Raw genomic sequence first — 110,233 nt, 5'->3', positions numbered from 1 at the left:
AAGGCGTAGTACTGCGTGCCCGTGGCGTTCCACGCCAGGTACCACCTGTCCATGTAGCGGCTGGCGAAGAACTTCGAGTACACGTACGGCGGCGTCACCGGGGTCGGCGGCTTGTGCGCGGTGATGTCGACCGTGTCCACGACGTTCGCCTTGGTAGGCCAGACGACCGAGTTGTAACACACCTGCGCCGCAGCGGCGGGCGCCGCAGAAGCAGTGGTAGTGGTGCCGGCAGCCACCAGTCCGAACGCAGCCAGAGCAAGTGCACAGCGCCGAAGCTTCATCGAGCAGTCCTCCCCAGAACACCTGACCGGAGGCCTGACCCTACACATCAACCCGCGAGTAACCGGCGAACCCACCCCACCACCGAGCGAGCGAAGCGAAGCGCAGGGATCCGGAGCTAACAGGCAAACCCGCCCCAACCGCCGAGCGAAGCGAAGGCACGGGACCGGAGCTAACAGGCAAACCCGACCCCCACCGCCGAGCGAAGCGAAGGCGCAGGGGGTGCGGGTGGCGGAGCCCCCGCCTGCGGCAAGCGAAGCGCAGCCGCACAACACGACGAAGGCGAGGCGGTCAGCGCAGGAACTGCGCGACACACCTCGCCCATCGCCTTCGTGGCGGGTGCAGGGTTCGAACCTGCGTAGGCATACGCCGACAGATTTACAGTCTGCTCCCTTTGGCCGCTCGGGCAACCCGCCAGGGTGCTGCCGGTTCGTGAACCGGCGTGGGAGACGATACAACAGGTAGTGGCCCTGACAGCAAATCGGAAAGGAAGTGCCCATGGCTTCGGAGTCCTCCTTCGACATCGTGAACAAGGTGGACCGTCAGGAGGTGGACAACGCCGTGAACCAGGCGGCGAAGGAGATCAGCCAGCGGTTCGACTTCAAGAACGTCGACGCCGGGATCAAGTGGTCCGGTGAGGCGATCGACATGCAGGCGAACACCGAGGAGCGGGTGAGTGCCGTCCTGGACGTGTTCAAGGACAAGCTGGTGAAGCGGCAGATCTCGCTCAAGGGGCTGGAGGCCGACGAGCCGAAGCTGTCCGGGAAGATCTACAAGATCAACGCGACGATCGACGCCGGGATCACGCAGGAGAACGCGAAGAAGATCTCGAAGCTGATCCGCGACGAGGGCCCGAAGGGCGTCAAGGCGCAGATCCAGGGCGACGAGCTGCGGGTGTCGAGCAAGAGCCGCGACGACCTCCAGGCCGTCCAGTCGCTGATCAAGTCGCAGGACTACGACTTCGCCGTCCAGTTCGTGAACTACCGCTGACCCATCTGCCCGGTAATCGGCTCGCTACCGAGCTGTTTGCCGGGCATGCTGGCGTCGTGGGCGAGACGCTGATGCGGAAGTGGTTGCTGGCGGACTTCGGGCTCGACGTGGTGGAGCTCACACCGGTGGCGGAGGGGGCGGATATCGCCGCGCAGGTGTGGCGGGTGAGTACGGCGACCAACGTGTACGCCGTGAAGTGGAGCGGCGCGGGGACGAACACGGGGCATCAGGTCGCGGCGTTTCTGGCCGATTCCGGGCTGCCCGGCGTACCGGAGATGATCCGGACCGTCGAGGGCGGCCTGTGGAGCGTGCATGCGAAGAAGCGGTTGACGATCACGCCGTGGATCGACGGGCCGCGGGCGGCGCGGACGGGGCTGACGGACGAGCAGTGGTCCGAGTACGGCGCGTTGCTGCGGCGCGTGCACGACGCCGAGCCGCCCCACCGGCTGCGGGACGCGCTGCCGAAGCACAGCCATATCGACGCGCGGACGCCGGCTCTCGCGGCGGAGGTGCGGACGCGGCTGGAGACGCCCGAGGGTGAGGTCGAGGAGGAGCTGGCCGCGGTGTGGAAGCAGTACGACCACATCATCGAGGACCTGCTCACCAACCGGCCTCCCGCGCCGACCGGCCCGCGGGTCGTCTGCCACGGCGACCCGCATCTGGGCAACGTCCTGATCCGGGACGGGCTGCACCTGATCGACTGGGACGACGTCATCTTCGCGCCCCGCGAACAGGACCTGATGTTCATGCTCGGCGGCATGGCCGACGTCGGTCCCACCACGACTGACCAGATGGACGCCTTCCTGGCCGGCTATGGGCCCCACACCGTCGACCAGGAAGCCGTCCACTACTACCGGCACGTCAGAGCCTTCGAAGACGTCGTCGGCTGGTCCCACCAGGCCATCACCGGCCCGGAGGAGCCCTACGCGCTCCAGGTGACCAAAGGCATCCTCACGACTGGCCTAGCCGCCCTGGCCGTCCAGTAGCGACCCACGCCGCCACCTGGCTGCCCAGTGCTTCGCCGTCGAGCATGGAGTGGCGGAAATGCAGGCCGGCCAGGATCCGGGCCCCACGGACGTCGCTGCGTACCGCGGCCAGGTCTGCGTAGGAGCGGGTGGTGTTCGTGACCAGACTGGTCATTGTCAGAGGGACCCTGCCCGTGTGGAAGAAGGCCTGCAGCGCACCTGTCACGCCCGCGGTGAGGCATGCGTGGCCGGACGGGTACTCCGGGTGGTTGACGTTCAGCAGGGCCTGCCACGTCGAATCAGCCTGAGTACGACGGTTTCCGTCGGTGTCGGCGCGCTGGATGGCGTGGACCGGCCGCCACGACAGGTAGTGGAACTTGGCGTCCCAGCAGGCGATGACCGCGTCGCCGGCCGAGACGTGGGCCAGCGCCAGCATCTGCGCGGCACTACCCAGCGAGAGGTGCCGGTCAGAGGCCAACTGCAGCAGCGCCCGGCTCCACTGCTGAGCCGTCTGCTCGGACCAGAACATCGCCGTTTCCGTCTGGGCCGCCGTACGCGTCGGGCTGTCCTTGCGACCCACTGAAGCCACCTCGGCGACGTCACGCGCGTAACGCTTACTGGTCAGCGGATACGGCCCGTCCGGGCGGAACTGTGCACGAGAGCGCAGCGCCAGCGGCCTGACCTGCGTCAGCACGATGTCGACAGGAGGTGTCTCGGCCGTCGGCTCCCACACGCCTGGACCTGGTGGGGCCTGCACGTACGGCACGGCGTTGCTCAGGCCGTCGCCCGCGCGCCACGCGAGTACGCCCGCCGCCACGGCTCGGCCCAGCTGGATACCTCGCGTCTTGCCGCCCCCGTCCGGTACACCGGCCAGGTAGTCGGCGTACGTCGTTTCCAGCCCGGGTGACGGTACGCGGGCCCGCAGTACGTCGTACGCCGCAGTGGCGACCGCGGCCGCGGCGGACGTTTTCCGATCCGGTCGTACGGCGACCTGGAACGGACGGCCGTACCCGAGCCCGGCCACGGTGTCGGCGATCGCCACGTGCACGATTCCGAGCAGTACTTCGGAACTGGCCGGTGGGCGCCCCGCGACGATCACCTGCGTGGCGTACCGGCTCCAGTCGAGCACCGGCGCCGCGTCCACCTGCCCCGCACTCGCAGGTGCGACGACGGAACCTGCCAATGCCAACGTGCCGGTGATGAACACTACGGCTGGTCGAAACAGCAATCTCATGACGTTCCCCTCCGAGCAGCGGAACAGCACGGCGCTGCCCCACACTGCCAGCTCACCGCGGCCGATCGCCGACAGCCATACGACGTTCGCCGTATTGCCATCGGCCGGATCGGCCTAGCCTGGGGAGGGGGAGATGGTCATGACTGTCACCGAACGCGATCTGCGTCAGATCCTCGACGTCGTCGACTCCGGCCGTCGGGCGGATCCTGAGGAGCTGTTCCCGCGCGAACTGCTGGCCGCGCTCGCCGAACTGGTCCCGGCCGAGGAGATCAGCTTCCAGGTGAGCCGTCCGCTGGACCGCGCGGTCGTCGCGCTGGAGGAGTTCGGCATCGTGCCGGACCCACTCCCGGACGGCTGGGAGGAGTTGTTCTGGCGGTCCTACTGGGAAGGTGAGACCTGTTGCCGGCCGCAGCTCACCGGCGACTACCAGTCGGTCTGGAAGCTCTCCGACTATCTGTCCGGCCGCCAACTGGCGAACTCGATCGTCGGTGAGTGGTTCCGCGTCATCGGTGCCCGCCACGAGATCGCCGTACCGCTGCCGGTGCGCGGCGCAGAGGACCGCCGGCTCCTGCTGTTCCGTGCCACCGGCCGCGACTTCACCGAACGCGAGCGGCTGCTGCTCACGATGCTCCGCCCGCACTTCATCGAGGTGCTCCGCGCGCACGAGCGTCGCCGAGCCCGCGTCCCCGACCTGACCACGCGCCAGCTGCAGCTACTGCGGCTGGTCGCCGACGGGCACAGCAACACCCAGATCGCCCATCGCCTCTTCGTCGCCGAGGGCACCGTGCGCAAGCACCTGGAGAACATCTACGAACGGCTCGGCGTCACCAGCCGCACCGCCGCGGTCGCGACCGCGTTCCCCCGCACGCACTCCGCCTAGCAGTGCCGGAGCCAGATGTTCGGTTCGACGTAGCTGCCTGTGCCTGCGTCGCGGTCGATCTCGAGCGTGGTCAGGCCGTCGGGAATGGTGTAGGTGCCGGAGGACGGAAACTGCATTCCGGTCCATTTCTCCCAGTCGGCCACCGAGCCGGTCATCGTCTGTGAGGCCGGAGCGGGCGCCAGGAGGGTGGCGCCCAGGCGGACGTGGGTGCGCAGCCAGGGGTCCAGCGGCAGGCCGTCCTCGCGGGTCCAGGTCATGAAGGTCTCGATCGGGGTCAGCGGGTAGCGCGACTTCAGCGTCGGGCGGACCGGCGCGATCACCTGCCCGAGGCCGGAGGCGACGGCGCGGTCGCGAACGGCGGTGATGACCCGGCCGGCGTGGCCCTGCCCCTGCTCGTCGGAACGCACCGCGGCCGCCATCAGCACGAACGTGTTCGGTACGACGTTTTCCTCGTACTCCGTGACCGACCGCGCGAGCGAGTCCGTGAATCCGCCGGGCAGGTCCTCGACCGTGCCGTCCCACGCGAGCAGCACGCCCCAGCAGCCCGCGATCAGCCGCCGGGTCTCGTCGACGAAGTAGAACTCCCAGTCGCGGAAATACTCGAGCCGCCGCTCGCGGAACGGCTTCACGCCCTCGTCGTGGAAGATGAACTCCGGCCACTCCTCCACGAACCGCTGCCCCGCTTCTTCGTCCAGCTCGGGCGCCTCGGCCACCGGGATCAGTTCGTACATGCTCCGGACATTAACCCCCTACCCGTTCACCGGCCACCGCTTTCCCCCGGACGGCGCGCGGTGAGGTACCGAGTTCGCGGTGGCAGGTCTTGTTGAAGGCCTGCAGGTCGGGGATGCCCACCGACGCGGCGATCGCGGGGATGGACAGGGTGGAGGAGACGAGCAGGTGGCGGGCCCGGGTCATGCGCCGGCGGCGGATGTACGCGATCACCGTGGCGCCGGTCTCGGACCGGAACAGGCGGGTCAGGTGGTTGTGGGAGACACCGGCCACCCGGGCCAGGCCGGGGACCGTCAGCGGCTGGGCGAGGTTGGCCTCGATGTGCGCGATCGCGGTGGCGACGGCCGGATGCCGGGTCTCGGCGGTGGCGGGCGTGAGCTCCGCGATCCGCCACAGCGCGCTCCAGACGTCCGCGGTGGTGCGGGACGAGCCGGACGGGGAGGACTCGATCGCGGAGCGCAGCAGTCCGGACAGCAACGGCGCGGATTCGCCGGCGTCCTGGACGACGGGGACCGACGACGGGACGCCCGCGACGACCGGCCGGAAATGCGCGTAAAGATGCTCGGAACGCCCGCGGTAGTCGAACTGCACCTGCGTGCCCGCGGGGGTCAGCGAGACGTAGCCGGGCGCGACGGAAAACGTCGTACCGAGCAGGGTCAGCTCGGCCGAGTAGTTGTAGAGGTGCAGCTGCCACAGGTCCGGGAGGCGGAAGACGTCCCGCCGGCCGCGCACGCCGTGGATCCCGGCGCCGACGTTCAGCACCTCCGGGGGTTGCGTGAGGTGCAACTCGACCATGGTGAGAATTTACCAGCAGTGGTGAACACAACCCACGCGAGAACACGCTTTCCGTGCCTAGCCTGGAGGAGTAGCAACCACCACTCCACCATGGGAGTTTCCATGCCCCATCCGCATCGCAAGCACCTGCTCACCTCGGTACAGATGGCGCATTTCGTGGCCACCGGCGCGCTCCGGATGGACGCCGTCGTGCCGGACGAGATGAACCAGCAGGCGATCGAGGTCCTGAAGGCCGGCATCCCGGGCGTCCCGTACGGCACCCCGCTGTCGGAGGCGTTCGTGGACAGCGACTTCGTCCAGCGCCTGGTGCAGCTGCCCGAGGTGGCCGGCGCGATCCACAGCCTGGTCGGCCCGGAGCCGACCGTCGACCACCACGCGGTCCACATCCGCAAGGCCCACGAAGGCGAGGCGCAGAACCTGCACGGTGACGCGATCATCGACGTCCGCACCGACGCCTTCGACGTTCAGCTGATGTACTACCCGCAGGACGTGACGCTGGAGATGGGCGGCACGCTCAGCGTCCCCGGCAGCCACCTGCGCCGGACCAACGAGTCCGACACCGGCCGCTACCAGAACCTGCTCGGCCAGACCCGCCTGGTCTGCCCGGCCGGCACCGTCCAGTTCCTGCACCACGGCATCTGGCACGGCGGCCGCAAGAACGACAGCGACATCGACCGCTACATGTTCAAGATCCGGTTCAACCCGACCGTCCGTCAGGTGCGGCTGTGGAACACCGACGACCTGTACGACGACCAGGTCGCGGCCGAGCTGGAGCAGAACTTCCCCTGGTACGAGAACGCCACCGGCCGGCTCGAGCGGTACAACCGCATCATGCTGTGGCGCGCGATCAGCGGCGACGACACCTACGACCCGAACTACTGGGTCACCCGCGTCTCGAACCGCCCGCAGCGCGTGGTGGCCGACCGCGCGAACAACCCGCACGCAGCGAAGAAGGAGATGGTATGACCGCCACCGCAGAGACCCCGCAGCAGACGGGCCTTCGCCAGCAGGTGCTGGTCCTCTACCTGGCCTCCTCGGCGCTGGACGCGCGCGTGGTCGGCTGGTCGGTGTACGACGGCACGGGCGAGACGCACCCGACGACGGGTGACAGCGACGTACCGCCGTACGAGACCGGGCTCGACGCGCTCAAGGACGGCTGGCGCCTGTTCCAGGCGGCCCAGCTGAACCCGCCGTACCCGGGGCACGAGTACGACGTGTCCTTCCTCAAGCACGAGTTCTTCTTCGAGAAGCTCGTCTAGACCGGCAGGACGCACACCGGCTTCGGCCATGCGGCCGGCTCGCCCGCCTGGGTGAGCCGGCCGTCGGCGATCGTGAAGGTCGCGATCTGACCGGATCGCTCGTTCGCGGCGTACAGCGTGTTCCGGTCGTTTCCGAAGGCGAGGTGCCGCGGCCAGTCCCCGCCGGACCCGATCGTCTGCACCAGCTCGACGCTCAGCCCGTCGGCCGCGATCGCGAATACCGCGATCGTGTTGTCGCCGCGGTTCGATCCGTACAGGAACCGGCCGTCGGCGGAGACCAGCAGCTCGGCCGGGAAGTTCTCGCCGGGCGAGTCGGCCGGCCGGGTGGACACCGTCTGCACGATCGTCAGCTTCCCGTCGGCGTAGCTGCAGACGGTCAGCGTCGAGTCGAGCTCGTTGATCACGTACGCCGCGGCCGCCGTCGGGTGGAACACCAGGTGCCGCGGCCCCGCGCCCGGGTGGATCCGCAGCCGGTCGACCTCGTGCAGCGCACCGTCCTCGCCGAGTGTCGACGAGTAGACCGTGTCGGACCCGAGGTCGACGTCGAACACGTACTCACCGGCCGGGTCGAACGCGATCTGGTGCGCGTGCGGCCCCTCCTGGCGCTCCGCGTTCGGTCCGGTCCCGGACCGCTGCACGAAGTACGCCCGCTCACCGAGCGAACCGTCCTCGCGCAAAGGGTGCACGGCGACGGAGCCCGAGGTGTAGTTCGCCGAGAGCAGGAACCGGCCGGACGGGTCGATGTCCAGGTGGCACGGGTGCATGCCGCCGGTGGATTGCTGGTTGAGCAGCTCGAGCGCTCCGTCCACGCCGATCGCGAACGCCGAGACCTTACCGTCCGGCTCCTCGTTGGTGGCGTAGAGGAACCGCCCGTCCGCGGACCTGACCAGGAACGACGGGTCGGCGACCGTCGCCGCCGTCTCGATCCCGTCCAGCGGCCCGAACGCGATCCCGTCCCCGCCGCCGGCCTGACTCGTGTAGCTCCCGACATAGATCCGCTCAGAGGTCATGGCTCATACCCTGCCAGGTCAGGAGCCGACGGGCACACCTCTGTCCATCCCGTAGAGCGCGGACCCCCAGCCGAGGTCGGGAACGAGCAGCCGCCAGCCCAGTCGCCGGTACAGCCGCGGCGCCGGCCGGTCGTCGGTGTACGTCGTCAGCAACGCTTTCCGGTTCGGGAGGTCCCGCATCAGTTCCTGCATCAACGCGGTCCCGAGGCCTTGCCCTTGGGCGGCGGGCAGGACGGCGAGCTCGACGACCTCGAAGTGCCCGCCGATCCACTCCGCCGCGAGTTCGGGACCGATCGCCGCCGCGACGCGGTCCGACCACCACTGCCCGAGGTGTCCGGTGAAACCGTAGGCGAATCCGGCAATCGGGCCGCTGCCACCCATCACGCCCGCGACGTCGAGCGAGCCGACGCCGTTGCCGGCGGGCGGTGTGCCGACAGGACGCGGGAGGCGCGCGACGACGAGTTTGAAGTCGTCGCGGGCGGCGTGGGCCGGCAACTGTTCGCCGGCGAACCGCTGAGCGTCGGCGCGCTCGTCGTCGTACCCCGGAGCACCGAAGGCAGCCGCGAACACCTCGCCGAGCTCGCCGGCGACATCGTGAGCGGCAACTCGGTCGAAGACGTCGATCACCCCGCTTAGCCTAGGTTCCTATGGACACCGAGGCGTTCCTCCGGCGAGTCGGACTCAGCGGGTACGACGGCCCGCCGCGGCTGGAGGGTCTGAATCAGCTGCACGCGGCGTACGTGGATCAGGTGCCGTACGAGACCGTGCAGTACCAGCTCACGCCGGGTGGCGCGTTCGAGCCGGAGGACGTGGCGAAGCGGATCGTCGCGCGCGAGACCGGCGGGTACTGCTTCCAGCTGAACGGGACGTTCGCGCTGCTGCTGACCGAGCTCGGCTACCGCGTGCGGATGCACCGCGGCGGCGTACAAACGGTCAATCGGCCCGGCGACATCGACGGCAGCCACATGGTGCTGACCGTCAGCGGACTGGTCGAGGACCCGGCACGTTGGTGGCTCGTCGACGCCGGCCTCGGCGACGGTTTGCGCCAGCCGATGCCGTTGGAGACCGGCGAGGCCGAGCAGTACCCGTTCACGCTGCGCCTGCGCCCGTCGGAGAAGACCGACGGCTGGCGACTCGACCACGATCCGCGCGCGAACCTGATCGGCATGGACTTCGAGTCGTCCCCGGTGACTCTGGACGCGTTCGCCGCCCAGCACAGGCAGCTTTCCGCCGACCCGGCGTCCCCGTTCGTGCGACTCGCCTCCGCGTTCCGCCGGACGCCGGAATCCGTTGTCGTACTGCGTTCCGTAGGGCTGAGCGAAACGTTTTCCGACCGGGTCGACAACACCCTGCTCGAGACCCCGGCCGACTACTTCGCCGCGCTCGCGGACGTTTTCCGCCTGCCGCTCCCGCACTACTCCGACGCCGACCGCGACGCGCTCTGGCGCCGCGTCTGGTCCCAGTACGAGGACTTCGTCAGGTCGCAAGCGCGAACATGATGCTGGGCAGGACCGAGAGGACGGCGGCCACCGCGGTGCAGAGCGAGATCATCGTGACCGCGGGGGTCTCGATGTCGACCGAGAACGGGTCGTCGGCGGGCAGCCGGAAGAGCTCGGCGATCCAGCGCAGGTAGACGGCGAGGCCGATCATGACGTTGACGGCCATGACGATCGCGAGCCAGCCGAGGTGGCCGTCGATCACGGCCTGGAACGCGGCGAACTTCGTGAACAGACCCGCGAGACCAGGCGGAAGTCCGGCCAGGACGACCAGGAAGAAGATCAGGGCGGCGGCCAGACCGGGCTCGGAGCGGACCATGCCGCGGTAGTCCGTGAGCAGGCCCCCAGGGCGATGGCGCTGCACGACAGCGACCGCTCCGAAGGCGCCGAGCGTGACGACGACGTACGCCGCCAAGTACCCGACGACGGCCTGTGCGTCGTCGACGGCGAGCGGCGCGAGCAGGAAGCCGACCTGCCCGATCGACGACCACGCGAGCAGCCGCACGGCCTCGACCTGACGGAGCGCGGCCAGGTTTCCGACCGTCATCGTGACCGCAGCGAGGATGGCGACCACGGTGCGCAGTTGGGAGCCGTCGGGCGCGATCCCGGACGTGACGAGGACCAGCAGCCCGGCGACGCCGGCCGACTTCGAGACCACCGCGAGGAAGGTGGTGACCTCCACCGGCGCGCCGACGTACGTGTCCGGCAGCCAGGCGTGGAACGGCACCGCCGCGATCTTGAACGCGAACCCGACGATCACGAACAGCCCGGCCGCGAACGCCACCCGGGCCAGGTCCGGATCCAGCCCGGTCAGCCGGTTCGCGATCGTCGACAGGTACAGCGAGCCGGTCACGCCGTACACGTAGGAGATGCCGAACAGCATCACGGCCGTCGACAGCACCGACACCAGGAACGCCTTCATCGCGCCCTCGGAACCGCGCCGGTCCCGGCGCAGCCCGACCATCGCGAAGCTCGGCAGCGACACCACCTCGAGCGCGATCACGAGCGTCGCCAGGTCCCGCGCGCCGGCCAGCACCGTCGCGCCGGTGAGCGCGCTGAGCAGCAGGAAGTGGTACTCCCCGATCGGAATGTCCGCGGCCAGCAGGCGGTACGCCGAGAGTCCGACGACGCCGAGCCCGCCGATCAGCAGCACCGCCCACAACCCGGCCGTCAACGGCTCGAAGACCAGGCTGCACTGCGCCGGCCCTTCGACCGCCGGCCGGCAGAACGCGGGCTTGAAGTCGTCGCGCTGCGCCCACGCGAACACGAGCCCGAACAGGATGACCGCGCTGGTCAGCAACGTCACGACGGTGTGCCGCAGCTCGGCCGACGCACTCTTCCAGAAGCTGTCGACCAGCAGCACGGCGACGGCGCCGATCGCCAGCACCAGCGGTACCGCGATCGCTTGCCAATCCGTCCACGTCAGGGTCATGGGGCCTCCCGCCCTGGACTGAGGAGCGGAGGGAGCGAAGCGACCGGAGCGACGAGGGAAGGGCGGGAGTCACAGCCCCATGACCCGCCGCGCGGCAGCGCGGCATTCAACGCCGTCACAGGGCACCCCACTGCTGGAGGAGGAGGCCGGGCCAGACGCCGAGCAGGACGGTCAGTGTGACCAGCGGCGCCCAGGTGATCAGCTCGATGCCGCTGAGATCGACCGCGAAGGCGGCCGGCGGGTTGTCGGCCGGGTCGCCCTGGCACAGGTTGCGGACCAGCCGCAGGAAGTACGCGGCGGTCAGCACCGTGCCGAGTCCGGCGATCACCATGAACACCAGGAACGTCGTCCGCGGCAACCAGGCGGCCGGGTCGTAGGCGCCCAGCAGCACCAGCATCTCGCCCCAGAATCCGGCCAGGCCCGGCAGCCCGAGCGAGGCGAGACAGGCGAACGTCAGCAGCGCGGCGATCCGCGGCAACCGGGCGTACAGGGCCCGGCCGATCGCGCGCAGATCGCTGGTGTCGTGCCGGTCCTTGATCGCTCCGGCCAGGAAGAACAGCAGCCCGGTGATCAGCCCGTGCGCGATGTTCGCGAACAGCGCGCCGCGCAGGCCGGCCGGGGACATGGTGGCGATGCCGAGCCCGATGAAGCCCATGTGCCCGACGCTCGAGTACGCGATCAGCCGCTTGACGTCGGTCTGTGCGAGACAGGCCAGCGACCCCGCGACGATCGCCACGGTCGAGAACGCCCCGAGGTACGGCGCGATCGTCGCCGTCGCGTCCGGCAGCACCGGGACCAGAATCCGGATCAGGCCGTACGTCCCGAGCTTCAGCAGCACACCGGCCAGCAGCACCGACCCCACCGTCGGCGCCTTCGCGTGCGCGTCCGGCAGCCAGATGTGCAGGGGCCAGAGCGGCACCTTCACGGCCAGCCCGACCGCGATCAGTATGGCGGCGGCCAGCGGGACCCCGTGCCCGCCGGCGACCGGCGAGTTGGTCAGCGCGACGATGTCGAACGTCCCCGTCACCCGTTGCACCAGCAGGAAACCGAGCAGCATCAGCGCGGAACCGAACACGGTCATCAGCACGAACGTGTTCGCCGCGCGTTTCCGTCCGGCCGGGTCGTGGTGGTCGCCCCAGATGTCGATGACCAGCCACATCGGGATCAGCACGATCTCGAAGCAGACGAAGAACAGCACCAGGTCCATCGCCGAGAAGGTCCCGATCACGCCGGTCTCGATCACCAGCAGCAGCGCGATCAGGGAACGGGTCCGGCCGATCCGCGGCGTGATCTTCAGCGAGTACAGGCAGCACAGGAAAGTCAGCAGCGCCGTCAGCACGATCAGCGGCACCGAGATCGAGTCGACGCCGATGTGGAACCGGACGTCGAGGGACGGAATCCACGGTACGTCGATCACGGCGTCGAGCGGGTGGACGGCGTCGCCGAGCAGCTGTTCCTGCGCGGGCACATAGGCGAACCATCCGCCGGTCCGCGGCCAGAGGATCAGTGCCCCGACCAGCACGAGCCCCGAGATCACCGCCCCGTACGCCGCCGCGAGACGGTCGCCGATCGCGGCCGGGATCGACCACAACGCTCCCGCGGCCAGCGCCGGCAGCACGAGGATCGCCAGCAGGATCGCGTTCACGAGCCGATCACCCCCGCGAGCACGGCGAGTGCGACCGCGCCGATGACGGCCGCCGTCAGGTAGGTCTGCACGTTCCCGGTCTGCAGCCGGCGGAACCCCTGCGACGCCAGCGTCCCGGTCCGGCCGGCCGCGCGGACGTACGCACCGATGACGTCGCGGTCCCCCGCCACGGTCAGCTTGGCCAGCCACCGCACGGGCACGACGACCAGACCGTGGTACGCCGGGTCGACGCCGAACTCGCGCTCGAACACCACCGGCCGGGGATCCGCCCCGCGCCGCCACAGCGAGTACGCCGGGAGCGCGCCGAGCAGCACGAGCGCGGTCGAGACCAGCCCGATGACCCAGTTGAGGTGCACGCCGTCGACGTACCCGAGCACGATCGAGGCGACCGCGAGCAGCACGAGCGGCGCCAGCATCACCCACGGCGCGTCGCGGAGCTTGGAGGTGTCGGGCTCGTCGAGGTCGGCCGCCGCGTCACCGTCCTCGAACGCGCCGATGCCGCCGGCCAGTGCCGGCGTCCGGAAGAAGGTCCACAGCCACAGCCGCACGCAGTAGAAGGCCGTCAGCGCCGCGGTCAGGCAGACGGACAGCAGCACGACCCAGCCGACGGCCGACCCGTCGTGCGCCTGTTCCCAGGCCGCCTCGATCACCGCGTCCTTGGAGAAGAACCCGGCGAACCCCGGGACGCCGGCCAGCGCCGCGAGACCGACGCTCATGGTCAGGAATGTCACCGGCAGCGCTTTCCGCAGCCTTCCGCGACGCGTGTAGCGGCGCAGGACGACCAGGGCCGCGCTGCCGACCTGGTGCAGCAGCACTCCCGCACAGAGGAACAGCAGGCCCTTGAACGCGGCATGCGTGACGAGGTGGAAGAGCGCGGCGTGCCGGCCCTCGGCCGTGCCGAGCGACAGCGCGGAGAACATGATCGCGAGCTGGCTCACCGTCGACCAGGCGAGGACGCGCTTCACCTCGACCGCGGCCGACGCGCAGAGCGCGGCGACGAGCATCGTCACGCAGGCGACGATCGCGAGCACGGTCAGCGTGGTCTCGGACGCGGCGAAGACGTCGTAGAGCCGGGCGATCAGGAAAACGCCGGCGGCGACCATCGTGGCCGCGTGGATCAGGGCGCTGACCGGGCTCGGACCGGGCATCGCGTCCGGGAGCCAGGTCTGCAACGGGACCTGCGCCGACTTGCCGACGACCCCGACGAGCAGCAGCAGCGTGCCGGTCGTCAGCACCCCGGCGGAAATCCGCGCCGGATCGAGCTCGGAGATCCGGAAAGTGTGCGCGCCGACACCGAGCACGAAGATTCCGAACAGGAACCCGACGTCGGCGAACCGGGTCATCAGGAACGCCTTCACCGCTCCGGAGCGGGCGTCCCGGCGCTCCCAGTAGTGGCCGATCAGCAGGTACGAGCAGGCGCCCATCACTTCCCAGCCGATCAGCAGGAAGAACAGGCTGTCCGAGACCACGACGGTCACCATCGCCGCGGTGAACAAGGTGACCAGCGCGTGGTACGACGCCGGGCGCTGGTGCAGGTACCCGAGCGAGTAGACCTGGACGCAGGTCGCGATCACGCCGACGACCGCGAGCATCAGGACCGTCAGGTCGTCGGTGCGGACCGCGAAGCCGATGGTGAGGTCGCCGACCGGCGAGTCGAGGAACGCGACCTGATCCGGGGCAGCGCCGTACAGCAGGGCGGCGAACAACAGGATCAGCAGCGAGAAGGCCACGCCAGTGACGCGCCAGACCGTCGCGATCATGGCCGCTCCACCAGGTCACGGGCCGCGTCGGCGTCGACATGGCCGTGGCCGCGGAACAGCAGCAGCACGATCGCCAGGCCGAGGCCGATCTCGGCGGCGGCCAGCGTGATCACGAAGATCGCGAGCGTCTGCCCGGTGGCCTCGTCCACCCGCCAGGCGTCGAAGGCGACCAGGTTCAGGTTGACCGCGTTCAGCATCAGCTCGAACGACATCAGCATCGTGATCACGTTGCGGCGCGCGAGGACGCCGTACACACCGATGCAGAACAGGACGACGGCCAGCAGCAGCGGGAGGATCAACGGCACCGTCAGTCCTCCTTCTTGCGCTGCGACAGCGCGATCGCGCCGATCAGCGCCGCCAGCAGCAGCACCGACAAGACCTCGAACGGGAGCACCCAGTTCTTGAACACCTGGGTGCCGATCGCCGTCGCCGATCCGCCGGTCACCGACTCGATCTTCTCGTTGCCGAAGGCAAGAACCACGCCGGCGCCGAGGACCAGCGCGAGCACCGCGGCGACCACGGCCGCGAACGGGCTGCGCCCGGTGGTGAGCTCCGGCAGCGGATTCGTCGGCGCCTTCGTGAGCATCAGCGCGAACAGGACCAGGACGACGATCGCTCCGACGTACACCAGGATCTGGACCAGTGCGACGAACTCGGCGTGCAGCGCGCCGAAGCAGCCGGCCACGGCGCCGAGCGCGACCACCAGCCAGAGCGCGGCGTGCACAATCCGGCGGGAGACCACCACCAGCACGGCCGCGGCCACCGCCACCGCGCCGGCGACGGAGAACAGGACTGTGGTCACGCGTCGTCCCCGGAGTCCGGACCAGGGTCGATCGGCTGCGGTGCCGGCACCGTCCACATCCAGTCGCGGAGCCGGTCCTTCTCGTGGGTCAGGTTGCGGATGTCGGTCTCGGCGTACTCGAACTCGGGCGACCAGAACAGCGCGTCGAACGGGCAGGCCTCGATGCAGATCCCGCAGTACATGCAGAGGCTGAAGTCGATCGCGAACCGGTCCAGCACGTTCCGGCTGCGCTCCCGGGCCTGCTCACCGACCGACGGCGCGGTCTCGGTGTGCGAGTCGATGTAGATGCACCAGCTCGGGCACTCGCGGGCGCACAGCATGCAGGAGGTGCAGTTCTCCTCCATGAGCGCGATCACGCCGCGGCTGCGCGGCGGCAACTCCGGCAGGACGTCCGGGTACTGCTCGGTGACGGAACGACGGGCCAGGGTCCTCGCGGTGACCTTCAACCCCTCGACCAGGCCCTTGCCAGGCAGTCCCACGCTCCACCTCCCGTCTCTTAGCAGGACATTAGCCGATCCGCACGCCTTACAGCTCGCGTTCGAGGCGGGCCGCGACCTGGCGGTACCGGCTGACCGGTATCAGGTGAACGCCCTCGAAGGCTCCGGAGTCACGGATCTTCAGGATCTGCTCGCAGGCGTGGTCGACACCGGCGTCCCGGTCCCGCTCCACCGCGTCGACCAGCTCGGCCGGGATCGTCAGCTGCGGCAGCCCGGCGAGATTGCGCGCCATCCGGGCGGACGCGAGCACCATCACCCCGGCGTACACCGGGATGTCGAGGTCGACCGACGCACGCCAGCGCAGCAGTTCGTCCAAGTCGTAGCTGACCTGGACGTAGAGGAAATCTGCCTCGGACTTCCAGCGCGGGACCTTCGACAAGCGGGTGGCCGCGCCGACCTTGAACGGGGCACAGCCCGGGTACGTCGTCTCGCGGGTCTGCTCGATCATCCGCCGCACGGTCAGCTGACTGGTCCGCGCACCTTCGGCCGGGTCGTCACCGTGCACGAACAGGAACTGCTCGACGCCGTACGCCGCCGCGGTCAGCAGGTCGCGCCGGAAACCGAGCAGGTTCCGGTCCCGCGAGTTCAGGCAGGCGATCCCGCGCGCGCCCATCAGCTGCACCTCGTTGGCGACCGCGACACTCGACACGGTCGCCCGCCCGATGTGGTTGTCCGGGATCAGGAAACCGTCCGCGATCGGACTCATCACGCCGATCTGGTGCCGCACCTTCTTCAGGTCCGGCCGCGTCGGAGGCTCCACCTCACAGATCAACTCGAACACCCTCGGGACCCTACCGAAGGTGCACGCCGCCGGCAGGGTTATCTCATCCGGGTCCGGAGGAAGTCCTGCTCGGCTTCGTTGGAGGTGAGGCCCAGCGCCGACTCGTAGGCAGCTCGGGCGTCGGCGGAACGGTCCAGCTGAGTGAGGAGATCGGCCCGGATGGCGTGGAAGAGGTAGTAGGAGTCGAGGTTCAACGCATCGACCAGCGCGAGGGCGGCGGCGGGGCCTTCGACTTCGGAGACGGCGACGGCTCGGTTGAGCGCCACGACGGGCGTGGGGTCGAGGGCGAGCAGGTGGTCGTAGAGCTGGAGGATCTGCGGCCAGTCGGTGGCCTCGGCGGTCGCGGCGTCGGCGTGGACGGCGTTGATCGCGGCCTGGAGCTGGTACGGACCGGGCTGGTTGCGGCGCAGGCATCGCCGTACGAGCGTGTGGCCTTCGTCGATCAGCCGGCGATCCCACAGCGCGCGGTCCTGGTCGCGGAGGCGGATCAGCGTTCCGTCGGGCGCGACCCTGGCCGGGCGCCGGGACTGCTGGAGCAGCATCAGCGCGAGCAGGCCGGCCGCTTCGGGTTCGTCGGGCATCAGGTCGACCAGGAGCCGTCCCAGCCGGATCGCCTCGGCAGCGAGCTCGTCGCGGACGAGGGTGTCGCCGGACGAGGCGGCGTACCCCTCGTTGAAGATCAGGTAGACGACGGCGAGGACGCCGCGGACGCGCTCGGGCAGATCCGCCTCGTACGGGACGCGGTACGGGATGCCGGCGGCGCGGATCTTGGCCTTGGCACGGACCAGGCGTTGCGCCATCGTCGGCTCGGGGACCAGGAACGCGTGCGCGATCTCGGCGGTGCTGAGGCCGCCGAGCATGCGCAGTGTGAGAGCGACCCGGACGTTCAGGGCGAGCGCCGGGTGGCAGCAGGTGAAGATCAGCCGCAGACGATCGTCGTGCACGGCACCCTCCTCCACCGGCTCGGTCTCCGCGTGCAGCAGCGCGGCCTCTGCGTGCTTGCCGGTCCGTGCGGCCTCGCGTCTCAGGCGGTCGATCGCGCGGTTGCGCGCGGTCGTGATGATCCATCCGGCCGGGCTCGGCGGTACGCCGGAGTCCGGCCACTTCTCCAGCGCCGTCGCGAACGCGTCCTGGACGGCGTCCTCGGCGATCTCCAGGTCACCGAACACGCGCGTCAGAACAGCCACCGCCCGCCCGTGCTCGGCCCGGAAGATCGCAGCGAGGTCAGCTGTCACGACTGGAACGGCCTGACCTCGACAGACAGGTTGCGGAGCACCTCGGCCAGCCGCTTGGCCCAGTGCAGCGCAGCGTCCAGATCCTCGACCTGGATGACCGTGAAACCGCCGAGATGCTCCTTGCCCTCGGTGAACGGCCCGTCGGTGATCAGCACGTCGTCGCCGCTCGCCTTCAGCACGGTCGCCGTCTCCGGCGGATGCAGACCGGCCGCGAACACCCACACGCCGGCCGCCTGCATCTCCTCGTTCAACGCCTGCAGGTCCCGCAGGATCGGCTCCAGCACCTCGGGTTCCGGAGCCGGACCGTCGGGCTGGTAGATGCTGAGCAGGTAGTGGTTCATCGTCGCCTCCTTCTCGCCCTCTACACGAACGGTCTCAGCCCGGATCGACAGGCAGCACCACAGTAATTTCCAGCCCGCCTCCCGCGCGGGGCGTGGCGGTGACGGTGCCGCCATGGGCCTCGGCGACCGACCGGACGATCGACAGGCCGAGCCCGGCGCCCTTCCCGCCGACCAGCCGCTCGGCGCCCAGGCGGTAGAAGGGCTTGAACAGGCTCTCGACCTCGTACGGCGGGATCTCGGGCCCGGTGTTCGTCACGGTGACGCGCACCTGGTCGCCGGCCCGTTTGCTGATCACCCGGACCCAGCGCTCGTCGCCGGGCGTGTTGTGCCGGATGCCGTTCTCCACCAGGTTGTGGACGAGACGTTCGAGCAGGAGCGCATCGCCCCGCGTCGGCGCGTCGCCCGGGCCGCGGATCAGCTCGACGCCGGCCGCGGCCGCCTCGCCGGTGAGCTGGCCGGTCACGTGGGTCACCACGTCCGCGAGGTTGACCGGGTAGACCGTGGTCAACTGTTTCTCGGAGTCGGCCAGGATCAGCAGCCCTTCGATCAGCTGCTCGTGCCGGGCGTTGATGGTCAGCAGGCTCTCGCCCAGTTCCTTCACGTCCGGGGACGCCGTACGCCGGTGCATCGCGACCTCGACCAGGGCGCGGCCGAGCGTCAACGGCGTCCGCAGCTCATGGGATGCGTTGGCAACGAACCGCCGCTGGCCGTCGAACGAGTGGTCCAGCCGCTCGACCATGGTGTCGAACGCATCCGCCAGGTTCTTGACCTCGTCGTCCGGGCCTTTCAGTGCGATCCGCTCGTGGAGCGCGGCAGGCGACGCGGCGATCCGGCGCGCCGTGTCGGTGACCTGGTGGAGCGGCGCGAGCACCCGCCCGGCCACCAGCCATCCGAACCCCGCTGCCAATGCGCCGACCGCGGCCAGCGCGATGCTCCCCTGGGTCAGCAACGACTTGATCGCTGCCTGCCGTACTTGTTGCCGCTGCTGTTCCAGCACCCGTTCGGCATCCGAGCCGGTCAGGACGGCGCCGTCCTTGTTCATCACGTACACGTCGTTGGTCGGCGGTGCCGGCGGAGCCTTGCCCGGCGTCGGGCTGCTCAGGTAGGTGCCCTTCACGATCACCCGGTACTGCTGGCCGAGGTTGGCGTTGAACAGCGCGTACGTGACGCCGAGCAGCAGCACACCGGCGACCATGAACAGCCCGCCGTACAGCAGGGTCAGGCGGCCGCGGAGCGACAGTCGTTTCAAGGGATGCGGTAGCCGACGCCGGTGACCGTCTCGACCAGCCCCGGCTCGCCCAGTTTCCGGCGCAGCTTCAGGATCGTCAGCCGGACAGCTCCGGTGAACGGGTCCACGTGCTCGTCCCATGCCTTCTCCAGCAGTTGTTCGGCCGACACGGTCGCGCCGTCGGCGCGCAGCAGCTCCGCGAGGACAGCGAATTCCTTCTTCGACAACGGCACGTACCGGCCGTCCCGGAAAACCTCGTGCCGGGCCGGGTCCAGCGTGACGCCCGCGCGGCGCAGGACGGGCGGATCGGCGGGCCGGCTGCGCCGCCCGAGCGCGAGTACTCGCGCGGCCAGCTCGGCGAACGCGAACGGCTTGGTCAGGTAGTCGTCGGCGCCCAGCCCGAGCCCCTCCACGCGGTCCGTCACCGCGGCCGCCGCGGTCAGCATCAGCACCCGCGTGGCCGACCCGGACGCGACCAGCTGCCGGCAGACCTCGTCGCCGTGGACGACCGGGATGTCGCGGTCCAGCACGAGGACGTCGTACGCGTTCACCGACAACCGTTCCAGCGCCGCGCCGCCGTCCGTGGCCACGTCGACGGCATGTGAATCGTCGCGCAGCCATTCCGCGATCGCTGCCGCCAGCAACGGCTCGTCCTCGACCACCAGTACCCGCACGCACCCCATGATCCCCGACGGCCCTGTTTCCGCGGTGTTTCCGGACTCGGAAACGGCCGGGAAACGGCGGGCCGAGCAGGGTTTCCGGAAACGAGAGGAGCAATGATGCGCAACACCATCCTGGCCGTTTCCGTCCTGGCGGCCGGCCTGATCCTGACCGGCTGCGGCGCCGACGAGCCCGACACCCAGGTGGCGTCCGGCACCGGCGCGCAGCAGACCACAGCGCCGAGCAGCGCGCCGGCCAGCCTCAGCCAGGACGAAATGGCGGTCAAGTTCACCCAGTGCCTGCGGGAGAACGGCCTGAACGTGCCGGACCCGGAGCCGGGCAAGGGCCCGATGCTGAGGTTCGACAAGAACTCCGGGGTCACGCAGGAGAAAGTCCAGCAGGCCATGGAGGCGTGCCAGCAGTACAACCCGCAGGCGCAGGGCAGCGCCAACCCGCAACAGCAGGAGAACGGCCGGAAGTACGCCGAGTGCATGCGGAAGAACGGCGTCGAGAAGTTCCCGGACCCGAAGCCGGACCAGCGCGGGATCATGATCGGCCCGGGCGTCGCGGACGATCCGGACTTCCAGAAGGCGCAGGACGCCTGCCAGAGCATCCTGGCGGCGCGCTGATGCGCAAGGCACTGACGGCCGTCGTCGTCCTGGCCGCAGGCGGCGCCGTCAGCGCTTTCCTGGTGAGTCGGGGCGACACCAGCCAGGCATCCGACCAGACCGCGCAGGCCGTGCCGATCAACACCACGAAGGTCACCCGGCAGACCCTGAAAGACACCGAGACCGAGGACGGCCGGCTCGGCTTCGGCACGTCGTCCTCCGCGGTCAACCGGGTGGCCGGCACGGTCACCTTCGTCCCCGACAGCGGGCAGGAGCTCCGGCGCGGCAACACCGTCTACAGCATCGACAACGTCCCGACGACGCTCCTGTACGGCGCGCTCCCGGCGTACCGCAGGCTCACGGTCGGGACCGAAGGGACGGACGTCCTGCAGCTCGAGCAGAATCTGAAGGCGATGGGCTACACCGGGTTCACGGTGGACGACGAGTACACCGACGCGACCGCCGAGGCCGTCGAGGAGTGGCAGGAGGATCTCGGGCGGGACGAGACAGGAGTCGTCGAGCTCGGCAGCGTGCTGTTCGCCCCTGGTCATCTGCGGGTGGACAGCGTGCAGGCCGAGGAAGGATCACCGCTCGGGCCGAACCAGCCGGTGCTCACCTACACCGGCACCACCCGCGCCGTCACGGTCCAGCTCGACGCGGCCGACCAGCGGCTCGCCAAGCTCAACGCCGCGGTCACCGTCGGGCTGCCGGACGGAAAGTCGGTCGCCGGAAAGATCCAGAAAGTTTCCACGGTGATCATCCCGGCGGAAAGCCCGGACCAGGACCCGGAGACCAAGGTCGAGGTGATCGTTGCCGTCGCCGACCAGAAAACGGTGGCCGCCTGGTCGTCCGCGGCGGTCGACGTCACGTTCACCGCGTCGGAGCGCAAGAACGTCCTGACCGTCCCGGTCGCGGCGCTGGTCGCGCTCCGCGAGGGCGGGTTCGGCGTCGAGGTCACCGACGGTGCGACGTCGCGGTACCTGCCGGTGAAGACCGGGCTGTTCGCGGGCGGCCAGGTCGAGGTCAGCGGCGCCGGCATCACCGCCGGCACCGCGGTGGGGATCCCGAAGTGATCGAGCTGACCGAGGTGACCAAGGTGTATCCGGGAGGCGTGCACGCGCTCGGCGGGGTCAGCCTGCGGATCGACCGCGGCGAACTGGTCGCGATCGTCGGCCCGTCGGGCTCCGGCAAGTCCACGATGCTGAACGTGCTCGGCACGCTCGACCGGCCGACGTCCGGCACGGTCCGGATCGACCGGTACGACGTGGCGCGGTTGTCCGACGCCGGGTTGTCCGCGCTGCGGGCGACCCGGATCGGGTTCGTCTTCCAGCAGTTCCACCTCGCCGCCGGGGTCCGCGCGGTCGACAACGTCGCCGACGGGTTGCTCTACTCCGGCCTCCGGCTCGCGGTACGACGGAGGCGGGCCGCGGCCGCGCTGGAACGGGTCGGGCTCGCGCACCGCCTCGATCACGAGCCGCACGAACTGTCCGGTGGCGAGCGTCAACGAGTCGCCGTCGCGCGGGCAGTCGCCGGCGAACCCGCCGTACTGCTGGCCGACGAGCCGACCGGCGCACTGGACTCCGCGTCAGGCGCGGGCGTGATGCAGCTCCTCCGCGACCTGCACACCGCCGGCACCACGGTCGTCGTCATCACCCACGACCGCGACATCGCCGCCTCCCTCCCCCGCCAGATCCGGATGCGCGACGGCCACATCGTCGAGGAGGTGCACGCATGAGCGGGACCCGAAGGAACGGAGAGCTCAGGCCCGCTTCGCTCAAACTCCGGGATGTGGTGCGGGTGGGCGCCGTCGGGTTGCGGACGCGGCCGATGCGGGCGTTCCTGTCCGCGCTCGGCATCGCGATCGGGATCGCGGCGATGGTCGCCGTGGTCGGCATCTCGTCGTCGTCGCGGGCCGAGCTCGACGGGCAACTCGATGCCCTGGGCACCAACCTGCTGACGGTCACGCCGGGCACCCGGCTGACCGGTGAGCAGGCCCAGCTGCCGCTCGCGGCCGAGTCGATGGTCCGCCGGATCGCCCCGGTCCGCGCGGAGTCCGCGATCGGCAAGGTCGACGACGCGTCGGTGTACCGGACCAGCAAGATCCCCGACGTCGAGACCAACGGCATCATCGCGTACGCCGCCCGTACCAACCTGCTCGACACGATCGGGGCCACGATCCGCAGCGGCAAGTGGATCGACGCCGCCACCGGCTCGTACCCGGCGACCGTCCTGGGCGCCGCCGCCGCGGAACGACTCGGGATCACCAAGGCCGGACCGGACACCCAGGTGCTGATCGGCAACACCTGGTTCACCGTGCTCGGCATCCTCGAACCGGCCGCGCTCGCACCGGAGCTGGACAGTGCCGCGCTGATGGGCTGGCCCGCGGCGGGCGAACTCTCCTTCGACGGGCATCCGACCACGATCTACACCCGGTCGGACGACGCCCAGGTGCCTGCGGTCCGATCGGTGCTCGGCGCAACGGCCAACCCCGAGGCGCCGAACGAGGTCGAGGTGTCGCGCCCGTCCGACGCCCTCGCCGCGAAGCAGGCCGCCGGTCAGGCGTTCACCGGACTCCTGCTCGGCCTGGGCGCCGTCGCGCTGCTGGTCGGCGGCGTCGGCGTCGCGAACATCATGGTGATCTCGGTGCTCGAACGTCGCGCCGAGATCGGTCTGCGCCGCTCGCTCGGGGCGACCCGCGGCCAGATCCGGACGCAGTTCCTGACCGAATCGCTGCTGCTGTCCGCGCTCGGCGGGATCGGCGGCGCGATCCTCGGCTCCGCGGTCACCGCCGGCTACGCGTCGTACCAGAACTGGCTGACGGTGATCCCGGTCTGGGCCCTAGCCGGCGGCGTACTGGCGACACTGGTGATCGGCGGTCTCGCGGGTCTGTATCCGGCCGTCCGCGCGTCCCGTCTGTCCCCGACCGAGGCACTGGCGACGCCCTAGCGGACCCCAGGCACTCACCAACCGCCGCGGCTCGTCGACGGCCACGCTCAGCCGACCGCCGACGACCGGCCAACAGCGCGGTTGGTGAGTGCTGCAGATCCGCCTCAGAACACCACGACGCCGATGCCGGTGAGCGCGAGCTGCACCAGCGCCACCGGCACCAGGCCCTGCCAGGCCAGCTTCTGCAGCTGGTCGGCGCGCATCCGCGGGAACGAGACCCGCACCCAGATCACCACGACCGACACGAACGCGATCTTCAGCAGCGCCCAGATCCAGCCGATCGACTCCGGCCCCGGACCGCTCCAGCCGCCGAGGAACAACACCGTCGTGAGCGCCGCGAGAACGACGATCCCGGCGTACTCGGCGAGCAGGAACATCGCGAAGCGGAGCCCGGTGTACTCCGTGTACGGGCCGAAGATCACCTCGGAGTCCGCGACCGGCATGTCGAACGGCGGCCGCTGCAGCTCGGCGAGACCCGCGACGAAGAACACCACCAGACCGGGCAGCTGCCACAGCAACCACCACGGATTCCAGGCGTGGCCGATCGCGGTCAGGCTCAACGATCCGGCGGCGACGGCCACACTCGCCGCGGCCAGCACGAACGGCAGCTCGTAGCTCATCAGCTGCGCCGCGACCCGGAGTCCGCCGAGCAGGCTGTACTTGTTCCCGCTGCCCCAGCCGGCCATCAGCGATCCGAGGACGCCGATGCTCATCACCGCGAGCACGAAGAACAGGCCGGAGTCGAGGTCGGCGCCGACCAGGCCCGGTGCGAGCGGGATCGCGGCTAGCGCGGCGAGGTACGGCAGGATTGCGACGATCGGGGCCCACTCGAACACCCGCTTGTCGGCGGCGGCCGGGACCACGCTCTCCTTCTGGACGAACTTCACCCCGTCCGCGACCAGCTGCGCCCAGCCGTGGAACCCGCCGGCGTACATCGGCCCGAGTCGTGACTGCATGTGCGCCATCACCTTGTGCTCGGCCTGCCCGACCAGCAAGGGCGCCACCAGGAAGGCGACCAGGACGCCCACCACCCGCACCACGAACTCCAGCATGCCTGTCAGCCTAGTGCGTCCGGCTTGACCTCAACCAACGTTCAGGTCCGAGGGTGGGTCGCATGACCACGATTCTTGTCACCGGAGCCACCGGCCGCGTCGGCCGCCATGTCGTCGACGGGCTGCGCGCCGCGGGCGTGACCGTCCGGGCCCTCGTCCGGACGCCGGACCTCGCCGGTTTCCCGCCGGACGTCGAACTGATCCAGGGCGACATCCACGACCCCACCGCCGTACGCCGGGCCGCGGCCGACGTGGAGGCTGCCTTCCTGCTCTGGCCGTCGTTCAGCGCCGACGGGGCCGCGGACGTGATCGGCGAACTGCCTCGGCGCGTCGTCTACCTGTCCTCGCTGAGCGCGCCGTCCGGCGGAGTGTGGGGCGACGTCGAGCAGTTGTTGAGGGACGCCGGCAAGGAGTGGACGTTCGTCCGGCCGGGCGGGTTCGCGGTGAACGCGCAGGGCTGGGCGGATGCGTTCCGCACCGACGACGTCGTCCGGGTCGCGTCCCCCGAGGCGGGCCGGTCGTTGATCCACGAGCGGGACATCGCCGCGGTCGCCGTACTCACGATCCTGGACGACCGGCACATCGGCCAGACCTACGACCTCACCGGCCCCGAGGTCCTGACCCAGGCCGAGCAGATCCGGACCATCGCGCGGGCGATCGGCAAGGACATGCGGGTCGAGGCGCTGACCGACGCGGAGGCACGGCAGGCGATGCTCGACCTCGGCGCCGACCCGATCCTCGCCGAGAGCTCGGTCGCCTACTGGGCCTCGCTCGTCGACAACCCCGAGCCGGTCACCACCACCGTCGCCGAACTCACCGGCCGCCCCGCCCTGACCTTCGCCGAATGGGCCGCCGAACACGCCGCCGAGTTCCGGGTCCTGTCCACGGCCGAGGTCGCGCAGCGGTACGTCGACGCGCTGTCCGCCGGCCGCCTCGACCGGGCCGTCGCGCTCACCGCACCGGAGGTCGTCCGCGTCGCACCACTCGAGAGCGGCGGCGAAGAGGTCGAGATCAAAGGCACCGACGCCATCCTCGAGAACGCCCGCCGCCTGAACGCCGACATCGAGTACCTCGGCGTCGACGTCGTCGGCCCGCTCCTCCTCGACAACCACTTCGCGATCCGCTTCACCTTCGACCAACTCGACGTCCGCACCGGCACCCGCTCCCGAACCACCAAACTGTCCCTGTGCACGGTCGACGCCGGCCGAATCACCCGCGAGGAAGTCTTCTACTACACCCCGCCACGCCGTTGATATCATTAGATATCAAATGAGAGGCGCATGAGCGACGTACTGATTCGCGACGTACCTGACGACGTGCTCGCGGTGATCGACAAGCGAGCAGCCAGCCAGGGGTTGTCCAGGAGCGAATATCTGCGCCGGCAACTCAGCCAGGAAGCCGCGCGCTCAGAGGTCGTCGTGACTGTCGCCGATCTGGAGCGATTGGCGGAACTGGTCCGCGACGTGGAGGACCCTGACGTCATGGCTCAGGCCTGGTCGTGACACCGACCACCGACGCCCGCCGCTGGCTGATCGACAAGTCGGCCGTGGTGCGCCTGGACAAGACTCCCGACCGAGACGAATGGGCTAACCGCATCAACCGAGGGCTGGTACGCATTACCACTGTGACCTTGCTCGAGCTCGGTTTCTCAGCGCGATCTGCGGAGGAACATCGCTCATTCCTGCACCAGCCGTCGATCGCCGCGATGCCGATAGAGAACGTGACGCCCGCCATCGAACGTCGCGCCGTCGTCGTGCAGTCGCAGCTCGCTTCCGCGGGTCAGCATCGGGCACCCTCGGTGGCGGACCTGTTGATCGCTGCCACAGCCGAGCAGACCGGCCTTGTCCTCCTCCACCTGGACAATGACCTCGAACTCATCGCCAATCTCACCGGCCAGCCGACGGAGCGACTCGCTCAGGCTTGACCGAGGGGGAGTTGAAGCCAGCCGCCGATGTCGTGGCGGCCGGCGGTGAGGGCTGCGGTGCGGGCGGACTGGTTGGCGTGGTGGATGGTGCCGACGAGGATGCGGGTGGGGTCGGGGAGGGCCTGGGCGAGGAGGGTGCTCAGGTGCGGGCCGTAGCCGTGGCCGCGGTGTTCGGGGGCGAGGACCAGTTCGCGGACGACGTACGCCGGGAGGCCGAGGGCGTCGTCGGGCTTGATCACGGCGGCGGCGTACCCGGCCCACTCGTCGTGCACCGTGACGTCGAACAGGAGTCCCTCGTCCGCGGCGTCCTGCAGGTCGTCGTGGTCCTGGAGGATCGCTTGCTCGGCGTGGTCCGGGTGGTCGGCGTCGACCGCGGCGTACGCGCGGCGGGCCTCGTCGTAGTGGTCGACGGTTTTCGCCGGGCGAAGCGCGAGGCCGGGCGGTACGTCGTGCGGGCGGAGCTCGCGGATCGGCGCGGCGAGGAAGCGGCGGTCGGGGACGGTGCCGTCGACGTCGGGGGCCGCGCTCCACAGGCGGACGTACAGCGGGTGATGGATGCCGTAGTACTCCTGGGCGGCCGCGGCCAGGGCGGGCAGGTCGGGCGGCTGTGGCGAGCGGCTCATCGGGGTCGCGTCGACGAACGGTCTGGCGGGGTCGAGGTTCTCGAAGCGCATGCTGAACATCGCGTGCAGGTCGTTGCCGACGGCAACCCACCGGTTGAGCATCGACTCGGCAGGTTTGCCGGGCGCCAGGCGGTGAGCGCGCTGAGCCGCGATGTCCAGGTCCTCGGCGAGCAGGATGTCGAGCGCCGCATGCTCCTCCGCAAGAATCGCGAGCCGCCGCGCATCATCCACCCACGCGCGAGTAAGCGGATGCTGCCGCTCCAACGTCCACCGAGCCAGCTCCTCAGCCGAAGGAATCACGAGGACTCGCCCGACTGCCCGTCCCCATCCCCAGAGTCACGAGCCGACCCAGCAGGCGGAGGCGGGGAGGCGGGTGGTGCCGAGTCCGCGGGTGGGCCCGAGTCCGCGGCCGGAGCGGCGCCTGCAGGCGGAGCTGCCTGCGCGGGTGGGGCCGCGGCGGCAGGCGGGGGCGGGGAGGCGGGCCGACCGGTGTCGGCGGGTGGGGCTGCGGCCGCGGGCGGAGCCGGGTCACCAGTTGGGGCCGTGGGGGGTGGGGTTTGGCGGCGGGTTCGGCGTTCGGTGCCGGGGGTGGCTCGGCGGGGGCGGGCGGGGGTGGCGGCGGCTTCGGCGGGGGCCAGGGGGTCGGGGGCGGGGGAACCCGGTGGGCGCGGGCCCCAGGTTTCGGGGTCGGGGACGCCGGGGGGCAGGGTCCGGCGGCGGCTGGGGGCGCCGGCGGGGGCGTGGTCGGACTCGCCGGGCTCCTTGGCGCCCGGCCACGGCTTCGCGACCCGCGACGCGAGCACGAACTCCTTGCGCAGCGGGTGTCCCTCGAACTCGTCCGGCAGCAGCAGCGTGGTCAGGTTCGGATGCCCGTCGAAGGCGATCCCGAACATCTCGTACGTCTCCCGCTCGTGCCAGTTCGCCCCAGCGTACAACTCCGACAGCGACGGCAGGACGGCGTTGTCGCGCGGCACCAGGGTCCGCACCAGGACGTGGTCGACATGCGCTCCGCCCCAGAAGTCCGCGAGGTGCGTCACCACCCGGAACCCGTCCTTGAGCTCGTCGGACGCGCTCAGGAAGTCGAAGAACGTGAGACCGACCGCATCCCGCAGGACCTCGTGCGCCGCGACCCACGCTTCCGCCGGTACGTCGATCGCGGTCGGGCCGAAGCTGTCCGCCGCCGTCGCGGCGATCCCGGCGCTCGTCAGCGCCTCGAGTGCGTCGGCGCTCAAGGCTGCACCAGCCCCCGCGTCAGCGCCGCCGCGGACGGCTCGTCGTACCGCGAGGTCACGTTCTCGCCGGCGATCTTCTCCTGCAGCTTGAGGATGCCCTGCAGCAACGCCTCCGGCCGCGGCGGGCAGCCGGGCACGTACACGTCGACGGGGATGATCTGGTCGACGCCTTTCGTCACGCAGTACGAGTCCCAGTACGGGCCGCCCGAGTTCGAGCAGGAGCCGAAGGAGATCACGTACTTCGGCTCCGGCATCTGGTCGTAGAGCCGCTTGATCGCCGGCGCCATCTTGTCGGTCACGGTGCCCGACACGACCATCAGGTCGGCCTGCCGCGGACCGGGCGCGAACGGGATCACCCCGAGCCGGATGAAGTCGTGCCGGCCCATCGACGCCGCGATGAACTCGATCGCGCAGCACGCCAGCCCGAAGTTGAACACCCAGAGCGAGTACTTCCGGCCCCAGTTCAGCAGGTACCGGACCGGCTGCGGGGCGAGCTTCGCCAACGCACCCACCGCCGGCCGCACGGTCGGCATCCCCAGCTCGATCTCGGCCATGTCGTCAGCCTAGTCCGACAATCTCTTCCGCGAGGATTTCCGGGTACTCCAGCGGCGCGTAGTGCCCGACGCCGTCGACCAGGCGGAGCCGGACGTCGCTGAAGAAGTCGTCGAGCCGGTCGGACCACTGGCGCGGGAACAGCGGGTCGAACTCCGGCCACAGCACCACGGTCGGTACGGCGATCCGGTCGTACGACGGGGGTGCGGTCTCGGCCGCCGACACGGCCACCGACCCGGCGCCCGCCCGGTACCAGTTGAGCGAGGCGGTGAACGCCCCCGGCGCCGAGTACACCGACACCAGATGCTCCAGGTCCGGCTGGAAGACCGGCCCGGACCAGTGCGTCCAGAAGTGCGTCAGATAGGACCGCACCGCGTCTTCGCGACCGTCGATCAACTCCTCGATCACGGGCAGCCGATGGAACGCCTGGTACCAGAACTCCGCCTGCGCGTGCTCGGAGAACACCCGCTTCCCGATCCCCGGCAGCGGCGGCGCGACCACCATTCCTTCCACCAGGCCGGGCCGGTTCCGCGCGATGCCCTGCGCGATCCGGCTGCCGATGTCGTACCCGGCGAACACCGGGCGCTCCAGCCCGAGCTCCTCGACCAGCGCGACGACGCTGCGGGCCTGCGCGTCGACGCCGTACTGCGTGACGTCGGACGACAGCCCGCTCGTCGCGCCGAACCCGCGCAGGTCCGGCACCACCACCTCGAGCCCGCGCTCGACCAGCATCGGCGCGAGCAACCGGTAGTCCGTCCGGTCGCCCGGCCAGCCGTGCAGGAGGACGACCGCGGGACCTTCGCCCGCGCGGTCGTAGGCGAGCCGGAAACCGTCCACCGCTTCGCTCAGCATGCGCCCCATTGTTGACCATGCCACCGGCCGGGCCTACCGTCGTTTGAACAGGACTGAACAGGTCCATCGAAGGAGCCGAGATGACCGACCAGGTCGAGGTGCAGCAGTCCCGTGCGCTCGCGGTGGAGAGCAACGGGTTGAACGTGATCGCGGACGCCGACCGGAAGGGACGGCCGAGCCAGCTGTTCTGGCCGTGGTTCGGCGCCAACGTGTCGGTGCTCGGACTGAGCTACGGCGCGTTCGCACTCGGGTTCGGGATCTCGTTCTGGCAGGCGGTGGTGGCCGGCCTGATCGGGGTGGTGTTCTCGTTCCTGCTCTGCGGGTTGATCGCGCTCGCCGGAAAACGCGGTTCGGCGCCGACCATGGTGCTCAGCCGGGCCGCGTTCGGGGTCCGCGGAAACAAGATTCCGTCGCTCGTCTCCTGGCTGCTGACGGTCGGCTGGGAGACCGTGCTGACGATCCTCGCGACGCTCGCGACCGCCACCGTGTTCGAGCGGCTCGGCTGGGGCGGCGGCTCGGTGACCAAGGTGGTCGCGCTGATCGTCGTCGGCCTGCTGACGGTGGCCTGCGGCGTGCTCGGCTTCGACCTGATCATGCGGGCCCAGACGGTGATCACGATCGTGACCGGCGTGCTCACGGTCGTCTACATCGTCCTGGTCGCGGACCAGATCCACTGGAACACGGTTTCTGCGCTGCCGAGCGGGTCCGCGCAGGCGGTGATCGGCGCCCTGGTGTTCCTGATGACGGGCTTCGGGCTCGGCTGGGTGAACGCGGCCGCGGACTACTCGCGCTACCTCCCGCGGCGGTCGTCGAGCCGCGGCGTGGTCGGCTGGACCACGTTCGGCGGGTCGCTGGCTCCGGTCGTCCTGCTGGTGTTCGGTCTGCTGCTGGCGGGATCGTCGGAGGAGCTGAGCAAGGCGATCGCCGCCGACCCGATCGGGGCGCTGGCCGAGGCGTTGCCGACCTGGTTCCTGGTCCCGTTCGTGATCGTCGCGGTGCTCGGACTGGTCGGCGGCGCCGTGCTGGACATCTACTCGTCGGGCCTTGCGCTGCTGTCGCTCGGGCTGCCGGTGAAGCGGTACGTCGCGGCGTTCATCGACGGTGTCGTGATGATCGCGGGGACCGTGTACGTGGTGTTCTACGGCGGCGAGTTCCTCGGCGAGTTCCAGGGCTTCCTGATCACGCTCGGCGTACCGATCGCGGCGTGGTGCGGGATCATGCTCGCCGACATCGCGTCCCGGCGGCGCGACTACGCCGAGGACGACCTGTACCGGCCGGCCGGGCGCTACGGCGACGTCCGGTGGCTGCCGGTGCTGACGATGCTCGTTGCCACCGGCATCGGGTGGGGCCTCGTCACGAACACGCTGGCGTCGTGGCTGACCTGGCAGGGCTACCTGCTCGGAACCTTCGGCCTCGGCGGCAAGGAAGGCGCGTGGGCCTACGCGAACCTCGGCGTCCTGGTGGCGCTGGTGCTCGGCTTCGTCGTGCAGTGGTTCGGCGGACGACCCGCCGTACGGCGGCAGGAGGCCTGATGGTGCTGGCCCTGATCGACTTGCAGCGGATCTTCGCGGACCCCGCGTCCGGCTGGGCGGCGCCGGATTTCCGGCGGGTCGTCGAGCCGACGCGGGAGCTGATCAGGCTCTTCTCTCCCGACGTGGTGTTCACCCGGTTCGTCGCGCCGCAGCGGCCGACCGGGGCGTGGGTCGGCTACTACGAGGAGTTTCCGTTCGCCCTGCAGCCGCCGGACGCGGACGACTACCAGCTGGTCGACGAGTTCAAGGGCGCTCCGACGCTCGACAAGACCACGTTCGGGGCCTGGGGCCCCGAGCTGGCGGCGAAGGCGGACGGACGGCTCGTCCTGGCCGGGGTGTCCACCGACTGCTGCGTGATCAGTACGGCGCTTTCCGCGGTGGACGCCGGCGTTCGGGTCCAGGTCGTCGAGGAGGCCTGCGCCGGGTCGACCGCGGAGAATCATGCGAAGGCGATCGACGTGATGCGGCTGTACGCGCCGATGCTGGAGATCGTGAGCGTGGAGCAGTTGCGATGATCCGGCGGGTCTCCCTGAAGCACGAGCGGATCGCGCGGGTGCTCGCGCGGGAGATCAAGTCCGGCGTCGTACGGCGCGGCGCCCAGCTGCCCGGCGAGGTCGAGCTGGCGAAGCGGTTCTCGGTCAGCCGGAACACGATCCGCGCGGCCCTCGCCGTCCTCGCCGACGACGAGCTGATCGCGACCCGCACCGGCAAGGGCTCGTACGTGCTGTTCGACGGCCGGCCGCTGGACGGGCGGCTCGGATGGACGCACGCGCTGTCCGAGCAGGGCGTCGAGACCCGGATGCGGACGGTCCGGATCGAGCTCGAGGACGATCCCGCGCTGGCCGCCCGGCTGGGGCTGGAGTCGTCGCAGGTCGTGGTGATCGAGCGGGTCCGGCAGCTCACCGACGGTACGGCGATCTCGCTCGAACGCAGCCGGATCCCGGCCCTCGAGGCGCTGCGGGACCTGCCCGAACGCGGCCTCGACAACGGCTCGATCAGCGTCACGCTGAACCGCGCCGGCCTGTACCTCGACCACTGCGAACAACGCCTCCGCGGCCGCCCCCTCACGCCGGTGGAAGCCGGCCACCTGGCCCGCCCCGACGGCACCTGGTTCCTGCACACCACCCGCACCAGCTGGACCGCCGCCGACCAGTTCGCCGAGTACGCCGACGAGCTCCTCGACCCCGAGCACTACGAACTGAGCCTCACCTACCGCACCTGAAGGGCCGGCCGCGGGTGCCTAGGGAGTTGGTTGCCCGAGGCATAGGGAGTTGTGCTGATGTGGGTGGCTGCCTCAGGCGCGCACTGTTCTCGGACAGACAGCAGCCGGAGGAGAGCATGTTCACTTACTCGACCGACGCGGTACGAGCGGAGATGGCGTACCGCCAGGACCGGATCCGCCGCGACTTCCAGCGCCCGTTCTGGTTCCAACGCAAGCGTGCACCGCAACCGCCCCAGCCCTGCGCGCCCGAACTGCGGGCCCGTCCCGCGATGTGACCGCACGATCACCGCCCCAGGCCCCTTCCCCCCAAGGCGCGGCCGGCTCTCCGGAGCCGGCCGCGCCACTGTCTTTCCGGGGGTCCTAGGACCCCCTCAGACGCCCTAAGGGCGGGCTGCTCGCGTGGATAGGGAGGACTTCCGATGTGCGGGTCCTCCTCAGACGAGCAGATTTACCTCTGTCGGCAGGCAGCCGGCACAGACAACGGAGGAACACATGTACACGAACGCAGCGGTCAAGGCCGAGGTCGACTACCGCAGGGAGCGCCTCGCCCGTGACTTCCGGCAGACCCGGAGCACCCGGAGCCGCCGGACCATCAGCCACCTGTTCGGCCGGAAAGCCTGAAGGGAGGACAACCATGTTGACGATTCCGATCACCCCCGACGCCATGAAGGCGGAGTCCGAGTACCGGCTGGAGCGCGCCAAGCGTGACTTCCGGCTCGCGAGCCGGAAGTCGCGCCCGGCGAAGGGCTCCCAGCCCGAGCCGCGGCACGCCCTGCGACCCCGTCCGGCCGCATGACCGCCGAAACCGCCGTCCCTGAGCGAGAAATCGCGATCAGGGACGGCGTTTCTGCGACTGGGAGACACCCGCGGACGGGATGCCGTCGATTTGTGTCGGCGCCAGGGGCGAAAATGGACGACGTGCCCTGGAATTCGACACCTCTCGTCGGCCGCTCGACCGAGATGGCCGCCCTGCTGAGCGCCGTGGACGACGCCAAGACGCGTCGGGCCGGCGCCGTTGTGCTGTCCGGTGACGCCGGCGTCGGCAAGACCCGGCTGCTGGACGAGGTGGCCACCGGCGCGCACGAGCGCGGGTTCGGCGTGCTCGTCGGGCACTGCACCGACTTCGGCGACGCCGGCCTGCCGTACCAGCCGTTCTCGGAGATCTTCGGCCGGCTGGCCGGTGACCGCCCCGACCTCGTCGAGGGCGTCCTGCGGAACTTCCCGGCGATCGGCCGGCTGCTGCCCGCGCACCGCCTGCTGAGCGCCCAGCCGGCGCCGCAGGAGGGCCAGCTCGACCGCGCCGCGCTGTTCGACGCCGTCCTCGGCGCGTTCACCGCGCTCGCCACCAGTGAGCCGCAGCTGGTGATCATCGAGGACGCGCACTGGGCCGACGACTCGACCCGGGACCTGATCGGTTTCCTGATCACCCGGCTGACCTCGCAGCGGCTGGCGCTCGTGGTGTCGTACCGCAGCGACGACCTGCACCGCCGGCACCCGCTGCGCCGCCCGATCGCCGAGTGGTCCCGCAACCCCCGCGTCCGCCGGGTGAACCTGCTCCCCCTCGACGCCGACGAGGCCCGCACCCTGCTGCACTCGCTGCTCAGGAGCCCGCTGCCGCCGGTCGAGGAGCGCCGGATCCTCGAGCGTGCGGGCGGCAACGCGTTCTTCACCGAGGAGCTGGCCGCCGCGGCTTCGATGGGCGACGGCGACGTCGTGCCGCCTGATCTCGCCGACCTGTTGCTCGTCCGCCTGGATCCGCTGTCCGACGACGCCCGCCAGGTCGCGCGGGTGATCGCGGTCGCCGGCCGCCGGGTCCCGCACACGCTGCTGACCGCGGTCGCCGACCTCCCCGACCGCGAGCTCGACGAGGCGCTGCGCGAGCTGATCGACGCGCACATCATCGACCAGCCCACCAGCGATCGGTACTACTTCCGCCACGCCCTCCTCGCCGAGGCGGTGTACGACGACCTGCTGCCGGGTGAGCGCGTCCGCCTGCACTCGGCGTACGTGCAGGCGCTGAAGGACCAGACCGTCGCCGGTACGGCGGCCGAGCTCGCGGGGCACGCCACGCGCTCGCACAACCTGCCGGTCGCGTTCGAGGCCCGGGTCCGGGCGGGCGAGGAGGCCATCTCGGTGGCCGCGCCGCAGGACGCGCTGAAGCACTACGAGCTCGCCCTGGAGCTGTTCCCGAACCGGGCGCCCGACCACGCGATCGACAAGACGTCGCTGATCGTCTCGACCGCGACCGCGGCGACCTTGTCGTCGCAGCACCTGCGCGCGGTGAAGATCCTCCGCAAGGCGCTCGCCGACCTGCCGCCGGACGCCCCGAAGCTGGAGCGGGCGCAGCTGCTGCTGCCGCTGGCCGACATCGCCCTGGTCATCGACCAGGACCAGGAGGCCAACGAAGCCATCACGCAGGCCCTCAAACTCGTCCAGGACGAGCCGGCCAGCGTGTTCAAGGCGCAGGTCGCGTCGTTGTACGCCAGGGTGTCCGACGCGCTCGGCCGTCCGATGGAGGCGGAGCGCTGGGCGCACAAGGCGCTCGAGATCGCCCGCGACGCCGGTCAGGAGTCCGCGGCCAGCGACGCCGGGATCACGCTGGCGCAGCTGCGTCGCCGGGCCGGTGACCCGGAGACCGCCGTGAAGCAGCTCGAGGAGGCCGCCGTCCGGGCGCAGCTCATCGGCGACCCCGCCGCGGAGGTGCGCAGCCGGTTCCTGGTCGGGTCGACGCACTACGACCAGGGCGACCTGCTGAACGCGAAAGCCGCGCTGTCGTTCGCGGCGAAGCGGGCCGGTGAGCTCGGGCGCCAGTGGGCGGCGTACGGGTTCGACGCGCGCCGGATGCTGGCGCTGACCCAGTTCACGCTCGGCGAGTGGGACGCGGCGGCGGCGACCGCCCGGACCGACGCGATGACGCCGGCGGCGGCCGCAGCAGCGCTGCGGGCGGTGGAGTTCTCGGTCCGCGGCGGGCGCGGCGACACCGCGGTCGCGGAGGAGTTCGAGCTGTCCCGGAAGTGGTGGGACCTCGACGTGATGCTGCCGATCATCGGGCTGCAGCCGGCCGTCGACGCCTACCGCGTGCTCGACAAGCCGGCCGAGGCCGAGAAGCTGATCGCCGATGTGTCCGCGCTGTGCGCCGACGTGTTCCAGACCGAGTGGTTCCTCGGCCGGATCCGGTTCTCGACGCTCGGGCTGCAGCTGCTGTGTCACCGCGCGGTCAGCGAGCCGACGGCCGCGGCGGAGCTGGTCGCGCGCGGTGCGGAGCTGGTGTCAACCGGGCAGACGACCGCGGAGAAGGGCCTGCCGCCAGGGCGCCTGATGGGCGTCGAAGGGCTCGCCTGGCTGGCGCGGCTGGAGTCGGAGTGGGACCGGCTGCGCTGGCTGGCAGGGATCGACGCGCCGACGCCGGAGGAGCACGTCGCCTCCTGGCAGCGCACCACGGAAGCCTTCGGCTACGGGTATGTCTTCGAGCAGGCGTGGTCACGGATCCGGCTGTCGGCCGCTCTCCGCGCCGCGGGCCGGGTCGGCGAGGCGAACGAGCAGACCGCGCTGGCGGCCGAGGTCGGGCGCGAGCTGACCTCGCGCCCGCTCCTGGAGGAGGCCGGCGGCGTCGACACCGGCGTCGCGAGTGCGCTGACGTCGCGCGAGACCGAGGTACTGCGGCTGCTCGCCGAGGGCCGCACCAACCGGCAGCTGGCCCGCGAGCTGTACATCTCGGAGAAGACGGTCAGCGTGCACGTCTCGAACATCCTCGCCAAGCTCGGCGTTCGCTCCCGCACGGAAGCCGCCGCTGTGGCCCGCCGCGACGGGTTGCTCGGCGACGACTGAGCGAGGACCCGCCGCGGGTCAGCCGTGGCTGCGGCGGCGGTCGGGCTGGGGATGCAGGTGGCGGGCCCGGGCGCGGGCCAGCTCGTCACCGGCAGGTGCCGGTTCGGCGGGCGCCGGTGTGGGTCGGTCGAGTTCGGTGATGTCGTCGAAGACCTGGCGGGCGTGCCGCATCCGCGCTGCGGCCAGGAGCACAAGTCCGGCCGCAGCCAGGGCTATCAGCACCCACAGTTGCCACGACATAGCCTCACCGCCACGTGTTCGCCCCGTTCCCCCGAGTAATCACCATAGCTCCGATATCGGCGGTTGGCGACCGGCTGTACGCATTCCGTTGACACCGCTGCTTGAAACTCACGTTTTGTTGCATCAGGCAATCACAAACGGTGATCGGGCAACGAGGTGATCGCCTGGATCGCCGATTACTCTCAGTGACTCACGAGGGGAGGAATATGCTCGGGCCGGTGAGAGTGCTCTCTGCTGACGACGTCCGCCGGGCCGTGCCGATGAGCGCGGCGATCGACGCCGTGCGGGACGCGTTCCGCGAGCTCGCGGCCGGGAACTTCGTGCTGCCGCCGCGGCAGATCTTCGGCGACGGCGCGGTGCTGGTGATGTCGGCGTACCACTCCCCGACCGGGACCGCGGTGGTGAAGAAGATCGGGATCGCGCTGGACCAGGTGCCGGCGATCCGGGCGACGCTGATCTGGACCGGGCGCGGCGAGCAGCTGGTCGCGGACGGCAGCTCGATCACCACGCTGCGGACCGGCGCGGTCGTCGGCGTCGCGACCGATCTGCTCGCACCGGCCGACGCGACCCGCCTGACCGTGATCGGGTCCGGCGCGCAGGCACCGGATCAGGTCCGCGCGGTGCTCGCCGTCCGCCCGATCGCCGACGTCACCGTCACCGGCCGCTCGGCCGGCCGCGCCGAGGCTCTGGCGCGGGAGCTCGCGGGCGAATTCCCCGCCGTACGGTTCACGTCGAGCACGGACGTCGACGTCGCGGTCGCCGACGCGCACGTCATCTGCTGCGCGACCTCGTCCAGCACACCGCTCTTCGCCGCCGACGCCCTGCCCGCCACCGTCCACGTCAACGCGATCGGCGCCTTCCGCCCCAGCATGCGCGAACTCCCCCGCGAGCTCCTGGCCTGCGCCAGCACCGTCCTCGTCGACCAGCGCGAAGCCGCCCTCGAAGAGTCCGGCGAAGTCATCGACGCCGTCCGCGCAGGCAGCATCACCACCGACGACCTGGTCGAGCTCGGCCCCGCCCTCGCCGATCCGCCGGCGCCGTCGGGCCGCACGGTCTTCAAGTCCGTCGGCGTCGGTTGCCAGGACTGGGCGATCGCGGCCGCCCTCGCCGGACGGTAGACGGTAGGCGCGGATCCGCAGCCCATCACAATGCGCCGCACCCGGCAGACCCGAGCGTGGCCGCGGGGCCGATTGTGATGGCCTGGCGATCCGCTCAGGTCCAGCGCAGGACGCCCTTGCGGTAGGCGTACAGCAGGCCGACCGCGACGAAGGCGAGGAAGACGAACATCTCGATCAGCGTCGCGAAGCCGAGGGCGGCGAAGATGGTGGCCCACGGGAACAGGTAGATCGCGTCCACGGCGAAGATCACGTACAGGTACGCGAACAGGTAGTACCGGATGTGGACCTGGGCCCAGCCTTCGCCGACCGGGTCGACGCCCGACTCGTACGTCTTCAGCTTGCCCTCGGTCGGATACGTGACCGTCAGCGCCTTGTTCAGCGCGAAAGCGCCGAGCAGCCCGACGAGGCCGAGCGCGACCACCGCGGCGATGACGCCATAGCTGTCCGACACGGGCAGCAGTCTAGTTCGTGCAGAGCAGTAGGGAGTCGACGGCGACGTACGGGCCGTAGCCGGAGCGGATGTCGGCGACCTGCAGCCTCAACCGCGTCACGCCGGAGATGTCGTGGTTGAGCCACGTCTCGGTCTCCTGCTGCATCCGGACCGAGGTCAGCGCCGTCGTTCCGTTGTGCAGCGACACCCGGACCAGCCCGTCGGTGAGGTTGCCGAGCCAGTTCCGCGAGTACCGGCAGCCGGTCGAGTCGACCTCGCCCCAGACGTACCCGCCCTGGTTCGCGAGCAGGTCGGCCTCGGCCCGCCGCGGCCCTTCGGCCGGCGGTACGACGGTGAACTGCGGCTGCCCCGCCCCGCCGGCCCGCGCCAGGCCTTTCTTGAACAGGCCCCGCCAGACGTAGTGCTTGAAGCTGATCATCGGCGAGATCGCCGCGGCGTACGGCGCCTGCGGGCCGATCGCGATCCGGTACGTGCGGACCGAGCCGGGCTGCACCGTGGTGATCGTCACGCTGCCGCCCGACGAGTACCCGTGCGCGACCTCCTGCCAGCGCTTCAGCGACGGGATCCACTGGTGCAGCGGGATCCTGGTCCCGGTGGCGGGCGCCGGCGACAGCGTGCCGACGACGGTGATCACGCCCTTGGTCGCGTCCGTCGTCCGGATGCTGTAGATCTTCGCGGTCCGCGCGGGCGAGGTGGACGCACGCTGCGCCGAAGCGAGCGGGACGGCGCAGCCCAGCAGGAGCAGAGACAGCAGTCCGATCAGCACACGGCGCATGAAGCAACTCCCTGAGGTCACAGCTAGATGACGACACACTGCCGTTTCTCACTCCGGATCGCAAGCGAGCGCTTGCGCACGGTGATGCGCCGCCGCTACCGCACGGTCCCGCCTTTTAACACCGTGTCCCAGGCTGTGGACCACCGGGGCTTCCGCATGGTTCCGTTCTAAGGGCGAACTAATATTGGGGTTATCGCCCTGGACTGGGGGGATCGATCTGTCGTCCACGAAACGGCGGACCGACCCAAGCTTCGACTTGGAGATGAACAGAACAGTGACCATCGAGGTCAAGCAGCTCGACCGCGTGGTGATCCGCTTCGCCGGCGACTCCGGCGACGGGATGCAGCTCACGGGGGACAGGTTCACAGCGGAAACGGCATCGTTCGGCAATGATCTGTCGACGTTGCCCAACTTCCCAGCAGAGATCCGGGCACCAGCCGGGACCCTGCCGGGCGTCAGCTCCTTCCAACTCCACTTCGCCGATCACGACATCCTCACGCCGGGTGACGCACCCGACGTGCTGATCGCGATGAACCCGGCGGCGCTGAAGGCGAACCTCAAGGACGTGCCGCGCGGCGCGACCCTGATCGTCGACACCGCGGACTTCACCGCGCGGAACCTGAAGCGGATCGGGTACGACGAGAACCCGCTGGAGACTGGCGAGCTCGACGCCTACCACGTGATCGCGCTCAATCTCACCGGCATGACGGTGGAGTCGGTCAAGGAGTTCGGCCTGACCCGCAAGGACGCGTCCCGGGCGAAGAACATGTATGCGCTCGGCCTGGTGTCCTGGCTGTTCCAGCGGCCGGTCGAGTCGACGATCACGTTCCTGGAGACGAAGTTCGCGGGCAAGCCGGACATCCGGGACGCGAACATCGCGGCGTTCCGCGCGGGCTACAACTTCGGGGAGACCGCCGAGGAGTTCTCGGTCCGGTACGAAGTGAAGCCGGCCAGCATGCCGACCGGCACGTACCGCAACATCTCCGGCAACCTCGCGCTGGCGTACGGCCTCGTGGCGGGCGCCCAGCGGGCCGGGCTGCCGCTCGTCCTCGGTGCGTACCCGATCACCCCGGCCTCCGATGTCCTGCACGAGCTGTCGAAGCTCAAGCGGTTCAACGTCACGACGATCCAGGCCGAGGACGAGATCGCCGGTGTCGGCGCCGCCCTGGGCGCGTCGTTCGGCGGGGCGCTCGGCGTCACCACGTCGTCCGGCCCGGGCATCAGCCTGAAGTCCGAGACGATCGGCCTCGGCGTGATGCTCGAGCTGCCGCTGGTGGTCTGCGACATCCAGCGCGCCGGCCCCTCGACCGGTATGCCGACCAAGACCGAGCAGGCCGACCTGCTGCAGGTGATGTTCGGCCGCAACGGCGAGGCGCCGCTGCCGGTGCTCGCCGCCCAGTCCCCGGCGGACTGCTTCGCGATCGCGATCGAGGCCGCCCGGATCGCGATCACCTATCGCACGCCGGTGATCGTGCTGTCCGACGGCTACCTGGCCAACGGCTCCGAGCCGTGGCAGATCCCGGCCGTCGACGAGCTGCCCGCGATCGAGCCGAACTTCACCCTCGAGCCGAACGCGACCGGCGACGACGGCGCCGCGAAGTACCTCCCCTACCTGCGCGACCCGGAGACCCTCGCCCGAGCGTGGGCGGTGCCGGGGACACCGGGTCTGGACCACCGGATCGGCGGTCTGGAGAAGGAGGACAAGACCGGGAACATCTCCTACGACCCGGCCAACCACGACCTGATGATCCGCACCCGGCAGGCGAAGGTGGACGCGGTCGCGCGGTCGATCCCGCCGGTCGAGGTCGACGACCCGGACGGTACGGCGAAGGTCCTGGTGCTCGGGTGGGGTTCGACGTACGGCCCGATCGGCGCCGGGGTGCGCCGGGTCCGCCGGGTCGGCGGCAAGGTCGCGCAGGCGCACCTGCGGCACCTGAACCCGTTCCCGGAGAACCTCGGCGACGTGCTGAGGTCGTACGACAAGGTCCTGGTCCCGGAGATGAACCTCGGCCAGCTGGCGCTGCTGCTGCGCTCGAAGTACCTGGTCGACGTGGTCTCCTACGCGCAGGTCCGCGGGATGCCGCTCGGCGCCGCGGAGCTGGCCGAGGTGATCGGCAACCTGGTCGAGGAGACCGCGGGCATCGACGACGACGCCCGCCACCTGGGGGCGGCCGCGGCTGCCGTCAAGCACGGCGAGGCACTGGCCGACCAGAACGGCCACGGCCACCTGAAGGAGGGAGCACGATGAGCACCGTCGAGCTCGGCATGCCGAGCCTGCCGAACGGTCTGCGCGGCGTCCCGGCCGCGACCGAGCCGCAGAACCGCAAGGAGTACGTGTCGGACCAGGAGGTCCGCTGGTGCCCCGGCTGCGGTGACTACGCGGTCCTCGCGGCCTTCCAGGGCTTCCTGCCCGAGCTGGGGATCAAGCGCGAGAACGTCGCGATCGTCTCCGGTATCGGCTGCTCGTCGCGGTTCCCGTACTACCTGTCGACGTACGGCATGCACTCGATCCACGGCCGCGCGCCGGCGATCGCGACCGGCCTGGCGACGGCCCGCCCGGACCTGAGCGTGTGGGTGGTGACCGGTGACGGCGACGCGCTGTCGATCGGCGGCAACCACCTGATCCACACGCTCCGGCGGAACGTGAACCTGAAGATCCTGCTGTTCAACAACCGGATCTACGGCCTCACCAAGGGTCAGTACTCGCCGACGTCGGAGCCGGGCAAGGTGACGAAGTCGACGCCGATGGGGTCGGTGGACAACCCGTTCAACCCGGTGTCGCTGGCGCTCGGCGCGGAGGCGACCTTCGTGGCGCGCACGGTCGACTCCGACCGCAAGCACCTGACCTCGGTCCTGCGGGCCGCGGCCGAGCACCGCGGCACGGCGTTCGTGGAGATCTACCAGAACTGCCCGATCTTCAACGACAACGCGTTCGAGGCGTTCAAGGACCCGGAGACCCGCGACGACGCGATCATCCCGCTGGTGCACGGTGAGCCGATCCGGTTCGGCACCGACGGCCGGCTCGGTGTGGTCCGCGACGGGTTCGCGTCGCTGGCGGTGAAGGAGATCGCCGACCTGCCGAACGGCGAGGCCGACCTGGTCGTGCACGACGCCCACACCGAGGACCCGGCGTACGCGTTCGCCCTGTCCCGCCTCACCGACGGCGGCGTGCTGCACCGCGCGCCGGTCGGCGTGTTCCGCTCCGTCGAGCATCCGGCGTACGACGACATGGTCCGCCAGCAGATCAGCACCGCCCAGGAAGCCCAGGGCCCCGGCGATCTGCAGGCGCTCGTCACCGGCTCGGACACCTGGACCGTGAACTGATCGTCGCTCGAAACACGCGGACGGCGTCACGCTGGTCGTGACCCGTTCGCGTGGCAGGTTGACCGCCATGGCGGAGAGCGAACCGATCCAGCAGACAGTGCACTTCGGCCGGTCGATCAGCGGCAGCGAGGTCGTCCAGGCGGTCCGGGACGCCTGCAACGCGCGGGACCGGGACAAGCCCGTGTACGGCGGTCAGGACTTCTTCTCCGACCGGCCCGCACGTCCGGGTGATCCCGTCCGGATCGGCCAGAAGTCGATGGATCCGGCGCGGAACCTCGTGGTGAAACCGGCCGGCGGTCCGGACGAGGTCTTCCGGCCGGACGCGTCCTACGATGCGGCCGTGGTCGTCCGGCACGACCTCCCGGGGACCCGGTGGGCGGTCCGCTTCTACCCGGACCAGGAGATCGCCGCGGTGGCGGACTTCGCGGAGCGGCTGTCGCGACACCTTCCGGCCGAACGGCAGGCGGACGCCGGGCCGGCGTACGACGCGGCGTACCCCTCGCCGACCGGCGCGGTCACCAACCGGCCGGCCACGCGACCGGCGGCCTCCGCCTGGCGGAAGTCGTCACCGGGCACCGACTCGCGCGGCTACTGACGACCGACGAGCTGGGTGAGGGTGGCGCCCGCCGCACGGTCGAGATGGTGTGCACTCAGCCCGGCGGCCCGCGCTGCGATCACATCCAGCTCCAGGTGGTCGCCGATCATCAGCGTCTCTCCCGGCTCGACGCCCAGCGCCTCACAAACACGCTGGTACGCCAAGGGATCGGGCTTGCTGACACCGAGCGCCTCCGACGTGCAGACCACGTCGATCAGGTCGGCCAGCCCGATCGCCGCCAACTTCGCGTTCTGCTGCCTGGTGCTTCCGTTCGTGAGCACGCCGACCCGCCATCCGTTGCTGCGGGCAACTTCTAGCGCGGGGCGCGCGTCCGGGTACGCGATCCAGTTGTTCGTGTACTGCGTCAGGTACCCAGTGAACACCTCGTCCAGCTCGGCATCGGTCACCGGGACCGGCAGCCCGAGCACCGGCAGGAACGCGCGGAGTCGCCCGCGCCGCTGGCCCTGGTGCGTGAGCTCCCCGGCCAGGAAGCGGTTGAACTGGTCCTCCTCGATCACGAACCACTCGGCGATCAGCTCGTCCGTCGGCGTGATCCCGAGCTCCGTCACCCAACTGCGCAGACCCGCCACGGCACACCCCGTGTGATCGAACAGGGTGTTGTCCAGGTCGAATACAACCGCCTTCACAGGCCGACGACCTCCACAAGGTCACCAAGGCCGGTGAAGTCCTTGGGGTTGCGCGTGTACAGGACGGCCTCGTGCGTGGCCGCCGTGGCAGCGATCACGAGATCGAACGCACGGGCCCTCGGCCGGTGGCCGGCTGCGGCGACCGTCGCCGCGAAGGAACCATAGGTGCGCGCGACCGCATCGGTGACCGGCAGCGCTTCGAATGCCCGCTCGATACCGGCAAGGCGGCGCAGCCGGCCCGCACGGATCTCCGGCGATCGAGCGACCAGAACACCGAAGTGCAGTTCAGCCAGACTGATGGTGCTGATCGCGAACTCCGCCTCAACAGGCTCATCAAGCCCCTCGATCAGGACGCTGGTATCGAGCAGCACCCTCACCGCTTCGGCTCCCACGGGTCGCCCAAGTTCTGATCGACCAACTCCCGGTCGGTCGCCCAATCCTCGTCGGTGCGTGGACGCAGCACGTCGGCGACCTCGTCATACCGCCGCCAGTGGTCGCGTCCCGGCGGGCCGAGCACAGCAGCCGGACGGCCCGACACCGTGATCAGCAGGTGCTCACCGGATTCGGCGCGACGCACCAGATCACTCGCGTGTTGTCGCAGCTCGCGCAGTCCCAAAGCATCCATATCCCCAGGATAGCACTTGTGCTACCTCTTGGTCAGGCGCGGACGATCGCGTCGCGGTTGAGCTCGCGGTGGTTCGCGTAGCCGGACAACGCCAGCGTCAGGTCGAGTTCGGCCAGGAAACACCGCAGTACATGCTCGACGCCCGCCTGCCCGGCCAACGCGAGGCCGTAGAGCAGCGGACGGCCGAGCAGGACCGCCTTGGCGCCCAGGGCGAGTGCCTTGGCCGCGTCGGCACCCGTGCGGACGCCGGAGTCGAAGAGGATCGTCAGCTGTTCACCGACCGCGTCCGCGATCGCCGGCAGCGCGTCCAGTGCCGCGATCGCGCCGTCGACCTGGCGGCCGCCGTGGTTCGAGACCACGACGCCGTCCATGCCGTGCTCGGCCGCGAGCTTGGCGTCCTCGACGTGGGTGATGCCCTTCAGCACGATCGGCCCGTCCCAGTTGTCGCGCAGGAACGACAGGTCGTCCCAGGACAGTCCGACGTTCGGGAACATCTGCGCCCAGTGCATCACCGCGGCGCCGGCGTCCTCGTCGATCGGCTTGGCCAGCTTCGCCCGGAAGGCCGGGTCGCTGAAGTAGTTCGCCAGCCCCTCGCCCTTCAGGAACGGCAGGAACCCGCGGTCCAGGTCGGCCGGCCGCCAGCCGATCGTCCCGGTGTCGAGCGTGACCACCAGGACGGCGTACCCCGCGGCTTTGGCGCGCTGCAGGAAACTCAGGCAGACGTCCCGGTCGGTCGGGTAGTAGAGCTGGAACCACTTGTTCGACGCCTCGATCTGCTCGATCGCGTGACTCGCCTGCGTCGAGTGCGTGTAGGTGAGGCCGAGGGTGTCGGCGGCGCGGGCGGTCGCCAGTTCGCCGTCCGGGTGCGCGAGCGTCTGGACACCGATCGGCGCGACCAGCACCGGCGCCGGCATCGACGTCCCGAGGATCCGGCAGGACAGATCGCGGTCGGTGCTGCCGCGGAGCATCCGCGGCACCAGGCGCCAGCGGTCGAACGCGGCCCGGTTCGCCCACGCGGTGGAGCCTTCGCCGGCGCTCGGCACGATGTACCCCATCGCCTCGGCCGGCAGCTTCCCGGCGGCCTGCGACTCCAGCCGCGCCAGGTCGGTCGTGATCTCCGGCGTCACCCCCTGCAGCATTCCCTGCAGGTAGATCTGCAACTGGTAGTCCCCGAAGTTGGCCATGCCGGATGCTTTCACAACGCCATCACATCCGTCAGCAGCGTGTTTGCGACAATCAGGTGTGAAAAGTTCAGTGGCTCCTGACGAGCGCACGGCGCGGCACGTCAACCTGGCGTTGTTCGCGCTGGCGACCGGCGGCTTCGCGATCGGGACCACCGAGTTCGTCACGATGGGGCTGCTGCCGCAGATCGCCGACGGCGTCCAGATCGCGATCCCGACGGCCGGGCACGTCGTCTCGGCGTACGCGCTGGGTGTCGTGGTCGGCGCCCCGCTGATCGCGGCGCTCGGCGCGCGGACCGGACGGAAACGGTTGCTGCTCGGGCTGATGGCGGTCTTCGTGGCCGGCAACGTGCTGTCGTCGGTTGCCTCGAGCTACGAGTTCCTGATGGCCGCGCGGTTCCTGTCCGGCCTGCCGCACGGCGCGTTCTTCGGCATCGGCGCGGTGGTCGGCGCGTCGATGGTGCCGCCGGGCCGGCGAGCGCGCGCGGTGTCGATGACGATGGTCGGACTCCCGGTCGCCAACATCATCGGCGTACCGGTCACGACCCTGCTCGGCCAGCGATTCGGGTGGCAGGTGCCGTTTCTCGCGGTCGGCGTCCTCGGGCTGCTGACGCTGGTCGCGGTCTGGTTCTGGGTGCCGCCGCAGCCGGTCGGGAGCGACGTGAACGTGCGCAGCGAGCTCAGCGCACTGGCCCGGCCGCAGGTGTGGATGGCGTTGCTGGTCGGGATGGTCGGCTTCGGCGGCATGTTCGCGACGTACTCGTACATCACGCCGACGATGACGGAACTGTCCGGTTTCTCCGTGTCCGCGGTGACGATCGTGCTCGGCGTGTACGGCGTCGGCATGACGGTCGGCACCGTCCTCGGCGGCCGACTGGCCGACCGCTCACTGATGGGCAGCGTGTACGGCGGGCTGGTCGCGGTGGCCGTCGTACTCGGAACGTTCGGCTGGCTCGCGCAGAGCAAGCCGGGGGCGCTGGTCGCGGTGTTCGCCCTGGGTTGCTCGGCGAGCATCCTGGTGCCCGCGCTGCAGACCCGCCTGATGGACGTCGCGCACGAGGGCCAGTCGCTGGCCGCGTCGCTGAACCACTCCACGCTCAACATCGCCAACGCGCTCGGCGCCTGGCTCGGCGGCGTCGTCCTCGCCGCCGGCTACGGCTACGAATGGCCGAGCCGCCTGGGCGCCGGCCTCGCACTGGCCGGCCTCGCCCTGGCAGCGATCTCGGGGCTGATGGAACGGCGGGGGTCGACTCAGGTACTTGCCTGAGGGTTTCGTCACCGCTGACTTGGTTAGATCAAGGTATGGCGACCTTGACGTTGGGCGCCGCCGATCTGGTACGGCGGCGCGGGCTGCGGCGGATGCGCTCGGTGGCATTGTCGCTGCTGGTGCTGGCCGCGGCGATCTATGTGGCGACCCTGCACCGCGAGGGTGGCTGGGCCTACCTGAACGCGGCGGCCGAGGCGGCGATGGTGGGTGCGCTGGCGGACTGGTTCGCGGTGACCGCGCTGTTCCGGCACCCGCTCGGGCTGCCGATCCCGCACACCGCGATCGTGCCGACCCGCAAGGACAGCCTGGCGGAAAGTCTCGAGCAGTTCGTGACGGAAAACTTCCTGTCCGAGGACGTCGTTTCGGAAAAGATGCGCACGGCGGCGGTCAGCCGGCGGGCCGGTGAGTGGCTGGCCGCGGGGAACCACGCCGAGCGGATCGTGGCCGAGGGCGCGCGGACGGTCGGGGCGGCGCTGCCGAAGCTCGGCGACGAGGACGTGACAGCCTTCGTCCGCGGGTCGTTGCTGCCGCGGTTCGTGAAAGAGCCGTTGAGCCCGATCGCCGGCCACTTCGTGGAGTCGGTGGTGAAGGACGGCGCCCATCACGCGCTGTTCGACCTGCTGCTCGTGGAGGCGTACGACTGGCTGGCCGCCAACCGTGACCTGCTGGCCGACGTCGTGGGGCCGCGGGCGCCGCGCTGGTCGCCGCAGTGGGTCGACCGGCTGGTCATCGACCGGATCCACCGCGAGGCGCTCGCATGGCTGGCCGACGTCCGGGACAACCAGTCGCACGCGGCGCGGCGCGCGGTCGACCGGCTGCTCGGGCAACTGGCCGACGACCTGCAGCACGACCCGGACACGATGGCGCGGTTCGAGGCGTGGAAGGCGCGGATGCTGACGCACCCGGACATGGGCTCGAGCCTGGCCGCCGTCTGGGACGCGATGCGCACGGCGCTGATCGACGCGATCAACGACCCGGACAGCACCCTCCGGGCCCGGGCGATCCGGGCGTTGCAGGACCTCGGCAAGCGGCTGCAGGACGACGAGGGGCTGCGCGCGAAGGTCGACGCCCGGGCGAGCGAAGCCGTCGGGTACGTCGTGCGCACGTACGGCCGCGAGATCGTCTCGGTCATCTCCGACACCATCGAGCGCTGGGACGGCCGCGAGGCCGCCGCCCGCATCGAGCTGCACGTCGGCCGCGACCTGCAGTTCATCCGCATCAACGGCACCGTGGTCGGCGCCCTCGTCGGCCTCACCATCCACACCGTGAGCCAGCTGCTGTGAACCTGACGGCTGGGAGCGGCCGGCCGCGGCGGTAGCGTTTGGGCTACCGCCGCTGACCGGCTTCGGGGACCGTCGGCCTAGATGCCGCAGTTCGGGGCGCTCCAGCTGTTGGAGGTGCGGATGTCGACGTGGGTGTGGTCGTTGTGGCCGGGGTAGCCGGGGCCGAAGATGCCGCCGAAGCCGTGGTAGCGGGCCTGCTTGGCGAGCGTGCAGAACGACGGGCTGCCGACCAGGTCGGCGGACCGGCCGTAGAGGTGCTGGCTGTCGCTGGCGCCACCGACCTGGCTGTTGCACGAGTAGCTGCGGAAACCGCTGCTGATGCTGAGCGGCTGGTCGCCGAGCGCGTGCCGCATCGCCTCCAGATGCCACATCGTCTCGAGCGCGTTGGCCCTGGTCGCCGCCTCGGACAGCGGACCCCCGTCGTACCCGGATCCGCCGCAGCCGTCGTCGAGCTCGGCGTAGGTGAAGTGGATCGGCGTGCAGTCGTCGTCCTGCAGCGCGTAGATCTTGCTGAACGTGGCGGATCCGGCGACGCCGTCCTGGGCCAGCCCGTACGCCGCCTGGAAGCGCTGGACGGCGGCCTTCGTGGCCGGGCCGAACTCGCCGTCGATCGCCAGGTGCGCGCCGTACCCGGGATACCCGGACACGCGGATCTGCAGCTGCCGCACGTCGGTGCCGGACATGCCCTGGCTGAGCGTGCGGCCCCACGTGTAACAGCCGTCGGCGTGCGCGACGGTCGCGGAAACGACCTGCGACGCGGTCAGCGTCGCCAGGAACAACAGGAGGACGGCCAGTAAGCGCGGTAACGGCCTGGTCAGGGACATCGGACACCTCCGGGGCGGTGAAGGAACCTGTCCCGGACAGCATTCCGTCACTTTCCGCCGTTTGACCAGTACTCGGCGGAACTTTCCGCCAAACTGCCGGGCAACTTTCCGCGGTGGCCGGGTGGTCCTTCAGGATGTGAGCATCGACGACGGTGTACTGGCCACGGGGGTGACCGCGGTGCGCGACGGCACGGAAACCTTCGACCGGTTCGTCGCCGCCCGCTCGCGGGCCCTGCTGCGGACCGCCTATCTGCTGACCCGTGACCACGCGCTCGCCGAGGACCTCGTCCAGACCGCGCTGGCCAAGGCCTGGTTCCATTGGTCCCGGATCCGCGAGGACAACCCGGAGCCGTACGTCCGGCGGATCCTGGTCACGACATACGCCTCCTGGTGGCGGCGCCGCTGGAACGGCGAGATCCCGACCGAGGAACTGCCCGACGCGCCGACCCCGAGCGGCGAGGACGGGCTCGACCTGTGGGACGCGATCGGCCGTCTCCCCCGCCGGCAGCGCGGTTGTCGTCCTGCGCTTCTACGAGGACCTCACCGAGGCCGAGACGGCCCGGCTGATGGGCAGCTCCGTCGGCACCGTGAAGAGCCAGACCGCCAAGGCACTCGCCAAGCTCCGCCTCGACCCCGCCATCGCCACCCCGGCAGATCTGGAGACGCCGCGATGAACCTCCAGGACCTGCGCGACGAGCTCGCGACCCGCGCCGACGCCGCCGACCGGCACGCGGGCGACCTGCTGCCCGGCGTGCAGCAGAAGATCCGCCACACCAAGAAGCGCCGCGCCTTCACCGCACTCGGAGTGGTAGCCGTACTGGCCGCGGTCGCCGCCGGCCTGGTCCCCACCCTGACCTCCACGCCGCCGCCCGCCGACAACCCGCCGCAGGACTACACCCGCGACGGCCTCACCGTGCCCGGCGTGGTCGGCAACGACAAGTTGCTCAAGGCATGGATCGGCGACCGCGACCAGAGCAAGCTGGCGTTCTCCTGGACCCCGACCACCAACTCGATCACCATTCACGCGAACTGCGAGGCGGACAACGGCATGTACGCCGTCCGCTTCCACATCAACGGGTGGTACGTCGGCGACGCAGGCTGCGATGCCGGCCCGGCCGCCTGGGCGATGGGCAGCACCGTCCGGCTCGGGCCGGATGCTGCCCTCTGGCTGGCCTCTCCGGTCGGCAAGCCGACACAGGTCACCGCGGAAGTGATCCACCTGGAGACCCGCAAGCCGGCCGGGAAGAACGGCCGGATCTGGTTCGGCATCTATTCCACGTCACCCGAACCGCCGACCGGCAACGGCGCACCGGCCAGGATCCCCCCGGCCGGACCGGACGCGTACCGCAAGGACGGCGTGGTCTACCGGAGGACCATCGGCGGCGACACCCTGGCCGCGGCGGCTGTCGCCAACCCGGGACGCAGCGAGGTGCGCTTCCGCTTCACCGCGACCGGAGCCAAGCTGGCGCTGCGCGACTTCTGCACCGCGAACGCGGGCTCGGACAGCAACGACCGGCCCTACTCGGTGTCGCTGCGCATCGGGCCCCGGGAGCCGATCGTGTCCACCTGCGAGACCCGGTCCACCGACGCGGGGAGCGGCGGCGGCCTGACGATCGACTCGCCGGTTCCGGCCGGACAGACCGTCGACGTGGTCGCGCGGGTCGTGCCGACCGACCCGAACGGCCCGGCCGTCCCGCCGGACGTCCGGCTGGGGCTGGGCGTGTACTTCCAGGGTCGGCAGCGCGTTGTCGACGGGTCGGAGCTCCCGGAGCGGACCGAGATCGGCGGGTACACGTACCGGCTCGCAGACCTGCAGACCGCGCCCGGACCCGACCGCCGGCTCGTGACCGACACCCCCGCGGACCAGCCGTACGTGGTGGCCTACGGCGCTTCGAGGCTTGGCACCGGCGAGTTCCGGGTCACGCTCACGGTCGGCAAGACCGAGACGGCCGCCGGCGTGGCACCGGACGCCGGCGGCATGGGCATCGGGTGGGACCTCCACGGCCCCGGCCCGGCCGACCGCGCCACCCTGACGGTCGCCGAAGGCAAACCGACCAAGGGAACGCTGATCGTGGCGATCTACCTGCCCGACTAGACCCAGCTGTGCAGATCGGCAGCGTCCTTGGTGAGCTGGTCGGGTGAGTCGTCGGCGACGAACTCGAGCAGCGCGTTGATCTCGCGGGGCTCGGCCGCCAGGCGGTCCAGGACCGGGCGCCACAGTGACTCCCGCGCCGCGAGCGGCAGCCGGTTGTTGGACGGCCACCACGAGAAGACATGCACCGTGCTCAGCCACGGCATCAACGCCTCGAGCTGCTGCAGGCACGCCGCGTCGTCGAGGTCGACCGGCGGCTGCCAGTACGTCGTGAGGTTCGCCGCGCCCACGTCGAGCAGCAGCGTGATCGTCGAGTCGACCTCGTCGGTCAGCGTGTTGCGGTGGAACTCCATCGCGATCTCGATCCCGGCGCCGGCGGCCATGTCGGCGAGCTCACCGAGTCCGCGGGTCACCGCCATCCGGTCACCGACGCCCGCGTCCGCCGTACCGACGTTGCCGGCCCAGACCCGGATCCGGGGCGCGCCGAGCGCCTGGGCGGTGGCGATTGCGGAGCGCATCTCCTCGCGGTCGACGCTGCCGGCCCGCAGGTACGAGCCGTACGCCGCGACCTGCAGGCCGTGCACCTCGGTCAGGTTGCGGACCCGCTTGGCGTTGACCAGATTGCCGAGCGGGACGTGCACGTCACCGCCCCACTCGATCGCCGCGAGCCCGGACTTCGCCGCCACCTCCACCACCTGGTCGACCGGCAACTGGCGAAAAGTCACCGAGACCAGACCGGTCCTCACACCCACGCGCGCCTCCTGGTGTCCACCCCTCCATCCAACCGCATCACACCAGCGGCTTCACGCCCCGCGTCAGCCGATGGACGGGCCGTGGCCGTCTCACGTCATGAGCAAAGTCGATAGATGCCAATGTCAGGCGATTAGGCTGGCGGGGTGCCGGAACAGCGACGAGGGTTCATCTACGGGTTCGCCGCCTACCTGATCTGGGGGCTGTTCCCGCTGTACTGGAAGCTCCTCGACCAGTCCGGCCCGCTCGAGCTGCTCGCCCACCGGGTGCTCTGGTCGCTGGTGACGCTCGTCGTCCTGGTCGCCGCGCTGCGGAAGTTCGCAAAGGTGAAGGCCCTACTCGCGGAGCCCCGCCGGCGGTGGCCGTTGATCGCGGCGGCGTTCCTGATCTCGGCGAACTGGGGGACCTACATCTGGGGCGTGCGCACCGGTCACGTCGTGGAGACCTCGCTCGGGTACTTCATCACACCGCTGTTCACGGTCCTGCTGGGCGTCTTCGTCCTGAAGGAACACCTCCGCCCGGTCCAGTGGACGGCGCTCGGGATCGCGTTCGTGGCCGTCGCCGGACTGACGATCGAGAACGGGCGGCCGCCGTGGGTGGCGATCATCCTGACCTTCTCGTTCGGGTTCTACGGGCTGGCGAAGAAGCGGGCCGGCGCGGGCGCGATCGAGGGGATGGCGATCGAGTCCGGCACCGTCGTACCGTTCGCGATCGCCGGGATCGTCGCGCTCGGGATGCACGGCGACACGACGGTCACCGCGCACGGGACGGCGTACCTCGTGCTGGTGATCCTGACCGGGCCGATCACCGCCGTACCGCTGCTGCTCTTCGGCGCCGCGGCGACCCGCAGTTCGATGACGACGCTCGGACTGCTGAACTACATCGCGCCGATCATGCAGTTCGTCTTCGGCCTGGTGGTCTTCCACGAGCACATGACCCCGATGCGCTGGCTGGGCTTCGGCCTGGTGTGGCTCGCGCTGGCGCTGTTCACCGTCGACAGCTTGCGCATCCGCCGCCGCCGGACGGTCGCCCTCGAACGTACGGCGGTGACCGCGTCGGCGGTCTGACGTGCCGGGCCTCTCAGCGGCCCAGGGTGTCTCTTGACGCATCATATTCAGGACATTTAGTATCCAGGTTATGCGGATGAACGAAGGCGTCGAGTGGGTGATGCACAGCTGCGTGAACCTCAGCTGGATCCCCGGCGAGGCGGTCACCGCCAAGCGGCTCGCGGCCTTCTACGACCTGCCCACGGCCTATCTGAACAAGCAACTCCAGGCGCTCACCCGGGCCGGCATCCTCACGTCGGTCTCGGGACCGAAGGGCGGCTTCCAGTTGGCTCGCGACCCGCGCGACATCAGCCTGCTCGACATCGTCGTCGCGATCGACGGACCCGACGAGGCCTTCCGCTGCACGCAGATCCTGAAGGGCGGCCCGGGCGCGGACGCGAAGGCCGACTACACCAAGGTCTGCGTGATCTCACAGGCGATGCGCGGCGCCGAGCTGACCTATCGCCGCGAGCTCGCGGGCCGGTCGATCGCGGACATCGCCGACGAGGTGGTCCGCCTCGATCCGGAGGCCCCCGGCAACACCCGGAACAGATTCGCCAACCTCTGAGCCTCCCCCGCAGCCTGTTCTGATGAATTGATTCTGGACATTCAGTATCCTGAACAAAGGAGATTCCGATGACCGTACTGATCCGCGCCGGTGAAGCCGAGACGCTGTCCGCGAGCGGAGTCTCGTTGCTGGCCGACGTGACCGACACCGGCGGGCACCTGACCAGCCACCGGTCGATCTTCCGGCCCGGCAAGGAAGGCGCTCCCCCGCACCTGCACCGCGAGGCCGCCGAGCTGTTCTTCGTACTCGGTGGCTCGCTGCGGGTCCTCACCGGCGAGAACCTCGTCGATCTGAACCAGGGCGACTACCTGCTCGTCCCGCCGAACACACCGCACGCCTTCGAGGCCGCGGGCAACGAACCGGCCGAGGTCCTCTTCGTCCTCACCAACGCCAAGCCCCGCTTCGGCTACTACCGCCTCCTCGAATCCGCCTACCAAGGCGAAACCGACTGGGCCGAGGTAGCCAAGACCAGCGACCTCTACGACAACCACTACGTCGAAAGCCCCACCTGGCAGAACCGCTGACGATGTTCGACCGGCCGACGGCGGCCGCGGCCTATTCACCTTACACACAAGGGATTTTCAGCCATTGCCGGCTTGCTGTAATCCATCCGTGATCTACAATGGAGCACATGTTCGAGAATGATCTGGATGAACTCAGCGACACGGGCCTTGCTGGCCGCGGCCGCCGAGTACGGTCGAGATCAGGAACACGCCGCGGTCGGGGTCTTGCGGGCAGCACTGGCGTTCGCGGACCGCAACGCCACGATTCCGGGTCACAAGCGGCTGCCCGGGTGTGAGCGGTTCGTCGTGTACGGCGGCGACGGCTGTCCGGAGGTGGCCGAGTTCGCGTCGGTCGAGTTCGGTGCCGTGCTGGGCATGTCGAGTGGTGCGGCGGCGTCGTTGATGGGCGAGGCGCTGGCGCTGCGGCACCGGCTGCCTCGCGTATGGGCAGCGGTGCTGTCCGGGCACGCGCTCAGCTGGCGCGCCCGCAAGATCGCCGAGGCGTGCCTGTCGCTGTCGTTGGAGGCCGCGGCGATCGTGGACGGCAGGGTTGCGGGGATCGTGAACACGGTCACCCCACGCAAGCTCAAGTCCATCACCACCGCAGCGATCTGGGAAGCCGATCCCGAGCAGGCCAACGCGAATGCAGAGGCGGCCGCGAAGACCCGCGGTGTGTTCGTCGCTCAATCCGATGAGCACGGCACCAAACGGATCTGGGTGCGCGCAGCCGCCGGCGATGTGATCCGGTTCGATGCCACCATCGACGATCTGGCCTGGGCACTGAAGATGCTTGGCGACACCGACGACCTCGATCAGCGCCGGGCGAAGGCGATCGGCTGGATCTGCGATCCCGCCGCCGCGGACCAGTTGATCGAGGTCGCACGCCACCTCGCCCGCACCCGTCCCACAGCCACAACCGCCCCAGGCGAACCGGCCCGCACGGACACCACCGAGACCGCCGCACCAGGTGCCGCGGCGGATCACGCCGACGGTTCGGACAGCATGGACGCGTTCACTCGGCAGGCGCTGGGCGGGAGCCTGGCGGCTCGGCTGGCCGCGATCAAATGCGATGCCTACAGCAACAGTCTTGGCGCAGCGAGCGGCGGACCCGGCCGCCGAAGCCGGCACACGCTGTATGTGCACCTCACCGACAAGACTCTTGCCACCGGCACCGGCGTACTTCGGGTCGAGGACCTCGGCCCCCTGCTTGCCGGCCAACTCAGCGAATTGCTCGGCCACGACCAGGTGATCATCAAGCCCGTGATCGACCTGCACGACCAAGTCAGCGTGCACAGCTACGAGATCCCCCACCGCATCCGCGAACGCGTCCGCCTGCGGCACCCGGTCGACATGTTCCCGTACAGCGGCGCCGAAGCCACGGTCTCGATGGATCAGGACCACATCAGGCCGTACGACCACACCGGCCCAGCACCAGCACCTGTGCGGCCAGCGCCGGCGGCATCAATGCGGTCGGCGTCAGCGGCATCAGTACGGCGGGCGTCGGCATCAGCAAGGCCACCGGGCTCAACGCGCCCACCTGCGACTCCGGTCCCACGAGCCGGAGCGCGGACACCTGGCCGGAGACGCTCACCGGACGGCACCGGCCCGCCCGGTCAAACCAGCGTCGGCAACCTCATACCGCAGAGCCGGCTCCATCACCGCGCCAAAACCTTCGGCGGCTGGAGAAGCCGACGCCTGCCTACCGGCGGAATCGAATGGACCAGCCCGCACGGATTCCGCTTCGTCGTCGACCACACCGGCACACACCAAGTCCCACGCCGGCCACACCCACACACCGGCCCCTGAAGCCGGGCTTCGGAGGATTGCGAGTCAGCGCTGGGGTTTGTGTTGGGCGACCTGGCGCGCGAGGTCGGCCGCCAGTGCCTGGACCTCGGTAGCGGGCGGGCTGCCTTTGTCGTCGGCTCGTTCGAGCTTGGTCTCGATCACCACGTTGTCGATCCGGATCTCGACGCCGACACCCAACGTGTCCTCGGAGTTGAGGTAGCTGTCGTACAGGTACCAGTAGGACTGGTCACCGTACGCGAGCGCGGTGACCCTGTGGCCGTCGTCCTCGGCCGATTGCTGCCGCGACGACATTCGGCGCTTGGCGTCGCGCGAGTTGTCGTGCATCGTGACGTAGACCTCGAGCTCGGCGCGGTCCTCACCGATGCGCTCCCAGGTGCAGTCGACGGAACTGGTTCCCGTGAACGCGTCCGGCTCCGGCGGGTCGTCGATGAAGCGCGCAACTCCGGCCTGAGACAGCGAACTCCATGAACAGATGCTGGGCAGCGAGGTGAAGTCGTCCCTGCCTTCGATGTCGTGGACGATGCTTTGAACGCCGATGATCACCGGCAGCACCAGCGCCGCCGACGTACTCACGACCGCTGCCCACCGGCCGACGCGTTTCGTCGGCGTCGATCGTACGGCGGGAATCGCCAGCAGCGCGGCCAGCACCGCGACGAGGCCGGCGCCGCCGAGAATCGTCGTCACGATGTTGCCGTCGTACGCGGGGAGCTTTCTCGTGCCGATGAGGGCGATGAAGCCACCGCCGACGGCCGCACCCACGACGAGGGCACCGGAACCTACGGCGCCGTGGACGGTTCGCGCTCTATGCAGTAGCTCAGCAGAAAGCAGACGGTGGCGCAGTACACGGGACAAGCGATGCCAGACGGCGAACGCGCCGACGGCAACGCCGCACAGCGCTGTCGTCGCGATCGGTCGTCGCGGGTCCATCAACAGGCCCGCTCCGACGAAGGATTCGCCTGTGACCAGTGCGCTGCCGAGGAGAGCCGCGGGCAGGCCGATCCACCGTTCGAGGCTCGGCGCCAGCCACGCGCCCAGTCCGGCGCCGACCGCCATCACGACGACAAGGACCAGGGCGATCCCGACCGGCATGCCGTTGGCCAGGGAGAAGACCAGGAGGGCCAGCAAGGTACCCATCACGGCATTCATCGCCACCAGCATCCCGGCGTTCGCCCGCAATGCCGGGGTGCTCCAGACGCCGACCGCTTCGCCAGATGGCAGCAATTTCGTTCCGGTCGGGATCTTTTCGGTGCGGGCGGTGATGGGCTGGGTGGGGTTCTCGAAGGTCGGGTAGCCGCCGGCGGTGGACAGGAGTTGGGTGCGGGCTGCGGTGGCGTCGAGGCGTTTGGTCGGGTCGCGTTCCATCAGGCCGGCGATGACCGGGGCGAGCGGACCGGCGAGGCGCATCGGTTCGGGGTCGCGGGTGAGGACTGCGGCGATCATCGCCGGGAGGTCGTCGAAGTCGTAGGCGTGGTGGCCCTCGACTGCGTAGTACAGCGTGGCTCCGAGGGCCCACAGATCGGCGGGGGCGCCGGGTTCGGCGCCGGAGAGTCGTTCCGGGGCGACGTACCCGAGGGTGCCGGTCACGATGCCGGTGCCGGTGAGCGTGCGGGTCGCGCCCGCGACCGAGGCGATGCCGAAGTCGGTCAGCATCCAGCGGTCGTCGGCGCCGAACATCACGTTCTGCGGCTTGACGTCGCGGTGCAGTACGCCGTTCGCGTGCGCCGCGCTCAGCGCCTCGACCAGCCGGACGCCGAGCTCCGCCGCCCGCCGCGGGCTGAGCGGACCGTTCGCGCGGACCACGTGGTCGAGTGTCCGGCCCGGCAGCAGCCGCATCACGATCCACGGCCGGCCGCCCTCGTCCACGACGTCGTGGATCGTGACGATCGCCGGGTGATCCAGCCCGGCGGCGGCCCGCGCCTCGCGCAGCGCCCGCAGCCGGAGCTTGTCCTGCTCCTCGGGGTTCAGCCCGTCGGGGATCCGCAGCTCCTTCACCGCGACCTCACGGTGCAGCACGGAGTCGAATGCCTTCCAGACCGTCCCCATCCCACCCACACCGAGCGGAGGCTCACTCAGGACATAGCGGCCGTTACCCAAGGTGCGTTCGGTCACCGCAGGACCTTATCCGCCCACAGTTCCACCGCCGCTCCACTTGCAGAGACCGTCCGGCGACCGTCCGCAACCGGCCACGGCCCGCGCACGTGAGCTGTAGCACGTCGCGTCACAGTCGTGCGCGCTGCGGTGTCGTATGTATGACCGAGGGAGGTCCAGCATGCAGAGTCGACTGGGCAATCTGCGAGCGAGAGTGTTTCCCGACCACTGGTCGCTGTTGTTCGGCCAGATCGCCTTCTACAGCTTCGTCGTGATCATGATCAGCGGCCTGGTCCTGATGGTGGACTACAAACCGTCCGTCGAGCCGGTCGTGTACGACGGACCGTACGGACCACTGCGCGGCACCGAGATGTCGCGGGCGCTGGACTCGACCCTCGCGATCACCTTCGAGACCCGTGCCGGGCTACTGGTTCGGCAGGTCCATCACTGGGCCACGCTGATCATGGTCGCGGCGATCACGCTGCACCTGCTGCAACTGTTCTTCACCGCGGCCTTCCGCCGGCCGCGGCGGCTGAACTGGCTGGTGGTCTTCGGCCTGCTCGTCCTCACGCTGGGCGCCTGCCTCACCGGGACCTCGCTCCCGGACGACATGGCCTCGGGCACCAGCCTCGCCGTCCTCGACGGTGTCCTGCAGGCGACGCCGTTCGTCGGCTCCGCGCTGTCGCACCTGCTGTTCGGCGGCGAGTTCCCGGGCGACGTGATCTCCCGGTTCTATCCGCTGCACGTCGTCGTCCTTCCGGCGGCGATCATCGCGCTCTTCGTCCTGCTCGCGCTCCGCAAGCCCGTGAAGCAGCCCGCGGAGAAGCCCCAGCGCACCGCCGGACGCGTCGACGTGGTGAAGAGCGCCGGCCTGTTCTGCTTCGTCGGCGGGGTCTCGCTCGTCATGGCCGCGACCGCGACGATCAACCCGGTCTGGCTGTACGGGCCTGCCGACCCGGCGGACACCTCGGCCGGCGTCGGCCCGGCATGGTACCTCGCGTTCCTGGACGGGTCGCTCCGGCTCGCGCCCGGCTGGGAGGTCGTCTGGTGGGGAAAGACGATCAGCCTGGCCGTCCTGTTGCCGGTTGCGCTCTGCACGCTGTTCCTCTTGCTCGTCGCGGTCTACCCGTTCATCGAGGAACGGGTGACCGGCGACCGCTCGGATCACTACGAGCTCGCGCGGCCGCGCGCCAACCCGACGCGCACCGGCATCGGCGTCGCGGGCATCGTGTTCTACGGCGTCCTTTGGGCCGCCGCCGGCGCCGACACGATCGCCGTACAGTTCCATCTCTCGTTCAACACGCTGCTGCGGCTGTTCCAGATCCTGCTGATCGTCGGTCCGCCCGCCGCGCTCTTCATCACGCGCCGTGTCTGCCTCGGCCTGCAGCAGCAGGAGCTGGAGATCGCGACGCACGGCATCGAGACCGGCCGGATCGTCCGGCGCCCCGACGGCGGGTACGTCGAGGACCACCGCCCGTCGGTCCGCCAGCTCACGTCGCGATGAGCGCGCCGTGAATCCGGCCCGTCGTGGTGGACAGCGGACGCGCACTGGCCGCGCTGCGGGAGGCGATGATCTCGGCCGCGATCGAGATCGCCGTCTCCTCGGGCGTCCGGGCGCCGAGGTCCAGGCCGGTCGGTGACGTCAGCCGGGCCAACTCGTCCTCGGTGACGCCCGCGGCGCGCAACCGCGACAGCCGGTCGAAGTGGGTACGCCGCGACCCCATCGCGCCGATGTAGCCGGCGTCCGTCCGCAGCGCCACCTGCAGCAGCGGTACGTCGAACTTCGGGTCATGGGTCAGCACGCACAGCGCCGTCCGGCGGTCGACCTGGTCGAGGACGCCCGCGAGGAACCGGTGCGGCCAGTCGACAACGACCTCATCGGCCTCCGGGAACCGGGCACGGGTGGCGAAGACGCCGCGGGCGTCGCACACCGTCACGTGGTACCCGAGGAACTTGCCGACCCGCGCCACGGCCGCCGCGAAGTCGATCGCCCCGAACACGAACATCCGCGGCGGCGGCGTCAGTGCCTGGACGAACACGGCGACGTCGGCCTGCCCGCAGTCCCCGTGCACGCCGTACTCGCGGATCGCGGTCGAACCGCTGCTGATCATCGCCAGCGCGTCCTGCACCACCGCCGCGTCCAGACCGGCGTCGCCCAGGCTGCCCTGGACATCAACGCCGACGTCGACGGCGCCGGTGACCGAAGGGCCGATGACGAGGCGCCGGCCGAGGCGCTCGCCCGCCGTGACCACGGTCGCCACCGCCATCGGCCGGCCTGTCGCGATCGCCTCCGCGACCGCGCCGAACTCGGGGTACGACGCCGGGTCGACCGGCTCCACCAGGACGTCGAGCAGACCGCCGCAGGTCAGGCCGATCGCGAACACGTCGTCGTCGGAGATCCCGTACCGCCGGACCACCGGCACCCCGGTCCGGATCACCTCTTCGGCCACCGCGTACACGTCGGCCTCGACACAGCCGCCCGAGACGCTGCCGACCACCGTGCCGGCGCCGGACACCGCCATCGACGCGCCCGGTTGCCGCGGCGCCGAACGGAACGTGCCGATCACCGTGGCGAGCGCGAACCTCTCGCCGTACCAGGGCCGGACGTGCGCGACGACGTCACGCACCCATGTCCTCCGCGCCGGCCTTCACGGCCTCGCGAATCCGGGAGTACGTGCCGCAGCGGCAGATGTTGCGCAGCTCGTCGAGGTCCGCGTCGGTGATGTCGCGGCCCTCCGCGCGGGCCTGCTTCACCTTCGCGACGGCGGCCATGATCTGACCGGGCTGGCAGTAGCCGCACTGGGCGACGTCGTACTTCAGCCAGGCCTCCTGCATCGGGTGCAGGTCCTTGCCGACCGTCGCCGGCAGGCCTTCGATCGTCGTGACCTCGTCCGACGGCTCGATGTCCTTCACCTGGACCGAGCACGGGTTGAACGCTTTGCCGTTGATGTGCGAGGTGCACGACTTGCACACCTCCAGCGCGCAGCCGTACTTCGGCCCGGTGACGCCGAGCAGGTCGCGCAGGACCCACAGCAGCCGGACGCTGTCCTCGGCCTCGACGCTGATCTGCTTGCCGTTGAGCTTGAAAGTGTGCGTTGGCATGAGATTCCTCAGAACGTGTGGTCGAGGCCGTCGGTCGGCGACTGCGGAGTGGACGGCTGCACCGGCAACGGCTCGAAGCTCAGCGTGCCGTGGTTGATCGGGAAGTACTTCGGCAGCGTGCCGGTGGCCCGCGCGTAGGCACAGGCGACCGCGGCGAACGCCGGGGCCACCGACAGCTCACCGGCGCCGCTCGGGCTGTCACCGGTGTTCGGCATGATCACGACCTCGACGTCCAGCGGCGTGTTCCACTCCCTGGTGTAGAAGTAGTTGTCCCAGCTGCCTTCGAGCGGGATGCCGTTCTTGATGTGCAGGCTCGACGTCAGCGCCAGCGCGATCGCATCTTGCAGACCGCCGATCATCTGGGCCTCCAGGCCGCGCGGGTTGATGCAGAACCCGGGATCGACGGCGATCACCGCCTTGGTCACCCGCGGACCGGTCACCGCTTCGCCCTCGACCGGCCGGTTCACGGTCTCCGGCCGGCAGTCGATCTCGACCAGCGTCGCGACCGCGGCCCGGTACTCCGAGTGCACCGCGATGCCCTGCGCCGTACCCTTCGGCATCGCCTTGCCCCAGTGGCCGACCTCGGCCGCCTTGTTCAGCACGGCGAGCAACCGCTGGTCCTTGAGGAAGTTCCGCCGGAACCGGACCGGGTCCTGGCCCATCTTCTTGGCGAGCTGATCAACCACCAGCTCCTCGGCGCAGACCACGTTCGGCGAGTAGATGTTGCGCATGCTGCCGGTGTTGAACTTCAGCGGGATCTCGTTGAGCAGCTGCGTGGTGACCCCGAAGTCGTACGGCGAGGACTGGGTCAGCGCGAAGATCGTCTCCGCGAACGACAGGTTGCCGCCGACCGGCAGGTCCGCCGCGAACGCGGTGATCATCTCGCCGAGACCGTGACCGAAGTCGGTCTGCACACTCGTATGGCGCTGCTCGTAGCTGAGCACGTTGCCGGCCAGGTAGTTCACCCGGACGCGAGACGTGCACATCGGGTGCGTGCGGCCCTGGCGGAAGTTGTCGGTCCGCGACCAGGACAGCTTCACCGCCTTGCCCATCTTCTGCGAGATCTCCGCCGCCTCGGCCGCCACGTCGTGGAACAGGTGCCGGCCGAACGAGCCGCCGCCCTGGACGACATGCACCTGCACAGCGTCGATCGGCAGGCCGAGCTGCTTGGCGATGTCCTCCTGGGCCACGATCGGGACCTTCAGGCACGACCAGATCTCGGCGCCGTCCGGGCGGACGTCGGCGATCGCGCAGTCCGGTTCGAGCGGGCTGTTGCTGGCGAACGCGAACACGAACTCGGCGTCGATGGTCTGCGCCAGGACCGGCGGAACGGCCATCGGCAGCTGCGCCGCCCGCAGCTTGGCCAGCACCGTCGCGTCGGACTCGTCGTCGACGGTGCCCGGGCCCCAGGTCGCGTCGACCTTCTGGATCGCGTCGATGCATTGGCCGAAGGTCTCGCCGCGGATCGCGACACCGTGGGTGATGCCAACGACGTCGGTGATCCCCGGCAGCGCCCGCAGCGCCGCGAGGTTGTTGATCGACCGAAGCGTCCCGTTGATCGTCGGCGGCCTGGCCACCATGGTCGGCTTCGCGCCCGGGACCTGCAGGTCCATCGCGAACTCCTTGCGGCCGGTGACGATGTCGTGGCCGTCGACCCGGTTCCGCGGCTGCCCGAGGACCTTGAACTCGGACGGGTCCTTGAGCTCCGCGGAGAACGTGACCGTCGTCGAGGCGGCCGCCGCCTTCGCCAGCGATCCGTACGTCGCCGTACGCCCGCTCGGCCCGCTCACCACGCCCTTGCGGGTGGTCAGCCGGCCGGCGTCGACGGCCCAGTGCTCGGCAGCCGTCTCCACCAGGCGCTGCCGGGCGAGCGCGGCCGCCGTCCGGACCGGGAGGTACATGCTGCGCATCGAGTTCGAGCCGCCGGTGAGCTGGTTCATCAGCAGCTCGGGCCGCGCGTCGGCGAGCGTGATCTCGACCTTGTTCATCGGGAGATCCAGCTCTTCGGCCACCATCATCGCGAACGCGGTCGTGATGCCCTGGCCGACCTCGCAACGCGGCACCGCGAAGTGCGCGGTGCCGTCGGTCTTCAGCTCCACGGTGATCAGGCCGGACGTCGGCGCGGCCGCGAGGTTCTGCAGGTCGCCCAGGTCGAAGATGTCCGGCGGCTGCGGCAGCGAGGGAACCGCCGCATCCGCGGACCGCGAGCCGGATTCGTTGGCGACCCAACTGACTCCGACCGCGAGTGTGGGGGCGGCGATCAGGTACCCGAGGACCTTGCGTCTGCCCAGCAGGCCCCGTCGGCCGGCCGGCTTCTCGCTGCGTTCGGTCATCTGGGTCCTCCGTGCTCGAGCAATGCTGGGAACGCAGTCTGGCACCGCCGCCGCGGCGACGGCATGGCCGCAATGCCCAGGTTTTGCAGGGGTTCACTGTGCACAACGCACAGGCACACCCATCGGTCACGCAGGGAAGAGCTTGAACGCCCGCAGGGCAAGGCCGAGTTCGAGCTGGCAACCGTCCTCGGTGACGTCACGGCCGGTGATCTGATGCACCCGGTGCAGGCGGTTGATGACTGTGTTCCGGTGACAGTGCGCGAGATCCGCTGTCCGGCGGACGGATCCGGCGGCCGTCACCCACTTGTCCAAGGTGTCGAGCAGGAGGTCGCGTTCCGAGGCCGGCACCGTGGTCAGCGGAACCAGCCAGGTCTGGACCAGTTGCCCGGCCAACTCCGGTGCGCTGAGCAACAACGCCTCGGGCAGCCGCTCCGTCAGAGCTGCCACGTCGATCTGACCGGCCGGCAGGGTCCGCCGGGCCAGCATCGCCTGCCGGTACGCGAGATTGACCTCAGCCAGCCCGTTCACCACGCCGGACAGACCCGCGGGTGCATGCACGACATCGCGCAGGATGCCGAGTGCCTTCGGCAGCGATTCCGTGCCGAGCGCAAGCAAGCCGACGACGGTCTGCGGACGCACCTGCCACGCGGAGGCGACCCGGACACCCGCGAACCGGCGTACGAACGAAGATGTCGTGCACTCGTCGTCGACCAAGTTGTCGATGGCCACCACCAGGTAGCGGCCGTCGATCGGTACGTCGAGGACCGTGGCGGCTTCCTGGACGAACGCGCGGTCCTTCCCGCGGCCGTGCAGCAGGCCCTCCCAGAGCGTCGACCTGCGGCGCTCGTCGGCGCGGACGAGTTGCCGCTCGGCGACGTGGTAGGCGGCCGCGACCTGCGACGACGTCCGGTCGACGACCTCCCAGACCTTGGACGCGACATCCAGCAGCGCCTCCGAATCGACCGCACCCTGGGCGCGGGCCTCCTCGATCAACGCCTCCCACACCAGCCGCCCGCCGAGCCGGAACGACTTCAGGACGTCGTCCAGCGGCATCCGCTGCTCAGCGCGCCGCCGCCCGGTCGCCTGCGCCGCGTCGAAGTGGTCGTCGTTGTCGGCGATCATCTGCACGACCCGAGCCACGTTGTCATGACACGACCGCCACAGATCCTGCTGCGGAACCGCATCCATCACCCGGTACGCCGGGTTCTGCGCGTAGATCGTCTCGACCAGCGCGTCGGTCAACGCCGGCAGATGCAGCAACACACTCTCGGCCAACGACTCCACCGACCGCCCGGCCACCGGCAACACAACATCCCGCTCACCCATAGTCGGCACAGCATCGCACAGAGTCGCGAAGCGGCCCAGGGCTCAGGTCAGACGGAGCGGGTGGCTACCAGGTCGCAGAGGGCGTCGAGGGCCTGGCGGCCGGGGCCTTCGGGGAGGGTGCTGAGGAGTTTGCGGGCGTCGGCGGCGCGGCGGCGTACGTCGTCCTCGGCCTGGCGGAAGGCGGCGTGGGAGCGGAGCAGGTCGAGCGCCTCGGACAAGCGGGCGTCGTCGGCCAGGTCCGAGTCCAGCAACTCCAGCAGGCGGGCGTCCGTGGGGTCCGCCGGGTCTGCCTGGGCGCGGAAGATCAGCACCGGCAGCGTGGGCACACCCTCACGCAGGTCGGTGCCGGGCGTCTTGCCGGACTGCCCGGACTCAGACGCGATGTCCAGCAGGTCGTCGGCCAACTGGAAGGCGACGCCGATCTCCTCGCCGAACGCCCGCAGCGATTCCTGGATCTCCTCCGAGGCACCGGCGTACCGGGCGCCGAAGAGGACGGACGTCGCGATCAGCGAGCCGGTCTTGTCGGCGACCACCGACAGGTAGTGCGTGAGCGGGTCCTGCCCCTCGCCGACGCCGAGCGTCTCGCGGATCTGGCCCTCGACCAGCCGGCCGAAGGTCCGGGCCTGGATCCGGACCGCTTCCGGGCCGAGGTCCGCGACCAGGTCCGACGCCCGGGCGAACAGCCAGTCGCCGGACAGGATCGCCACCGAGTTGTCCCAGCGCGCGTTCGCGGTCGAGGACCCGCGGCGCAGCGCGGCCTCGTCCATCACGTCGTCGTGGTGCAGCGTCGCGACGTGGGTCAGCTCGACGACCACGGCCGCCTTCACCACGCCGTCCGCCCCGGCGTCAGCGCCGAACTCCGCCCCCAGCAGGACCAGCAGCGGCCGGAACCGCTTGCCACCGGCAACCATGACGTGCCGCGCGGCGGCGGTGACGAACGGCGCCTCGGACTCGGTCGCGTCGAGCAGCGCCTGCTCGACAAGCTCCAGCCCGGCACGGACCCGGGACTCGAGGCCTGCGTCGGCGAACTCGAATCCCAGGCTCTCGGCCGGCAGCGGGGTCGGACTCAACGGATGAACTCACCAGCTCGGGCCGCCAGGTCCAGCACCGGTCCGGGGACCAGGCCGAGGACGACGGTGGCAGCGAGACCCAGCGCCACGGCGCTCGTGGTCTGCCAGCCCGGCAGCGCCACGTCCGGCGCGTCGGCCGGCAGGTCGGAGAAGAACATCAGCACGATCACGCGGACGTAGAAGAACGCGGCGACCAGGCTGGACAGGACAGCGACAACCACCAAAGGCCACGCGCCGCCGGTCCATGCCGCGCTGAAGACCGCCCACTTGCCGGTGAAGCCCGCGGTCAGCGGGATGCCGGCGAAGGACAGCAGGAAGAACGCGAAGATCCCGGCCAGCAGCGGCGACTTCTTGCCCAGGCCCGCCCAGCGGGACAGGTGCGTCGCCTCGCCGCCCGCGTCGCGCACCAGCGTCACGACGGCGAACGCGCCGATCGTCGGGAAGCCGTACGCGACCAGGTAGAACAGCACCGCCTGCGTCGAGGTGATGCCGTTGTGCACGCCGCTCCCGACCTGCGCGAGGCCGACGAACGCGGTCAGCAGGAAGCCCGCGTGCGCGATCGACGAGTACGCCAGCATCCGCTTCACGTCGGTCTGCGTGATCGCGACGATCGAACCGACCACCATGGTGAGGATCGCGACGATCCACATCATCGGCGCCCAGTCCCAGCGCGTCCCGCCGAGCGCGACGTAGAAGACCCGCATCAGCCCGACGAACGCGGCGATCTTGGTGCAGGCCGCCATGAAGCCGGTGACCGGCGTCGGCGCGCCCTGGTAGACGTCCGGCGTCCAGGAGTGGAACGGCACGGCGCCGACCTTGAACAGCAGGCCGACTCCCAGCAGGCCGGTGCCGGCGAGCAGGATGGCGTCGCCGCCGGTCTGCGTGCCGAGCGCGTCCGCGATCCCGCCGAGCGACATCGTGCCGGCGTACCCGTACAGCAGCGCGATCCCGAACAGCAGGAACGCCGACGAGAAGGCGCCGAGCAGGAAGTACTTCATCGCGGCTTCCTGCGAGATCAGCCGGCGCCGGCGGGCCAGCCCGCACAGCAGGTACAGCGGCAGCGAGAACACCTCGAGCGCGACGAACAGCACGAGCAGGTCGTTCGAGGCCGCGAACAGCATCATGCCGCCGACCGCGAACAGCGTCAGCGGGAAGATCTCGGTGTGCTCGATACGCGCCGCGGTGCCCTCGCGCTCGGCCTCGGAGCCCGGTACGGCGGCCGCCTGGCCGGCGAACGCGGACAGGCCGCCGTCGATCGAGCGCTCCGCGAACAGCAGCACGCTGATCAGCGTCAGCGCCAGCAGGACGATCCAGGTGAACAGCGCGGGGCCGTCGACCGAGATCGCGCCCTGCGCGGCGACCAGCTCCTTCTTGTCGTTCATCAGGATGCCGGTCAGGACACCGGACACGACCAGGGCGACCACCGTGATCGCCAGCTGCACCAGGTGCCGCAACGGCCGCGGCAGGAACGCCTCGACCAGGACGCCGACACACGCCGCGCCGAACACGACGAGCAGCGGAGCCAGCTCGTTGTACTCGATCTTCGGCGCCGTGAAGTCCGCCAGCGGCAGCAACAACGCGCTCACTTCTGTCCCTCCGTCGCGGGGATCTCCGGTGCCGGGTCGGTGACGCCCACATGCTGCATGGTCGCCTCGACGGCGGGCTTGATGATGTCGACGATCGGCTTCGGGAAGATTCCGAGGCCGATGATCAGGACGATCAGCGGTGCGATCGCGAAGACCTCACGCACGTTCAGGTCCTTGAGCTTCTCGATCCCGTCGCGGACCGGGCCGGTCATCGTGCGTTGGTACATCAGCAGGATGTACAGCGCGGCCAGCACGATACCGACCACCGCGATCACCGCGATCGTCCGGTGCTTGCTGAAGGTCCCGGCCAGCACCATGAACTCGGAGATGAACGGCGACAGACCGGGCAGCGCCAGGCTGGACAGGCCGGCGAACAGGAAGGTCCCGGCGAGCACCGGTGCAACCTTCTCCACCCCGCCGTAGTCGGCGATCCGGGCGGACCCGCGCCGGGACACGAGATACCCGGCGACCAGGAACAGCGCCGCGGTCGAGAGACCGTGGTTGAACATGTACAGCGTCGACCCGGTCAGGCCCTGTGACGTCAGCGCGAAGATACCCATCACGATGAAGCCGAAGTGCGAGATCGAGGTGTACGCGATCAGCCGCTTGATGTCGGTCTGCCCGATCGCCAGCAGCGCGCCGTACAGCACCGAGATCAGCGCCAGCACCAGCACCACCGGGGTGGCCCACTCGGACGCGTTCGGGAACAGGCCCAGGCAGAACCGGATCATCCCGAAGGTGCCGATCTTGTCCAGGATGCCGACCAGCAGCACCGACGTCCCCGGCGTCGCCTCACCGGCCGCGTCCGGCAGCCAGGTGTGGAACGGCACCATCGGCGCCTTCACCGCGAACGCGAACATGAAGCCGAGGAACAGCCAGCGCTCGGTGTTCTGGCTCATGTCCAGCTTCATCATGTCCGACAGCAGGTACGACGGGTCGCCCTGCCGCGCGGAGACGACGTACAGGCCGACGACCGAAGCCAGCATCAGCAGACCGCCGAGCAGCGAGTAGAGCAGGAACTTCACCGCGGCGTACGAACGCTGCGGGCCGCCGAAGCCGCCGATCAGGAAGTACATCGGGATCAGCGTGGCCTCGAACAGCACGTAGAACAAGAACACGTCGGTGGCGGCGAACACGCCGATCGACAGCGCCTCCAGGCCGAGGATCCAGGCGAAGAAGGACTTCTCCGACCAGCGGCCCTGCTGCGCGTCGTTCCAGGACGCGATCATCACGATCGGCGTCAGCAGCGCGGTCAGCACCACCAGGACGATGCCCACGCCGTCCAGGCCGAGCGCGTAGTGCGCGCCGAAGGCCTTGATCCAGGTGTGCGTCACGGCGTAGTCCTCGGCGCCGTTGCGCTGGTAGCCGATCGCGACGATCGCGGTCAGCACCAGCGTCACGAGCGAGAACCCGAGCGCGACCTGCTTGGCCGTCAGCGCCTTCGCCTTCGGCACCAGCATCGTCGCGATGGCCCCGACGAACGGCAGGAGCAGTAACAGGGTCAGCCAACCGATGTTCACGACAACCTCACCGCGAGGAGGGCGACGACCACGAATGCGGCGCCGAAGACCATGCTGAGTGCGTACGAACGGACGAAGCCCGTCTGGACCCGGCGGAGCCGGCCGGACAGCCCGCCGAACAGTGCGGCCAGGCCGTTGACCAGGCCGTCGACGCCCCGGTTGTCGAGCCAGACCAGCGTCCGGGTCAGGTACTGCCCCGGGCGCATGAAGACCGCCTCGTTCAGCGCGTCGCCGTACAGGTCACGACGCGCGAACTTGGTCAGCGGCGAGCCGGCCGGAGCCTCCCGCGGCACCTCCCGGCGGTACATCAGCACCGAGATCGCGATGCCGACGGCAACCACCGCGAGGGTGATGATCGTCATCACCGCTGCGCTCACCGGAGGGTGCTCCTCCTCGTGCCCGACCACCGGCTCGAGCCAGCCGACGATCCAGTGACCGGCGAAGTACAGCGCACCGCCGGCCAGCGAGAGCGCGGCCAGGATGATCAGCGGCCACGTCATCACCTTCGGCGACTCGTGCGGGTGCACGTCCTCGGCCCAGCGCTTCTTGCCGAAGAACGTCATGATCATCACCCGCGTCATGTAGAACGCGGTGAGCCCGGCGCCGAGCAGCGCGCACAGACCGATCACCGTGTTGTCCGCGAACGCGGCCTCGATGATCTTGTCCTTGCTGAAGAAGCCGGCGAACGGCGGGATGCCGAGGATCGCCAGGTAGCCGAAGCCGAACGTCACGAAGGTGATCTTCATCGCCGTCCGCAGCGCGCCGTAGTGGCGCATGTTCACGTCGTCGTTCATGCCGTGCATGACGGATCCGGCGCCGAGGAACATGTTGGCCTTGAAGAAGCCGTGCGTGAGCAGGTGGAAGATCGCGAACACGTAGCCGGCCGGGCCGAGGCCGGCGGCCAGCATCATGTAGCCGATCTGGCTCATCGTCGAACCGGCCAGCGCCTTCTTGATGTCGTCCTTGGCGCAACCGATGATCGCACCGGCCAGGGCGGTGACCGTACCGACGATGACCACCGCGGTCGACGCCGCCTCGGTCTGCTCGTAGATCACTCCGGACCGCACCACCAGGTAGACGCCGGCGGTGACCATGGTCGCCGCATGGATCAGCGCCGACACCGGGGTCGGGCCCTCCATCGCGTCCAGCAGCCAGGACTGCAGCGGCACCTGCGCGGACTTGCCGCAGGCGGCCAGCAGCAGCATCAGGCCGAGCAGCGTGGCCCAGGTCTTCGACAGCTGGTCGGCACCCGCGAACACCGTGGAGAAGGCCGAGGAGCCGAACAGCACCCACATGCTCATCACCGCGAGCGACAGGCCGATGTCACCGACCCGGTTCACCACGAACGCCTTCTTCGCGGCGACCGCGGCCGAGGTCTTGTGCTGCCAGAAGCCGATCAGCAGGTACGACGCCAGGCCGACGCCCTCCCAGCCGACGAACACCAGCAGATAGTCGGCCGCGAGCACCAGCAGCAGCATCGCCGCGATGAACAGGTTCAGGTAGCCGAAGAACCGCCGCCGGCGCGGGTCGTGCTCCATGTAACCGATCGAGTAGACGTGGATCAGCGAACCCACACCGGTGATCAGCAGCACGAACAGGATCGACAGCGGGTCGATCAGCAGACTGAACTCGACCTTGATGTGGCCGACCGAGAACCACTCGAACAGGTTGACCGTCTCGGACCGCTCTTCGCCGGACAGGCCGCGCATCTGGACGAACAGCACGACGCCGAAGACGAAGGAGATCACCGGCGCCAGCGTGCCCAGCAGGTGACCCCACGCGTTGGTGGCCTTGCCACCGAGCAGCAGGATCGCCGCGGACACCGCTGGTACGGCAACCAGCAGCCACGTCAGCTCATGACTCATGGGGTGCTTACCTCAGTACTTGAGCAGGTTGGCGTCGTCGACCGAGGCCGAGCGACGGGTGCGGAAGATGGCCATGATGATCGCCAGCCCGATCACGACCTCGGCCGCGGCCACCACCATCACGAAGAAGGCGGCGATCTGGCCGTCGAGGTTGCCGTGCTGGCGGGCGAAGCTGACGAACGCGAGGTTGGTCGCGTTCAGCATCAGCTCGACGCACATGAAGACGACGATGGCGTTGCGGCGGACCAGCACGCCGAGCGCGCCGATACTGAACAGGATCGCCGCGAGCACGATGTACGGCTCGGTGGTCATGCGCGTCCTCGCTTCGCTCCGGGCGCGCATGACAAAAGGGTGCTGCGCCTGATGGTTCGCTCGCTGCGCTCGCTCACGCCTTGTCCTCCTCGCCGACGAATCCGGTCGTGTCGGTGCTCTCCGCCTCGGACGGGTACGCCTCGCCCAGGTCGAGCTCGCGCACCTCTTCGATGTCCGCGCGCTCCTCGGCCTCGGGCAACACGGTGCCACGTGCCTGGAGCACGCGCGAAACCGAGGTGGGTGCGATCGACCCGTCCGGCAGCAGGGCCGGGGTGTCGACGGCGTTGTGCCGGGCCAGCACACCGGGGGTCGGCAGCGGGCCGGGGTGGATGCCCTGCTCGGCGTACTTGCGGATCCGCTCCTCGGCGTGGTCGCGCTGGGTGCGCTTCTTGGTCAGCCGCTCGCGGTGGGCCAGCATCATGGCGCCCATCGCCGCGGTGATCAGCAGCGCCGACGTGACCTCGAAGGCCCAGACGTACTTGCTGAACAGCAGGTTCGCGATGGCCTTCGGGTTCCCGTCCGGCTGCGCGCCGGCCAGCCCGACCGGATTGCCGTAGACCGCGTTGCCGACGGCGGCGACCAGCAGGACGCCGAAGCCCAGGAACGCGATCCCGGCGAGCAGCCGCTGACCGCGGATCGTCTCGACCAGCGAGTCGGACGCGTCGACGCCGACCAGCATCAGCACGAACAGGAACAGCATCAGGATCGCGCCGGTGTAGACGATGATCTGGACCGCGAACAGGAACGGCGCGTCCTGCGCGGCGTACTGCACCGCGAGACAGATCATCACCGTCGCCAGCAGCAGCGCCGAGTGCACCGCCTTGCGGACCAGCACCATCCCGATCGCGGCCAGGATCATGACCGGAGCCAGCATCCAGAACGCGACCTGCGGGCCGGTGACGAGACCGATCATTTGGCGTCACTCCCGTCGGCCTTGGCCGCAGCGCCGGTGAGCCCGAGGTAGTAGTCCTTCTCGGTCTTGCCCAGCTGCATCTCGTGCGGCGGCTCCTGCATGCCCGGGAGCAGCGGCGCCAGCAGGTCCTTCTTCTCGTAGATGAGGGACGCGCGGCTGGTGTCGGCCAGCTCGTACTCGTTGGTCATCGTGAGCGCCCGGGTCGGGCACGCCTCGATGCACAGGCCGCAGAGGATGCAGCGCAGGTAGTTGATCTGGTACACCCGGCCGTACCGCTCGCCCGGCGAGAACCGGTCGCCGTCGGTGTTGTCCGCGCCCTCGACGTAGATCGCGTCCGCGGGGCAGGCCCACGCACACAGCTCACAGCCGATGCACTTCTCCAGCCCGTCCGGCCAGCGGTTCAGCTGGTGCCGGCCGTGGAACCGGGGCGCGGTCGGCTTCTTCTCGAACGGGTACTGCTCGGTGAACACCTTGCGGAACATCGTCCGGAAGGTGACCCCGAACCCGGCTACCGGGTCCCAGAGGGACTCTTTGACACTAGCCATTTCTGGCTTCCTCGCTTCGGCTCGGAGTGTTGACGGCCATCGGGGGTGGCACCGGGAAGCCGCCGGCGAACGCGTCGAAGTCCTCCGCGCGGTCGGCCTCGGTGACCTGCTCGGGCTTGGGCTTCTGCGGAGCGAACATGCTGAGCACCGCGAGCACCAGCACGATCGCGGCCGCGACCAGGAGCGTCGTCCGGCTGAAATCGGTCTCCCGGCCGACCGCGCGGACGGTGGCGACCAGCAGGATCCAGCACAGCGAGACCGGGATCAGGACCTTCCAGCCGAGCTTCATGAACTGGTCGTAGCGCAGTCGCGGCAGCGTTCCGCGCAGCCAGATGTAGAAGAAGATGAAGCCCATCAGCTTGCCCATGAACCACAGCACCGGCCAGTAGCCGGAGTTCGCGCCGTCCCAGAGCGAGATCGGCCACGGCGCCCGCCAGCCGCCCAGGAACAGCGTGGTGGCCAGCGCGGACACGGTCGCCATGTTGATGTACTCGGCCAGGAAGAACATCGCGTACTTGATCGAGGAGTACTCGGTCAGGAAGCCCGCTACCAGTTCGCCCTCGGCCTCCGGCAGGTCGAACGGCGCCCGGTTCGTCTCGCCGACCATCGAGACCACGTAGATCACGAACGACGGGAACAGCAGGAACGCGTACCACCCGGGCAGCGGGATGTCGGCCCCGAACAAGTGCACGGTCTGGTGCGACTGCGCCGCCACGATCTCCGAGGTGGACATCGAGCCGGCGAACAGGAACACGGTCACCAGCGCCAGGCCCATGCCGACCTCGTACGAGATCATCTGCGCGCTGGAGCGCAGACCGCCGAGCAGCGAGTACGTCGAGTTCGACGACCAGCCGCCGAGGACGATGCCGTAGATACCGATCGAGGCGACCGCCATCACGTACAGCACCGAGACCGGCAGGTCGGTGAGCTGCAGCCGGGTGTAGGTGTCGGTGAACGGGATCTTCACCGTCGGCCCGAACGGGATCACCGCGAAGGTGAGGAAGGCCGGCACCGCGACGATCGCCGGCGCCAGGACGAACACCAGCCGGTCGACGCCCTTCGGCATCAGGTCTTCCTTGAGCATCAGCTTCACACCGTCGGCCAGCGACTGCAGCAGACCCTGCGGGCCGTGCACGTTCGGGCCGATCCGGTGCTGCATCCGCGCCACCACCCGGCGTTCCCACCAGATGTTGAACAGCGTCAGCACCACGAGGAAGACGAAGATGAACAGGACCTTGATCAGGATGACCCACCACGGGTCGTGCCCGACCCCGGCGTCCGGTACCGCGAGTGGGATGGAGCTCATGCGTTCCCTCCGGCGATCGTCACGATCGAGCCATGGTCTGCGTGCAACGACCGGCGCACGTGCGAGTCGGCCGAGTTCGTCGGCAGCCAGACCACGTTGTCGGTCATCGGGGTGATGACGACCGGCAGCCGGATCGATCCGGCGTCGGTGCTCACCACCAGCTCGTCGCCGTCGGCGACACCGATCCGGTGCGCGGTGGTGAGCGAGATCCGGGCGACCGGCTTGCGCGCGGTCGCGGTCAGATGCGGCTCACCGTCGCAGGCGCGGCTGTCGTCGATCAGCATCCGCCAGGTCGCGAGCCGGGTGGAGTCGAACGCGCCGAGGGCCGGACCGGCCTGGTACGTCGGCTCCTGGGCCCGGTCGCCGTCCCAGCGGCCGAGCTCGTCGTACTCCCGCTTCGCGCCGTCGGACGTGCTGAAGCCGAGCGAGCGGCCCATCTCCTGCGCCAGCGCGGCCAGCGCGCGGACGTCCGGCATCGCGGCCGGCACCTTCAGCGCGACCGGGAACGGCCGCTCGCGGCCCTCCCAGTTCACGAAGGTGCCGGACTTCTCCACCGGCGGTACGACCGGGAAGACCACGTCGGCGTACTCGGTCACCTGGGAGTTGCGGACCTCGAAGCTGACCACGAACGGCGCCGCCGCGAGCGCGGCCAGGGCCGCGGCCGGGTCGGGCAGGTCGTCGATCTCGACACCCGCGACGACCAGCGCCTGCAGCGATCCGGCGTCCCGGACGATCTCGGTGAGGTCCTTGCCCGGCTGGGCCGGCAGGCTCTCCACGCCCCAGGCGGCCTGCAGGTCGACCCGCGCCTGCGGGTCGCTGACCAGGCGGCCACCGGGCAGCAGGCCCGGCAGGCAGCCGGCCTCGAGCGCGGCCCGGTCACCCGCACGGCGCGGGATCCAGGCCAGCTGCGCGCCGGTGTCGAGCGCGAGCCGGAGCGCCGTCGAGTACCCGCCCGGCACCGCGGCCAGCCGCTCGCCGACGACGATGATCGAGTCCGGTCCGAGCGCGGCCCGGGCAGCGGCCCCGGCCTCGCCGGCGTTGCCGAGATCCGCGAGCACGGCGGCCTCGGTGCCCGGCGACGCGTGCACGACGACGCCGTCGAGCTTCTCCACACCACGCGACGCGTACGCCGCGATCGTGAACACCTTGGTGCCGTGCGCCTTCACGCCCTTGCGGACCCGGAGGAACACCGACGGCGCCTCCTCCTCGGGCTCGAACCCGGCGAACAGCACCGAGCCGGCCTTCTCGAGGTCCGCGAACGTCGTCCCGAGGCCGGTGCCGGCCACCGCGGCGGCGAGGAAGTCCGCCTCCTCCGCGGAGTGCGGGCGGGCCCGGAAGTCGATGTCGTTGCTGCCCAGCGCGACCCGCGCGAACTTCGAGTACGCGTAGGCGTCCTCGAGCGGCAGCCGGCCGCCGGTCAGCACCGCGGCGTTGCCACGCGCGGCGTTCAGCTTCTCCGCCGCGAAGGTCAGGGCCTCCGGCCAGGACGCCGGGCGCAACTGGCCGTCCTCCCGGATCATCGGGTGCGTCAGCCGGTCGCCGGTGTTCGCGTACTGGAACGCGAACCGGTCCTTGTCGGAGATCCACTCCTCGTTGACCTGCGGGTCGTCACCGGCCAGCCGGCGCATCACCTTGCCGCGCCGGTAGTCGATCCGGATCGCCGCACCGGACGCGTCGTGCTCGGCCACCGACGGCACCGACACCAGGTCGAACGGCCGCGAGCGGAAGCGGTACGCCGCACTCGTCAGCGCACCGACCGGGCAGATCTGGATCGTGTTGCCGGAGAAGTAGCTCTCGAAGGGCTCCTTCTCGTAGATGCCGACCTGCTGCAGCGCGCCGCGCTCGATCAGCGCGATGAACGGGTCACCGGCGATCTGCTCGGAGAACCGCGTGCAGCGCGCGCAGAGGATGCAGCGCTCGCGGTCCAGCAGCACCTCGGCCGAGATGTTGATCGGCTTCGGGTAGGTCCGCTTGATCCCGTGCGACTCGTGGAACCGGGACTCGGCGGCGCCGTTGCTCATCGCCTGGTTCTGCAGCGGGCACTCGCCGCCCTTGTCGCAGACCGGGCAGTCGAGCGGGTGGTTGATCAGCAGGAACTCCATGATCCCGTGCTGGGCCTTGTCGGCCACCGGCGAGGACACCTGGGTCCGGACCACCATGCCGTCGGCGACGGTGATCGTGCAGGAGGCCTGCGGCTTCGGCATCCCCCGGCCGTTCCCGGCGTCGGTGATCTCGACCAGGCACTGCCGGCAGGCGCCGACCGGATCGAGCAGCGGGTGGTCGCAGAACCGCGGGATCTGGATCCCGATCTGCTCGGCGGCCCGGATCAGCAGGGTGTTCTTCGGAACCTTGACCTCGATGTCGTCGATGGTGACCGTCACCAGATCGGTGCGCTCCACCTCGGACCCGGCCGGCGGGTTCGCTTGGATCGTCATGCGCTAGCTCCAGCAGTCGCGAAGACAGTGCTTGCCATCGGGTCGAACGGGCAGCCGCCGTTCTCGAAGTGCGCCAGGTACTCGTCCTTGAAGTGCGCGATCGAGCTGGCGATCGGTGCGGTCGCACCGTCGGCCAGCGCGCAGAACGACCGGCCGGTGATGTTCTCGCACAGGTCGAGCAGCTCGGCCAGGTCCTTCTCGGACCCCTGGCCCTTCTCCAGCCGCTCGAGGATCTGCACCAGCCACCAGGTGCCCTCGCGGCACGGCGTGCACTTGCCGCAGGACTCGTGCTTGTAGAACTCGGTCCAGCGCAGCACGGCGCGCACCACGCACACCGAGTCGTCGAAGATCTGCAGCGCCTTGGTGCCGAGCATCGAACCGACCGAGCCGACGCCCTCGTAGTCCAGCGGGACGTCGAGGTGCTCCGCCGTCAGCAGCGGCGTCGACGAACCGCCCGGCGTCCAGAACTTCAGCTGGTGGCCCTCACGGACCCCGCCGGCCAGGTCGAGCAGCTCGCGCAGCGTGATGCCCAGCGGCGCCTCGTACTGCCCCGGGCGGGTGACGTGCCCGGACAGCGAGTACAGCGTCATGCCCTTGGACTTCTCGGTACCCATCGAGGAGAACCAGTCCGCGCCGTTCTTGAGGATGACGGGAACGGATGCGATCGACTCGACGTTGTTGATGACAGTGGGGCAGCCGTACAAGCCCGCGACCGCGGGGAACGGAGGACGCAGACGGGGTTGACCGCGACGACCTTCGAGCGAGTCCAGCAGCGCCGTCTCCTCGCCGCAGATGTAGGCGCCGGCGCCGGCGTGCACGACCACGTCGAGGTCGTAGCCGCTGCCGAGGATGTTCTGGCCGATGTAGCCGGCGTCCTTGGCCTCCTGGACCGCCTGCTGCAGCCGGCGGATCACGTGCAGGACCTCACCGCGGACATAGATGAACGCCACCGACGCGCGGATCGCGTAGGACGCGATGACGACGCCCTCGACGAGCGTGTGCGGCGAGGCCATCATCAGCGGGATGTCCTTGCAGGTGCCCGGCTCGGACTCGTCGGCGTTGACGACCAGGTACTTCGGCTTCGGGTTGTCCTGCGGGATGAACGACCACTTCATCCCGGTCGGGAAGCCCGCGCCGCCGCGGCCGCGCAGACCGGAGTCCTTGACCGCGGCGACGACGTCGGCCGGCTCCATCCGCAACGCCGTGCGCAGCGCGTCGTACCCGCCGGTTCGCTGGTACGACGAGAGCTGCCAGGCGTTGATCTGGTCCCAGTTGTCGGACAGTACGGGGGTCAGCATCGTCAGTCCTCCTTCCGGGAGTCGTCACCGTCGACTGCCTGCGATTCCTTGCCCGGCTGGTCGGACGGCCGCGGACCGGCCGCCGCCTCCGGCGACACCGTGGTCTCGGCCGCGCGGCCGGAGCCGCCGCCGTTGCCGCCCGGCGCCGACCAGTTGCGCTCGCGGGCCAGGCGGAGGCCGGCCAGCGAGGCCTTGCCTCCGGTCGGGCCCTCGTCGGCGCGGCCGTCCGGGAACCCGGCCAGCACGCGCTCCGCCTCGCGCCAGGTGCAGACCGTCGCACCGCGCGGCGACTTCACCTCGTTGCCCTCGCGCAGATCGTCGACCAGCTGGGTCGCGGACTCCGGCGTCATGTCGTCGAAGAACTCCCAGTTGACCATCATCACCGGCGCGTAGTCGCAGGCGGCGTTGCACTCGAGGTGCTCGAGGGTGATCTTGCCGTCCTCGGTGGTCTCGTCGTTGCCGACGTCCAGGTGCTGCTTGAGGCGGTCGAAGATCAGGTCGCCGCCCATCACCGCGCACAGCGTGTTGGTGCAGACGCCGACGTGGTAGTCGCCGACCGGGCGGCGCTTGTACATCGTGTAGAAGGTGGCCACCGCCGACACCTCGGCGCCGGTCAGCCCGAGCACGTCGGCGCAGGCCTCGATGCCCTCCGGGGTGACCCGGCCCTCGACCGACTGCACCAGGTGCAGCATCGGCAGCAGCGCGGACCGGGCGACCGGGTACCGGGCCGCGATCTCGCGCATCTCGGCGAGCGTGGCGTCGGTGATCTTCGAGTCGCCGGTGCTGTTCGGCACCGTCTTGTCGGTAGCAGTCGTGTGGTTCTCGGCCATTTAGCGGTCCACTCCACCCATCACCGGGTCAAGGCTGGCGACGGCGACGATCACGTCGGCGACCTGGCCGCCCTCGCACATGATCGGCATCGCCTGCAGGTTTGCGAAGGACGGGTCACGGAAGTGCACCCGGAACGGCTTCGTTCCGCCGTCGGAGACGACGTGCGCGCCCATCTCGCCGCGCGGCGACTCGATCGGCACGTAGGCCTGGCCGGCCGGCACCCGGAAGCCCTCGGTGACCAGCTTGAAGTGATGGATCAGGGCTTCCATCGACTCGCCCATGATGTGCTTGATGTGGTCGAGCGAGTTGCCCATCCCGTCGGCGCCGACCGCCAGCTGGCTCGGCCAGGCGATCTTCTTGTCGGCGACCATCACCGGCTTGCCGTCCATCCTCTCCAGCCGGTCGGCGCACTGCTCGACGATCTTCAGCGACTCGTGCATCTCCTGCAGCCGCACCCGGAACCGCCCGTAGGAGTCCGAGGAGTCCCAGGTCGGTACGTCGAAGTCGTACGACTCGTAGCCGCAGTAGGGCTGGGTCTTGCGCAGGTCCAGCGCGTAGCCGGTGGAGCGCACCGTCGGGCCCGAGATGCCGAGCGCCATGCAGCCGGCCAGGTCCAGGTAGCCGACGTTCTGCAGCCGGGCCTTGAAGATCGGGTTCGCGTTGCAGAGCTCGGCGTACTCCTTGAGGTGCCGGTTCATCCACGTGATGTACTCGCGGATCTTGTCCAGCGCCCCCGGCGGCAGGTCCTGCGCGACACCGCCCGGCCGGATGAACGCGTGGTTCATCCGCAGGCCGGTGATCAGCTCGAACAGGTCGAGGGTCTTCTCGCGCTCGCGGAAGCCGATCGTCATCACGGTCAGCGCGCCGATCTCCATACCGCCGGTGGCGATGCAGACCAGGTGGCTGCTGATCCGGTTGAGCTCCATCAGGAGCACCCGCATCACGTTGGCCTTCTCCGGGATCTGGTCCTCGATCCCGAGCAGCCGCTCGACCGCCAGGCAGTACGCCGCCTCGTTGTAGAACGGCGACAGGTAGTCCATCCGGGTGCAGAACGTGACGCCCTGCGTCCAGGAGCGGAACTCCATGTTCTTCTCGATGCCGGTGTGCAGGTAGCCGATGCCGCAGCGGGCCTCGGTCACGTTCTCACCGTCGAGCTCGAGGATCAGCCGGAGCACGCCGTGCGTGGACGGGTGCTGCGGGCCCATGTTGACGACGACGCGCTCTTCCGGCTCCTCGCCGAGACCGGAGACGACCGAGTCCCAGTCCTGGCCGGTGACGGTGAAGACCTTGCCCTCGGTGGTGTCCCGGGTGGTCGCGTACGGGTCTGTAGTGGTCATCAGTTGTACGACCTCCGCGTGTCGGGCGGTGGGATGACAGCGCCCTTGTACTCGACGTCGATACCGCCGAGCGGGTAGTCCTTGCGCTGCGGGTGACCCGGCCAGTCGTCCGGCATCTGGATCCGGGTCAGGGCCGGGTGCCCGTCGAAGACGATGCCGAAGAAGTCCCAGGTCTCCCGCTCGTGCCAGTCGTTGGCCGGGTAGACCGCGACGATCGACGGGATGTGCGGGTCGCTGTCGGGCGCCGCCACCTCCAGCCGGATCCGGCGGTTGTGGGTGATCGACATGAAGTGGTAGACCGCGTGCAGCTCCCGGCCGGTCTCGTGCGGGTAGTGCACGCCGCTGACACCGGAGCAGAACTCGAACCGCAGCGCCTCGTCGTCGCGCAGGTGCTGACAGACCTCGACCAGGTTCTCGCGCTTGACGTGCAGCGTCAGCTCGCCGCGGTCGACGACGACCTTCTCGATCGCGCCGTCGGCGGCCAGGTCCTCGAGGCGGTCCACCGCACCGTCGAACCAGGAGCCGTACGGCCGCGGGGTGCTGCCCGGCAGCGCGACCTGGCGGCGCAGGCCGCCGAAGCCGGAGGTGTCGCCGGTGCCGCGGACGCCGAACATGCCCTCGCGCTGGTCGATCACCTCGGCGCCCGGGGTCTGAGCGTCCCCGGCCGCGGACGTCGCCGGAAGGTTCTCGGGTTGGGAGTCACTCACCGGAGCAGACCCTTCATCTCGATCGTCGGGGCGGCGGTCAGGGCCGCGGCCTCCTGCTCGGTCTGCAGCGCCTTCTTGTGCGCGCCGAGCTTCATGTGCTGGATCTGGTCGTGGATCTTCAGGAACGCGTCCAGCAGCATCTCCGGCCGCGGCGGGCAGCCGGGCAGGTACATGTCGACCGGTACCACGTGGTCCACGCCCTGGACGATCGCGTAGTTGTTGAACATGCCGCCCGACGACGCGCAGACCCCCATCGCCAGCACCCACTTGGGGCCGGGCATCTGGTCGTAGATCTGGCGCAGCACCGGAGCCATCTTCTGGCTCACCCGGCCGGCCACGATCATCAGGTCGGCCTGCCGCGGCGAGGCCCGGAAGACCTCCATGCCGAACCGCGCCGCGTCGTACCGCGGGGCGCCGGTGGTCATCATCTCGATGGCGCAGCAGGCCAGCCCGAAGGTTGCCGGCCACAACGAGGCCTTGCGCATGTAGCCGAGCAGTCCTTCGACGGTGCTCAGCAGCACGCCGGCCGGAAGCTGTTCCTCAAGACCCATGTCAGTCCCACTCCAGTCCGCCGCGGCGCCACACGTAGGTGTACGCGATGAAGACGGTGACGATGAAGATGACCATCTCGACCAGCCCGAACAGCGCCATCTGGTCGAAAGCGACCGCCCACGGGTAGAGGAAGATGATCTCGATGTCGAACACGATGAACAGCATCGCGGTGATGTAGTACTTCACCGGGAAGCGGCCGCCGCCGACCGGCTGCGGGGTCGGCTCGATGCCGCACTCGTACGAGTCCAGCCTGGCCCGGTTGTAGCGCTTCGGGCCGACCAGCGCGCTGACGGCGATACTGCCCGCGACGAAGAGCGCCGCGAGCACACCTAGAGCGAGAATCGGTGTGTAGGGGTGCATCGCTGCGTGCTCCCTCCTTCAGCCGGTTGGTTCTGTCTATCGGGTCAGCCCTGTACCAGGACTGTGTTATCAGTTGCGCTGTGGCTCAGCTCACTCGCCCCGCCGTTTTCAGGCCGCGGGAGCGAGCTTCGTGAGGCCGTTGATGATCTTGTCCATCACGTCGCCGTCGCGCGGGTCGGTGAGGTTGGCCAGCAACTTCAGGGTGAACTTCATCAGGGTGGTGCGCGGCAGACCGTACTTGGTGCACAGCCGCATCACCTCCGGATTTCCGATCAGCTTCACGAAGATCCGGCCGAGCGTGTAGTAGCCGCCGTACTCCTGCTTGAGCGCCTTCGGGTACGCCGACAGCGCGCGCTCGCGCTGGTTCGGCTGCCGGCGCAGGGCCTGGGCGGCGACCTCGGCGGCGAACGCCCCGGACTCCATCGCGTACGGGATGCCCTCGCCGTTGAACGGGTTGACCATGCCGCCGGCGTCGCCGAGCAGCATCAGGCCGCGGGTGTAGTGCGGCTGCCGGTTGAAGCCCATCGGCAGCGCGGCCCCGCGGATCGGGAGGGTCTGGAACTCGTCGGTGAACTGCCACTCCGGCGGCGTGTTCCGCAGCCACGCCTTCAGCAGGTCGGCGTAGTCGACCTTGCCGAACGCGTCGGAGGTGTTCAGGATGCCGAGCCCGACGTTGACCGTGCCGTCGCCCATCCCGAAGATCCAGCCGTACCCCGGCAGGAGCACCTGCTGGCCCGGCTGCTTGGGGTCGTCGGCCCACAGTTCGAGCCAGGACTCCAGGTAGTCGTCATTGGTCCGCGGGCTGGTGAAGTACGTCCGGACGGCGACGCCCATCGGGCGGTCGTCGCGCTTGTGCAGGCCCATCGCGATGCTCAGCCGGGACGAGTTGCCGTCGGCCGCCATCACCAGCGGCGCCCGGAACTCGAGGTCGTCGCCGGCCCGCCGGCCGTTGTCGTCGACCGGCTTCGCGGTGACGCCGACGATGTGACCGCGGTCGTCCAGGATCGGCCCGCTGACGTTGGTCCGCTCGCGCAGCCGCGCCCCGGCCTTGACGGCTTGCCGGGCGAGCATGTCGTCGAAGTCCATCCGGTTGCGGGTCAGGCCGTAGTTCGGGTGGCTGGCCAGATCCGGCCAGTCGAGTTGCAGGACGTGCCCGGCGCCCTGGATCCGCAGACCGTAGTTCCGGATCCAACCGGCCTCTTCGGAGATGTCGATGCCCATGTTGATGAGCTGCTTGGTGCCGCGCGGAGTGAGGCCGTCGCCGCAGACCTTCTCGCGCGGGAACGCGGTCTTCTCCAGCAGCAGGACGTCCAGTCCGGCGTTCGCCAGGTGGTACGCCGCCGCCGATCCGGCGGGTCCGGCGCCGACGACGATCACATCGGCGGTCTCCGCCTGCTGCCCGCTCGGCACGCTCTGGCTCATCTCTTCCCGGCCTGGATGTTGGGGGGCGTTGTGCGCTCGTGAAGGCATTCACGAACCCTCTTCACTCGACAGTCTAGGACTGCCTGACGCGGACACGAAACTCGCCCCAACCCCCTTGCGGACAAGCGATTTTCGCTTAAGTTCCGTTGCGTAATTAACTGGCCGGATTCTGCCGCGGCTTCACCCCGCGGTGGATCGCCACCAGGCCGCCGGTCAGGTTCCGCCACTGCACCCGGGTCCAGCCGGCGTCCTCGATCGCGCGGGCCAGCGGCTCCTGCGGCAGCCACGCCCGGGTCGACTCCGCGAGGTACTCGTACGCCTCGGGATTGGTCGACACCACCTTCGCGACCGCCGGCACCGCCCGCATCATGTACTCCAGGTACACCACCCGGAACGGCTTCCAGGTCGGGTGCGACTGCTCGAGGACGACGAGCCGCCCGCCCGGCCGGGTGACCCGCAGCATCTCCCGCAGGGCGGCCGCCACGTCGTTCACGTTCCGCAGCGCCCAGGAGATCGTCACCACGTCGAACGTGTCGTCGGCGAACGGCAGCCGGAGCGCGTCGCCCGCGACCAGGTCCAGCTCGGGGTGCCGGCGCTTGCCGACCCGGAGCATGCCGACCGAGAAGTCGCAGGACACCACCTCGGCGCCGGCCTCACGCAGGTTGATGCTCGACGCGCCGGTCCCGGCCGCCAGGTCGAGGATCTTCAGCCCCTTCCGCGGCGCGATCTCGGCCAGCGTCGCGGGCCGCCAGTACAGCTTCTCCAGCCCCATGGTGGCGACCGCGTTGGTCCGGTCGTACCCCTCGGCCACGTTGTCGAACATGGCCGCCACGGCCTGCGGGTCCTTGCTGAGATCTGCGCGCGTCACGCTGTCTAGTTCATCACGCGGGGTGAGGCCGGGCCGACAGGAGGCATACGCTTGCATCTCGTGAGTGCATCTCCAGGTAGCCGTGCGGCCCTCGCGACCCGAGGCCCCGCACCGCAGTTGGTGGTTCGCAGTCAGCCGGTGGACGGGGTGTCGGCGCACCTGCTCGACCATCTGCCGGCCGAGGGCGGACTCGCGTGGGTACGGCGGGGCGACGGCCACGTCGGCTGGGGCGTCGCCGCCCGGTTGGACGTTGCCGGTGGCAATCGCTTCCGGCAGGCCGTGACCTGGTGGCGGGAACTGACCGGCGCCGCGGTGGTCCGCGACGAGATCGGCGTACCGGGCTCCGGGCTGGTCTGCTTCGGGTCGTTCGGGTTCACCGACTCCGACCCGAGTGAGCTGGTGGTGCCCGAGGTGATCGTCGGCCGGCGCGGCGACACCACCTGGGTGACCACGATCTCGCCGGCCAGTTCGCTGGCGGCCCCGCCGGAGCTGGTCCGGCACGAGCCGTCCCCGGTGTTCGGCGTGACGTTCGCCGACGGCGCCCGGACCGGTACGGACTGGTCGAGCATCGTCGCCGACGCGGTCCGCCGGATCACCGCCGGCGAGCTCGACAAGGTGGTGCTGGCCCGCGACCTGATCGCGATCGCCGAGCAGCCGATCGACCAGCGCTGGCCGCTGCACCGGCTCGCCACGGCGTACCCGAACTGCTGGACGTTCTCCGTCGACGGCCTGATCGGCGCCACGCCCGAGCTGCTGGTCCGCCGGGAGAAGGGCCTGATCACGTCCCGCGTGCTGGCCGGGACCATCCGGCGCACCGGTGACGACGCGCACGACCTGGCGCTGGCCGCGTCGCTGGCCCGGTCCTCGAAGGACCTCGAGGAGCACGAGTTCGCGGTCCGGTCGGTGGCCGAGGCGCTCGAGCCGCACTGTACGTCGATGAACGTGCCGGAGACCCCGTTCGTGCTGCACCTGCCGAACGTGATGCACCTGGCCACCGACGTCGCCGGCGTCGCGAACAACGGCGCCTCCGCCCTCGGCCTCGCCGCCGCGCTGCACCCGTCCGCGGCCGTCTGCGGTACGCCGACACCGGTCGCGCGGGACCTGATCGGCGAGATCGAGGGCATGCAGCGCGGCCGGTTCAGCGGACCGGTCGGCTGGATGGACGCCGCCGGCGACGGCGAGTGGTGCATCGCGCTGCGCTGCGGCCAGGCCGACTCCGACGACCCGCGCCGGATGCGCCTGTTCGCCGGCGCCGGCATCGTCGCGGGGTCCGACCCGGACGCCGAACTGGCCGAGACGAACGCCAAGCTGGTGCCGATGAGAGACGCGTTGGGAGACTGAGGGTGAAGCTGACGAAGTTCGCACATGCCTGTGTCCGGCTGGAGAAGGACGGCAAGGTGCTGCTGATCGATCCCGGAACGTTCAGCGAGGACGCCGCGTTCGAGACCGCGGACGCCGTGCTGATCACGCACGAGCACCCGGACCACGTCGACGTCGAGCGGCTGCGTGGGCTGCAGGCGCCGATCTTCACCACCGCCGGTGTCGCGGGCCAACTGGGCGACGAGCGGGTCACGGTGGTGTCGGACGGTCAGTCCTTCGACGCGGCCGGGTTCGCGGTCCGTGCCTACGGCAAGGACCATGCGGTGATCCTGCCGGAGCTCGGCGTACCGTGCGAGAACATCGGATACCTGGTCGACGACGCGGTCTACCACCCCGGTGACTCGTTCACCCGGCCGGACCGCGAGGTGCACACCAACCTGGTGCCGATCTCCGGCCCGTGGTTCGCACTGCCGGCGGCGGTCGAGTACGCACGCTCGGTCAAGGCGGAGCAGACCGTCGGCATTCACAACGCCCTGCTCAGCGACATCGGCCTCGGCATGATGAAGCGCTGGATCGGCGAAGCCGGCGGCCGCCCGTACCACGGCCTGGCCCCCGGCCAGTCCCTCGAGCTCAGCTGAGCTCGGCCTCGACGAAGTCGGCCACCGGGCGGTAGCCCGCCTGGTGGTAGATCTTGTTCGACGTCGGGTTGGCGAGGTCGGTGAACAGGCACGCCTGGTTGCCGTCGGCAAGGATCAGCGCCGTCACGTGGCTGGTCAGCGCGCCGGCGTACCCGTGCCGGCGCCGGTCCGGAGGCGTGTAGACCGGGCCGACCCGGCTGACGCCGAACACCGGCCGGTGGAAACCGACCATGCTGACCGGCGCGCCGTCGACCTCCCAGATCCACAGGGTCCGGTGCTCGAGGTGTCCTTCGGCCCATTCGCGGTAACCGATGCGCAGCTCCTCGGCGAACCCGTCCTTGCCCCACCCGGCGACCAGGTCGACCTCGTCCGCGGTCATCAGCCGCGGGCCACCGGCGTCGGCCGCGGTCGGGGTGAGCTCCATCAGTTTGTGCAGCCGGGTGCCGCGCACGATGTCCATCCGGCCGCCGCGATGCTCGCACCACCGCTCGCCGAACGCGGTCACGACGGGTCGATCTCCCGCGACGCCGGGGACCTCCTGCGGCAGTACGCCGGCGAACGCGTCGGCGACGGGTACGGCGAGGTCCTCGCGCAGCGCACCCAGGTACACGTAACGTCCTGGGGTGCGCATCGCGACACCGACCACGTCCGGGTCGTGCACGGAGACGTAGAACGCCGGCTCGGCGTCGCGCATCCGGCCCGTCACCCGCTCGTGGACGACGGTCATGACCAGGTTGTGCAGCACCGGATCCTGTTGCAGGAAAGGGAATGCGGTCTGCTCGAAGGCACGCGGATCACTCGTCACCCGGACGTCCATGTCCTGGAGCGTACGCCTGCGGCGCCCGGCCGGTCCTGCGGATTTACACTGCGGGCATGTCCACCACGCGGTTGTTGCTGCTCGGCGTCGTGCGGATCTTCCAGCCGGCGTACGGGTACCAGCTGCGGCGCGAGCTGATGACGTGGCAGGTGGAGAACTGGGCGAACATCAACCCCGGCTCGATCTACACCGGCCTGCGGACCCTGGCCAAGCACGGGTACCTGCAGGAGCTGGAGCAGGACGGTGCGCACCGGCCCGGGCGTACGTCGTACAAGCTGACCGCGGACGGCGAGACGGAGTACTTCTCGCTGTTGCGCGGCATGCTCTGGACCGTGGACGGGTTCCATCCCGACAAGATGCAGGCCACGATCAGCTTCCTGTGGTCGCTGCGCCGCGACGAGGTGATCGCGGCACTCGAGGCGCGGATCACCCAGATCGAGTCCTGGCTCAAGTCGGAGCCGTTCGCCGAGCGCCAGATCCAGGAAGACCCCGGGACGCCGAACCACGTGGTCGAGATGTTCCGGATCACCAAGGCCCGCGACGAGGGCGAACTGCGCTGGACCCGGGAGTTCCTCGACCGGATCCGCGGCGGCGCCTACGCCTTCGCCGGCGAGCCCGCCGACTGGGAGCCGTACCCGGGCATGGTGACCCACTGGGGCAAGATCCCGGACGCCCCCGATCGCGATAATCAAGATTGACTAGTCAAAGTTGATTAGTCACACTGGCCCGCATGATGATCGAAGCGCGCGGGCTGGTGCGGACGTTCAAGACGAAGAGAGGCCCTGTACAGGCGGTGCAGGGGGTTGATCTCGAGGTGGCCGACGGGGAGATCGTCGGGTTCCTGGGGCCGAACGGGGCCGGCAAGACCACGACGATGCGGATGCTGGCGACCCTGATCACGCCGACGGCGGGGACCGCGACGGTGGCCGGTTGCGACCTGGCGAAGGACCCGGTCGGCGTCCGGCGCGGGATCGGGTACGTGCCGCAGAGCGGGTCCACACTGCCCGAGGCGATCGCCGGCGACGAGGTCGTCGACCACGCCCGGCTGTACGGCGTACCGAAGGCGAAGGCGGCCGCGGACGGGCAGCGGCTGTTCGAGGAGCTCGACCTGCCCGGCCTCTGGCGCCGGCAGTGCAAGACGCTGTCCGGCGGTCAGCGCCGGCGCCTGGACATCGTGATGGGCCTGATCCACGACCCGAAGCTGATCTTCCTCGACGAGCCGACCACCGGCCTCGACCCGCAGGCGCGGGCCAACCTGTGGGAACACATCCGCAGCCTCCGCGACCGGGGCGCGACGATCTTCCTGACCACCCACTACCTGGACGAGGCGGACGCGCTCTGCGACCGGATCCTGGTCATCGACCACGGCCGGATCGTCGCCTCCGGAACGCCGGAAACCCTCAAGGAGCAGGTGTCCGGGGACGCCGTCCGGCTGCGTCTCGCGGACGCTGCACAGGCGCCCGCGGTGATGAAGATCGTCCGCGAGCTCGACGGCGCCGGCGAGGTCGAGACGTCGGACGACGTGGTCGGCTTCCGGATCCCGCGCGGCGGTTCGGTGCTGCCCGGCCTGCTGCGCTCGATCGATGCCCAGGGCATCGAGTTGCACGGTGTCGAGGTGCATCGACCGACCCTCGACGACGTGTTCCTGACCATGACCGGCCGTTCCCTCCGCGACGAGGACACGGCCCCCGAGGCTGTCGAGGAGACTGCGGCATGACCGTCCTGCGTGAGACCTGGATCGTCTTCCACCGCGCGATGCGGCTGTCGCTGCGGAACCCGATGTGGTCGATCCTGATGCTCAGCCAGCCGTTGATGTACCTGTTCCTGTTCGGCCCGCTGCTGAAGCCGATCACCGCCCAGATCAGCCAGGGCGCGACCACGAACGCCTACCAGGTGTTCATTCCCGGCCTGATCGTGCAACTCGGCATGTTCGGCGCGATGTTCGTCGGCTTCGGCCTGATCGCGGAGTACCGGGCCGGTGTCATCGAGGCCGACCGCGTCACCCCCGCCTCCCGGATCGCACTGATGGCAGGACGAGTACTGCGTGACGTCGTCGTCCTCGTGGTGCAGTCGATCCTCCTGCTGCTCGCCGCGCTCCCCCTCGGTCTGCGGGCCCCGTGGGGCGGCGTACTGCTGTCGCTGGTGATCGTCGCGCTGCTCGGCGCCACCTTCGCCTCGCTGTCGTACTCGGTCGCGCTCATCACCAAGAGCGAGGACGCACTGGCGCCGCTGCTCAACGGCATCGCCATGCCGCTGCTGCTGCTGTCCGGCATCCTGCTGCCGATGCAGATCGGCCCAGCCTGGCTGCAGCACCTGTCCGACATCAGCCCGCTGAAGCACGTGGTGAACGGCGTCCGCGCCCTGTTCCGCGGCGACATCGGCAGCTCGTCCTCGCTCTGGGGCCTGTTTTGGGTGGTCCTGCTGACAGTCATCGGACTCGCTGTCGGCGCAAGAACGTTCCGCAAGGAATCTGCTTGATGTTCATTGGTGTGTTGCATGGGCGGGCTACGGTCCGCTCATGCGCTCGCCGGTGGTCCGTGGGGTCGTCGGCTCTGTCGTAGTCGCGATGGCGAGCCTGGTGACGTCGGTGGTGCCGGCGTCGTCGTGGGTCGCTGCGGTTCCGCTTCGCCACTCGTTGCCCGGTCGGATGGTCGGGTTGACGTTCATGGTCGCCGGGCTCGGGCTGATGGCCTGGGCCTGGCTGACCGTCGGCAGGCAGGTCATGGCCGGCGCACGTCTCCCCCTGCTCCGTATGGCGGCGTGCTGGAGCGCACCGCTCCTCCTGACTCCGCCGCTGTTCAGCCGGGATGCCTGGAGCTACGCGGCCCAGGGCGCCCTGGTCGCCGAGGGCTACAACCCGTACGACGTAGGCCCCGGCGTACTGTCCGGCCACATCATCGAGGCCGTCGACCCGATGTGGATGCAGACACCGGCGCCGTACGGTCCCCTGCCGCTCGCGTACGGCGGTCTGCTCGCCCACGTCACCATGGACCCGTACGTGCTGATGCTGGGGCACCGCCTCCTCGCCGTACTGGGCATAGTTCTCATCGCCTGGGCCGTGCCGCGGCTGGCGATCGCATGCCGCGTAGACCCGGCTGTCGCCACCTGGCTGGTCGTCCTGAACCCGATGCTGATCACCCACGGCATCGGCGCGGCACACAACGACGTACTGATGCTCGGGCTGGCCTGCAGCGCCTTCGCGCTCGCACTGACCGGCCGCTGGGGTACGGCGGCCGTCATCGCCGGTGCAGCGGCCGCCGTGAAGCTTCCGGGCGGGCTGGTGGCGGTCGCCATTGCCGCAGTGATGAGCCCGCTCGCCGGGCGGCTGCACCGGTTCGCCAGCCTGGTCGTTGCGGGCGCGGTGTCCGTACTGACGCTCGTCACCATCGGCGCGCTGACCGGTGTGGGCTCCGGCTGGCTCGGGGCGCTCGACGTACCCGGACTGGTCCGTTCACCGTTCTCCATCGCCAACCTGATCGGCATGGCCGCGTCCGGCATCCTCGGCTGGCTCGGTGAGGACACTGCGGCCGAACAGGCTCTCCAGATCGTCCGCCTGGTCGGTATGGTCGCAGCGCTCGGCCTGATCGCGTGGCTGAGTCTTCGGTCGTCCATCCATTACGCAGCGAGGGCTGTGGGCGTCGCACTGCTCGCGGTCGTCGTCCTCGGGCCGAGCGCGCACGACTGGTACTTCCTGTGGTGTCTGCCGTTCCTGGCCGTGGCCCGGCCCGGTCGCCGGCTGACCACGATCATCACCGCGGTCAGCCTGATCTTCACCATCGCCGCCCCGCTCAACTCCTCACTGCGCGGCGCGACGATCCCGATCCTCACGACGACCGCGCTGGTCATCGCGATGGCCGTACCGCTGCTCAGCCACCTCAGGACCTTGCAGCCCGCGCGAAAGGTGCCGGTTACAGCTGCCTGAGCGCCGCGACCAGCGCCGCGCCGATCGGGCGGTGACCGTCCCGGGAGATCCGCACCTCGACGACGTCCAGGCCGGCGACCGTGAGCGCCAGCGCGGCCTGCAGCTCGTCGACGGTCTCCACCAGCGTGTACGGCGTACCGCTGGCCGCGCACAGAGCGCCGAGGTCGACGTTGTGCGGTGTGCCGAAGACCCGCTCGAAGTGCGTCGCGTGGTCCGGGTCGCCTTGTTCCAGCGTGGAGAAGATCCCGCCGCCGTTGTCGTTCACGACCACGATCCGCAGGTCGGGCCGGGCCTCGTCCGGCCCGATGACGAGCCCGGTGCTGTCGTGCAGGAAGGCGAGATCGCCGATCAGCGCGTACGTCGGGCCCGCGTTCGCGAGCGCGGCGCCGACGGCGGTCGAGATCGTGCCGTCGATCCCGGCCAGGCCGCGGTTCGCGATCGTGCGGATCGGGACGACCGGTGCGAGGTCGAGGTCGCGGACCGGGTTCGACGAGGCGACCACGAGCATCCCGTCGGCACCGACCGCCGCACCGACGAGCGCCGCGACGCGCGGTCCGCTGAGGCGGTCCGCGAGCACCTTGTCGATCTCCGGACGGGCCGCCTGGTCGGCGTCCCGCCACCTCTGCAGCCAGCCGGTCGTGTCGGGTCCGGTGACGGTCAGTCCGGAGACCACGGAAGCCGCGCGGCGGGCTGGGTCCGGCCACGGGCCGGTCGGCGCGACCACGACCAGCTCGACATCGGCCCGCGCCAGCAATTTCGCGATCGGCCGCGACAGGGTCGGGTGCCCGAAGACCAGCACCCGCTCGATCTCACCGGCGAGAGGGCTTGCCTGCAGTAACAGCCGGTACGCACTGACCACCGCCGGGCCCGTCCGCGCCCGGCTGGACGGCTCCGCGAACAATGGCCACCGCCCCGCCTCAGCAGCTAGCCGCGCCGCTTGCGAGGCCCCGTCACCAGCAACGACCACGGTCCTCGGCCCTGGAGACACGGCAGCGGGTTGAGCACTCGCAGCGTGCACGGCGGTCCACGGTCCCGTGCTGCGTCCGTGCAACGGCTCCGGCCACTCAGGTCCGTCAGTTGGCACCAGCGGCTCACTGAGCGGGCAGTTGAGCTGCACCGGGCCAGGGTCCGCGGAGCGCGCACCTGTCGCGTTGGCCACGGCACGCGCGACCTGCGACCGCCAGTACGCCACCTGGCCGGCCTCACGCACCGGCGTACCCATCTCGTGGAACAGGCGGACCGCAGAGCCGAACACCTTGATCTGATCGGTGGTCTGGTTCGCGCCGCTGCCTCTCAGCGCAGGCGGCCGGTCCGCGCTCAGCACGATCAGCGGGAGGCCGCTGTGCGACGCCTCGAGTACGGCCGGGTGCAGGTTCGCCACTGCGGTACCCGAGGTCGTGACGACCGGCACCGGCAGTCCGCTACCGCGCATCAGGCCGATCGCCAGGAAGCCCGCCGTACGCTCGTCGATCCGCACGTGCAGCCTGAGCCGGCCGTCCCGGTCGGCGGCCGCGAACGCCAGCGCCAGCGGGGCGCTGCGCGAGCCGGGGCACACCACGGCCTCGCGTACGCCGCAGCGGATCAGCTCGTCGACCACCACCGTCGCAAAGGCCGTGGAGGGGTTCATCCGGCACTCCTTACTCGGGACAGGCGTTCTTCCCACGCCTTGGTCCGGTCCGCGTCGGCCAGCGCTTGCTGGAGCAGCTCGGGATCCGGTGCGACGCGTCTGACCGGCAGGAAACCGTCCTTGGCCAGTAATGGCTCGGTGGTGACCTCTCGCGTGAACATCGACACCGTGGCCAGGCCGCAGGCGTAGGGCAGCTCCGGCAGTGCGGCGGCGAGCGCAACGCCGGCTGCGATACCCACCGAGGTTTCCAGTGCTGACGAGACCACGACGGGCAGTCCGATCCGCTCCGCGATGTCCAGGCACGCACGGACGCCGCCGATCGGCTGCACCTTCAGTACGGCGATGTCCGCCGCGTCGAGCTTCTTGACCCGCAGCGGGTCCTCAGCGCGCCGGATCGACTCGTCAGCCGCGACAGGTACGTCCGTACGGCGCCTGACCTCGGCCAGCTCTTCCACGGTTGCGGTCGGCTGCTCGACGTACTCCAGGTCGAATCGCTGCAGCTGCTTGAGGTTCTGGACGGCCTGGTCCACCGACCACAGCCCGTTGGCGTCGATGCGTACCTGTCCGCTGCCGATGGCGTCCCGTACTGCTTCCACGCGCTCCAAGTCGTCAGCGAGCGTCTGACCCGACTCAGCCACCTTCACCTTCGCCGTACTGCAGCCAGATGCTCTGACGATCTCGGCTGCCTTCTCAGGGCCAACCGCGGGCACAGTGCAGTTGACGGGCACACGGTCGCGTACTGGTGCCGGCCAGCCGACCTCGGCCGCCTCGCGAGCGGCCCGCAGCCAGGACACGCAGGTGGCATCGTCGTAGTCCGAGAACGGGCTCCACTCCGCCCAGCCCGCAGGGCCTTCGAACAGCATCCCCTCGCGCACTGTGATCCCGCGGAACTTGTTCTTGAGGCCGATCGAGTACGTGATCACCGCACGCCCTCCAGGAGCCGCTGCCGATCCACCTTGCCCGAGGCAAGCATCGGCAACGCCTGGAGCTGTACGACGTCCTGCGGAGCCCAGGTCCGCGGCAGGGTCTGGCTGACCCAGTCCCGAGCCTCGTCGCGCGTCGGCTCGCCGACGACGAACGCCACGACGCGCGTCCCCCACTCAGCATCCGGAACCCCCAGTACTACGGCGTCCTTCACCCGCGGATGCTCGAGCAGGCGGGCCTGCACCGTCGTCAGCGTGACGTTCACCCCACCGGAAATGACCACGTCGTCCACGCGGCCGATCACCTGCAGCCGACCGTCCACCAGCTCACCGCGATCCTGGGTCCGGAACCACCCGTCGCACAGCACCTCCGCGGTCAGCTCCGGCCGCAGCCGGTAGCCGGAGAACAGCGTGCTTCCCTTGATGAGAATGCGTTGATCGGCGCCGAGGTCGATCGAGGTGCCGTCCAGCGGCACACCGGCGTACACGCAGCCGCTCCCGGTCTCTGTCATCCCGTACGCCGGGATCGCCTTCACGCCGGCCTCCGCGGTGCGTTGTTTGAGCGGCTCCGGCGTCGACGCCCCGCCGATGATGATCGCGTCGAACGAGCGCAGCGCTTGGAGGTCGGTCTCGAGGTACCGGGCCAGCTGCGTCGGCACCATCGCCGTATAGCGCCGTACGCCGGTCAGCTGCCGGGCGGCTTCGGTGAAGCTGTCGCCGAGCAGCACCGGCGTCGTACCGGCGACCAGCGAGCGCGTGAGGATCTGCAGCCCGCCCACGAAGTACGGCTTCATCGGCAGCAACCACTGCCCCGGGCCGCCGAGCCTGTCGTGCGTGGCGACCGCCGACGCGACCAGCGCCTCCCGCGAGAGCAGCACGCCCTTCGGCTCCCCGGACGATCCGGAGGTGGTCAGCACGACCGCACAGCCGTCCTCGACCGGCTCGTCCGGCCTGGCCGCCTGCTGGACCCGCGCCGCTCCGACCGCGTCCTCCGGCACCGGCGCGAATGGCGCTCCGCCCCCGTCCAGCACACCGGCGAGCGCCGCCAACACCCCGTCCGGCGTCCCCGGAACCAGCCGCAACCTAGACATGTCCCTCCGAGCGTACGGCCCACCCACCCAGCCGGTCGCACCGGACCGGCCGACCGGCGGCCGACCACCGAGTCATGGATTCCGGCTGTGCCGCCCGGCCATTTCCCACGACTCGGCGAACAGGGCCGGAGCCATTCGCCACGACTCGGCGCGCCGGGGCGCTTCGGGCGGTCGGCCGTGCGGCTGACAGAATCGACGGTCATGGCTACCCCTGCCCAGTGGATCGAAGGCGCCCGCCCCCGCACCTTGCCCGCCGCGATCTCCCCCGTGCTCGTCGGCACCGGCGCCGCGGCGTACCTCGACGGCTTCGTCTGGTGGAAGGCGCTGCTGGCCCTCGGCGTCGCGCTGGCCCTGCAGATCGGCGTCAACTACGCCAACGACTACAGCGACGGCATCCGCGGCACCGACGAGAACCGCGTCGGCCCACTCCGCCTGGTCGGCTCCAAGGTCGCCACCCCACGGGCGGTCAAGACCGCCGCCTTCACCTGCTTCGGCATCGGCGCCTTGCTGGGCATCGTGCTGTGCGCAACTACGACCTGGTGGCTCCTCGTCGCCGGCGCCGCGTCCCTGCTCGGCGCCTGGTTCTACACCGGCGGCAAGCGCCCGTACGGCTACCGCGCCCTCGGCGAGGTCAGCGTCTTCCTCTTCTTCGGCCTGGTCGCCGTCCTCGGTACGACGTACGTCCAGGCGGAGGCCCTGAGCTGGACCGCAGTGGCCGGCGCCGTCTCGATCGGCGCCATCGCATGCGCCCTTCTGGTAGCCAACAACCTCCGCGACATCCCCACCGACTCAGTCACCGGCAAACGCACCCTGGCCGTAGTCCTAGGCGCAGCCCTCTCCCGCCGCTTCTACGCCGCTTTGATCGCCCTGGCGTTCGTCCTGGCCGCCGTCTCCGTCATCGCGACGCCCTGGACCCTGCTGGCGTTCATCGCGCTCCCCCTGGCCGTGAAGTCCACCCGCATCATCCTGAGCGACGCCGTCGGCCCCGCCCTGATCCCGGTCCTGAAGTTCACCGGCCTCACCGAACTCCTCTACGCCATCGGCCTCGGCGTGGGCCTCGCCCTGGGCGCGGTGTCCGCGTGACTTAGTCGAGCAGCCTTTCCACGGTGTCGGCAAGGTCAGCGACCGACTGCCGCCCGTCGAGCTCAAGCGTCGCGCCGCGCCGCAACAGGGGCTCGACAGTCCGCACGTAGGTGGCGATTTTCGCTTGCTGCTCAGGGGTCTTGCCGTACGGGTTGTTCGTACGACGGGTCACGCGCTCGATGAGCACCTCGACCGGAGCACTGAGCAACACCACATGCTCGAACCGGTCGTAGAACCCGCCCTGATTCTCAACAGTGCCCGAGACGACCACGTCGAGGTGGTCCGCCAGCAACTGCGCCATCCGTGCCTCGTCCCAGGCGCCGTCAGCCGTCACCCAGCCGTCGTAGTCGGTGTCGACAGTTTCGTGGCCGCGCCGGGCGAGTTCGTTGAGGAGGGTCGTCTTGCCGGCGCCGGACATGCCGGTGATCAGGATGCGAGTCATGCGGCGAGGGTGTCCCAGGCGGCCATCGCGCAGGTGATGACGGTCTCCAGTTCGGCGCGGGTGGCGCCGTCGCGGGCCTGGATCGAGAGGCCTTGTACGACGGTGGCGTAATACCTGGCCATCGCCTCCAGGCTGACAGTTGGGGCGAGATCGCCGTCGGTCACGCCACGGGACAGGCGGTCCTTGATCTCGACGTACTGGCCGTGCCGACCGTCGGCCAGAAACTCGCGTATTGCGTGATTCTCGACGGCGCCGGTCGGGGCGGCGAGGACGAGCATGCAGTAGTGCGGATGTTCTGGATGGGTGATCTGATCCGCGGTCGCCTGCAGCATCGCGTGGATCGCCTCGCGGGCGGTCGATCCTTCGCGGAGGGCACGGCGCGGCGGCCCGCCTGCGGTTGTTCCGTACAGGGCCATGACCTGCCGGAACAGGTTTTCCTTGCTGCCGAAGTACGCGTAGATGCTCGCGGACCGGATCCCCATCGCCCCGGCGAGGTCGCTGAGCGACGTGCCCTCGTACCCGCGTTCCCAGAAGACGTCCAAGGCCTGACGTAAGGCGACGTCCGGGTCGAACGTACGCGGCCGGCCGCGGGTTGCCATCGATCCTCCCCGACTTTGTTGGTCGATCGACCAAGTTTATCTTGACCGGCCCACACGGCGGTGCCACGATTTGTTGGTCAACCGACCAACAAAGGAGGATGTCATGCGGGCACTGCAGCAGATGTCGCTCAACGGACCCCAGGACCTGCAACTGACCGACGTACCGATCCCGGAGCCCTGCCCTGGCGAGGTTCTCGTGCGAGTCAGAGCAGCCGGCCTCAACTACGTCGACATCTCCCAGTCCCGCGGCACCTTCGCAGGCGGCCCGAACCCGCCGTACATCGCCGGCATCGAGGCCGCCGGTGAGGTGGTCCCCGTCGGTGACGGGGTTCAGCTCGCGGTCGGCACTCACGTGATCGGCGTCAGCATCGGCGGCGGAGCGTTCGCCGAGTACCTGGTGCTGCCCACGGCCGCGGCCGTGCCTGTGCCTGCGGGATGGAACGACGAGCAGGCATTGGGCCTGGTCGTCAGCTGGCCGACCGCCTTGGCCGCGCTCCGGCCGCTGGGCAGGCTGACCGCCGGCGAGACCGTACTGATCCACGCCGCGGCAGGTGGAACCGGCCAAGCCGCCGTGAAGCTGGCAAAGCATTACGGCGCAACAGTGATCGCCACCGCCTCCCCCGAGAAGCACGACGTCGTGCGCGCCCTTGGCGCCGACCACATCCTCAACTCTCGCAGCACCGATCTGGCCGCCGAAGTGCTGCGGTTAACGCACGGCGCCGGTGTCGACCTGGCCCTGGAGTCGATCGGCGGCCCCACCCTCGAGATGAGCCTGACCGCCACCAAACGCGTCACCGGCCGAGTAGTCGTCACCGGCCTCCCCGCCGGAGAAGCCACGATCACCAACTGGGACCTGGTTTACAAACACCAACTCCACCTCATCGGCCTCAACATCGGCACCCTGATCCAGCACACACCACAGATCTTCGGCGAGGTGATGGCAGAACTGTTCCACCTCATCGCCACCGGGGTACTCACCCCCGCCCAGCCCACGACCTACGACCTGGCCGACGGCTCAAAAGCCCTCGCCGAACTCGATTCCCGAGCCACGGTGGGCAAAGTCGCACTCCTGCCCTGACCGAGCACCAACCAGTCGACGGCAATCCACAAACACGTACTGCGTAGCACGCGGGGGGCTGTTTACTCCGGTTCGGTCCAGTGGCCGGTGGTGGCGAAGGTTTCGAGGGTGGTGGTGTAGGGGGTGATGTCGATGCCGGCGGTGCGGAGCCAGGTGTCGTCGTAGTAGGTGTTGCCGTAGCGTTCGCCGCTGTCGCAGAGGAGGGTGACGATGCTGCCGCGGGCGCCGGTGCGGCGCATTTCGGCGGCGAGGCGGAGGGCGCCCCAGAGGTTGGTGCCGGTGGAGCCGCCGACGAGGCGGCCGGTGACGCGGGAGCAGAAGCGCATCGCGGCGATCGAGGCGGCGTCGGGGACCGAGATCATCCGGTCGACGACGCCGAGGACGAAGGACGGCTCGACGCGCGGGCGGCCGATACCCTCGATGCGGGACGGGCGGCCGGTGGAGAAGTCGTGGTCGCCGGCCTCGAAGGCGGGGAAGAACGCGGAGTTCTCCGGGTCCACGACCGCGACCGACGTGTCGTACCGCTGGTACCGCACGTACCGCCCGATGGTGGCCGACGTGCCGCCGGTGCCCGCGCCGACCACGATCCACGTCGGGATCGGGTGCGCCTCGAGCGAGAGCTGCCCGAAGATCGACTCGGCGATGTTGTTGTTGCCGCGCCAGTCGGTCGCACGCTCGGCGTACGTGAACTGGTCCATGTAGTGCCCGCCGGTCTCCTCGGCCAGCCGCTTGGCCTCGCCGTAGATCTGGCCGGAGCGCTCGACGAAGTGGCAGCGGCCGCCGTAGAACTCGATCAGCTCGACCTTCTCGCGGCTCGTGGACGCCGGCATCACCGCGATGAACGGCAGGCCGAGCAGGCGGGCGAAGTACGCCTCGCTGACGGCCGTGGAGCCGCTGGACGCCTCGATGACGGTGGTGCCTTCGTGGATCCAGCCGTTGCACAGCGCGTACAGGAACAGGGAGCGGGCGAGCCGGTGCTTGAGTGAGCCGGTGGGGTGGACGGACTCGTCCTTGAGGTACAGGTCCACGCCGGAACCTGCCGGCATCGGGAACACGTGCAGGTGCGTGTCCGCGCTGCGGTTCGCGTCGGCGTCGACGATCCGGATCGCCTCGGAGACCCAGGCCCGCGCCTTGTCGTCGCGCCGGTCGACCTCACGGCACACCCCGTCTACCTCACTCATGCGGGCCAGGCTAAGACGTACGGCGCGATTTGAGTATTCCTACGCTCTGCAACCACCCGCCCCGGCCGCGAGGATCGGTCCCATGATCGATGTCCCTGACTGGTTCGTCGCGCTCATGGTCGCCGGGTACCTGCGCACCGGGCGGCGCCGGTGATCCCGCTCGGCGCGATCGAGTTCTCGCCGGCCGAGGTCGCGATGATCCTCGCGATCCTCACCGTCGGCGCGATCGCCCTGGCTCTCCCTGCGACCCTGACGCTCGCCTGGGTCGGCTACCGCCGCGGCACGCAGCGCCCCGGCTGGAACGCGCTCTGGTACTGGCTGGCCGGTACGGCGCTGTCGGTCGGGACGACTGCCATCGCCGCCGGCCAGGGCCTCGGTTGGTGGGCGGTTCCGATCGGCTGGATCCCCACCGGGCTGCTGGCCGCGGCGCTCAATCCCCGCTGGACCCCGGGGGCGAGCTAGGTTGGGAATCCATGACGACCGGGCAGGGGGAACGATGACCGAGAACAGTGATCGGCCGACGCGGCAGCGGGTGACGTTGACCGACATCAGCTCGCGGGCGTGGGAGCACCCGGCGGACCGGGGTGCGCTGGTCGCGCTGCGGCAGCTGAAGGGCTTCGACTACGTCCTGCGCAAGATGTCGGGGATGATCAACGAGCGGGCGTTCCGGCTGCAGTTCCTGGGTGGCGCGATCCGGGTCGACGAGCGGCAGTTCCCGACCGTGCACCGGCTCTTCACCGAGGCGGCCTCCACGCTCGACGTCCGCCAGCTCCCCGAGCTGTACATCACCAACAGCCCGATCTGGAACGCGGTCACGATCGGCATGGACAAGCCGTTCATCGTGGTGAACAGCGCTCTGATCAAGGGCCTGGACGAGGAGGAGCTGCGGTTCGTCCTCGGTCACGAGCTCGGCCACGCGCAGAGCGGGCACGCGCTGTACCAGTCGCTGCTGCTCTGGCTGATGCGCCTGACCGGCGCCGTCGGCTGGATGCCGATCGGCGCGCTCGGTCTCCGTGCGATCATCGCCGCGCTGCACGAATGGCACCGCAAGGCGGAACTCTCCGGCGATCGGGCGGGTCTGCTCGCGGTCCAGGACCCGGCGGTCGCGCTGCGTGTCCAGATGAAGCTCGCCAGCGGCGGTCAGCTCGACGAACTCGACACCACCACGTTCCTCGCCCAGGGCACGGAGTACGAGAGCGCCGGCGACCTGCGCGACAGCGTGCTGAAGCTGCTGCTGCTCGAGGCGCAGTCACATCCGATGGCCGTCATCCGGGCGCATGAGCTGCGCCGCTGGGTCGACGAGGGCGAGTACACGACGATCGTCTCCGGCGACTACCCGAAGCGGCAGGGCGACGCCGACGCGTCGATCTCGCAGGAGGCGAAGAACGCCGCCAAGTCGTACACCGACGCGTTCAACCGCTCGCAGGACCCGCTGGCCAAGTTCCTCCGCGACCTCGGCGACGGCCTGGGCGGCGTCCGCGACTGGGTGTCGTCGAAGTTCCCGCCCCGGTGACGGGGCCGGTGCTGAAGACCGCTCGTCTGGAAGCGTTCAGCGACGGAGTGTTCGCGATCGCGATCACCCTGCTGGTGATCGAGATCAAGGTCCCCGAGGACACCTCTCACCTCATGCAGCAGCTGGGCCACCTGTGGCCGTCGTACCTGGGCTATGTCATCAGCTTCCTGGTGATCGGCCTGATCTGGGCGAACCATCACGCGATGTTCGACCACATCGCGAGCGCGGACCGGGCGCTGCTGTTCCTGAACACGATCCTGTTGCTGCTGGTCGCCCTGATCCCGTTCACGGCCGGTGTGTTCGCGTCGGCGTTGCGCAACCACGAGGGCGAGCGGACGGCAGTCGTCCTGTACGGCGCGCTGCTCGTCGCCGGCGGCCTGCCGTTCAACGCGATCTGGGAGTACGCGCGCCGCGGTCACCGGCTGCTGGGCGACACGATCAACCCGGACGAGGCTCGCCGGATGAGCCGCCGTTTCCTGCTCGGCCCGTTGCTGTACGGTGCCGGCACGGCGCTCGGCGCGATCCTGCCGATCCTCGGCATCGTCGCGTTCTCGCTGCTCATCCCGTTCTACTGGCTGCCGCCCCTGACCCGACGGAGCAGGACGTGACCGACGTAAGACCCATCGGCCCGGACGACTGGAAGGCGTGGCGCGAGCTCCGGCTCGCCGCGCTCGCGGAGGCGCCGTTCGCCTTCGGTTCGCAGTACGCGGACTGGGTGGACGCCACCGAGGACCGCTGGCGCGAGCGGCTGAGCTCGCCCGGCGCCTATCAGGTGATCGCCTCGATCGACGGTACGCCGGCCGGTATGGCAGGCGGGTTCCCGAGCGCCGACGACACCGCCGAGCTGGTCTCGATGTGGGTCGCGCCCGCGGGCCGCGGCAAGGGCGTCGGCAACGCGCTGATGACCGCGATCGAGGACTGGGCCCGCGGCATCGGCGCCGCGACGCTGAAGCTTTCCGTTGTCCCGGGCAACGACCCGGCGCACAACCTGTACCTGCGGCACGGGTACGTCGACACCGACGAGCCCGGCGACCTGATGGCCGACGGCGTACGCCGGGAACTGGTCATGCGCAAACCGCTGTAGACACAGACGAAGGGCCTGCTTCCCCCCTCCCGGGAAGCAGGCCCTTCGAGTACTGCGGCCGATCAGCCCATGTGGACGGCGTTCTGGCCGTCGGTGGCCAGGTCCTTGTGCTTGATCGACAGGCCGACGAGCGTGATCACGGCCGCGCCCAGCGCCAGGAACGCCGACCAGATGAACGCGCGGGTGAAACCGTGCGTCGTGGCGAGCGCGGTGAACTGGCCCTGCAGCTGCTTGATCTGGTCCGGCGACTGCCCGGACTCGGCCGCCTTCTGCAGGCCCGGGGCCAGCTCGGCGAACTTGTCCTTGATCGCGCTGGTGGAGATCGTGCCCAGCAGCGCCAGGCCGACCGCACCACCGATCTGCTGCACCGTGTTCAGGACGGCGGATCCGACGCCGGAGTCCTCGTTCGCGACGCCGCTGACCGCGGTCAGCGTGAGCGGGACGAAGATCAGGCCCATACCGAACGACAGCACCAGGATGTACGGCAGCAGGTCGGTCAGGTACGACGAGTCGACCTGGAGCCGGCTGAACCCGAACATGCCGGCCGCGACGAACACGCCACCGGCGCCGGAGATCCAGCGCGGATCGACCCGCGCCACCAGCGTCGATGCGACCTGCGCGGCGACCACGATGCCGAAGCTGAACGGCAGGAACGACAGACCGGTCTTGATCGCGCTGTAGCCCATGATCGACTGCACGAAGATGCCCAGGAAGTAGAACATCGAGAACATCGCCGCGCCGACGATCAGCATCACGAAGAAGCTCACGCCGCGGGTCCGGTTCGCGAGGATCCGGAACGGCATCAGCGCGTGCTTCGAGCGCGCCTCGATCCCGAGGAACGTCCCGATCAGCGCCAGGCCGGCGAAGATGAAGACGAGCGTCCAGGTGTCGCCCCAGCCTTCGGTGGCGGCGTGCGTCAGGCCGTAGACCAGCGAGGTGAGACCGAGCGTTCCGGTGATCGCGCCCGGCAGGTCGAACTTGCCGGTCTGCCGCTCCGACTCCCCCAGGAACCGGAACGCGGCCACGGCCACCAGCAGACCGATCGGCGTGTTGATGAAGAACGTCCAGCGCCAGTCGGCCTCGGTCAGCGCGCCGCCGAGGATCAGCCCGATCGCCGCTCCGGCGCCGGACATCGCGGCGTAGACCCCCATCGCGCGGTTGCGCTCCTTGCCGGCCGGGAACGTGGTGGTGATCAGTGCCAGCGCGTTCGGCGACGCGGCCGCGGCCGCAACGCCTTGCAGGATCCGGCTGGCCAGCAGGACGCCCTCGCTCTGGGCGATACCGCCGACGAACGACGCCAGACCGAACAGCACGACGCCGAACACGAACACCTTGCGGCGGCCGACGATGTCACCGATCCGGCCGCCGAGCAGCAGCAGACCGCCGAACGCCAGCGCGTAGGCGTTGACCACCCACGGCAGCGACGCGTCGCTGAAGCCCAGCTCGTTCTTGATGTGCGGCAGCGCGATGTTCACGATGGTGCCGTCCAGCACCACCATCAGCTGCGCCATGCAGATCAGCGCGAGCGCGATGCCGAGGTTGCGATGGCCGTGCGCGTTGGCTCCGGTCGCCGCCACAGCGTCGACCGGCCGGCCGTCCGGCGGATCGGCGTTGATGACTTCTTCGGACATGAGTGTTTCCCCTCTTGGGCAGACTTGCCTGGTTGAATCGCGGACCGGCCCCTCACCGGTCAGCTCACCTGCGACCCCCGCGCCGCAGGCAGGATCACGTTGTCGATCACTCGGAGGATCAGGTCGTCGGTCGGCTCGACGCCGAGGATGTAGGCGTGGTGGATGATCACCGCGGGCAGCGTCACCGACAGCAGGGCGACGTCGACGTCCGGCGCGATCTCGCCGCGCTGGACGGCACGCTCGTACACCTTGTTGGTCAGCTCGTTGCGGGGCGCCAGGAAGCGCTCCCGGAAGGCCTTCTGCAGGTCGGCGTCGCGATGCAGCGCGGTGAGCAGGCCGGCCACCACCGACATCGGCATCTCGTCGGTGAAACCGCCGTCGCCGCACGCCATCGAGACCAGGTCGCCGCGGAGGCTGCCGGTGTCGACGTCCTCCGGCATCGGGCAGCCCTTCGCCCGGCTGATCGCGTCCACGACCAGCTCCGCCTTGGTGGACCAGCGCCGGTACAGCGTGGCCTTGCTGGCCTTCGCCGCCGTCGCCACCGCATCCATGGTCAGCCGGTCGTAGCCGAGCTCGGCCACCACCGCGACGGTCGCGTCGAGGATCTCCTCCTCCCGACCGCCTTCGACCCGCGGCCGCTGGCGCACCACATCCACAGTCATCACCCTGAGTAGCTACAAGAACACCGATAGAACGAAACGGTTTCGTTTCATCCACCACGTTACGACTCATGTGAAGGAATGCACAAACGATTTTCCCCGAAATTCACCAGTGGCGTAAATCACTCTGCGTACCAGTGCTCGACTGGTACGCAGAGGCGCCCGGGCGCGTCGGGGCCGTGTCAGGGCGCGGACAGACCGGTGTCAGCCGGGACCGCGATGGTCTTCCCATGACGAACAACAGCACTTCCTCGATCAGCCTGACCGACAACGACAAGCTCACCCTCGCCACCGCCGCGCACGGCGCGATCACGCTCATCACCGCGGCCGGCGTGAAGTCGGCCGGCAAGGTCGCCGTCGCCGGCGCCCTCGCCCTGTCCGCCGCGACCGGCCCGGTCGGGCACGCGCTCGCCGAGAAGCAGAAGAGCGTGAAACTCAAGGGCAAGTCCACCGCTGAACTCGCCGACACGGTACTGCCGGCGCTGACCGCGTCCATGAGCCTGCTTCAGCAGCAGGATCAGACCGAGGCCGCCAACTTCCGCAGCACCGTCCTCACCGCGGTCGAGGCGGGCGCCCGCGCCGAGCGCGGCGGGACCGGACCGGCCATGACCGAGATGATCCGCAAGATCACCGAAGCCCTCGACGCGGTATGACCCACCCGCGGATGCCGGCGGCGATCCTGCCGCCGGCGCCACCGCACAAGTCAGCGGGCGGTCAGTCGTCGTCCTCGGCCGAGCGGGCCTGCTCGAGGCGGGTGGAGATCTTCGTGGCGCGGGTCTCGATCTTGCCGGCCAGCCGGTCGCGGGCGGCCCGGAGGACGAAGATCGACAGGATCGACGAGAGGATCAGGGCGATCAGCAGCAAGGGAAAGACGGTCAGCCAGTTGTGCAACGCGAACCACAGCACCGCGAAGCAGATGGCGAACAGCGCGGCCCGCAGGCCGGTGTAGATGGCGAATTCCTTCACAGCGATCCCTTTCCTCGCCTCACAGCATCACACACCCGCCGACCTCGCCTCGACGACCCCCACCCTGACTACAATCCGAGATCGAATGACTACACATCGTGAAAGAGGTGGGCATGATGCGTCTTGCCGTGGTCGTCGGCGCCGTCGCGCTGGCAGTGGCTCCGGTTCCGGCCGCGGCAGTCCCGGCAGGCGACCCGGTGTACGAATACGCGGTGGCTCACCCACTCGACCTCGCCGGTCTCGACCGGGTCTCCCGGCAACACACCGGAGCAGGTATCGAGGTGCAGTTGAACGGCCTCGCCAAGCCCGTGACCGGCACGGCGGCGCAAGAGATCCTCGACCGGCGCTGGGCGGCACGGAAGGCGGGCAAGAACCCGGCGGACAACCTCAGTGTCGGTTTCGTCTGGGTCGGCACCGTCGCCCGCGGGATCTGGGACTTCCGGGACGGATTCGTCGGTGGCGTACGGCCCGAGGACCTCTCGAGCGTGCAACTGTCGCTCGGCTGCACCCGGATCAAGCAGACGATCACCCGCACCTACGACTACACCAACGAGCAGACTCCGAATGCGGCGTACCTGTATCACGGTGGCCTGGGGACCAACGCGCCGATCAGTGCCGTGAAGGACGCGACCTCGGGCCACAAGATGGTCACCGACCACGGTGTGACCGACGTGATCCTCACCCGGCCCCGGGGCTGCTCCAAGCACGGTCACGGCGCGCAGTACACCTACGAGCACAACCAGGGTCAGTCCGGCTTCAGCGCCTCGGCCGGGTGGGGCTTCCTCAGCGTCAGCTACAGCGGCAGCGGGGTCCACTTCCAGAAGGGCACCGACCCCTCCTACAAGACCTTCTGATGCTGGGCGTCACAGCAACACTCGCGCTGGTCGGCACATTGCTGACGCCGTCCGCCTCCGACTGGATCACCGACTGCCAGTACGGCACCTATCAGAACAGGGCGAGCAACCGCCTGACCTGGAAGTACCCGTTCCCCGGGACCAAGCGGCCGGCTCCTCCGCTCGAGTGCGGCCGTGGGGTGATGGTGCAGTACGACGATGCCGGCGGGAGTGTCGTCGGGCGCTATCAGACCGGCGTGATCTGCTGGTAGCCCCGGCTCAGAGCCCGGAGTAGGCGTGGAAGCCGGACAGCAGCAGGTTGACGCCGACGAAGTTGAACAGGAAGACGACCCACCCGGCGATCGCCACCCAGGCGGCGCGGCGGCCGCGCCAGCCCGCCGTCGCGCGGGCGTGCAGGTACGCCGCGTAGACCACCCAGGTCACCAGCGACCAGACCTCTTTCGGGTCCCAGCCCCAGGCGCGGCCCCAGGCGTAGTACGCCCAGATCGGCCCGGCGACGAGGACGCCGAAGGTCCAGATCGGGAACGAGAACGCGTGCACCTTGTAGGCGACCGCGTCGATCGACTCGGCGGACGGGACCCGGCGCAGCGCGGCCGGCATCGGCTTGCCGTCGACGGCCCGGGACTCGGCCCTGGACTTGATCAGGTAGAGCACGGAGGCCAGCCCGCCCAGCGTGAACCCGCCGCCGGCGATCGCCGCCGCGGACACGTGGATCACCAGCCAGTACGAGTGCAGCGCCGGCAGCAGGTCACCGGCCGGGACGTAGAACGCCAGGACGGCGATGCCGAGCGCGGCGGTGATGACGAAGGTGACTCCGAGACCGAGCCACTGCAGCCGCTGACGCTTGAGCAGTGCGAGGTACACGATCGCGACCGCCAGCGACGCCGTGATGGAGAACTCGTACATGTTGCCCCACGGCACCCGCCCGGCGGCCAGTCCGCGGGTCAGCACACCGCCGGCGTGCAGCGCGAAGGCCAGCACGGTCAGCAGGATGCCGATCCGGCTCGCCTGGTCGCCACGCACCGACGATTCGTCCGCGCCGGCATCGGCCGGGGCGTCCGGAACCTCCCCGCCGTCCGCGGCGACCAGCACCTTCGCCTCGGCGTCCTTCTTCACCACCCGCAGGCCGCTCGCCCATTCCACCGCGTGCGCGAGCATCGCGAGCCCGTAGATGATCGTCGCGGTCGGGATCAGCAGATTCGACAGCGATGCCAGGGTGGACGGGTTCATACCTGCTCCTGCTTCTTCAGGCTCTTCACGATCGCGCCGATCTCGTCACCGAGTCCACGCTCCAGCCCCCGGTCGAGACCGGCGACCTCGACAACGGTACGCCCGTCCTCGTCGCGGACCCGTACCCAGGTACGGCGCGGGTGCACGAACAGCGAACCCATCAGGCCGAGGATCGCCAACAGGATGCCCCCCAGCGCCAGGTTCTTGCCGGGCGTGTCGCTGATCTGCAGCTTCACCCAGCGGCTGTAGCCGTCGAACGTGAGCGACCCGGCCTTGTCGGGGAGCGGGACGCTCTGCCCGGGGGCGAGCTGGAACCGCCACTTGTCACCGTTCTGGGTGAACTGCGTCAGCTTCGTCTTGTCCAGCTGGTACACCGACTCCGGCTTCCCGGTCTCGGGCTGCGGGCGGCCGTAGTACCCGGTCATCACCAGCGCCGGGTTCAGGTCGTCGGGGAACATCGACACCGGCCCCTGCTGGCCGATGACGGCCGTGGGCAGGAAGAAGCCCTCGAACCCGAGGGTCGCCGGTCGCGCGTCCGGCGCCTTGATCACGCCGAACGACGAGAAGTTGGCGTCCTGCGGCAGGAACGGCGCCGGACCGGAGAACGCCACGTTGCCCTGCCCGTCGCGGACCGTCACTCGCGGCGCGTACCCGTGACCGAGCAGGAAGACGTCGCTGCCGTCGACCCGGAGCGGGTGGTTGACCTCGAGGAGGTACGGCTTCTCGGGCGCGTCCGGCGTCTCCTGGTACGTCAGCTGCGCCTTGAACTCGCGCGCCGCGCCCTTCTGCGGACCGTCCTCCTGGAACTTCGCCTCGAAGTCCTTGACGGTCAGCGAGAACGGCGGCAGGTCGTCGTCACCGCTGAACGCGCGACCGGGCGTGAAGTCGTCGTACTGCGCGACGGAGTTGGAGAAACCGTTGCCCACGACAACCAGCACGGTGCCGCGGTAGCCGAACAGCGATCCCCAGGCGACCCCGACCAGCGCCAGGATCAGCGAGAAGTGGAAGAGCAGGTTGCCCGCCTCGCGCAGGTAGCCGCGCTCCGCACCGACCGCGCCGTCGTAGGCCTGCACCCGGAAACGGCGCTTGCGCAGCTCGCGGGTCGCGACCTCGAGGACGTCGCCGGCCTCGGGGATCTCGAAGCGCTCGTAGCCGGGCAGGCGGTTCAGGTTCCGCGGCGGCTTCGGCGGCCGCGCCCGCAGACCCCTCAGGTAGACCGACAGCCGCGGGACGACGCAGCCGATCAGCGAGATGAACAGCAACAGGTAGATCGCCGAGAACCACGCCGACTTGTAGACGTCGAACAGGCCGAGCTTGTCGTACAGCGGGCCGAGCTTCGGGTGCGCGGCGAGGAAGTCCGACACCTTGATCGGGTCGATCGGCGTCTGCGGGATCAGCGATCCCGGCACCGCGCCGAGCGCCAGCAGGAACAGCAGCACCAGCGCCGTCTTCATCGACGTCAGCTGCCGCCACATCCAGCGCAGCCAGCCGATCAGGCCGAGCGCGGGCGGGGTTCCCGGCTCCTCGGGGCCGGAGGCGGCCGCGATGCGGTCCTTCACTTCCGACATGTCAGACCGCCGATCCGAAGTTGGCGACCCACTGCCGCAGGTCCGCGGTCATCGCATCCCACACTCCCGTCAGCAGCAGCAGTCCCACCGCGATCATCAGTACGCCGCCGATCCGGATCACCAGCAGCTGGTGCTTGCGGACCCACGCGACCGCGGCCAGCATCCGGCGGAACGCCAGTGCCGCCACGATGAACGGGATCCCCAGGCCGAGGCTGAACACCAGCGCGAGCGCAGCGCCGCGGCCGGTACTGCCCTCGGTCGTGGCCAGCGTCATCACGGTCCCGAGCGTCGGCCCGATACACGGCGTCCACCCGAAGCCGAACAGTACGCCGAGCAGCGGCGCCGCGGCGATCCCGACTGCGGGCACCCGGTGCACCCGCAGATCCTTCTGCAGGAACCCGAACCCGCCGAGGAAGACCAGCCCCAGGACGATGGTCAGCGCGCCGAGCACCTTCGTGATCGTCGCCTGATGGTCGATCAGCAGGTCGCCCGCGGTCCCGAACACCACGCCGGTGAGGATGAACACCGCGGAGAAGCCTGCCACGAACAACGCCGTACCGGCGAGCATCCGGCCGCGCTTCTCGGAGCCGAGCTCGGCCGCGGACAGGCCGGTGACGTAGGAGAGGTAGCCGGGCAGCAGCGGTACGACGCACGGTGAGAAGAACGAGATCGCACCTGCCAGCACCGCGATCGGCAGTGCGACCAGCATCGAACCCGTCATCGAGTCGGCGAACCACTGTCCCATCAGGCTGCGTCTTTCACCATTCCCAGAAGCGTCTGCTTCGTGACTTCACCGACGACGCGGCCGGCGACCTTGCCGGACTTGTCGATCACCAGCGTGGTCGGGATCGCGGCCGGCGAGATCTGGCCGCGGAACCGCAGCAGCGCCTTGCCGTTCGGGTCGTAGATGCTCGGGAACGGTACGCCGAACTCCTGGACGAACTTCTTCGCCGGGGCCTTGTCCAGGTCGCGGGTGTTCAACCCGATGAACTGCACCGAGGGCCCCAGCTCCTTCGAGGCCGCCACCAGATCAGGAGCCTCCTTGCGGCACGGCGGGCACCACGAACCCCACACGTTGAGGACGACCACCTTGCCGACCTGGTCCGACAGGGTCCAGGTCTTGCCGTCCAGGGTCTGACCGGTGAGCTGCGGCGCGGGCTTCCGGTCGCTCGCGGCGAACATCGACACGTTGCCGTTGCCGCTGACGAATCCGGACTGGCCCTCGCGGTTCTGCGCCGACTGCTGCCCCGACGAGCAGGCGGTCACCGCCAGCAGCAGACCGGCGACCAGCACGACGACGCGACGACGCATCAGGCCCCTCCGACGAACTTCTTCGGGTTCTTCACCGGGAGCAGGTCCTTGGCCGGCTCGGAGTACCCGACCGAGACGATCTCCTCGCCGTGGAACGTGAACGAGGTCAGGCTGGCCAGGCTGCACTGCCGCTTGCGCGGGTCGTGCAGCATCCGGCGGCCCTCGATCGCGGACCGGACGATCCAGATCGGCAGCTGGTGCGACACGATCAGCGCCTCGTGGCCCGCGGCCTTCTGCCGGGCGGTCTCGATCGCGTCCCGCATCCGGCGGACGAGCTGGTTGTACGGTTCGCCCCAGGACGGCTTCCACGGGTTCCGCAGCAGCCACCAGGCGCTCGGCTGCCGCAGCGCGCCGTCACCGACGCCGAACTTCTTGCCCTCGAACAGGTTCGCCGCCTCGATCACCCGCTCGTCGATGTCCGGCGTGATCCCGAACACCTCGGCAATCGGCCGCATCGTCTCCTGGGCCCGCTCCAGCGGCGAGCTGACCAGGTGCACGATGTCGCGCCCCTTGACGTGCTCGGCCACCCGCTCGGCCATCGCCCGGCCGAGCTCGGACAGGTGGAAGTCGGGGATCCGGCCGTAGAGCACGCCGGTCGGGTTGTGCACCTCGCCGTGACGCATCAGGTGCACGACCGTCGTTTCGGTCACCGCTGTCCCTTCACTCTCGTACGGCGGCTGCCGCGCGGGCTGCCGGTGCCAGGGCGGACTCGAGCTCGGTGAGCGCGTCGTCGTCGATCGCCGCGCTCACGAACCAGGCCTCGAACGCGCTCGGTGGCAGGTAGACACCGGCGTCCAGCATGGCATGGAAGAACGCCGTGAACCGGGGCAGCACCTGGGCGTTGGCCCCGGCGAAGTCCCGGATCTCGGCAGGTCCCTCCGAGGACTCCACGAAGAAGACGCTGAAGAGGTTCCCGGCCGCCGAGATGACGTGCGGCACACCTTCCTTGTCCAGCGCGGTCGACACCAGCCGCTGGATGGTCAGCGAGGTCTCGTCGAGCTTGGCGTACACCTCGTCGGTGGCCAGCCGCAGCGTGGTCAGGCCGGCGGTGGTGGCGATCGGGTTCCCGGACAACGTGCCGGCCTGGTAGACCGAGCCCTCCGGCGCCAGGTGCGCCATCACGTCGGCGCGGCCGCCGAACGCCGCGGCCGGAAAACCGCCGCCCATCACCTTTCCGAACGTCATCAGATCCGGCTGCACGCCGTCGATGCCGTACCAGCCGGAGCGGGTGATCCGAAAGCCGGTCATGACCTCGTCGGAAATGAAGAGGGCACCGTTTTCCTTGCAGATCCGCGCGAGGAAAGCGTTGAAGTTGTCGCGCGGCGGAACGACGCCCATGTTGCCCGGCGACGCCTCGGTGATCACGGCCGCGATCTGCTCGCCGTACTCGGAAAACGCTGCAGTGACGGCCGCCTGGTCGTTGTACGGCAGCACGA

115 protein-coding genes, 1 tRNA gene and 2 pseudogenes (2 of these 118 running past the window's edge) are annotated in these 110,233 nt (G+C 69.7%); 48 read left to right on the top strand and 70 right to left on the bottom strand.

Features of this window, described 5'->3' with window-relative positions; all coding sequences use genetic code 11:
- Both AB0L64_RS22700 and AB0L64_RS22695 read right to left on the bottom strand, forming a co-directional pair.
- Nucleotides 1-281, bottom strand: the beginning of a protein-coding gene (locus tag AB0L64_RS22700) for a hypothetical protein (protein ID WP_363712931.1). The gene continues 616 nt to the left of window position 1, outside the view; only the first 281 of its 897 coding nucleotides appear in the window; its start codon is at nt 279-281; its stop codon lies beyond the left edge, outside the window.
- A 331-nt stretch (nt 282-612) separates the two neighbouring features.
- A tRNA-Tyr gene (locus tag AB0L64_RS22695) sits at nt 613-695 on the bottom strand.
- 82 nt (nt 696-777) lie between these two features.
- On the opposite strand from AB0L64_RS22695, the gene AB0L64_RS22690 reads away from it, so the two are divergent.
- Complete coding sequence (locus tag AB0L64_RS22690) at nt 778-1,269, top strand: YajQ family cyclic di-GMP-binding protein (RefSeq protein WP_355482351.1); 492 nt, start codon at nt 778-780, stop codon at nt 1,267-1,269.
- Between the two features lie 56 nt (nt 1,270-1,325).
- Complete coding sequence (locus tag AB0L64_RS22685) at nt 1,326-2,255, top strand: phosphotransferase (protein WP_363712929.1); 930 nt, start codon at nt 1,326-1,328, stop codon at nt 2,253-2,255.
- Here the strand turns inward: AB0L64_RS22685 and AB0L64_RS22680 are convergent.
- Complete coding sequence (locus AB0L64_RS22680; protein WP_363712927.1) at nt 2,221-3,468, bottom strand: vanadium-dependent haloperoxidase; 1,248 nt, start codon at nt 3,466-3,468, stop codon at nt 2,221-2,223. The two genes, AB0L64_RS22685 and AB0L64_RS22680, sit on opposite strands and share 35 nt — an antisense overlap.
- A 139-nt stretch (nt 3,469-3,607) precedes the next feature.
- On the opposite strand from AB0L64_RS22680, the gene AB0L64_RS22675 reads away from it, so the two are divergent.
- Nucleotides 3,608-4,348 carry a response regulator transcription factor gene (locus tag AB0L64_RS22675; RefSeq protein ID WP_363712925.1) on the top strand — a complete coding sequence of 247 codons (741 nt, stop codon included), beginning with the start codon at nt 3,608-3,610 and terminating at the stop codon, nt 4,346-4,348.
- Here AB0L64_RS22675 and AB0L64_RS22670 read toward each other — a convergent pair.
- Both AB0L64_RS22670 and AB0L64_RS22665 read right to left on the bottom strand, forming a co-directional pair.
- Nucleotides 4,345-5,079 (bottom strand): hypothetical protein, encoded by a 735-nt coding sequence (locus AB0L64_RS22670; protein ID WP_363712923.1) that lies wholly within the window; start codon nt 5,077-5,079, stop codon nt 4,345-4,347. The two genes, AB0L64_RS22675 and AB0L64_RS22670, sit on opposite strands and share 4 nt — an antisense overlap.
- Before the next feature lie 10 nt (nt 5,080-5,089).
- Nucleotides 5,090-5,872: a helix-turn-helix domain-containing protein gene (locus tag AB0L64_RS22665; RefSeq protein WP_363712922.1), complete on the bottom strand. Its 783-nt coding sequence runs from the start codon at nt 5,870-5,872 to the stop codon at nt 5,090-5,092.
- Nucleotides 5,873-5,974: 102 nt separating this feature from the next.
- Here AB0L64_RS22665 and AB0L64_RS22660 point away from each other — a divergent pair, with 102 nt between their 5' ends.
- Both AB0L64_RS22660 and AB0L64_RS22655 read left to right on the top strand, forming a co-directional pair.
- Nucleotides 5,975-6,838: a phytanoyl-CoA dioxygenase family protein gene (locus AB0L64_RS22660; protein WP_363712921.1), complete on the top strand. Its 864-nt coding sequence runs from the start codon at nt 5,975-5,977 to the stop codon at nt 6,836-6,838.
- Nucleotides 6,835-7,131, top strand: a complete 297-nt coding sequence (locus AB0L64_RS22655) for a hypothetical protein (RefSeq protein ID WP_355482336.1) — start codon at nt 6,835-6,837, stop codon at nt 7,129-7,131. The genes AB0L64_RS22660 and AB0L64_RS22655 overlap by 4 nt, the downstream gene beginning before the upstream one ends.
- On the opposite strand, the gene AB0L64_RS22650 is transcribed toward AB0L64_RS22655, so the two are convergent.
- Entirely contained in the window at nt 7,128-8,141 is a 1,014-nt protein-coding gene (locus AB0L64_RS22650; RefSeq protein ID WP_363712919.1) for a lactonase family protein, read from the bottom strand. The two genes, AB0L64_RS22655 and AB0L64_RS22650, sit on opposite strands and share 4 nt — an antisense overlap.
- 18 nt (nt 8,142-8,159) lie before the next feature.
- Nucleotides 8,160-8,768, bottom strand: coding sequence for an N-acetyltransferase (locus AB0L64_RS22645; RefSeq protein WP_363712918.1), 609 nt, complete (start codon nt 8,766-8,768; stop codon nt 8,160-8,162).
- A gap of 20 nt (nt 8,769-8,788) precedes the next feature.
- On the opposite strand from AB0L64_RS22645, the gene AB0L64_RS22640 reads away from it, so the two are divergent.
- A complete protein-coding gene (locus tag AB0L64_RS22640) occupies nt 8,789-9,640 on the top strand; it encodes an arylamine N-acetyltransferase (protein ID WP_363712917.1) in 852 nt (283 codons plus the stop codon).
- Here AB0L64_RS22640 and AB0L64_RS22635 read toward each other — a convergent pair.
- From AB0L64_RS22635 to AB0L64_RS22585, 11 genes and pseudogenes are all read right to left on the bottom strand, one after another.
- Nucleotides 9,618-11,069, bottom strand: a complete 1,452-nt coding sequence (locus tag AB0L64_RS22635; RefSeq protein WP_355694361.1) for an NADH-quinone oxidoreductase subunit N — start codon at nt 11,067-11,069, stop codon at nt 9,618-9,620. The genes AB0L64_RS22640 and AB0L64_RS22635 overlap by 23 nt on opposite strands.
- A 115-nt stretch (nt 11,070-11,184) precedes the next feature.
- Complete coding sequence (locus tag AB0L64_RS22630; protein ID WP_363712914.1) at nt 11,185-12,714, bottom strand: NADH-quinone oxidoreductase subunit M; 1,530 nt, start codon at nt 12,712-12,714, stop codon at nt 11,185-11,187.
- Nucleotides 12,711-14,474, bottom strand: a complete 1,764-nt coding sequence (locus AB0L64_RS22625) for an NADH-quinone oxidoreductase subunit L (RefSeq protein WP_363712913.1) — start codon at nt 14,472-14,474, stop codon at nt 12,711-12,713. Before AB0L64_RS22625 ends, AB0L64_RS22630 begins: the two co-directional genes overlap by 4 nt.
- Nucleotides 14,471-14,779, bottom strand: coding sequence for an NADH-quinone oxidoreductase subunit NuoK (gene nuoK / locus AB0L64_RS22620; RefSeq protein ID WP_355482322.1), 309 nt, complete (start codon nt 14,777-14,779; stop codon nt 14,471-14,473). Before nuoK (AB0L64_RS22620) ends, AB0L64_RS22625 begins: the two co-directional genes overlap by 4 nt.
- 2 nt (nt 14,780-14,781) lie before the next feature.
- A complete protein-coding gene (locus AB0L64_RS22615) occupies nt 14,782-15,276 on the bottom strand; it encodes an NADH-quinone oxidoreductase subunit J (RefSeq protein WP_363712911.1) in 495 nt (164 codons plus the stop codon).
- A 122-nt stretch (nt 15,277-15,398) separates the two neighbouring features.
- Nucleotides 15,399-15,620, bottom strand: a pseudogene (locus tag AB0L64_RS22610) (4Fe-4S binding protein); the annotation flags it as partial.
- A 181-nt stretch (nt 15,621-15,801) separates the two neighbouring features.
- Nucleotides 15,802-16,554, bottom strand: a complete 753-nt coding sequence (locus tag AB0L64_RS22605; RefSeq protein ID WP_363712909.1) for a methylenetetrahydrofolate reductase — start codon at nt 16,552-16,554, stop codon at nt 15,802-15,804.
- A gap of 38 nt (nt 16,555-16,592) precedes the next feature.
- Nucleotides 16,593-17,789, bottom strand: a complete 1,197-nt coding sequence (locus AB0L64_RS22600; protein ID WP_363712907.1) for an RNA polymerase sigma factor — start codon at nt 17,787-17,789, stop codon at nt 16,593-16,595.
- On the bottom strand, nt 17,786-18,130 hold the full coding sequence (locus tag AB0L64_RS22595; protein WP_363712905.1) for a YciI family protein: 345 nt from the start codon (nt 18,128-18,130) through the stop codon (nt 17,786-17,788). Before AB0L64_RS22595 ends, AB0L64_RS22600 begins: the two co-directional genes overlap by 4 nt.
- Before the next feature lie 34 nt (nt 18,131-18,164).
- Nucleotides 18,165-19,379, bottom strand: coding sequence for a HAMP domain-containing sensor histidine kinase (locus tag AB0L64_RS22590; protein WP_363712903.1), 1,215 nt, complete (start codon nt 19,377-19,379; stop codon nt 18,165-18,167).
- Nucleotides 19,376-20,032, bottom strand: coding sequence for a response regulator transcription factor (locus AB0L64_RS22585; RefSeq protein ID WP_363712901.1), 657 nt, complete (start codon nt 20,030-20,032; stop codon nt 19,376-19,378). The genes AB0L64_RS22590 and AB0L64_RS22585 overlap by 4 nt, the downstream gene beginning before the upstream one ends.
- A 105-nt stretch (nt 20,033-20,137) precedes the next feature.
- Here AB0L64_RS22585 and AB0L64_RS22580 point away from each other — a divergent pair, with 105 nt between their 5' ends.
- From AB0L64_RS22580 to AB0L64_RS22565, 4 genes are read left to right on the top strand one after another with little or no spacing between them, the layout of a single operon-like run.
- Nucleotides 20,138-20,647, top strand: coding sequence for a hypothetical protein (locus AB0L64_RS22580; RefSeq protein WP_359939808.1), 510 nt, complete (start codon nt 20,138-20,140; stop codon nt 20,645-20,647).
- Entirely contained in the window at nt 20,647-21,699 is a 1,053-nt protein-coding gene (locus AB0L64_RS22575; protein WP_363712899.1) for a peptidoglycan-binding protein, read from the top strand. Before AB0L64_RS22580 ends, AB0L64_RS22575 begins: the two co-directional genes overlap by 1 nt.
- The gene (locus AB0L64_RS22570; protein WP_363712897.1) at nt 21,696-22,361 is read left to right on the top strand and encodes an ABC transporter ATP-binding protein; all 666 of its coding nucleotides are present in this window, start codon (nt 21,696-21,698) and stop codon (nt 22,359-22,361) included. The genes AB0L64_RS22575 and AB0L64_RS22570 overlap by 4 nt, the downstream gene beginning before the upstream one ends.
- Complete coding sequence (locus AB0L64_RS22565) at nt 22,358-23,572, top strand: ABC transporter permease (protein ID WP_363712895.1); 1,215 nt, start codon at nt 22,358-22,360, stop codon at nt 23,570-23,572. Before AB0L64_RS22570 ends, AB0L64_RS22565 begins: the two co-directional genes overlap by 4 nt.
- Nucleotides 23,573-23,676: 104 nt before the next feature.
- On the opposite strand, the gene AB0L64_RS22560 is transcribed toward AB0L64_RS22565, so the two are convergent.
- Nucleotides 23,677-24,624: a complex I subunit 1 family protein gene (locus AB0L64_RS22560; RefSeq protein WP_355694379.1), complete on the bottom strand. Its 948-nt coding sequence runs from the start codon at nt 24,622-24,624 to the stop codon at nt 23,677-23,679.
- 62 nt (nt 24,625-24,686) lie between these two features.
- Between AB0L64_RS22560 and AB0L64_RS22555 the strand changes: the two genes are divergently transcribed.
- From AB0L64_RS22555 to AB0L64_RS22545, 3 genes are read left to right on the top strand one after another with little or no spacing between them, the layout of a single operon-like run.
- Nucleotides 24,687-25,877: an NAD(P)H-binding protein gene (locus tag AB0L64_RS22555; RefSeq protein WP_363712893.1), complete on the top strand. Its 1,191-nt coding sequence runs from the start codon at nt 24,687-24,689 to the stop codon at nt 25,875-25,877.
- A gap of 27 nt (nt 25,878-25,904) precedes the next feature.
- Entirely contained in the window at nt 25,905-26,126 is a 222-nt protein-coding gene (locus tag AB0L64_RS22550) for a ribbon-helix-helix protein, CopG family (protein ID WP_363712891.1), read from the top strand.
- The gene (locus AB0L64_RS22545) at nt 26,123-26,548 is read left to right on the top strand and encodes a PIN domain nuclease (RefSeq protein WP_363712889.1); all 426 of its coding nucleotides are present in this window, start codon (nt 26,123-26,125) and stop codon (nt 26,546-26,548) included. Before AB0L64_RS22550 ends, AB0L64_RS22545 begins: the two co-directional genes overlap by 4 nt.
- Here the strand turns inward: AB0L64_RS22545 and AB0L64_RS22540 are convergent.
- From AB0L64_RS22540 to AB0L64_RS22525, 4 genes are all read right to left on the bottom strand, one after another.
- Nucleotides 26,539-27,402, bottom strand: a complete 864-nt coding sequence (locus tag AB0L64_RS22540) for a GNAT family N-acetyltransferase (RefSeq protein ID WP_363712887.1) — start codon at nt 27,400-27,402, stop codon at nt 26,539-26,541. The two genes, AB0L64_RS22545 and AB0L64_RS22540, sit on opposite strands and share 10 nt — an antisense overlap.
- A 65-nt stretch (nt 27,403-27,467) precedes the next feature.
- Nucleotides 27,468-28,403, bottom strand: coding sequence for an NADH-quinone oxidoreductase subunit C (locus AB0L64_RS22535; RefSeq protein WP_363712885.1), 936 nt, complete (start codon nt 28,401-28,403; stop codon nt 27,468-27,470).
- On the bottom strand, nt 28,400-28,957 hold the full coding sequence (locus AB0L64_RS22530; protein ID WP_355482292.1) for an NADH-quinone oxidoreductase subunit B family protein: 558 nt from the start codon (nt 28,955-28,957) through the stop codon (nt 28,400-28,402). The genes AB0L64_RS22535 and AB0L64_RS22530 overlap by 4 nt, the downstream gene beginning before the upstream one ends.
- A 4-nt stretch (nt 28,958-28,961) precedes the next feature.
- Entirely contained in the window at nt 28,962-29,807 is an 846-nt protein-coding gene (locus tag AB0L64_RS22525) for an alpha/beta hydrolase (protein ID WP_363712883.1), read from the bottom strand.
- An 80-nt stretch (nt 29,808-29,887) separates the two neighbouring features.
- Between AB0L64_RS22525 and AB0L64_RS22520 the strand changes: the two genes are divergently transcribed.
- The 7 genes from AB0L64_RS22520 (at nt 29,888) to AB0L64_RS22490 (ending at nt 36,389) form a co-directional block, all read left to right on the top strand.
- Nucleotides 29,888-31,339 carry a cytosine permease gene (locus tag AB0L64_RS22520; protein ID WP_359941025.1) on the top strand — a complete coding sequence of 484 codons (1,452 nt, stop codon included), beginning with the start codon at nt 29,888-29,890 and terminating at the stop codon, nt 31,337-31,339.
- Nucleotides 31,339-31,854: a cysteine hydrolase gene (locus AB0L64_RS22515; RefSeq protein WP_363712881.1), complete on the top strand. Its 516-nt coding sequence runs from the start codon at nt 31,339-31,341 to the stop codon at nt 31,852-31,854. The genes AB0L64_RS22520 and AB0L64_RS22515 overlap by 1 nt, the downstream gene beginning before the upstream one ends.
- Nucleotides 31,851-32,561 carry a GntR family transcriptional regulator gene (locus AB0L64_RS22510; protein ID WP_363712879.1) on the top strand — a complete coding sequence of 237 codons (711 nt, stop codon included), beginning with the start codon at nt 31,851-31,853 and terminating at the stop codon, nt 32,559-32,561. Before AB0L64_RS22515 ends, AB0L64_RS22510 begins: the two co-directional genes overlap by 4 nt.
- Before the next feature lie 116 nt (nt 32,562-32,677).
- Entirely contained in the window at nt 32,678-32,836 is a 159-nt protein-coding gene (locus AB0L64_RS22505; protein WP_363712877.1) for a hypothetical protein, read from the top strand.
- 217 nt (nt 32,837-33,053) lie between these two features.
- Nucleotides 33,054-33,182 carry a hypothetical protein gene (locus AB0L64_RS22500; protein WP_363712875.1) on the top strand — a complete coding sequence of 43 codons (129 nt, stop codon included), beginning with the start codon at nt 33,054-33,056 and terminating at the stop codon, nt 33,180-33,182.
- A 13-nt stretch (nt 33,183-33,195) separates the two neighbouring features.
- Nucleotides 33,196-33,357, top strand: a complete 162-nt coding sequence (locus tag AB0L64_RS22495; RefSeq protein ID WP_363712873.1) for a hypothetical protein — start codon at nt 33,196-33,198, stop codon at nt 33,355-33,357.
- Between the two features lie 113 nt (nt 33,358-33,470).
- Complete coding sequence (locus AB0L64_RS22490; protein ID WP_363712871.1) at nt 33,471-36,389, top strand: AAA family ATPase; 2,919 nt, start codon at nt 33,471-33,473, stop codon at nt 36,387-36,389.
- 18 nt (nt 36,390-36,407) lie between these two features.
- Here the strand turns inward: AB0L64_RS22490 and AB0L64_RS22485 are convergent, their stop codons facing one another.
- Entirely contained in the window at nt 36,408-36,629 is a 222-nt protein-coding gene (locus AB0L64_RS22485) for a hypothetical protein (RefSeq protein ID WP_359941007.1), read from the bottom strand.
- A 218-nt stretch (nt 36,630-36,847) separates the two neighbouring features.
- Here AB0L64_RS22485 and AB0L64_RS22480 point away from each other — a divergent pair, with 218 nt between their 5' ends.
- Nucleotides 36,848-37,747, top strand: coding sequence for an ornithine cyclodeaminase family protein (locus AB0L64_RS22480; protein WP_363712869.1), 900 nt, complete (start codon nt 36,848-36,850; stop codon nt 37,745-37,747).
- Nucleotides 37,748-37,841: 94 nt separating this feature from the next.
- On the opposite strand, the gene AB0L64_RS22475 is transcribed toward AB0L64_RS22480, so the two are convergent.
- Nucleotides 37,842-38,198 (bottom strand): NADH-quinone oxidoreductase subunit A, encoded by a 357-nt coding sequence (locus AB0L64_RS22475; protein WP_355694408.1) that lies wholly within the window; start codon nt 38,196-38,198, stop codon nt 37,842-37,844.
- 10 nt (nt 38,199-38,208) lie between these two features.
- A complete protein-coding gene (locus AB0L64_RS22470; protein ID WP_363712867.1) occupies nt 38,209-38,973 on the bottom strand; it encodes a hypothetical protein in 765 nt (254 codons plus the stop codon).
- Nucleotides 38,974-39,235: 262 nt separating this feature from the next.
- Between AB0L64_RS22470 and AB0L64_RS22465 the strand changes: the two genes are divergently transcribed.
- The 3 genes from AB0L64_RS22465 to AB0L64_RS22455 all read left to right on the top strand — a co-directional run bounded on the left by AB0L64_RS22465 (nt 39,236) and on the right by AB0L64_RS22455 (nt 42,892).
- A complete protein-coding gene (locus AB0L64_RS22465; RefSeq protein ID WP_363712865.1) occupies nt 39,236-41,221 on the top strand; it encodes a 2-oxoacid:acceptor oxidoreductase subunit alpha in 1,986 nt (661 codons plus the stop codon).
- Nucleotides 41,218-42,297, top strand: coding sequence for a 2-oxoacid:ferredoxin oxidoreductase subunit beta (locus tag AB0L64_RS22460; RefSeq protein ID WP_363712863.1), 1,080 nt, complete (start codon nt 41,218-41,220; stop codon nt 42,295-42,297). Before AB0L64_RS22465 ends, AB0L64_RS22460 begins: the two co-directional genes overlap by 4 nt.
- A gap of 67 nt (nt 42,298-42,364) precedes the next feature.
- Complete coding sequence (locus tag AB0L64_RS22455; protein ID WP_363712861.1) at nt 42,365-42,892, top strand: hypothetical protein; 528 nt, start codon at nt 42,365-42,367, stop codon at nt 42,890-42,892.
- On the opposite strand, the gene AB0L64_RS22450 is transcribed toward AB0L64_RS22455, so the two are convergent.
- Genes AB0L64_RS22450 through AB0L64_RS22435 form a run of 4 tightly spaced genes read right to left on the bottom strand, consistent with a single transcriptional unit; the run spans nt 42,886 to nt 45,348 of the window.
- Complete coding sequence (locus tag AB0L64_RS22450) at nt 42,886-43,539, bottom strand: HAD family hydrolase (RefSeq protein WP_363712859.1); 654 nt, start codon at nt 43,537-43,539, stop codon at nt 42,886-42,888. The two genes, AB0L64_RS22455 and AB0L64_RS22450, sit on opposite strands and share 7 nt — an antisense overlap.
- Nucleotides 43,536-43,916: a type II toxin-antitoxin system VapC family toxin gene (locus tag AB0L64_RS22445; protein ID WP_363712858.1), complete on the bottom strand. Its 381-nt coding sequence runs from the start codon at nt 43,914-43,916 to the stop codon at nt 43,536-43,538. Before AB0L64_RS22445 ends, AB0L64_RS22450 begins: the two co-directional genes overlap by 4 nt.
- Complete coding sequence (locus tag AB0L64_RS22440; RefSeq protein ID WP_363712856.1) at nt 43,913-44,164, bottom strand: type II toxin-antitoxin system prevent-host-death family antitoxin; 252 nt, start codon at nt 44,162-44,164, stop codon at nt 43,913-43,915. The genes AB0L64_RS22445 and AB0L64_RS22440 overlap by 4 nt, the downstream gene beginning before the upstream one ends.
- A gap of 32 nt (nt 44,165-44,196) precedes the next feature.
- Nucleotides 44,197-45,348 carry an alpha-hydroxy-acid oxidizing protein gene (locus tag AB0L64_RS22435; RefSeq protein WP_363712854.1) on the bottom strand — a complete coding sequence of 384 codons (1,152 nt, stop codon included), beginning with the start codon at nt 45,346-45,348 and terminating at the stop codon, nt 44,197-44,199.
- A gap of 70 nt (nt 45,349-45,418) precedes the next feature.
- Here AB0L64_RS22435 and AB0L64_RS22430 point away from each other — a divergent pair, with 70 nt between their 5' ends.
- Nucleotides 45,419-46,612 carry an MFS transporter gene (locus tag AB0L64_RS22430; protein WP_363712853.1) on the top strand — a complete coding sequence of 398 codons (1,194 nt, stop codon included), beginning with the start codon at nt 45,419-45,421 and terminating at the stop codon, nt 46,610-46,612.
- Between the two features lie 35 nt (nt 46,613-46,647).
- Nucleotides 46,648-47,895 (top strand): DUF445 domain-containing protein, encoded by a 1,248-nt coding sequence (locus AB0L64_RS22425; RefSeq protein WP_363712851.1) that lies wholly within the window; start codon nt 46,648-46,650, stop codon nt 47,893-47,895.
- Between the two features lie 77 nt (nt 47,896-47,972).
- Here the strand turns inward: AB0L64_RS22425 and AB0L64_RS22420 are convergent, their stop codons facing one another.
- Entirely contained in the window at nt 47,973-48,719 is a 747-nt protein-coding gene (locus tag AB0L64_RS22420) for a D-Ala-D-Ala carboxypeptidase family metallohydrolase (RefSeq protein ID WP_359940971.1), read from the bottom strand.
- Between the two features lie 121 nt (nt 48,720-48,840).
- On the opposite strand from AB0L64_RS22420, the pseudogene AB0L64_RS22415 reads away from it, so the two are divergent.
- Nucleotides 48,841-49,065, top strand: a pseudogene (locus tag AB0L64_RS22415) (sigma factor); the annotation flags it as partial.
- Entirely contained in the window at nt 48,980-49,393 is a 414-nt protein-coding gene (locus AB0L64_RS22410; RefSeq protein ID WP_363713497.1) for a sigma factor-like helix-turn-helix DNA-binding protein, read from the top strand. The pseudogene AB0L64_RS22415 and the gene AB0L64_RS22410, both read left to right, overlap by 86 nt.
- 1,417 nt (nt 49,394-50,810) lie before the next feature.
- Here the strand turns inward: AB0L64_RS22410 and AB0L64_RS22405 are convergent.
- On the bottom strand, nt 50,811-51,563 hold the full coding sequence (locus AB0L64_RS22405) for a TIM barrel protein (RefSeq protein WP_363712848.1): 753 nt from the start codon (nt 51,561-51,563) through the stop codon (nt 50,811-50,813).
- A gap of 144 nt (nt 51,564-51,707) precedes the next feature.
- On the opposite strand from AB0L64_RS22405, the gene rarD reads away from it, so the two are divergent.
- The 4 genes from rarD to AB0L64_RS22385 all read left to right on the top strand — a co-directional run bounded on the left by rarD (nt 51,708) and on the right by AB0L64_RS22385 (nt 55,484).
- Entirely contained in the window at nt 51,708-52,628 is a 921-nt protein-coding gene (gene rarD / locus AB0L64_RS22400) for an EamA family transporter RarD (protein WP_363712846.1), read from the top strand.
- 70 nt (nt 52,629-52,698) lie between these two features.
- Nucleotides 52,699-53,175: an Rrf2 family transcriptional regulator gene (locus AB0L64_RS22395; RefSeq protein WP_363712844.1), complete on the top strand. Its 477-nt coding sequence runs from the start codon at nt 52,699-52,701 to the stop codon at nt 53,173-53,175.
- Nucleotides 53,176-53,243: 68 nt separating this feature from the next.
- Nucleotides 53,244-53,699: a cupin domain-containing protein gene (locus AB0L64_RS22390; protein ID WP_363712842.1), complete on the top strand. Its 456-nt coding sequence runs from the start codon at nt 53,244-53,246 to the stop codon at nt 53,697-53,699.
- Between the two features lie 126 nt (nt 53,700-53,825).
- Nucleotides 53,826-55,484 carry a hypothetical protein gene (locus AB0L64_RS22385; protein WP_363712840.1) on the top strand — a complete coding sequence of 553 codons (1,659 nt, stop codon included), beginning with the start codon at nt 53,826-53,828 and terminating at the stop codon, nt 55,482-55,484.
- A 24-nt stretch (nt 55,485-55,508) separates the two neighbouring features.
- On the opposite strand, the gene AB0L64_RS22380 is transcribed toward AB0L64_RS22385, so the two are convergent.
- A complete protein-coding gene (locus tag AB0L64_RS22380) occupies nt 55,509-57,593 on the bottom strand; it encodes a bifunctional serine/threonine protein kinase/MFS transporter (RefSeq protein ID WP_363712838.1) in 2,085 nt (694 codons plus the stop codon).
- Between the two features lie 160 nt (nt 57,594-57,753).
- Between AB0L64_RS22380 and AB0L64_RS22375 the strand changes: the two genes are divergently transcribed.
- On the top strand, nt 57,754-59,076 hold the full coding sequence (locus tag AB0L64_RS22375; protein ID WP_363712836.1) for a cytochrome b N-terminal domain-containing protein: 1,323 nt from the start codon (nt 57,754-57,756) through the stop codon (nt 59,074-59,076).
- On the opposite strand, the gene AB0L64_RS22370 is transcribed toward AB0L64_RS22375, so the two are convergent.
- The 21 genes from AB0L64_RS22370 to AB0L64_RS22270 form a co-directional block, all read right to left on the bottom strand.
- The gene (locus AB0L64_RS22370; RefSeq protein ID WP_363712834.1) at nt 59,063-60,199 is read right to left on the bottom strand and encodes an XdhC/CoxI family protein; all 1,137 of its coding nucleotides are present in this window, start codon (nt 60,197-60,199) and stop codon (nt 59,063-59,065) included. The genes AB0L64_RS22375 and AB0L64_RS22370 overlap by 14 nt on opposite strands.
- The gene (locus AB0L64_RS22365) at nt 60,192-60,674 is read right to left on the bottom strand and encodes a (2Fe-2S)-binding protein (RefSeq protein WP_363712832.1); all 483 of its coding nucleotides are present in this window, start codon (nt 60,672-60,674) and stop codon (nt 60,192-60,194) included. Before AB0L64_RS22365 ends, AB0L64_RS22370 begins: the two co-directional genes overlap by 8 nt.
- Before the next feature lie 8 nt (nt 60,675-60,682).
- Nucleotides 60,683-63,007, bottom strand: a complete 2,325-nt coding sequence (locus AB0L64_RS22360) for a molybdopterin cofactor-binding domain-containing protein (protein ID WP_363712830.1) — start codon at nt 63,005-63,007, stop codon at nt 60,683-60,685.
- Between the two features lie 126 nt (nt 63,008-63,133).
- Nucleotides 63,134-64,333, bottom strand: a complete 1,200-nt coding sequence (locus AB0L64_RS22355) for a helix-turn-helix domain-containing protein (protein WP_363712828.1) — start codon at nt 64,331-64,333, stop codon at nt 63,134-63,136.
- Between the two features lie 47 nt (nt 64,334-64,380).
- Complete coding sequence (locus AB0L64_RS22350) at nt 64,381-65,322, bottom strand: polyprenyl synthetase family protein (RefSeq protein WP_363713496.1); 942 nt, start codon at nt 65,320-65,322, stop codon at nt 64,381-64,383.
- Between the two features lie 77 nt (nt 65,323-65,399).
- On the bottom strand, nt 65,400-66,989 hold the full coding sequence (nuoN, locus tag AB0L64_RS22345; RefSeq protein ID WP_363712826.1) for an NADH-quinone oxidoreductase subunit NuoN: 1,590 nt from the start codon (nt 66,987-66,989) through the stop codon (nt 65,400-65,402).
- Nucleotides 66,986-68,509, bottom strand: a complete 1,524-nt coding sequence (locus tag AB0L64_RS22340; RefSeq protein WP_355694453.1) for an NADH-quinone oxidoreductase subunit M — start codon at nt 68,507-68,509, stop codon at nt 66,986-66,988. Before AB0L64_RS22340 ends, nuoN begins: the two co-directional genes overlap by 4 nt.
- Nucleotides 68,506-70,374, bottom strand: a complete 1,869-nt coding sequence (gene nuoL / locus AB0L64_RS22335) for an NADH-quinone oxidoreductase subunit L (protein WP_363712824.1) — start codon at nt 70,372-70,374, stop codon at nt 68,506-68,508. Before nuoL ends, AB0L64_RS22340 begins: the two co-directional genes overlap by 4 nt.
- Nucleotides 70,375-70,386: 12 nt before the next feature.
- Nucleotides 70,387-70,686 carry an NADH-quinone oxidoreductase subunit NuoK gene (gene nuoK, locus AB0L64_RS22330; RefSeq protein ID WP_130384807.1) on the bottom strand — a complete coding sequence of 100 codons (300 nt, stop codon included), beginning with the start codon at nt 70,684-70,686 and terminating at the stop codon, nt 70,387-70,389.
- Between the two features lie 73 nt (nt 70,687-70,759).
- Entirely contained in the window at nt 70,760-71,599 is an 840-nt protein-coding gene (locus tag AB0L64_RS22325) for an NADH-quinone oxidoreductase subunit J (protein ID WP_363712821.1), read from the bottom strand.
- On the bottom strand, nt 71,596-72,144 hold the full coding sequence (gene nuoI, locus AB0L64_RS22320; RefSeq protein WP_359940909.1) for an NADH-quinone oxidoreductase subunit NuoI: 549 nt from the start codon (nt 72,142-72,144) through the stop codon (nt 71,596-71,598). The genes AB0L64_RS22325 and nuoI overlap by 4 nt, the downstream gene beginning before the upstream one ends.
- A complete protein-coding gene (gene nuoH, locus AB0L64_RS22315; RefSeq protein ID WP_363712819.1) occupies nt 72,137-73,450 on the bottom strand; it encodes an NADH-quinone oxidoreductase subunit NuoH in 1,314 nt (437 codons plus the stop codon). The genes nuoI and nuoH overlap by 8 nt, the downstream gene beginning before the upstream one ends.
- A complete protein-coding gene (locus tag AB0L64_RS22310) occupies nt 73,447-75,885 on the bottom strand; it encodes an NADH-quinone oxidoreductase subunit G (RefSeq protein WP_363712817.1) in 2,439 nt (812 codons plus the stop codon). Before AB0L64_RS22310 ends, nuoH begins: the two co-directional genes overlap by 4 nt.
- A complete protein-coding gene (gene nuoF, locus AB0L64_RS22305; RefSeq protein WP_363712815.1) occupies nt 75,882-77,183 on the bottom strand; it encodes an NADH-quinone oxidoreductase subunit NuoF in 1,302 nt (433 codons plus the stop codon). Before nuoF ends, AB0L64_RS22310 begins: the two co-directional genes overlap by 4 nt.
- Before the next feature lie 2 nt (nt 77,184-77,185).
- Nucleotides 77,186-78,013: an NADH-quinone oxidoreductase subunit NuoE gene (nuoE, locus tag AB0L64_RS22300; RefSeq protein ID WP_363712813.1), complete on the bottom strand. Its 828-nt coding sequence runs from the start codon at nt 78,011-78,013 to the stop codon at nt 77,186-77,188.
- Nucleotides 78,014-79,351: an NADH-quinone oxidoreductase subunit D gene (locus tag AB0L64_RS22295; protein WP_363712811.1), complete on the bottom strand. Its 1,338-nt coding sequence runs from the start codon at nt 79,349-79,351 to the stop codon at nt 78,014-78,016. It abuts the gene before it with no gap.
- Complete coding sequence (locus AB0L64_RS22290) at nt 79,351-80,058, bottom strand: NADH-quinone oxidoreductase subunit C (protein ID WP_363712809.1); 708 nt, start codon at nt 80,056-80,058, stop codon at nt 79,351-79,353. The genes AB0L64_RS22295 and AB0L64_RS22290 overlap by 1 nt, the downstream gene beginning before the upstream one ends.
- Nucleotides 80,055-80,609, bottom strand: a complete 555-nt coding sequence (locus AB0L64_RS22285; RefSeq protein WP_131286677.1) for an NADH-quinone oxidoreductase subunit B — start codon at nt 80,607-80,609, stop codon at nt 80,055-80,057. The genes AB0L64_RS22290 and AB0L64_RS22285 overlap by 4 nt, the downstream gene beginning before the upstream one ends.
- Nucleotide 80,610: 1 nt before the next feature.
- The gene (locus tag AB0L64_RS22280) at nt 80,611-80,970 is read right to left on the bottom strand and encodes an NADH-quinone oxidoreductase subunit A (protein WP_355694469.1); all 360 of its coding nucleotides are present in this window, start codon (nt 80,968-80,970) and stop codon (nt 80,611-80,613) included.
- 108 nt (nt 80,971-81,078) lie between these two features.
- Entirely contained in the window at nt 81,079-82,392 is a 1,314-nt protein-coding gene (locus AB0L64_RS22275) for a geranylgeranyl reductase family protein (protein WP_363712807.1), read from the bottom strand.
- A 154-nt stretch (nt 82,393-82,546) separates the two neighbouring features.
- Complete coding sequence (locus AB0L64_RS22270) at nt 82,547-83,260, bottom strand: demethylmenaquinone methyltransferase (protein ID WP_359940883.1); 714 nt, start codon at nt 83,258-83,260, stop codon at nt 82,547-82,549.
- Nucleotides 83,261-83,320: 60 nt separating this feature from the next.
- Here AB0L64_RS22270 and AB0L64_RS22265 point away from each other — a divergent pair, with 60 nt between their 5' ends.
- Nucleotides 83,321-84,601 carry an isochorismate synthase gene (locus AB0L64_RS22265; protein WP_363712805.1) on the top strand — a complete coding sequence of 427 codons (1,281 nt, stop codon included), beginning with the start codon at nt 83,321-83,323 and terminating at the stop codon, nt 84,599-84,601.
- 2 nt (nt 84,602-84,603) lie between these two features.
- Nucleotides 84,604-85,218, top strand: coding sequence for an MBL fold metallo-hydrolase (locus AB0L64_RS22260; protein ID WP_359940877.1), 615 nt, complete (start codon nt 84,604-84,606; stop codon nt 85,216-85,218).
- Here AB0L64_RS22260 and AB0L64_RS22255 read toward each other — a convergent pair.
- Nucleotides 85,211-86,035, bottom strand: a complete 825-nt coding sequence (locus AB0L64_RS22255) for a GNAT family N-acetyltransferase (protein WP_363712802.1) — start codon at nt 86,033-86,035, stop codon at nt 85,211-85,213. The two genes, AB0L64_RS22260 and AB0L64_RS22255, sit on opposite strands and share 8 nt — an antisense overlap.
- Before the next feature lie 56 nt (nt 86,036-86,091).
- On the opposite strand from AB0L64_RS22255, the gene AB0L64_RS22250 reads away from it, so the two are divergent.
- The 4 genes from AB0L64_RS22250 to mptB are packed head-to-tail and all read left to right on the top strand — an operon-like array spanning nt 86,092 to nt 89,957.
- Nucleotides 86,092-86,733, top strand: coding sequence for a PadR family transcriptional regulator (locus tag AB0L64_RS22250; RefSeq protein WP_363712800.1), 642 nt, complete (start codon nt 86,092-86,094; stop codon nt 86,731-86,733).
- 32 nt (nt 86,734-86,765) lie between these two features.
- Nucleotides 86,766-87,752: an ATP-binding cassette domain-containing protein gene (locus tag AB0L64_RS22245; RefSeq protein ID WP_363712798.1), complete on the top strand. Its 987-nt coding sequence runs from the start codon at nt 86,766-86,768 to the stop codon at nt 87,750-87,752.
- Nucleotides 87,749-88,513, top strand: coding sequence for an ABC transporter permease (locus AB0L64_RS22240; RefSeq protein WP_359940867.1), 765 nt, complete (start codon nt 87,749-87,751; stop codon nt 88,511-88,513). The genes AB0L64_RS22245 and AB0L64_RS22240 overlap by 4 nt, the downstream gene beginning before the upstream one ends.
- 40 nt (nt 88,514-88,553) lie before the next feature.
- The gene (gene mptB, locus AB0L64_RS22235) at nt 88,554-89,957 is read left to right on the top strand and encodes a polyprenol phosphomannose-dependent alpha 1,6 mannosyltransferase MptB (protein ID WP_363712795.1); all 1,404 of its coding nucleotides are present in this window, start codon (nt 88,554-88,556) and stop codon (nt 89,955-89,957) included.
- Here mptB and menD read toward each other — a convergent pair.
- From menD to AB0L64_RS22220, 3 genes are read right to left on the bottom strand one after another with little or no spacing between them, the layout of a single operon-like run.
- Nucleotides 89,944-91,584, bottom strand: coding sequence for a 2-succinyl-5-enolpyruvyl-6-hydroxy-3-cyclohexene-1-carboxylic-acid synthase (menD, locus tag AB0L64_RS22230; protein ID WP_363712793.1), 1,641 nt, complete (start codon nt 91,582-91,584; stop codon nt 89,944-89,946). The genes mptB and menD overlap by 14 nt on opposite strands.
- Nucleotides 91,581-92,507: an o-succinylbenzoate synthase gene (locus tag AB0L64_RS22225; RefSeq protein ID WP_363712791.1), complete on the bottom strand. Its 927-nt coding sequence runs from the start codon at nt 92,505-92,507 to the stop codon at nt 91,581-91,583. The genes menD and AB0L64_RS22225 overlap by 4 nt, the downstream gene beginning before the upstream one ends.
- Nucleotides 92,504-93,598, bottom strand: a complete 1,095-nt coding sequence (locus AB0L64_RS22220; RefSeq protein WP_363712789.1) for an AMP-binding protein — start codon at nt 93,596-93,598, stop codon at nt 92,504-92,506. Before AB0L64_RS22220 ends, AB0L64_RS22225 begins: the two co-directional genes overlap by 4 nt.
- 201 nt (nt 93,599-93,799) lie before the next feature.
- Here AB0L64_RS22220 and AB0L64_RS22215 point away from each other — a divergent pair, with 201 nt between their 5' ends.
- Nucleotides 93,800-94,681, top strand: coding sequence for a 1,4-dihydroxy-2-naphthoate polyprenyltransferase (locus tag AB0L64_RS22215; RefSeq protein WP_363712787.1), 882 nt, complete (start codon nt 93,800-93,802; stop codon nt 94,679-94,681).
- 1 nt (nt 94,682) lies between these two features.
- Here the strand turns inward: AB0L64_RS22215 and AB0L64_RS22210 are convergent, their stop codons facing one another.
- Entirely contained in the window at nt 94,683-95,123 is a 441-nt protein-coding gene (locus AB0L64_RS22210; RefSeq protein ID WP_363712785.1) for an AAA family ATPase, read from the bottom strand.
- A complete protein-coding gene (locus AB0L64_RS22205; protein ID WP_363712783.1) occupies nt 95,120-95,722 on the bottom strand; it encodes a TetR/AcrR family transcriptional regulator in 603 nt (200 codons plus the stop codon). The genes AB0L64_RS22210 and AB0L64_RS22205 overlap by 4 nt, the downstream gene beginning before the upstream one ends.
- A 103-nt stretch (nt 95,723-95,825) precedes the next feature.
- Here AB0L64_RS22205 and AB0L64_RS22200 point away from each other — a divergent pair, with 103 nt between their 5' ends.
- Nucleotides 95,826-96,800 carry an NADPH:quinone oxidoreductase family protein gene (locus AB0L64_RS22200; protein WP_363712781.1) on the top strand — a complete coding sequence of 325 codons (975 nt, stop codon included), beginning with the start codon at nt 95,826-95,828 and terminating at the stop codon, nt 96,798-96,800.
- A 62-nt stretch (nt 96,801-96,862) separates the two neighbouring features.
- On the opposite strand, the gene AB0L64_RS22195 is transcribed toward AB0L64_RS22200, so the two are convergent.
- The gene (locus AB0L64_RS22195) at nt 96,863-97,981 is read right to left on the bottom strand and encodes a PLP-dependent cysteine synthase family protein (RefSeq protein WP_359940841.1); all 1,119 of its coding nucleotides are present in this window, start codon (nt 97,979-97,981) and stop codon (nt 96,863-96,865) included.
- Between the two features lie 150 nt (nt 97,982-98,131).
- Here AB0L64_RS22195 and AB0L64_RS22190 point away from each other — a divergent pair, with 150 nt between their 5' ends.
- From AB0L64_RS22190 to AB0L64_RS22175, 4 genes are read left to right on the top strand one after another with little or no spacing between them, the layout of a single operon-like run.
- A complete protein-coding gene (locus AB0L64_RS22190) occupies nt 98,132-98,443 on the top strand; it encodes a hypothetical protein (protein ID WP_363712779.1) in 312 nt (103 codons plus the stop codon).
- A gap of 34 nt (nt 98,444-98,477) precedes the next feature.
- A complete protein-coding gene (locus AB0L64_RS22185) occupies nt 98,478-99,494 on the top strand; it encodes a M48 family metallopeptidase (RefSeq protein WP_363712777.1) in 1,017 nt (338 codons plus the stop codon).
- On the top strand, nt 99,491-100,102 hold the full coding sequence (locus AB0L64_RS22180; RefSeq protein WP_359940832.1) for a TMEM175 family protein: 612 nt from the start codon (nt 99,491-99,493) through the stop codon (nt 100,100-100,102). Before AB0L64_RS22185 ends, AB0L64_RS22180 begins: the two co-directional genes overlap by 4 nt.
- Nucleotides 100,099-100,578: a GNAT family N-acetyltransferase gene (locus AB0L64_RS22175; RefSeq protein ID WP_363712774.1), complete on the top strand. Its 480-nt coding sequence runs from the start codon at nt 100,099-100,101 to the stop codon at nt 100,576-100,578. Before AB0L64_RS22180 ends, AB0L64_RS22175 begins: the two co-directional genes overlap by 4 nt.
- A 62-nt stretch (nt 100,579-100,640) precedes the next feature.
- Here AB0L64_RS22175 and AB0L64_RS22170 read toward each other — a convergent pair whose 3' ends face one another.
- Both AB0L64_RS22170 and AB0L64_RS22165 read right to left on the bottom strand, forming a co-directional pair.
- The gene (locus AB0L64_RS22170) at nt 100,641-102,209 is read right to left on the bottom strand and encodes an MFS transporter (protein ID WP_363712772.1); all 1,569 of its coding nucleotides are present in this window, start codon (nt 102,207-102,209) and stop codon (nt 100,641-100,643) included.
- Between the two features lie 59 nt (nt 102,210-102,268).
- The gene (locus AB0L64_RS22165) at nt 102,269-102,865 is read right to left on the bottom strand and encodes a TetR-like C-terminal domain-containing protein (protein WP_355482157.1); all 597 of its coding nucleotides are present in this window, start codon (nt 102,863-102,865) and stop codon (nt 102,269-102,271) included.
- Between the two features lie 233 nt (nt 102,866-103,098).
- Between AB0L64_RS22165 and AB0L64_RS22160 the strand changes: the two genes are divergently transcribed.
- Nucleotides 103,099-103,521: a hypothetical protein gene (locus tag AB0L64_RS22160; RefSeq protein ID WP_363712769.1), complete on the top strand. Its 423-nt coding sequence runs from the start codon at nt 103,099-103,101 to the stop codon at nt 103,519-103,521.
- Between the two features lie 61 nt (nt 103,522-103,582).
- On the opposite strand, the gene AB0L64_RS22155 is transcribed toward AB0L64_RS22160, so the two are convergent.
- The gene (locus AB0L64_RS22155; protein ID WP_363712767.1) at nt 103,583-103,834 is read right to left on the bottom strand and encodes a DUF4229 domain-containing protein; all 252 of its coding nucleotides are present in this window, start codon (nt 103,832-103,834) and stop codon (nt 103,583-103,585) included.
- Between the two features lie 113 nt (nt 103,835-103,947).
- On the opposite strand from AB0L64_RS22155, the gene AB0L64_RS22150 reads away from it, so the two are divergent.
- Both AB0L64_RS22150 and AB0L64_RS22145 read left to right on the top strand, forming a co-directional pair.
- Entirely contained in the window at nt 103,948-104,688 is a 741-nt protein-coding gene (locus tag AB0L64_RS22150) for a hypothetical protein (protein ID WP_363712765.1), read from the top strand.
- Nucleotides 104,688-104,939: a hypothetical protein gene (locus tag AB0L64_RS22145; protein WP_363712763.1), complete on the top strand. Its 252-nt coding sequence runs from the start codon at nt 104,688-104,690 to the stop codon at nt 104,937-104,939. Before AB0L64_RS22150 ends, AB0L64_RS22145 begins: the two co-directional genes overlap by 1 nt.
- Before the next feature lie 7 nt (nt 104,940-104,946).
- On the opposite strand, the gene ccsB is transcribed toward AB0L64_RS22145, so the two are convergent.
- The 6 genes in view from ccsB to hemL are tightly spaced (at most 37 nt apart) and all read right to left on the bottom strand, a layout consistent with a single transcriptional unit that may run on beyond the window.
- The gene (gene ccsB / locus AB0L64_RS22140; RefSeq protein ID WP_363712761.1) at nt 104,947-105,918 is read right to left on the bottom strand and encodes a c-type cytochrome biogenesis protein CcsB; all 972 of its coding nucleotides are present in this window, start codon (nt 105,916-105,918) and stop codon (nt 104,947-104,949) included.
- Entirely contained in the window at nt 105,915-107,486 is a 1,572-nt protein-coding gene (locus tag AB0L64_RS22135) for a cytochrome c biogenesis protein ResB (RefSeq protein WP_363712759.1), read from the bottom strand. The genes ccsB and AB0L64_RS22135 overlap by 4 nt, the downstream gene beginning before the upstream one ends.
- Nucleotide 107,487: 1 nt before the next feature.
- On the bottom strand, nt 107,488-108,231 hold the full coding sequence (locus tag AB0L64_RS22130; protein ID WP_359940811.1) for a cytochrome c biogenesis protein CcdA: 744 nt from the start codon (nt 108,229-108,231) through the stop codon (nt 107,488-107,490).
- On the bottom strand, nt 108,231-108,797 hold the full coding sequence (locus tag AB0L64_RS22125) for a TlpA disulfide reductase family protein (RefSeq protein ID WP_363712757.1): 567 nt from the start codon (nt 108,795-108,797) through the stop codon (nt 108,231-108,233). The genes AB0L64_RS22130 and AB0L64_RS22125 overlap by 1 nt, the downstream gene beginning before the upstream one ends.
- Nucleotides 108,797-109,420 carry a histidine phosphatase family protein gene (locus AB0L64_RS22120; RefSeq protein WP_359941051.1) on the bottom strand — a complete coding sequence of 208 codons (624 nt, stop codon included), beginning with the start codon at nt 109,418-109,420 and terminating at the stop codon, nt 108,797-108,799. Before AB0L64_RS22120 ends, AB0L64_RS22125 begins: the two co-directional genes overlap by 1 nt.
- Nucleotides 109,421-109,457: 37 nt before the next feature.
- Nucleotides 109,458-110,233: the 3' portion of a glutamate-1-semialdehyde 2,1-aminomutase gene (hemL, locus tag AB0L64_RS22115; protein WP_363712755.1), read on the bottom strand. 550 nt of this gene lie beyond the right edge of the window; 776 of the gene's 1,326 nt are visible here — the last part of the coding sequence; its start codon lies beyond the right edge, outside the window; its stop codon occupies nt 109,458-109,460.

The organism is Kribbella sp. NPDC051936, from assembly GCF_040680955.1.
Classification (GTDB): Bacteria; Actinomycetota; Actinomycetes; order Propionibacteriales; family Kribbellaceae; genus Kribbella.
The sequence above is the reverse complement of the archived record's forward strand: the minus strand, read 5'-3'. Positions and strand labels throughout refer to the sequence as shown.

Bases quoted from the DNA above. Each gene is read 5' to 3' on its own strand.
- AB0L64_RS22660 (WP_363712921.1), top strand. From the start codon at position 5,975: ATGCCCCATCCGCATCGCAAGCACCTGCTCACCTCGGTACAGATGGCG.
- AB0L64_RS22625 (WP_363712913.1), bottom strand. From the start codon at position 14,474: ATGATCGCGACGGTCTGGCGCGTCACTGGCGTGGCCTTCTCGCTGCTG.
- AB0L64_RS22125 (WP_363712757.1), bottom strand. From the start codon at position 108,797: ATGCGTCGTCGCGTCGTCGTGCTGGTCGCCGGTCTGCTGCTGGCGGTG.
- nuoK (WP_130384807.1), bottom strand. From the start codon at position 70,686: ATGACCACCGAGCCGTACATCGTGCTCGCGGCGATCCTGTTCAGTATC.
- AB0L64_RS22295 (WP_363712811.1), bottom strand. From the start codon at position 79,351: ATGACCACTACAGACCCGTACGCGACCACCCGGGACACCACCGAGGGC.
- AB0L64_RS22680 (WP_363712927.1), bottom strand. From the start codon at position 3,468: ATGAGATTGCTGTTTCGACCAGCCGTAGTGTTCATCACCGGCACGTTG.
- AB0L64_RS22160 (WP_363712769.1), top strand. From the start codon at position 103,099: ATGACGAACAACAGCACTTCCTCGATCAGCCTGACCGACAACGACAAG.
- AB0L64_RS22530 (WP_355482292.1), bottom strand. From the start codon at position 28,957: ATGGCCGAGATCGAGCTGGGGATGCCGACCGTGCGGCCGGCGGTGGGT.
- AB0L64_RS22250 (WP_363712800.1), top strand. From the start codon at position 86,092: ATGTCCACCACGCGGTTGTTGCTGCTCGGCGTCGTGCGGATCTTCCAG.
- AB0L64_RS22375 (WP_363712836.1), top strand. From the start codon at position 57,754: ATGCAGAGTCGACTGGGCAATCTGCGAGCGAGAGTGTTTCCCGACCAC.
- AB0L64_RS22135 (WP_363712759.1), bottom strand. From the start codon at position 107,486: ATGTCGGAAGTGAAGGACCGCATCGCGGCCGCCTCCGGCCCCGAGGAG.
- AB0L64_RS22255 (WP_363712802.1), bottom strand. From the start codon at position 86,035: ATGGACGTCCGGGTGACGAGTGATCCGCGTGCCTTCGAGCAGACCGCA.
- nuoE (WP_363712813.1), bottom strand. From the start codon at position 78,013: ATGGCCGAGAACCACACGACTGCTACCGACAAGACGGTGCCGAACAGC.
- AB0L64_RS22510 (WP_363712879.1), top strand. From the start codon at position 31,851: ATGATCCGGCGGGTCTCCCTGAAGCACGAGCGGATCGCGCGGGTGCTC.
- ccsB (WP_363712761.1), bottom strand. From the start codon at position 105,918: ATGAACCCGTCCACCCTGGCATCGCTGTCGAATCTGCTGATCCCGACC.
- AB0L64_RS22550 (WP_363712891.1), top strand. From the start codon at position 25,905: ATGAGCGACGTACTGATTCGCGACGTACCTGACGACGTGCTCGCGGTG.
- AB0L64_RS22150 (WP_363712765.1), top strand. From the start codon at position 103,948: ATGATGCGTCTTGCCGTGGTCGTCGGCGCCGTCGCGCTGGCAGTGGCT.
- AB0L64_RS22465 (WP_363712865.1), top strand. From the start codon at position 39,236: ATGAACAGAACAGTGACCATCGAGGTCAAGCAGCTCGACCGCGTGGTG.
- menD (WP_363712793.1), bottom strand. From the start codon at position 91,584: ATGAACCCCTCCACGGCCTTTGCGACGGTGGTGGTCGACGAGCTGATC.
- AB0L64_RS22500 (WP_363712875.1), top strand. From the start codon at position 33,054: ATGTACACGAACGCAGCGGTCAAGGCCGAGGTCGACTACCGCAGGGAG.
- AB0L64_RS22640 (WP_363712917.1), top strand. From the start codon at position 8,789: ATGGACACCGAGGCGTTCCTCCGGCGAGTCGGACTCAGCGGGTACGAC.
- AB0L64_RS22435 (WP_363712854.1), bottom strand. From the start codon at position 45,348: ATGGCCAACTTCGGGGACTACCAGTTGCAGATCTACCTGCAGGGAATG.
- AB0L64_RS22185 (WP_363712777.1), top strand. From the start codon at position 98,478: ATGACCGAGAACAGTGATCGGCCGACGCGGCAGCGGGTGACGTTGACC.
- AB0L64_RS22365 (WP_363712832.1), bottom strand. From the start codon at position 60,674: ATGCCAACGCACACTTTCAAGCTCAACGGCAAGCAGATCAGCGTCGAG.
- AB0L64_RS22275 (WP_363712807.1), bottom strand. From the start codon at position 82,392: ATGAGCCAGAGCGTGCCGAGCGGGCAGCAGGCGGAGACCGCCGATGTG.
- AB0L64_RS22390 (WP_363712842.1), top strand. From the start codon at position 53,244: ATGACCGTACTGATCCGCGCCGGTGAAGCCGAGACGCTGTCCGCGAGC.
- AB0L64_RS22395 (WP_363712844.1), top strand. From the start codon at position 52,699: ATGCGGATGAACGAAGGCGTCGAGTGGGTGATGCACAGCTGCGTGAAC.
- AB0L64_RS22215 (WP_363712787.1), top strand. From the start codon at position 93,800: ATGGCTACCCCTGCCCAGTGGATCGAAGGCGCCCGCCCCCGCACCTTG.
- AB0L64_RS22650 (WP_363712919.1), bottom strand. From the start codon at position 8,141: ATGACCTCTGAGCGGATCTATGTCGGGAGCTACACGAGTCAGGCCGGC.
- AB0L64_RS22560 (WP_355694379.1), bottom strand. From the start codon at position 24,624: ATGCTGGAGTTCGTGGTGCGGGTGGTGGGCGTCCTGGTCGCCTTCCTG.
- AB0L64_RS22385 (WP_363712840.1), top strand. From the start codon at position 53,826: ATGAACTCAGCGACACGGGCCTTGCTGGCCGCGGCCGCCGAGTACGGT.
- AB0L64_RS22505 (WP_363712877.1), top strand. From the start codon at position 32,678: ATGTTCACTTACTCGACCGACGCGGTACGAGCGGAGATGGCGTACCGC.
- AB0L64_RS22485 (WP_359941007.1), bottom strand. From the start codon at position 36,629: ATGTCGTGGCAACTGTGGGTGCTGATAGCCCTGGCTGCGGCCGGACTT.
- AB0L64_RS22310 (WP_363712817.1), bottom strand. From the start codon at position 75,885: ATGACGATCCAAGCGAACCCGCCGGCCGGGTCCGAGGTGGAGCGCACC.
- nuoL (WP_363712824.1), bottom strand. From the start codon at position 70,374: ATGAGTCATGAGCTGACGTGGCTGCTGGTTGCCGTACCAGCGGTGTCC.
- nuoH (WP_363712819.1), bottom strand. From the start codon at position 73,450: ATGAGCTCCATCCCACTCGCGGTACCGGACGCCGGGGTCGGGCACGAC.
- AB0L64_RS22580 (WP_359939808.1), top strand. From the start codon at position 20,138: ATGCGCAACACCATCCTGGCCGTTTCCGTCCTGGCGGCCGGCCTGATC.
- mptB (WP_363712795.1), top strand. From the start codon at position 88,554: ATGCGCTCGCCGGTGGTCCGTGGGGTCGTCGGCTCTGTCGTAGTCGCG.
- AB0L64_RS22220 (WP_363712789.1), bottom strand. From the start codon at position 93,598: ATGTCTAGGTTGCGGCTGGTTCCGGGGACGCCGGACGGGGTGTTGGCG.
- AB0L64_RS22360 (WP_363712830.1), bottom strand. From the start codon at position 63,007: ATGACCGAACGCAGCGAGAAGCCGGCCGGCCGACGGGGCCTGCTGGGC.
- AB0L64_RS22525 (WP_363712883.1), bottom strand. From the start codon at position 29,807: ATGCTGAGCGAAGCGGTGGACGGTTTCCGGCTCGCCTACGACCGCGCG.
- AB0L64_RS22490 (WP_363712871.1), top strand. From the start codon at position 33,471: ATGGACGACGTGCCCTGGAATTCGACACCTCTCGTCGGCCGCTCGACC.
- AB0L64_RS22565 (WP_363712895.1), top strand. From the start codon at position 22,358: ATGAGCGGGACCCGAAGGAACGGAGAGCTCAGGCCCGCTTCGCTCAAA.
- AB0L64_RS22210 (WP_363712785.1), bottom strand. From the start codon at position 95,123: ATGACTCGCATCCTGATCACCGGCATGTCCGGCGCCGGCAAGACGACC.
- AB0L64_RS22670 (WP_363712923.1), bottom strand. From the start codon at position 5,079: ATGTACGAACTGATCCCGGTGGCCGAGGCGCCCGAGCTGGACGAAGAA.
- AB0L64_RS22690 (WP_355482351.1), top strand. From the start codon at position 778: ATGGCTTCGGAGTCCTCCTTCGACATCGTGAACAAGGTGGACCGTCAG.
- AB0L64_RS22470 (WP_363712867.1), bottom strand. From the start codon at position 38,973: ATGCGCCGTGTGCTGATCGGACTGCTGTCTCTGCTCCTGCTGGGCTGC.
- AB0L64_RS22635 (WP_355694361.1), bottom strand. From the start codon at position 11,069: ATGACCCTGACGTGGACGGATTGGCAAGCGATCGCGGTACCGCTGGTG.
- AB0L64_RS22575 (WP_363712899.1), top strand. From the start codon at position 20,647: ATGCGCAAGGCACTGACGGCCGTCGTCGTCCTGGCCGCAGGCGGCGCC.
- AB0L64_RS22245 (WP_363712798.1), top strand. From the start codon at position 86,766: ATGATGATCGAAGCGCGCGGGCTGGTGCGGACGTTCAAGACGAAGAGA.
- AB0L64_RS22495 (WP_363712873.1), top strand. From the start codon at position 33,196: ATGTTGACGATTCCGATCACCCCCGACGCCATGAAGGCGGAGTCCGAG.
- AB0L64_RS22420 (WP_359940971.1), bottom strand. From the start codon at position 48,719: ATGTCCCTGACCAGGCCGTTACCGCGCTTACTGGCCGTCCTCCTGTTG.
- AB0L64_RS22200 (WP_363712781.1), top strand. From the start codon at position 95,826: ATGCGGGCACTGCAGCAGATGTCGCTCAACGGACCCCAGGACCTGCAA.
- AB0L64_RS22325 (WP_363712821.1), bottom strand. From the start codon at position 71,599: ATGATCGGTCTCGTCACCGGCCCGCAGGTCGCGTTCTGGATGCTGGCT.
- AB0L64_RS22460 (WP_363712863.1), top strand. From the start codon at position 41,218: ATGAGCACCGTCGAGCTCGGCATGCCGAGCCTGCCGAACGGTCTGCGC.
- AB0L64_RS22205 (WP_363712783.1), bottom strand. From the start codon at position 95,722: ATGGCAACCCGCGGCCGGCCGCGTACGTTCGACCCGGACGTCGCCTTA.
- AB0L64_RS22130 (WP_359940811.1), bottom strand. From the start codon at position 108,231: ATGGGACAGTGGTTCGCCGACTCGATGACGGGTTCGATGCTGGTCGCA.
- AB0L64_RS22280 (WP_355694469.1), bottom strand. From the start codon at position 80,970: ATGCACCCCTACACACCGATTCTCGCTCTAGGTGTGCTCGCGGCGCTC.
- AB0L64_RS22675 (WP_363712925.1), top strand. From the start codon at position 3,608: ATGACTGTCACCGAACGCGATCTGCGTCAGATCCTCGACGTCGTCGAC.
- AB0L64_RS22555 (WP_363712893.1), top strand. From the start codon at position 24,687: ATGACCACGATTCTTGTCACCGGAGCCACCGGCCGCGTCGGCCGCCAT.
- AB0L64_RS22520 (WP_359941025.1), top strand. From the start codon at position 29,888: ATGACCGACCAGGTCGAGGTGCAGCAGTCCCGTGCGCTCGCGGTGGAG.
- AB0L64_RS22455 (WP_363712861.1), top strand. From the start codon at position 42,365: ATGGCGGAGAGCGAACCGATCCAGCAGACAGTGCACTTCGGCCGGTCG.
- nuoF (WP_363712815.1), bottom strand. From the start codon at position 77,183: ATGCTGACCCCCGTACTGTCCGACAACTGGGACCAGATCAACGCCTGG.
- AB0L64_RS22240 (WP_359940867.1), top strand. From the start codon at position 87,749: ATGACCGTCCTGCGTGAGACCTGGATCGTCTTCCACCGCGCGATGCGG.
- AB0L64_RS22665 (WP_363712922.1), bottom strand. From the start codon at position 5,872: ATGGTCGAGTTGCACCTCACGCAACCCCCGGAGGTGCTGAACGTCGGC.
- AB0L64_RS22195 (WP_359940841.1), bottom strand. From the start codon at position 97,981: ATGAGTGAGGTAGACGGGGTGTGCCGTGAGGTCGACCGGCGCGACGAC.
- AB0L64_RS22145 (WP_363712763.1), top strand. From the start codon at position 104,688: ATGCTGGGCGTCACAGCAACACTCGCGCTGGTCGGCACATTGCTGACG.
- AB0L64_RS22425 (WP_363712851.1), top strand. From the start codon at position 46,648: ATGGCGACCTTGACGTTGGGCGCCGCCGATCTGGTACGGCGGCGCGGG.
- AB0L64_RS22355 (WP_363712828.1), bottom strand. From the start codon at position 64,333: ATGGGTGAGCGGGATGTTGTGTTGCCGGTGGCCGGGCGGTCGGTGGAG.
- AB0L64_RS22595 (WP_363712905.1), bottom strand. From the start codon at position 18,130: ATGAACCACTACCTGCTCAGCATCTACCAGCCCGACGGTCCGGCTCCG.
- nuoI (WP_359940909.1), bottom strand. From the start codon at position 72,144: ATGGCTAGTGTCAAAGAGTCCCTCTGGGACCCGGTAGCCGGGTTCGGG.
- AB0L64_RS22285 (WP_131286677.1), bottom strand. From the start codon at position 80,609: ATGGGTCTTGAGGAACAGCTTCCGGCCGGCGTGCTGCTGAGCACCGTC.
- AB0L64_RS22515 (WP_363712881.1), top strand. From the start codon at position 31,339: ATGGTGCTGGCCCTGATCGACTTGCAGCGGATCTTCGCGGACCCCGCG.
- AB0L64_RS22170 (WP_363712772.1), bottom strand. From the start codon at position 102,209: ATGTCCGAAGAAGTCATCAACGCCGATCCGCCGGACGGCCGGCCGGTC.
- AB0L64_RS22120 (WP_359941051.1), bottom strand. From the start codon at position 109,420: ATGCGTCACGGCGAGGTGCACAACCCGACCGGCGTGCTCTACGGCCGG.
- AB0L64_RS22655 (WP_355482336.1), top strand. From the start codon at position 6,835: ATGACCGCCACCGCAGAGACCCCGCAGCAGACGGGCCTTCGCCAGCAG.
- AB0L64_RS22440 (WP_363712856.1), bottom strand. From the start codon at position 44,164: ATGGATGCTTTGGGACTGCGCGAGCTGCGACAACACGCGAGTGATCTG.